Origin of the sequence: Mesorhizobium sp. M0047 (genome assembly GCF_040323315.1) — a bacterium.
Taxonomy (GTDB): Bacteria; Pseudomonadota; Alphaproteobacteria; order Rhizobiales; family Rhizobiaceae; genus Mesorhizobium.
Genome location: NZ_JAMYUW010000006.1, coordinates 173,015 through 253,909 on the forward strand (window position 1 = coordinate 173,015; position 80,895 = coordinate 253,909).

Genomic DNA, 80,895 nt, shown 5'->3' on the forward strand with positions numbered 1-80,895 from the left:
CGCCGGTGCGCGTCTCGATGGTGACGGGCAGCCCGATCTCCTCCACCGGCTTGCCGAGGTTGCGCTCGATATCGACGGCAAGCGCCTTCAGTGGCGAGATATAGAGCGTGTGGATGCCGCGATGCGCCTGGCCCGGCTTTCGCCTTGGCCGGTTCGCAAGTTCAGTCAGCGAGGGCAGGAACCCAGCCAGCGTCTTGCCGGCGCCAGTCGGGGCGATCAGCAGGACCGACTGTCCGGCCTGGGCCTTCGACAGAAGTTCAATCTGATGGGCGCGCGGCGACCAGCCCTTTTCGCCAAACCATCGGATGAATGGTTCGGGCAGGGCGACGGTGGCATTCTGTTCGGCAAGGCGCGGCTGCTCTGTCACCTGCCAGAGGTAGCGCGACGGCAGTCAATCGCCAAGAAGAATCGGAACAAAAGGGGATCGTTCGTTCCTACGGCCGCCGAAACCCGGTCGGACCGCCATAGAGGTAGCCGATGCGGGCGACGGCGTCGCGCAGTCCCTCACGCGACACCAGCATGGTGTGGCCGTTGGCGTGGATCATGGTGTCGGCATCGGTCATAACGGCGACATGGCCCTTCCAAAACACCAGGTCGCCCCGCCGCAACCCTGAGAAAGCGGGCCCCGGTTCCAGCGGCTCGCCGAGCGTCGTCGCCTGCATGTCGGTATCGCGCAGCACGTTCCTGCCGGCCATGCGCATCGCCAGTTGCACCAGGCCCGAACAATCGATGCCGAAGCCGGAAGCCCCGCCCCACAGATAGGGTGTGCCGAGAAACATCTCAGCCACCGAAACGTAATCGGTGGCCACTTCACCGAGAGGCCGCAGATGACCTGCTATCAACGCTTCGCCGGAGGGCAGAACGGCATAGTGGGTGCCGCGTGTCTCGGCCGCATCCGTCACTGTCACCGTCGATCCCATCGACAATTGTCCTGAGATCGGAAACCGCAAATCGGGTCCAGGATAGAGAAAAGTGCGTGGTGCCGAGACGATGTGCGTGGGCGCATGTTCCCGCCCGCCCAGCATGGTATCGGCGACATAGCCGACATAGCCGTCACGTTCCGCCTGGACCCAGGCCCAGCCCTCAGCGACCTCGAAGACCAGGACATCGTCGCCGAACAGGGCTTGCGTGTTGACGCCGGCATCCGGCCGCGGCGCCTTGCGGATATCGGCCACGGCTGCAGTGATCCGCGCCGGCCGACCGGCAACGAAGCGGTCTGCGGCGACTTCGCCCTTCAGCCGTGCATCGGCGAGGTCGGAACGGAAAGCGTGAAGGCGGGCATCCCTGGCAGTCAAATCGGCAACTCTGAAATTAGATGGGTAACTCATGGGCCTTGGCGATGATATCATCGCCGAAGCGCTCAACAAAGAGAGCGCCCTCGACCGTGCGTCTGATCAGCACATTTCGCTTGTCGAGTTCGTCGCGATGGCGCGATACCAGTTTCAATGCGCCCATCGTGTCAAGCGCGCGCGTAATCACCGGCTTGGTGACGTTGAGGCGGGCAGCTAGCCCACGCACGGTATGTGGCGGCGGGTCGAGATAGATTGTGAACAGGATCGCGGTCTGGCGCATGGTCAGATCGGGTGCATCGTTGCGCACTTGCGACAGCATCACTTGCTGCCACAGTCGCAAGGCCTGGCTCGGGCGCATCGCAATCGACATCGCGCCAGCATGACGGCAAATTGTTTCGGTTCCGTTTCAGTTTCCAACCTGCTGAATCAGGATTTTGGCAGAAAGCCGGTTCCGACTTTTCGGGACCGTCGTTAGCCAAAACGTTTCGCGATGATCCACTCCAGAGCTCGGATGCCTTGTGCCTCGCCGCCTGCAGGACCATGCGGGCGATCGGCAGGGTTCCAGGCGAAGATGTCGAAATGCGCCCAGGCCACACTCTTTTCGACAAAGCGCTTCAGGAACAGTGCCGCCGTGATCGAGCCGGCAAAACCGTCCGTGGTGACATTGTTGATGTCGGCGATCTTCGACGCCAGTTTTGAATCGTAAGGCCGCCATAATGGCATCCGCCACAGCGGATCCTCGACCGCAACAGAAGCCGCCGCGAGGTCGAATGCGAGCGTTTCGTCGCCGGTATAGAATGGTGGCAGGTCGGGACCGAGCGCGACACGGGCAGCCCCGGTCAGTGTCGCCATGTCGACCAGAAGCTGCGGCTCCTCCTCGTCGGCCAGCGCCAGCGCATCGGCGAGCACCAGCCGCCCCTCGGCGTCCGTGTTGCCGATCTCGACTGACATGCCCTTGCGGCTCGACAGCACGTCGCCGGGCCGGAACGCGTTGCCGGCTATCGAATTCTCTACCGCCGGAATGAGCACGCGCAGCCGCACATCCAGCCCGGCAGCCATGATCATCGAGGCCAGGCCAAGCACGTTGGCGGCACCGCCCATATCCTTCTTCATCAAAAGCATGCCGGACGACGGCTTGATGTCGAGACCGCCAGTATCGAAACAGACACCCTTGCCGACCAGCGTCACCTTCGGCGCGCCTTGCTGCCCCCAACGCATGTCGATCAGGCGCGGCGCGGCGGTCGACGCGCGGCCGACGGCGTGGATCATCGGGAAGTTCTGATCGAGAAGATCGTCGCCCTTGACCACCGAGACGTCGGCCTTGTGCCTGTCGGCAAGGGTCCGCACCGCCTTCTCCAGGTCTTCCGGGCCCATATCGCTGGTCGGCGTGTTGACCAGATCGCGGGCCAGAAAAACGCCATCGACAATACGGCGAACCCGCCCGGTATCGACGCCGGCCGGCAGGCCGAAGCGCAGCGCCTTGCCAGGTTTCTTGCCATAGCGGGTGAAGACGTAGCCGCCGAGCATCAGCGCGATTGCAACGAGTTCCGGCTCGACCGGCGTCGAGGCGAAATGCCAGTCGCCTTCCGGAAGGGCTTTCGACAGCCCGCCCAGGGCGAGCGCGCCTTCGCCATCGCCGATACCGAAGAGGGCGCCGCCGAGCGCTCCTTTTTCGCCAGGCACGACCAGCGTCCTGCCTGCCTCGCCGGAAAAGCCATTGGCTCTTGCCCAGGCGACGGCCGCTGGCGCAAGACCGGCTGCGTCCAGACCGTCGCTGGCGACCAGATAGACCGGCAATGCGCCCGGCAATTTCTTCTCGACGAGTTCGACAGGCATTCGACGGTCTCCTGGTGTGGGCGCGCCCCGAGTCGGCGTTCTTAACTGTCCGTTAGGGTTAACAGAATATTTCTGCGAGAGGGAAGACGGCCACGCAATGGCCGCGCATGAATGGAGGCTTAGGTAGCCATGCCGACCAACAGCACGATCAATGCCAGGGGAAAACGGCTCATCACCACGGCCCTTGCGCTGGCGCTCGCGGCGGGCGTCGCCGGTTGCGGAACCGACAAGCTCTCCACCGGCTCGATCGGGCGCACCGGAGGCAAACCGCTGGAAACCATGTCGACCGGAGAACTGCACAATGCCACCGGCGCCCTTGGCCAATCCTACGCCAGGAACCCCAACGACAAGCGGATAGCGACGAATTATGCGGCGGCACTGCAGATGGATGGTGACGCCGACCAGTCGCTCGCCGTGATGCGCAAGCTGGCGATCGCTCTGCCGAAGGATCGTGACGTGCTTGCCGCCTATGGCAAGGCGCTGGCGGCCAACGGCCAGTTCGAGGCGGCGCTTGACGCCGTGCGCCGCGCTCAGACACCGGAATATCCCGACTGGAGGCTGGTGTCGGCCGAAGCGGCCATTCTCGACCAGACCGGCCAGAAGGATAATGCGCGCCAGCTTTACCGCAAGGCGCTCGAACTCAAGCCGAACGAGCCTTCGGTGCTCTCCAACCTTGGCATGTCCTATGTGCTGGAAGGGGACCTGCGCACCGCCGAAACCTATATGCGCTCGGCCGCGCAGCAGCCGAATGCGGACAGCCGGGTCCGCCAGAACCTGGCGCTGGTCGTCGGACTGCAAGGCCGTTTCGACGAAGCCGAGAAGATTGCCTCGCAGGAACTCTCGCCTGAACAGGCGCAGGCGAACGTCGCCTATCTCAGGCAGATGCTGGCGCAGCAGAATGCCTGGAGCCAGCTCAAGGATCAGGACAAGTCAAAGTCCGCGACCAACTGAAACGGCAATCCGCAAGAACCTTGAATGAATGAAAAAGCCGCGCTGCATCCAGCGCGGCTTTTTCACATGTCGTACAGGGATTTGCCGCGCTGCTACTGAGATGCTGCCGGCGCCGGATGATCTCCGAAGATGCCGCGCTGACTGACCTGAATGCCGGCGGGGCCCAGAATGATGGCGAAAAGCACAGGCAGGAAAAACAGGATCATCGGCACGGTGAGCTTTGGCGGCAAGGCGGCGGCCTTCTTCTCGGCCGCATTCATGCGCATGTCGCGACTTTCGGCGGCAAGCACGCGTAGCGCATGCGCCACCGGCGTGCCGTAACGCTCGGCCTGGACGAGTGCCTGCGACACCGACTTGACCGAATCCAGGCCGGTACGGCTTGCCAGGTTCTCGTAGGCCTGCTTGCGCTCCGGCAGATAGGAAAGCTCGGCATTGGTGAGGATGAATTCTTCCGCCAGCGGCACCGATTGCGCGCCGATCTCATCGGCGACCTTGCGCAGCGCTGCTTCCACCGACATGCCCGATTCGACGCAGATCAGCATCAGATCGAGCCCATCCGGCCATGCCATCTGGATTGACTGCTTGCGCTTGGTGGCACGGTTGTTGACATAGACGACCGGTGCGTAGAAGCCGCCATACGCAACGAGGATACAGACGAACAGCCGGATGACCAATGGCTTGTCGGGCAATGCCCCGAGCACGAAGATGTAGATTGTGGCCAGCGCAAAGCCGACAAAAGGAAGTACCAGACGGAAGAAAAGAAACCGCGTCAGCGGATTCTGGCCCCGAAACCCGGCCACTTTAAGTTTCTGCAACGTGCCTTCGTCGGCGAGCGCGCGCCTCAGATCCAACCGGTCGACAATGTTGCGCATGCCAACAGACTGTTCCTCGCGCAGGCCCTTGCGACGGCGATCCGCCTCGACGGCAAGCCGGGCGCGCTGTTTGGCACGCAATTCGTCGCGTTCCAGCGCAACGGTTTTCATGCGTGACTTGAGCTGGTTTCCGCCGAACGCCGGCAGCAAGGTGAAGAAGGTCGCAAACACCGCTATTCCGACCAGCAGCGCGATCAGGAAGCTTGGATCCGTCAGGGTTTTGACAACTTGCTCGGTCATGCCAGCATCCTAGACTTCGAAGTTCATCATCTTGCGCATCACCAGGATGCCGATCGACATCCAGACCCCAGCGCAACCAAGGATCAGATTTCCGACGCTGGTGGTGAAAAGCGGCATCAGGTAGGCCGGGCTCGACAGGTAGACGAGAAAGGCGACGATGAAGGGCAGCGCACCGATGATCGCGGCGGACGCCTTGGCTTCCATCGACAGCGCCTGCACCTTGGCCTTCATCTTCTTGCGATCGCGAAGCACGCGCGAAAGATTGCCCAGCGCCTCGGAGAGATTGCCGCCGGCCTGCGACTGAATCTGGATGACGATGCCGAAGAAACCCGCCTCCGTGCAAGGCATGGTTTCGGGCATGCGCAAGGTTGCGTCGGGGATCGAGAGGCCCATCTGCTGTGAATCGACGATGCGACGAAACTCGGCCTTTACAGGCTCGGGCGATTCGTTGGCGATCAGGCGCACGGCATCGTTCAGCGGCAGGCCGGATTTGACCGCGCGCACGATGATGTCGAGCGCGTTTGGAAATTCGTTGAGGAATGCCTTGACCCGACGCGCGCGACGAAACGAGACGAACCAGCGCGGCAGGCCGAGCGCCCCGGCCAGCAGCACGCCAGGCAAGGCGAGCTTCGGCGCTCCGGCCACAAAGGCGGCCATGGTCAAAACGAGGCCGCATACGGCGGAATATACATAGAAGCGCTCTACCGTGGTCTTCAGGCCGGCCTGGCGGAGTTGGACCTTCAGCGGCGGTTTCTTGACGGCGCTGTCCTTGGTTCTCTGCTTTGCGTCGAGCTCGTTGAGTGAATCCTGAACCGACTTGCGCCGCTTGGTGGCTTCCGCCGCGCGATCGCGCGAGGCCTTGACGACCGAGCGATCCGTCTCGGCGGTCCTGATCGTTTCGAGCCGCTTGCCGACCTGTTTCTCGTTACTGATCCGAGTGAACAGAAATGCATAGGCGACGGCGCCGGCGCTGAAGCCGGCGAGTACGACAAACGCCAGTACTGTGCCGTCAAATCCAAACATTGGCTCGAACCCTTACGCCCCAAGATGCGTCAGTCAGCGCGTTTCTCCATCGCCTCGAGCGCAATGGCGAGGCGCTGCTCCTCGCCATAGTAGCGGGCACGGTCCCAGAAGTGCGGACGACCGATGCCGGTCGATACATGTTCTCCCAGCAGCCTGCCATTGGCGTCCTCGCCCTTGATGTTGTAGAGGACGATATCCTGAGTAATGATGACGTCGCCCTCCATCCCGATCACCTCGGTGATGTGGGTGATGCGGCGCGATCCGTCGCGCAGGCGTGCCGCCTGGATGATCACGTCGATGGAGCCGACGACGATTTCGCGCACTGTCTTCTGCGGCAGCGAATAGCCGCCCATGGCGATCATGGATTCGATACGGTTCAGGCATTCGCGTGGGCTGTTCGAGTGGATCGTTCCCATCGAGCCGTCATGGCCGGTATTCATCGCCTGCAGAAGGTCGAACACTTCGGGTCCGCGCACTTCGCCGACGATGATGCGTTCGGGCCGCATGCGCAGGCAGTTCTTGACCAGATCGCGCATCGTCACTTCACCCTCGCCCTCCAGATTGGGCGGGCGGGTTTCAAGGCGCACGACGTGCGGCTGCTGCAATTGCAGCTCGGCCGAGTCCTCGCAGGTGATAACGCGCTCCTCGCGGTCGATATAGTTGGTCAGGCAGTTTAGCAGCGTCGTCTTGCCCGAGCCGGTACCGCCCGAGATGACGATGTTGCAGCGAACCCGACTGATGATCTTGAGAACTTCGGCGCCCTGCGGTGAGATCGCGCCGAATTTGACCAGTTGATCGAGCGTCAGCTTGTCTTTCTTGAATTTGCGGATGGTGAGCGTGGCACCGTCGATGGAGAGCGGCGGCGCGATGACGTTGACGCGTGAACCGTCGGGAAGGCGGGCGTCGCAGATCGGGCTGGACTCGTCGACACGACGGCCAACCTGGCTGACGATCCGCTGGCAGATGTTGAGCAGCTGCTGGTTGTCACGGAAGCGAACGCCGGTCTGTTCGACCTTGCCGTTGACTTCGATGTAGACGTTCCTGGAGCCATTGACCATGATATCGGCGATGTCGTCGCGGGCGAGCAGCGGCTCGAGCGGCCCATAGCCGAGCACATCGTTGCAGATGTCCTCGAGCAGTTCCTCCTGCTCGGCGATCGTCATCGCGAAATTCTTGATCGCGATGATGTCGTTGACGATATCGCGGATTTCCTCGCGCGCGCTTTCAGGATCAAGCTTGGAAAGCTGCGACAGGTCGATGGTGTCGATAAGCGCGGAGAAGACCTGGCTCTTGGTGTCGTAATAAGTCTCGCTCTTTTCGCGCTGTGCCCGCTTCGGCTCAGGCGCCAATGGCGGCGCCTCGACCGCACGGCGCGCCGGCGGCGCGACAGGTGAGCTTGTCGCAGCCGCAGGCCTGGCCAGAACCGCCGTGTCCGTGGAACTTGCAGCCGGCGGCGCAACAGGCGCTGGTGCTGGCGGGCGAAATTCCGGCGTGAACCGGTTGCCGTCGTCGCTGCCTCTTTTACCAAACATGATCGACTACCGATTCCACTGCTGAAGCGTCACTTCTTGTTGCGCGAAAGCTTGCCGAGCAAATTGCCAAGCCCGGCCTTCTTCTTGGCCTTGATTTCGCTGCGCCCGGTCAGCACATGCGCCATTTCGTTGATCATTGCGACAACCGGGTTTTTGGCATCCATTTCGCCGAGCATGCGTCCGTTGTTGGCGGCATTGCCGAACAGCAACGGATCAAAACCAATGACCGACATTGCCGACAGGCCGAGCGGCTCGGCGAAATCGGACGGCGAAATCTCCGGGCGCTTCGGGACGCCGGCCTGGTTGATGATCAGCTTCGGCGGCGGATCGTTGGGACGAAGCCGCTTCAGCATGTCGACGAGGTTCTTGGTGTTGCGCAGATTGGCCAGTTCCGGCGTCGCCGTGATGACGATCTCATCGGCCTTGATCAGGGTGTTCTTGGTCCAGCCCGTCCAGACATGGGGAACATCGAGAACCAAAAGCGGCACGCTGCGCTGAGCGGTGTCAATGAGCTGCGTGAAGGCCTCGGGATCGAAATCATAGACCCGATCGAGCGTCGAAGGCGCTGCCAGCAGCGACAAATGCTCGGCGCATTGAGTCAGCAGCCGGTCAAGATAGACTTCATCGATACGCTCCGGCGAAAACACCGCCTCGGCGATGCCTTGCGCCGGATCCTGGTCGAAGTTGATGTTAGCCGTGCCGAAAGCCAGATCGAGATCGGCAACGACCACTTCGGATTTGAACAGGGTCGACATCGCCCAGGCGACATTATGGGCAATCGTCGAGGAGCCGACACCACCCTTGGCGCCAACAAAGGCAATCGAGCGGCCGAGCGGCTCGGCTTCCGGATCGATGAAGATCGACGATATCACGCTGACGATGTCGGCCATCGACACCGGCGCGATCACATATTCGGAAATGCCGTTGCGGATGAGCTCGCGGTAGAGGCCGACATCATTGTAATGACCGATCACCACCACCTTCGAGGTCGGATCGCAATATTCCGAAAGCTGGGCGAGTTGCTCCAGCAATTGCTTCGGTTCGCTGCGCGATTCCAGCAGGATCAGGTTGGGCGTCGGCGCCGATTGGTAGAATTCTATTGCGGTGGGGACGCCGCCCATATGGACCTTGAGATGCGCCTTCGTCATGCGGCGGTCCTCGCCGGCGCGCTCGACCGGATTGGCAACGCCCTCGGTCTCGCAGAATGCCTGGATCGAGATGCGCGGGATCGGCCGCAATGCCTGCATTGCGGCAATATCCTGCTGCGAGGTATCGCTGCCATCCACCGGGGCATCGTAGGCAAGGTTGCTCATCGTCATGCTCTTTTCCGTGGCCTGTTCAATCCGAGACTGGCGGCTCAGTACGTCACTTCCGAATTGCCGAGGAACTCGTCCGAAATGCCTCTTGCACGATAGGCATCGATCACCGCGCCGCGATTTTCAGCATCGATTGTGGAGGGCTTGCGCGGGCCGAGCAGATCGGCCGGATTGGCCATCTGGGCGGCGAGATTATTCTGATAGGAGCAGCCGAAATCGGCATAGTGCTTGTTTTCCGACGTATCGACGAGGTCGTCGGGCCAGCGTCCGCATTTGTCGGTCTGGGCTCTCACCGAGATATAGGAGACGCGAACCGGGGCGGATGTCTCGCTCGAGCCGGCCTGATAGGAGACCACGACGATGCGGTTGCGCTTGATGCCGCTGGCGACTGCGAGCCTGGCGAAATCACGGCCGGCCGCCGTCGCGGCAACCTCATTGGCCGATCCGCTCGGGACCTGAATCGTCAGCGCGGGGGCGGCGCTCTTGTCATAGCCGTCGAGAAAGCCAAGAAGCGTATCGCGCTGCGAGCCGGTCATGCCGCGGTCACCAGCCCCGACAGGCAGGTCGATCTTCTGGTTCTTCTCCGCGATCACGATTGGATGGTTGGTGCGATAGTCATCCGGGATGGCGCCGACCGTGATGCTGTCGCGATGGGCGCAGCCGGCGAGCAGCGCCGCCATTGCAACCGCCACGACCGGAACGGCTCGCCGGCTGACCTGCGAACTGCCAAAGCGCATCCTTGTGGCGATGGTGCTTGCCTTCAATGCTGACTGAGACATGTCCGCTTCCCCGCTTACTTGTAGATGAAGCCGACGACGCCGTGGTAGCGGCCGTTGGGCTTGTCGGTCTGCATGGTGCCGTAGACGCGATTGACGCGGCCGAGGAACATGGCGGCGCCGTCGCTGGCGGCGTTGAAATTGTCGTCTGGCTTGGCAAGGTCGTTGCGTGCGACCGGTTTCACCAGATAGGGCGTGATGATGATGACGAGCTCGGTCTCGTTGCGCACGAAATCCCTGCTGCGGAAGAGCGCGCCGAGCACCGGGATTTTTGTCAACCCGGGCAAGCCGTTGACGGCTTGCCTGACATCGTCGCGAACCAGGCCGGCGATCATCATGGAGCCACCAGATGGCAGTTCCACCGTGGTGTCGGCGAGACGCTTGCGAAGCGAAAGGGCGTTCATGCCGGCGCTCGTCACGCCTTCGGACAACGATACGGATCCCTCGGTTGTTGGTTCGGAAACGGAGGTTCGGACTTTCAGGCTTATGCGGCCGGGAGACAACACCACCGGCTGGAATTCCAGGCCGATGCCGTACTCGATCTTTTCGACAGTGTAGGTCTTCAACCCAGTCTGGTTGTCGGTGGATACCTTCTGGTCGACGTTTGACACCATGTTGTATTCACCACCGACCTTGAAGGTCGCCTTCTCGCCGGAAACCGCGGTCAGGGTCGGCTCCGCCAAGGTCTTCATGACCCCGGACTGCTCCATGGCGTTGACATAAGCCTGCAGCCCCGACGCGCCGATCTGAAAGCCCGAGTTCGACAGCTGCTTGCCGAGACCCATGAAATTATCGCTGATCGCGCCGTAGCTGATGCCGTTGCTGCCACCGCTGCCGACCATGTTGACGCCGAGTTGCTTCATCACCGAACGGCTGACTTCGGCAACCGTCACCTTCAGCGTGACCTGATCGTCGCCGATGATCTGGAGCAGGTTCACGATCTTGCTGGTGCGGCGCTCCTGGTCCGGATTGTTGATGTCGACACCGCTCTGGGCCGAACCGCCGGCCGCCGTCTGCGAATATTGGCCCGTCGTCGCTTCACCGCCCGAAACGAAGATCGTCGCCAGGTCGACCGCGCGTTTTGCGTCCAGCGGCGTATCGACCGTTCCGGTCAGGACGACGTTGTCATTGAGCAGTTCCACCTTGATGGCCGACGTTGGGAGGAAGCGCCTGATATAATCCTCAAGGCCGGCAACGTCGCGTTCGACGGCCAGATCCAGACTGACGATCTGCTCGCCATTCGGGCCAAAGACAAAGATGTTCGTCTCGCCGACTGCTTTGCCGAACAAGTAGATGCGCCTTGCGGTGCGGGTCACCGCATCGGCCACCGCCGGGTTGGCGACGAGAATGTCATAGGCATCGCTGGGCAAGTCGATGACCACCGACTTGTTGAGACCGAGCTTGACGCGCTGGGTGGCCGTCGATGCCGTGACCTGAGCGTTCTTTGCCTCGACAATGCTGCCTTGCACATTCGTTCCGACGAGCAGCAGGCCGAATGCCGCGGCTACAATTGCCGGCAGTTTACCACTTAGCCTCATTTCCTTGCCCCTACCTCGGAAACTTCGCCCGACTTGATCAGCCTCACCGTTCCCCTGCGGCCATTGCCGGAAACGAGATAGTCGGCCTCACCCAGATTCTTTTCCTGCGTGTCCGCGACTGCCCGCAGTGCCAGGGTCAAGCGATCGGCCATTTGTTGGGCGACAGTGATGATCTCTGCCTGCTTGGGCGTCAGTTCCAGCGTGGCCGTCTGGCCCACCCTGGTTTTCTTGCCTTCCTCATCCTCCTGAATGGTCTGGTCGATGGCCAGGACGCGGATGTTCTTGAGGATGGTCTCGGTGTTGAAACCGGCGCCAGCGGCGCTGGCATCGGCCCTGCGGGTCATGATGACATCGACGAAATCGTTCGGAAGAATGAAGCCGCCGGCCGACGTGTCGGCCGAGATAGCCGTGGCGACCGCCCGCATGCCGGAAGGCAGGATCGACGACATGAAGCTCTGCCCCTCGCCGATCAGCTTGGAACGCCGCAGAGGCTCTCCGGCATACATCGCCACACGGGCAACGGAACTCTTCAGCTTCTCCAACGCCTCGGGCTCGGCGGCGCGGGTGATGAAATTCGCATTGACGCCGTCGGCGGGCCAGGATTGCCAGGCGATGTTGCTTTCGATCGGGCTGCCCATCGGAACGTCGCCCGAAAGCACAAGCACATCCTGCAGAGCCACCGCAGGGGCCTGAGGGCCGGATTCGACGACGACCTGGGGCGGTTGTGCCACCATGTTTTTCGCGACATAGCCCGCACCACCCGCCGCGGCCACCGCCACGCTCAGAATTATCAATCGCGATGCTGGCATCTGTCCGAACCCTTGCCCTGGCAAACCACGTAGCCAAGCCGGACTTTGCAGCGGCAATCGTCAAAACAAGGTTAATGTAATGCTTACGATCGTGATTAATTTAAGGTTTACATAAATTAGCCGGATCGCGCCCTGACCGGCCAAAATGGCCGGGCCGGCCCTGTTTCGAGCCGGTTGCGGCAACACAGGCAGGTAATAAAAAAAATCGTGCTCAGGCCGCCAGCCTTGTGAGCGCCCATACCATCAAGGGCGAATCCGGATAGGTCAGCAACCCGCCAAGGCCTAGCGCGACGCCGTAGGGAACGCCCTTTGCCTCGTCGGCGAAATGGCGCAGAAACGGATTCTGGCCGGTAACGGTCGCAAGCAACGACTTCCGGTAGATGATGATCGCGAGCGTCAGCAGGCCGCCGATGATTGTCGAGGCCACAAGATACTCGACGAGATTGACGTTGAGACCCATCCACATCGCGGTGGCTGCCAGAACCTTGGCGTCGCCGCCGCCCATCCCGCCCATCGCAAACAAGCCAAACGTCACTGCAAGGACCAGGGCGCCGGCGGCGAAATGTCCGCCATAGGCCGCCCATTCCATACCCGTCAGAGGCGCAACCAGCGCAAAGACAACGACGAGCAGCACCGGCACGCGATTGGCGATCGTCATCGACAGCATGTCAGAGATCGCGGCAAACAGCATGCAGAACGGAAAAACCACGAAGATCAGGGCTTCAAGCATCGGCGCTATGCCTATTGTCGGCTTTCACGGGGCTTAACCTAGATATGTTCGATTAACGATTGATGAGGGCCGGCCGAAAAAACGAGTGATGTTGGCAGCGGCATGGAAAAAAGGGCCGCCAAGCGGCGGCCCTTTTCCAAAACACAATCCAAGTGCGCTCGGCGACAAGGCCGATCAGGCGCCGCCCGGCGCGGAGTTCAGGGTGGTTCCGATGGCGGTGAACTTAGCGTTGAGCGAATTGCCGAGCGCGCCGGCGCCAGTGATGATGGCGAGCGCGATGAGAGCGGCGATCAGACCATATTCGATAGCGGTCGCGCCGGATTCGTCCTTCACAAAACGTGCGATGAGATTAGACATTCGAGAGCTCCTACTCCACGTGTTACAGCACTTCCGTCAACTTCTGTGATGGTCGATCGGATGCTGCCAATCTAGGGAGAAGCTCTTTCGATCGGCTTAATAAACAGCCTTACCGATTCCTTTCCCGGTTCGAACATATTGCGTGGTTAACTTCGGGCTAAAGTGCCGCCGAACCTTCCAGTCCAGGATTTGGCAGCCTTGCGGCCCGACCCGGACGTGCCTCGCGGGCACCCTTGCTGGCCATGGCACCATTGGCAGCACCGCATGCTTAACCGTTGGTTCACCAATCTCGTTCATGTTCCGTTGATCAGTCTGCTTGCGTGGAGCGCCTCAATGGCCCAGCCGAGATCGTCAATCGTGATTGCCGCGCTTCTTGCCGCCACGACCTTCGTCGCGCCAGCCATGGCCGGCGCCGGCATCGAGGTCACGATGAACCAGGCCAAGATCGTCAAACTGTCGCGCCCCGCCGACACAATAGTGGTCGGCAACCCGGCAATCGCCGACGCTTCCGTGCAGGACGCCTCGACGATCGTGCTGACCGGCAAAGGCTTCGGCGTCACCAATCTGGTCGTGCTCGATGCGGATGGCAGCCCAATCGTCGACGAGCAGGTTACCGTCATGCGGCAGGCCGCCTCGTCCGTGCGTATCTATAGGCGCGCCGAAATCCAAACCATGTCCTGCACGCCCTATTGCGAAAGCTCCTACAAGAGCGACGCGGAGAAGTCCTCCGAAGCTGAAATGAGTGTCAGCCATTAGGACGCTGCAGCAGGATGCTGCAGCTGAATGCCGTTCAGGTTATCGGCTGGTTAAGAAGGCAACGCCGACTTTAACGATCATCCAAACCGGACTTCAATCGGTTTGCGCTAACGCTCCTTCCGAGACCGCAAAGACACCGGCAGGATCAGACATGAGCATGGAATTCGGCTCCGCAGGCGAACACAAGGCGAGACGCCCAAGGTTTTTCGGCCGTTTTCTTCGCGACCGGCGCGGCGCCACGGCGATAGAATTCGCAATCCTTTCAGTCCCGTTCGCGCTGCTTGTCTTTGCCATTCTGGAAAGCTGCATCTCGTTCGCCAGCCAGGAAGTGATGGCCAACATCACCGATGATGTCGCGCGCCAATTGCGCACTGGCCAGTTGAAGGCGGCCGACGTCACCAAAGACAGTTTGACGACCACGATCTGCACAAAACTGGAGATCATGGTATCGCAGGATTGTCCCAATCAGCTGCTGGTGGATCTCCGTCAATATGCGACATTTGCAGACGCGGCCTTGGCCGGCTTCAAGATCAAGGACAACGACGTCAAGCTGACGAACGGCACCGCCGAGCAGGACTTTGTCGTTACGGGGGGGGCGGCGGGGTCGCGGAACATGCTTCGGGTCTTTTACAAATGGCCTATTATGACCGACCTGTTGGCGCAGTCGATGGGCGGCAACAAGACGCTGCATTTCGCATCGGTAACCTGGCAGAACGAGCCGTTCGACAACTGAGTTCGAGGCGGATGCACGAGCAGCAAGAAGAAAAAAGGCAATGGGCATGATGCGTGCGGGGGCACATCTTGGGATTACGGGAATTTGGCGGAAAGCAAGTCGATTCTGGTCCGATCGCCGCGGCATCGCGGCAGTCGAATTCGCCTTGATCATGCCTATTCTGCTGATCATGTATTTCCTGACAATGGAGGCGTCACAGGCCATCGAGACCAGCAAGAAGGTCAGTCGTATCGGCAGCATGGTGGCTGATCTCGTCACCCAGCAGACAAATGTCTTCAAAGCCGACATCGACGGCATCATGAAGATCGGCTCCGTCACCCTTCAACCCTACAACCGCTCGAACCCGAGCATCACCATAACGGCAATACAGGTCTCGGCCGACGGGACGAGGGCATTGGTGGTATGGTCGCGCAAGTTGGTCGCAGGCGTCGCCGGCCCCGGCGCCGCCGCGACCACCGAGACCACGGTTCCAGCACCGCTCATGGTCGCCAACACCTTCCTCATCCGTGCCGAAAGCAATCTTGGCTACATCCCGGTCATCGCCTGGACGGCGAGCGACCAGCAGAAGCTCGGACTGACCTCGGCTCTCAGCAACATAACGATGGGCGAAACCTATTTTCTGCGTCCCCGCAGAAGCGTGGCGGTTACTTGCAGCGACTGTTGAACCATGACGGCCAGGCAGTTTGCAGAACCGCTCCGGCTCTTAATCCACCGCGATTGCAGGTGAGAAGCCGTTACGCAGATTTTCCGTTTTGGAATTGCGCTACTGCTGCTGACTTCTGCCCGAGACGAAGCGCACGATAGAAGCCGCCATCTCGTAATCGTTTGGGGCAACGGCAGCGAAGCCACCGGAATGTTTCGGTTCCAGGAGGTGGTAAATGTCCGGAGTCGTCGACTTGAGGTTGGTGAGGAACACGGTGAGCCGTCGCTTGGCTTCAGGGTCGAGATCGCTACGCACCGCGTGGGGACCATATCTCAGCAGGCCAGACGTCCATACGACCCGAAGTTCCGCCGCTGAAAGGCCTGCCGCTTCGAGCCTGGCCTGCGTGCCCGATGCTTCCGGCTGACCGTCCGCCGCAGCAGTCACCCAGCCGAACAGACCATCGGCCCTGCCATCAATCAGCATCGTTTCGGCCGCTGCAGCCGAGTCGGCGCGGACCAGAAACGGTGCATCTTCCGCCAGCTTGTGGCCTTCCGCCGCCAACGCCACCAGTGGCAAGAGAGAACCGCCGACGCTGTCAGAAGGCGCAATGGCGATGCGATGGCTCTCCATCGCCGCCAGATTGGGCAGCTTGCCGTCCCGGGTCAGCAGAACGGAGCGGATACCGGTCGCACCGTCGGAATCGACCGGAGCCACAAGTGGCTCGATACATAAGCAGCGCTGCGAGGCCGTCGCATAGGCGGTCGCCGAATAGATCGCGTATTCGATGCGGGCATTGGCCTGCGCCTCGATCAGCGCGGCATAGTCGCGGGCAACTACAAACTCGACCTTCATGCCCAGAGCCTTGGTGTAGGCGTCAGTCAACACAGCCAGCCCCGGAACGGTATTGCCGGCGCCTGGCTCGGCAACGATGCCGATGCGAAACGTGCCGATATCGTCGCGCCAGTCGGCATGTGCCGGATTGGACCAGAGCGTGGCCTGCACCAGCATGAGAGCAGCAGTCGCCTTCAGTGCAACACTCCGAACCGCCGTCTGTTTTCCTCGACCCATGCCCATCCGACGCACCGTTGCGACATGCACTCCTTGTTTATGCCTGTCGTTGCCCAACCGCTGCGCAGCTTTGGGCGACATCACTGGACCATCACGCCTGGCCGTTGCCGTTTGGTTTCCGAATTGCCAATGAAGTCGCGGAACCCTATGTCTGGTCGTTCAAACTGGCAACAACTCGATGGCGCGCGCTTTCCTCTTCGTTCTGGACTCCTTCGGCATCGGTGGCGCCACCGACGCCGATCGCTACGGCGATGCCGGCGCCAACACATTCGCGCACATCACCGAGGCCTGCGCCGAAGGCCGCGCGGATCGCGAAGGGCTTCGCAGCGGACCGCTGTTTGTTCCCCACATGGCTTCGCTTGGGCTTGGCAAGGCTGCCGAAACCGCGACGGGACTGGGCTTTGCCAGTAGCGGGACAGATCTGCTCGCCACTGCCTTCCACGGCGCCGCGCAGGAGGTTTCAAGCGGCAAGGACACACCGTCGGGCCATTGGGAAATCGCCGGCCTGCCGGTGCGCTTCGACTGGGGCTATTTCCCGGATACGGTTCCCGCCTTTCCGGCCGAACTGACCGAGGCGATGATCCGCGAAGGCAAGGTGCCGGGCATTCTCGGCAATTGTCATGCGCCGGGCACCCAGATCATCGAGCGGCTCGGCGAGGAGCACATCCGTACCAGCATGCCGATCTGCTATACGTCTGTCGACTCGGTGCTGCAGATCGCCGCGCATGAAGTCCATTTCGGCCTCGAGCGGCTTTATGAATTCTGCAAGGTGGTGCGCAGGCTGGTCGACCCACTGCGGATCGGACGGGTTATCGCGCGGCCTTTCATCGGCGAAACCGCCGCCACTTTCGAGCGAACGTACAACCGCCATGACTACGCCGTGCCACCGCCGGAGCCGACGCTGCTCGACCGGCTGACGGCGCGTGGTAGCCGTGTCATCGCCATCGGCAAGATCGGCGACATCTTCGCCCATCGCGGAATTTCGCAAGAGCGCAAGGCGGCGGGCAACATGGCGATGTTCAACGAGGCGCTGGGCGCGATAGATGATGCCGGCAACGGTGATCTCGTCTTCGCCAATTTCGTCGACTTCGACACCGAATTCGGCCATCGCCGCGATGTTGCAGGCTATGCTGCCGCGCTCGAAGCGTTCGACCGGCGACTGCCGGAGGCTTTTGCACGGCTGCGGCAGGGCGATCTTCTCATCCTGACGGCCGATCACGGCAACGATCCGACCTGGCGCGGTACCGATCATACGCGCGAGCGCATTCCGGTGATCGGCACCGGACCGGGTTTCAGGGGCGGCGACATCGGGCTGAGAACGACGTTCGCCGACATCGGTGAAACGGTGGCCGAGCATCTTGGGCTGGCGCGCGGCCGTTACGGCACTTCCTTCTATACGGCGATTGGCGGCCATGCCTGAATTGCCGGAAGTCGAAACCGTCCGGCGTGGACTGCAGCCGGTCCTGGAAGGCGCCACCATTGCCCGTGTCGAGGCGCGCCGACCGGATCTGCGCTTTCCATTTCCCGAGAAGTTCGCGCAGCGGCTGACCGGCAAGACGATCACGGCCCTCGGCCGCCGGGCCAAATATCTAACGATGGACCTGGAAGGCGGTCCCATGCTGATCTGCCATCTCGGCATGTCGGGCTCATTCCGCATCGAGACGACGGACGGCAGCGACATGCCTGGCATCTTCCAGCATGACCGCTCGAAGAGTTCCAATCACGACCACGTCGTCTTCCATGTCGTATCTCCGGCGGGCGTCCGGTCCCGCGTGATCTTCAACGACCCACGCCGCTTCGGTTTCATGTTGTTTGCGGAAGGGTCGCCGGATGTTCACCCGATGCTGGCCGGGCTCGGCGTTGAGCCAACGGGCAACACATTGGACGGCGTACTGCTTGCCTCGTTGATGAAAGGGCGGCGATCACCACTGAAGGCAGCGCTTCTCGACCAGCGACTGATCGCCGGGCTCGGCAACATCTATGTCTCGGAGGCGCTGTGGCGCGCCGGCCTGTCGCCGCTGCGCGAGGCCGGCACGATCGCCAAGCCGGGAAAGAAAGGCCATGCTCAAAGCGAACAACTCGCCCAGGCAATTCGCTCGGTGATATCAGATGCGATCGCTGCGGGTGGGTCCTCACTGCGTGACTATATGCAGACCGATGGGTCACTGGGCTATTTCCAGCATTCCTTCGCGGTCTACGATCGCGAAGGAGAGGCCTGTTCGAAGCCCGGTTGCAGCGGCCACATCGAACGGATCATGCAGAGCGGCCGATCGACGTTCTATTGCCGGATATGTCAGCGGTGAGTTAGACGAGCGCGAGCAAGGAGAAGCAGCCATGACCTATGAAGCGATCATCACCGAAACGCATGGCAAGGTCGGACTGATCAGGCTGAACCGGCCGCAGGCGCTCAATGCGTTGAATTCGCAGATCCTGACCGAAGTGGTCGCAGCCGTGAACAGCTTCAGCGCCGATGCCGGTATCGGCGCCATGGTCATCACCGGTTCCGAAAAGGCTTTCGCCGCCGGCGCCGACATCAAGGAGATGCAGTCGATCTCCTATGCGGACGCCTACGCCCAAGACTTCTTCGTCGGCTGGGAGGAACTTACGCGGGCGCGAAAGCCTGTTATCGCGGCGGTAGCGGGCTATGCACTCGGTGGCGGCTGCGAGTTGGCGATGATGTGCGATTTCATCATTGCCGCCGACACGGCAAAGTTCGGCCAGCCCGAAATCACGCTCGGCGTCATCCCAGGCATGGGTGGATCGCAGCGGCTGACCCGCTTCGTCGGCAAGGCAAAGGCGATGGACATGTGCCTGACGGGACGGATGATGGATGCCACCGAGGCGGAGCGTTCGGGCCTCGTGTCGCGGGTCGTGCCCGCCGCCGACCTTGTCGATGAGGCGCTGAAGGCGGCCGCCAAGATCGCCAGTTTCTCGCTGCCATCGGTGATGATGGCAAAGGAGGCTGTCAACCGCTCCTTCGAGACGACGCTTGCCGAGGGCTTGCGGTTCGAGCGCCGACTGTTTCACTCGCTGTTTGCACTGGACGATCAGAAGGAAGGCATGGCGGCTTTCGCCGAGAAGCGGAAGCCGAATTTCACCAACCGCTGACGCCAATCCTTTGGCTGGAAAGAAGTTGGCTGTTGGCCGCCAAAAAGAAGGCCGGGCAGCGTTGACGCGCCGGAAAAGCTGAACTATAAGCCGCACCAACCGAGGCGGCCCCGTGGCTGCCCGTTTGTTTTTTGCGCCCTGCGGCATCCCGCATGCGCCTACCAGATCAGAAGAGAGGCATCATGGCCAATACATCCTCGGCCAAAAAGGCAACGCGCAAGATCGTACGCCGCGCAGCGATCAACAAGAACCGCCGCTCGCGCGTGCGCACCTATATCCGCCAGGTCGAAGAGGCGCTTGCCTCCGGTGACAAGGCCGCCGCGCAGGCTGCGTTCAAGATCGCGGAGCCGGAATTGATGCGCGCCGCAACCAAGGGCGTGATCCACAAGAACACGGCGTCCCGCAAGGTGTCGCGACTGGCTCAACGGGTCAAAGTCCTGTCAGCCTAACATTACTTGCCTAGACTGATGTTCTTCGAACCCGGCCGTTTGCGCCGGGTTTTTTCGTTTGCCGGCAAGCACTTAAAAAGAATGTCCGAAAACGACGTTCTATGCGGATTTGTCCATTGGGAATACTTTGCCGGCGTATGCATGCCTGCACTTGGTCAGCATGCTTGAAATCGGCCGACTTAGAGATTCTTAGCTACCAGAAATAGCCTTTAATTTTCAGATATTTACCGGCGGTGATCCACAGCTTGTCCACATCGAGCCGGAGCGATGGGGGACAAGTGGCTGTCAAGTGAATTATTTCAGAATATTTCTCTCAGCGCGCGGTTTTTCATATTCGCCGGAAAAGGGTTTGAATCACAATGGCTTTGTTAAAATGTGCCGTTGCGGTACGCCACTCGAACTCGCCTCCAGTAACCAGATTCCTTAAAAATCCGTTAGACGTGGCCTTGCCCTATCCACAGCGATTTCGGTAATGTCGATCCATCGAAAGGGACGGGCTCTGGGCCTTAAACCCAGCCTGAATCGGCCAGCTTAAATTGGCGGGATTTGCAACGCGGATCAAGTCCGCGGATCGATTTGGCTTGTCTTTTTTCGATACGGTAGGGGACTGGCGTAACTAGACATGGCAGGTAGACGGCGGCCGGCGCTCTTTTCGCCGGACGGTGTTGTGTTGCCCTGACATACCCAACGCGGACTGGCTTCCATGGGCCGGCACCGGTTCCCGCTGATAGTGGGCGACGTTCATCTGCCGGCGGCGGCAGCGGACATCGTAGCGAAGACGCAGTCGCCGGAACCGGATGCAGGAGGCGCATCCCCGGTGGAAAACAGGTACGGAAGGACAAGGAAAAGATCATGCAGAGCGGCATCGAAAGGGAGCTTGCGGGCGACCTCCCATTTCCTGGAACTTTGATCGGAGCAAGCGACATGGCGGTCCCCAATGACGCGGAACAGAAATTCGACCGGGTGAAAGCCCAGTTGAAGGCGCGTCTGGGAACTGAAGTTTATTCTAGCTGGTTTGGCCGCATGAAGGTCGCGGAAGCTTCCAAGGGCATTGTCCGCATCTCGGTGCCCACGGCATTCCTGCGCTCATGGATCAACGGACATTACCTAGACCTCATCTCAGAGCTGTGGAAGCAGGAGGATCCGGGTCTCCTCAAGATCGACATCGTCGTGCGCACGGCGACCCGCCAGGGCCGTAGCCAGGCCGAGGCGGAGGTGGTGCCGGCACGCAAGATGACCCGCCAGACGCAGACTGCGCTCGCCGCCGGCACCGTCAGCCCCGGCCGGACAGAGCGTGCACCGGTCCCGCGTCCGGGCACACCGGTCGAGAGCGAATTCCGGCACAATGTGCTGGGGTCACCGCTTGATCCTCGCTACACATTCAGCTCCTTCATCGAGGGACCGTCGAACCGGGTGGCCTTCGCCGCCGCCAAGGCAGTGGCGGAATCGCAATCGAGCGCGGTGCGTTTCAACCCGCTTTTCCTTCACGCAACCGTCGGTCTCGGCAAGACACATCTGCTGCAGGCTATCGCGGCGGAATCGCTGAAGCAGAATCCAAAGTCGCGCGTCGTCTATCTCACGGCCGAGTATTTCATGTGGCGCTTTGCCACCGCAATCCGCGACAACAACGCGCTGACGCTCAAGGAGCAGCTGCGCGACATCGACCTGCTCATCATCGATGACATGCAATTCCTGCAGGGCAAGTCCATCCAGCATGAGTTCTGCCACCTGATCAACATGTTGCTCGACAGCGCCAAGCAGGTCGTCGTTGCCGCCGACCGGCCGCCGTCGGAACTGGAATCGCTTGAGCCGCGGGTCCGCTCGCGCCTCAATGGCGGCGTCGCGCTTGAAATGTCGGCGCCCGATTTCGCCATGCGCCTTGGCATGCTCAAATTGCGCCTTGCCACCGCCAGGGTCGATGACGGGTCGCTGAACATTTCGGAAGAGATCCTCAATCACGTTGCCCGTACCGTGACCGGCAGCGGACGTGAACTGGAAGGCGCCTTCAACCAGCTGCTGTTCCGTCAATCCTTCGAGCCGCAGATCACCATCGACCGCATCGACGAAATCCTTGGCCACATCTATCGCACCGGTGAACCGAAGCGGGTCCGCATCGAGGACATCCAGCGCATCGTCGCGCGCCACTATAATGTGTCGAAGACCGAATTGCTGTCCAACCGGCGCACGCGCACCATCGTCAAGCCGCGGCAGGTCGCCATGTACCTGTCGAAGGTGATGACGCCGCGCTCGCTGCCCGAGATCGGACGGCGTTTCGGCGGCCGCGATCACACGACGGTGCTGCATGCCGTGCGCAAGATCGAGGACCTTTCTGGCAACGACAACACGCTGGCGCAGGAACTCGAGTTGTTGAGGCGGTTGATCAACGATCAGGCCTGACCGGACCGGAGCGACCAGGAACAACGCCGGAATTCAATGGCTTGCCAGTGCGGCCGGGGCCCGGAACGGGCTCGTAGCGGCGCATGGAATCGACCCGGATTTCGGTTTTGCGACACCGGCGCACGGACTTGGCACGCTTTATCCCCAGAAAGCCCGCGTAGCCGGCCCGAACCGGTCGCGCGGGCTTGCGTTCGCTGATTTTTTCCTGTCAGTCTACGCAGATTCTGAGCCTGTTCAGACCTTTCGCGGGGTGCCGCTTACTGGTGACCCCGTCATTCATTCAAGCGAGCTTGTTTCGTCATGCGTGTTATCCTGGAACGGTCAAATCTCCTGAAGTCGCTCAACCACGTCCACCGTGTGGTCGAGCGGCGCAACACCATACCGATCCTGTCCAACGTGCTGCTCACCGCCGAAGGCGCCAGCCTCGAAATGAAGGCGACCGACCTCGACCTCGAAGTGACGGAAGCGACGCCCGCCAAAGTGGAGCGCGGCGGGGCGACGACGGTTCCGGCACATCTGCTCTACGACATCGTGCGCAAGCTCGCCGATGGCGCCGAGGTGATGCTGAAGACGGACGAGGACGGCAACGCCATGACGGTGACGTCAGGCCGATCGAGCTTTCGCCTTCAGTGCCTGCCACAATCCGACTTCCCGGAGCTTTCGGCCGGATCGTTCTCGCATATCTTCCGTCTCGAGTCGGTTGGCTTGAAAGGCCTGATCGAGAAGACCCAGTTCGCCATCTCCACCGAAGAGACACGCTATTACCTGAACGGCATCTACCTGCACACGCATGAGGTCGGCGGCAAGCTGAAGCTTCGCTCCGTGGCGACCGACGGCCACCGCCTGGCGCGCGCCGAGATCGACGCGCCGGCGGGATCCGAGGGCATGCCGGGCATCATCATTCCACGCAAGACAGTGAGCGAGCTGCAGAAGCTGGTGGACGATCCGGACGTCGCGGTGACCACGGAACTGTCGGACACCAAAATCCGCTTCACCATCGGCAGCGTAATTTTGACCTCGAAGCTGATCGACGGCACCTTCCCCGATTATCAGCGGGTCATTCCGACCGGCAACGACAAGAAGCTGATCATCGACCGGCAGAGTTTTGCCGCCGCGGTCGATCGCGTGTCGACCATCTCTTCCGAACGCGGCCGCGCGGTGAAGCTTTCGATCAGCGAGGGTCAGGTGACGCTTGCGGTCAACAATCCGGATTCAGGCAGCGCCACCGAGGAACTGGCCGCCGACTATTCGTCCGATCCGATCGAAATCGGCTTCAATGCCAAGTATCTGCTCGACGTTGCCGCGCAACTGACCGGCACGGAGGCCAAGTTCATGCTGGCCGACGCCGGTTCGCCGACGCTGATCCACGACATGGCCGACGAAACTGCACTCTATGTGCTGATGCCGATGCGAGTGTAGCCTGAGCCGAGTCATCAGCCCGGCTCTGCAGCCGGGACCGGCTACGAGAATGATGGTTGCGGCGATTTCCAGAGCAGTTCCAGGAAAGGTGTGAAACGGCTTTCCGTCCGGAATTGCGTCGAAACAAAGAGATAGAGCGGTTCGGCGTTTCCGTGAAACGATGAACGCTCTACAGGCGGATAGCGGTTGCCGGCACAGACCCACATAAGTAAGCTTACACTTACTAACTTTCGCAATTACGCGACGCTGACGATCGATCTGGCGCCGGGCGCCGTGGTTTTTTCCGGCGACAACGGTGCCGGCAAGACCAATCTCCTCGAAGCGATCTCCCTCCTGACACCGGGGCGTGGCTTGCGCCGCGCCCCTTACGCTGACGTCGCTCGCGAGGGCGGCGACGGCGGTTTTGCCCTGCATGTACGGCTCGACGGGCCTGACGGCCAGGTCGAGATCGGAACAGGCATTTCCGGTGGCGACAACCCCGGCGAAGGCGGCAGGCGGGTGCGCATCAACGGAGCTTCGGCGCGTTCGGCCGAGGACATGCTGGAATGGCTGCGCGTGGTGTGGCTGACGCCGGCGATGGACGCGTTGTTCACCGGGCCGGCCGCGGATCGCCGGCGCTTTCTCGACCGGCTGGTGCTGGCGATCGACCCCGGCCACGGGCAACGTGCGATCGACTACGAGAAAGCGATGCGCAGTCGTAACCGTCTGCTTACAGATGGGTCTCGAGACGACCGCTGGTTCGACGCGATCGAGACGCAGATGGCAGAAACCGGGGTGGCGATCGCCGCGGCGCGGGCCGAGATGGTGCGGCTGCTCGCCGCGATGATCGACAGGTTGCCTGACACGGGGCCGTTTCCGCAGGCCGATATCGGCCTTTCAGGAGACCTGGAGGCCGCGGTTTCCAGCACACCGGCAGTCGATGTCGAGGAGAGCTTCCGCCGGACGCTTGCAGACGGCCGCGACCGCGACTGTGCCGCCGGGCGCACGCTCGAAGGGCCACACCGTTCCGATCTGGTGGTGCGGCACCGTCCCAAGGCGATGCCGGCCGAGCTCTGTTCGACAGGCGAGCAAAAGGCGCTGCTGGTCGGCATCGTGCTGTCACATGCTCGGTTGACTGGCGAAATGTCGGGCATGACACCTATCATGCTGCTCGACGAGATCGCCGCGCATCTCGATGGCGGGCGGCGCGCGGCGCTATTTTCCATCCTTGAAGAATTGAACTGCCAGGTGTTCATGACCGGAACCGATGCTGCGCTTTTTTCCAGTCTCAAGGGGCGTGCGCAATTCCTGACTGTCGACCACGGCACAGTTGGGCCAACGATCTAACTCTGTCCCAAAAACCGCTCCACACTTTTGGGCGACATGCATGAGATTATGCATGTCGTTGTCCCAAAACCGCTCTACACTTTTGGGCGACATGCATTAGCCCCTGACAGGATTTTGCAGCCGCTATATGATCCGGCGATGACCCCTGCCGCCCTGACCGCCGACGAGATCGAACGCTATGCCCGCCACATCGTGCTGCCCGAGATCGGCGGCGTTGGCCAGCAGAGGCTGAAACAGGCGCGAGTGCTGGTCATCGGCGCCGGCGGGCTGGGCGCGCCGGTGCTTGAATATCTTGCCGCAGCCGGCGTCGGCACGCTCGGCGTGGTCGATGACGACACCATTTCGCTCTCCAACCTGCAGCGCCAGGTCATTCACGGCACGGACAGTGTCGGCATGCTGAAAACCGACAGTGCCAAGGCGGCAATCGCCCGCATCAATCCCAACACCAGCGTCGAAACGCACACATTCCGGCTGACTGCGGACAATGCCCCTGCCCTCGTCGCCGGCTATGACATCGTCGTCGACGGTTCCGACAATTTCGAAACCCGCTACGCGGTGGCCGATGCCTGCGCGAGCGCTGGGAAACCGTTGGTTCATGCCGCCGTCGGGCGCTTCGATGGCTCGGTGACGGTGTTGAAGCCATTCGAGGACGGCAAGGACGGCAAGCCCAATCCAGGCTACCGCGACCTGTTTCCCGAAGCGCCACCGCCTGGGCTGGTGCCGTCCTGTGCCGAAGCCGGCGTGCTTGGTGCGCTGACCGGTGTCGTCGGCACACTGCAGGCAATGGAGGCGATCAAGCTGATCACTGGCGTCGGCGAGCCGCTGGTCGGCAGGCTGCTGCTCTATGATGGGCTGGCGGCGCGTTTCGACACGATCCGCTACAAGAGAAACTGATCCCGTGGAACAGACTGAAGCTGTCTCCATCACACAGATTTCGGCCGATTTCGACCGTTGGGACGATGTGCTCGCACTGATCATGTGCGCCTTCGCCTCGATGGACGGCGTGATCGACCCACCCTCCTCTGCCCGCCTGCTGACCACCGATACTCTACGGGACAAGGCGCGGCGGGAGACCGGCTTCGTGGCACTCAAGGACGGCAGGAGCGTCGGCTGTATCTTTGCCCTTGAAAAGGTGGCGGAACTCTATGTCGGCAAACTCGCTGTCGCGCCGGACTGCCAGGGACAAGGTATTGGGCGGCGGTTGATGCAGGCGGTCGAAGATCTTGCCCTAAGCCGCGGCAAGGCGGCACTCGAGCTTCAGACGCGGATCGAACTGACCGCAAACCATGCAGCCTTTGCCCGACTCGGCTTTCACGAAACCGAGCGGACGGCGCATGAGGGCTACTTCAAGCCGACCTCGATCACCATGCGCAAGGTGCTTGTGTAAGCCTGGTCTTTCATTCTGCGTTTCGATTGCGTCAGGTTCTGAGCGGCAGCACGCGGTCCGGCGGGCGGTGGCCATCGACGAAAGCGCGTATGTTGATGATGACCTTTTCGCCCATATCGATGCGGCCTTCGAGCGTCGCCGAGCCCATGTGCGGCAACAACACGACCTTGTGCTTGGCGGCGAGCTTCAGCAGCTTGCTGTTCAAAGCCGGTTCGTGCTCATAGACATCGAGGCCGGCTCCGGCAATCTTACCGTCCTGGATGAGCCTGACCAACGCTTCCTCGTCGATGATGTCGCCGCGCGCGGTGTTGACGATATAGGCCGTGGGCTGCATCAGAGCCAGCCGCCGCGCCGAAAGCAGATGGAAGGTCGCCGGCGTCGAAGGGCAATTGACCGAAATGATATCCATGCGGGCCAGCATCTGGTCGAGGCTTTCCCAATAGGTCGCCTCCAGCCCGTCTTCGACGTCAGGCAGCACGCGATGGCGGTTATGGTAGTGGATCGAGAGGCCGAACGCCTTGGCCCGCCTGGCAACCGCCGTGCCAATGCGCCCCATGCCGACGATGCCCAGCCGTTTGCCCCAAATGCGTCGGCCAAGCATCCAGGTCGGCGACCAGCCGGCCCATTTCTTGTCGCCGGTGAGCACGTTGGCGCCTTCCGCCAGCCGCCGCGGCAACGCCAGCATCAGCGCCATAGTCATGTCGGCGGTGTCCTCGGTCAGCACATTGGGCGTGTTGGTGACGGTGATGCCCCTCTTGGCCGCGGCCTCGACATCGATCTTGTCGACGCCATTGCCGAAATTGGCGATCAGCTTGAGGTTGTCGCCGGCCTGGGCGATCAGTGCCGCGTCGATCTGGTCGGTCACCGTCGGTACCAGCACGTCGGCCTCCTTGACCGCCGCAACCAGTTCCGGCTGCGTCATCGGCCTGTCCTCGACATTCAGCCGGGCGTCGAACAGTTCGCGCATGCGGGTCTCGACCGGGTCGGGCAGCTTTCGCGTGATGACGACGAGAGGCTTCTTTTTGCCTGCCATTGTTTCCTCGTACCCCGATCTCGTTGAGACCTCTTTAACCAAGACCGGCGAAACTGAAAGCCGGTCGCGGTGCCGATTACCCCATGTAACAAGCGGTGCCGCCGAAGACAAAGAAAAAGGGGCGCCGATGCCGCCAGGCAAGCGCCGAAAGGAATGAAAGTGTCTGGTTTCGCGTCGTTTCGCCTGACCCTCAGCGGAGCACTTCTCGGCGCTTTGCTTTATTCTCCGCTTGCCGCGGCGCAGAGTGCAGCAGCACCTGCCCAGAGCGTCGTCACGGTCGGGCCGAGCGGTTTGCCGCTGCCGCGATTCGTCAGCCTGAAATCCGGCCGCGTCAACTCGCGCGTCGGCCCCGGCGCCAACTATTCGGTCGACTGGATGTATATGAAGGCCGGCCTGCCGATGGAGATCATCCAGGAATTCGACACATGGCGCCGCGTGCGCGATGCCGATGGTTCGGAAGGCTGGATCAATCAGTCGCTGCTTTCCGGCCGGCGCACGGCAATAGTCGCACCGTGGCAGCGCGGCAAGGGCGCTCAGATCAACCTTCTCAACAGCCCCGACAAGGACGCTCGGGTGGTCGCGATGGTAGAGCCTGGCGTCATGGGCACGATCAAATCCTGCGACGGCCAGTGGTGCGAAATGACGTTCGATGGCCAAACCGGCTGGCTTGCCCAGTCGATTGTGTGGGGCGCTTACCCCGGCGAGCGGGTCAAGAACTGACCACCTCATCGCGAGGACGCGGGATCAGATATGTAGGCCCGGCAAATCACGGTGACGGCAACGCAGCCGTGTCAGGAGCGTGATCCTGCTGGCAGGCAAACCCGGCAATCCATGCGACCGGTTCAGTAGTCACGCAGCCTGGTCGCCTGTATCAGACCGTGGTCGTTTGGCGCCCGATGCGGCCGAGATGGGTGTCCTGAAAGCTGGTCGACAGCTTGAGGCCGTAGCCCAGCGCACGGTCGATGGCGATGTGGGCGATCCAGATCAATGCGACCGCCATCACGGTCGCATTGCCGGACAGGTGCCCGGCCAGCAGCAAGAATACTGGTACGATCGGGATATGCAGGGCGTTATAGGCAAGGGCACCGACGCGCGGCCCCGCCAGATAGCCGAACATCGATAAGTCCGGCACCAGGATAAGCACCCCGAAGAGCCACCACGACATGCCAGTCGAGCCGTAGAAAACGACGGCAGCTGCCGCAACGATGGCCCATTCCAGCCGAATTGCCAGATCAAGCGATTTCAATCTCCTGCCGATCCTTCGCGGCGCTTGGGGCGCAGCCTCACCACGATGTCAACATTGGCGATCTCCATCCCTTCCGGTGGCTCCGGCAGGTTGGCGACCGTCACCGGACCGCTGTCGATATCGAATATGCGGTTTTCGCCTTCGATATAGAAATGGTGATGGTCGGAGGTGTTGGTGTCGAAATAGGTCTTCGCGCCCTCGACAGCGAGGATACGCAACAGTCCCGACTGGGTGAACTGATGAAGGGCGTTGTAGACAGTGGCCAGCGATACCGGCACGCCGGCGGCGACCGCTTCCTCGTGCAGTTCCTCGGCCGACAAATGACGATCGCCCTTGGCGAAAAGCAGGTCGGCCAGCGCAATGCGCTGACGCGTCGGCCTCAGCCCGGCTTCACGGACCCGCTTGTCCACAGCCACATTTCCCTTCCGGCCGTCCAGGTCCATCTTCTCGTCGAACCTCACAGTTCCGCCCCAAGACACGTCCAGAATGGCAAAATAATGAACTTCTGCCGATACCGGACCTTTTCAGGACATATATTCTGTCGTCCGAATGCGATCAATAGCGCGCATTGACCCAGGCAGACGGGCAGGTTAAGCGCAAACGCCGGTTTCCGGCCTGAAACAGATTGTGTTAGGAAGCCAACGACAGGGCACCCGATAGCCCGAACGGTATGGGGATGAGGTTGATGACGGGTAAATCCAGCTACGAGTACGACGAATTGCTGGCCTGCGCCCGCGGCGAGTTGTTCGGACCGGGCAATGCCCAGCTTCCCTATCCTCCCATGCTGATGTTCGATCGTATCACCGAGATCAGCGAGACGGGTGGCGCCTTCGAGAAGGGTTTCATCCGCGCGGAATTCGACATCAAGCCGGACCTGTGGTTCTTTGCCTGCCATTTCATCGGCAATCCGATCATGCCGGGGTGCCTCGGCCTCGATGCCATGTGGCAATTGACGGGCTTCTATCTTGGCTGGCTCGGCGAACCCGGCAAAGGAATGGCGCTGTCGACCGGTGAAGTGAAATTCAAGGGCATGGTCACGCCCTCGGTGAAGAAGGTTGAGTACGGCATCGACTTCAAGCGCGTGATGCGTGGCCGGCTGGTGCTCGGCATCGCCGATGGCTGGCTAAAGGCGGATGGCGAGCCCATATACGCGGCAACGGATTTGAAGGTCGGTCTGTCGAAACAGCCGACGGTCGGCTGACCAGAATTCCTAGCCGGCCCTTGGCCAGCATCCCTGGAAGGAGTTGCGAATGAGACGTGTCGTTGTCACAGGCCTCGGCATCGTGTCGTCGATCGGCAACAATGCCAACGAGGTGCAAACCTCGCTGCATGATGCCAGATCCGGCATCAGTTTCTCCGATTCGTTCGCCGAGCATGGCTTCCGGTGCCAGGTCTGGGGTGCGCCGACGCTCGATCCTTCCGCCATGATCGACCGCCGAGCGATGCGCTTCCTAAGCCAAGGTGCAGCCTGGAACCACGTCTCCATGGATCAGGCAATCGCGGATGCGGGCCTGGAAGAGAGCGACATCACCAATGAGCGTACCGGCATCGTCATGGGATCGGGCGGACCATCCACCCGCACCATCTTCGAGGCGGCCGAGACCACGCTGAAGAACGGCAGTCCCAAGCGTATCGGTCCGTTCGCGGTGCCGAAGGCAATGTCGTCGACCGCATCGGCAACGCTTGCCACCTGGTTCAAGATCCACGGCGTCAACTATTCGATCTCTTCGGCCTGTTCGACCTCGGCGCATTGCATCGGCAATGGCTACGAACTGATCCAATGGGGCAAACAGGACATAGTCTTTGCCGGCGGCCACGAGGATCTCGACTGGACGATGTCGGACCTGTTCGACGCCATGGGCGCCATGTCGTCGAAGTTTAACGACAAGGCATCGACCGCTTCGCGCGCCTACGACGCCAATCGCGACGGCTTCGTCATCGCCGGCGGCGCGGGTGTGCTGGTGTTGGAAGAGCTTGAGCACGCCAAGGCGCGGGGCGCCAAGATCTACGCCGAGATCGTCGGCTACGGCGCGACCTCGGACGGCTACGACATGGTTGCCCCTTCAGGCGAGGGCGCGGTTCGCTGCATGCGCCAGGCGCTGGCCACGGTTTCCACGCCGGTCGACTACATCAACACCCATGGCACATCGACGCCGGTGGGTGACTCCAAGGAAATGGGCGCGATCCGCGAGGTGTTCGGCGAGAAGATGCCCTACATCACCTCGACAAAATCGCTGACCGGCCATTCTCTGGGCGGGGCGGGTGTGCAGGAATCCATATACTCGATCCTGATGATGCAGGGTGGTTTCATCGGCGAAAGCGCCCATATCGAGACCCTCGACCCCGAATTCGAGGGCATGCCGATCGTGCGAAAGCGCATCGACGACGCCAGGATCGACACCGTCTTGTCTAATTCGTTCGGCTTCGGCGGCACCAACGCGACGCTCGTTTTCCAGCGCTATTCCGCATAAGGCCAGCGTTTTTTTTGTAATAAGGATTGGCGGCCATGGACGGATTGATGAAGGGCAAGCGCGGGCTTGTCATGGGTGTCGCCAACGATCATTCGATCGCCTGGGGCATTGCCCGGAAATTGTCCGAACATGGGGCGGAACTCGCCTTCACCTATCAGGGCGATGCCTTCGGGCGCCGGGTCAAGCCGCTGGCCGACAAGCTCGGTGCCTCGCTGGTGGTGCCATGCGACGTCGAGGACAGCGCTTCGGTCGCCGCGACGTTCGAGACGCTGGGTAAGGAATGGGGCGGGCTGGATTTCGTCGTCCACGCCATTGGCTTTTCCGATAAGAACGAGCTGAAAGGCCTCTACGCCGACACCAGCCGGGACAATTTCGTCCGCACCATGGTGATCTCCTGCTACTCCTTCACCGAGATCGCCCGCCATGCCGCCGCCCTGATGCAGGACGGTGGATCGATGATCACGCTGACCTATGCGGGGTCGGTCCGCGTCATGCCGAACTACAATGTCATGGGCGTGGCCAAGGCAGGGCTGGAGGCCAGTGTGCGCTATCTCGCCAACGATTACGGTCCACGCGGCATTAGGGTCAATGGCATATCGGCTGGACCCGTGCGCACGCTTGCCGGCGCCGGCATTTCCGACGCCCGCCACATGTTCTCCTATCAGCAGCGCAACTCGCCGCTGCGCCGCACGGTGACCATCGACGAGGTCGGCGGCTCCGCGCTTTATCTGCTGTCGGGTCTGTCTTCGGGCGTCACCGGCGAAATCCACTATGTCGATTCCGGCTATCACATCGTTTCCATGCCAACGCTGGACGAATTGAAGCAGACCGACGGCGGACGAGACTAATGCACGTCGCCGAAGCGTGCGCAGCGGTCTTGGGACAACGACATTTATGAAACAAAAGCTTAAGATGCGCCGGCGGAATCCGTTTCAACGCGACGCGCTTTAACCCTCTAAAGAAATACTTTCGGTCGAATAAAATTAGATGCATTGGCGGAAACTCATTTTAAGGAGATATCCGCTAGAAAGCCCCGTACTCTGGGGATCTTTCAATGTCGGCCGTCAGCAACCCGAAGCGAACACCGGTGTTCCGATTGCTCACCATAGCGAGCTCGGGTCTCGGCAGTTTCGTCCTCGGACTCTGGGGCCTGAAGCTCGGTCTCGGCGAAGGCTTTGCCGGCATCTCCGCGGACATGATGGTCGCGATGATGGCCGCGCTTTGCGCACTGGCGGCGTCGGCAGCCGCGATGTCCTTCTTCGCCGGCGTGGATGAATCGGCGGATTTCGTTTTCACGGAAACCCATTTCGATAAACTGACGGGCCTTTTGGCGCGTCCGGCAATGGTCGGCAAGATTGCCGAGGCGGCGTGCGCGACAAGCCGGACCGGCGAGCCGATGTTCCTCATCGACATCGACATAGACCGCTTCAAGCAGATCAACGACGCCATCGGCTACAGCCAGGGCGATGAGTTGATCCGCGCCTTCACCAAGCGATTGAAGAGCTGCGTGCCGCAGCGGGCACTGATAGGACGCATTGGCGCCGGTGAATTCGCGATACTGCTCCCCGACAATCAAGTATCAGGGTCGCTGGAAAGCACCATCGAGAGGCTCATCGACGAGATGATGGAGCCCTATGAACTCAGCACTCACCTGCAATCGGTCAGCCTGTCGGTGGGCATCGTGGCGATGCCGAAGGACGGCGTAGATCCCGTCCTCATCCTGCGCCGCTCCAATCTGGCGCTGCAGAATGCTCGCGCCAGCGGCGTCGGCAACTGGTCTGTCTTCCATGCCGAAATGGGTAGGGTCGCCGATCATCGCCAGTGGATCGAATCCGAACTGAATACGGCCTTCGAGCGCGGTGACTTCGATCTTCACTACCAGCCGCAGCTCGACCTCCCGACCGGGCGCATCGTCGGCTATGAAGCCCTGATCCGCTGGCGGCACCCCGAACGCGGCATGATCCCGCCGATGGAGTTCATCCCAATCGCCGAGGAAACCGGCATGATCGGCCCGATCGGCGAATGGGTGCTGCGCAAGGCTTGCAGCGACGCCCGGCATCTGCCCGACGACTGCTTCGTCGCCGTCAACATCTCGCCCGTGCAGTTCATGACCAAGGACTTCGTCGGCACCGTGCGCGACACCATGACGAGCACCGGCATCAAACCGTCGCGGCTGGAACTGGAAGTGACCGAGACGGCGATGATGCAGGATCGCGACCGCGCCGCCGCCATCCTGAAGCAGCTTGCGGACATGGGCATCTCGGTCGCCGTCGACGATTTCGGCACCGGCTATTCCAATTTGAGTTACCTGATCGACTTCTCATTCGGCAAGCTGAAGATCGACCGGTCCTTCGTCAGCCGCCTCGATACGGATTCCAGCTCAGGCGCGGTCGTCTCGACGATCGTCGGCCTTTCGCGCGCGCTCGGCGTCGGCATCATTGCCGAAGGCGTCGAGACCGAAAGCCAGGCGACGCTGCTGCGGGCGGCCGGCTGCGAGGTGGTGCAGGGCTACCTGTTCGGCCGGCCGGCGCCACTCAAGATCAGGATTGGCGACGCGCATGTCACCGACGAGGTCCGACGCGTCGCCAATCTGCATTGAATGCTACGCCTTGTATCAACGCCGGGCGGCAAGCACCTTGAACGTGCCGTCGCGGGCGAGCTCGACATGGCTCGAAAAGGCAGCCGACAGGATCGGCTCGTAGGGAAGCTGGCGGTTGGCGACCATGAACAACCGCCCACCCGGCTTCAAGGCCTTGGCTGCAGCGCGGATCATGCCGGCGCCGATCTCGGGCTCGGCTGCACGGCTGCGGTGAAACGGCGGGTTCATGGCAATCACGTCGTAGCGCTTCTCGACCGGTTCCTTCAGCAGATCGATCCAGAAAAAATTCCTGGCGACCGACTGGCTGACCACCCCTGCCAGATTGAGCTTCGCGGCTTCGAGCGCATCGAATTCGGCCTCGTAGAGATCAAGCACCGACAGGCCTTGTGAGCGGGCGGCGATCTCGGCCGCCACATAGCCCCAGCCGGCGCAGAAATCGGCAACGCTGCCACGCAGATCATTGGGCAAGTTTTCGACCAGCAATCTCGAGCCGGTATCGATCCGGTCGAAGGAAAACATGCCGGGCGCGGTATGGAACCGGCCTTCAACCAGCAAGGCGGGGTTCGCGGCGCGCAATTCTTCCGCAGCAGCCAGATCGGCGGGGCGGCGAAACCAGAAGGCGATGCCGTGATATTTTGGTAAATGACCTTCAAGCGGCACAAGCTCGTCAACGCGCTTGCGCAGGCTGGCTATGCCATCATCCTTGCCGCCGGCAACGATGACCAGCCCGCCCGGCGCCACGCGCTCAAGCGCCTGCGCGATACGCACTTCGTTAAGGCCCCTATGCCGGCCGGCAAGCACGAGTGCCATATCGAAGCCGTCGCCTTCCGCTTGCGCGGTGACGACGAAGCCAGAAGCCTGCAGCGCGCGAAAATGCGGTCGGAAGCCTTGCACGAGGTGAAGCGCTGCCTCGAAGCCTTCGGGCAGCCTAAAACCCGGCTCAGCGCCAAGAAACAGGGCGCGATTACCCTTTCCAGGCAGAGGAACAGCCTCGGCCTCAAAGGGATGAAAAAGCGTCTTCAGCGGCTCGGCGGACATTGTTCGATCTCGAAACGAAGCCCTGTGTTTGCAATATGAAAGTGAAAAAGCGGCTGAAAAAGAAAACGGGCGCGACATAAGCCGCGCCCGCTTCGAGTCATGAATTCAAGACCGATCAGGCGGCGTTTTCTTCGCCTTCGGTCTTCTTGTCGCGGGCGAGTTCCTTGCCGGTGGCCTGGTCGACGACCTTCATCGACAGGCGGACCTTGCCGCGTTCGTCGAAGCCCATCAGCTTGACCCAGACCTTGTCGCCTTCCTTGACCACGTCCGAGGTCTTGGCGACCCTGTCGTTGGCAAGCTGCGAGATGTGAACGAGGCCGTCACGCGGACCGAAGAAGTTCACGAAAGCGCCGAAGTCGGCGGTCTTGACGACCGTGCCTTCGTAGATTTCGCCTACTTCCGGCTCGGCGACGATGGTGTGGATCCACTTCTTCGCCGCCTCGATCTCCTTGGCGTTGGACGAAGCGATCTTGACCGTGCCGTCGTCCTCGATGTTGATCTTGGCGCCGGTCTTCTCGACGATCTCGCGGATGACCTTTCCGCCTGAGCCGATGACGTCGCGGATCTTGTCGGTCGGGATGTGCATCACCTCGATGCGCGGTGCGAACTCGCCGAGTTCCGAACGCGCGCCGGAGAGCGCGTGGCCCATCTCGCCGAGGATATGCTGGCGGCCGTCCTTGGCCTGGTCCAGCGCGATCTTCATGATCTCCTCGGTGATGCCCTCGATCTTGATATCCATCTGCAGCGAGGTGATGCCGTTCGCGGTGCCGGCGACCTTGAAGTCCATATCGCCGAGGTGATCCTCGTCGCCAAGGATGTCGGACAGAACCGCGAAGCGCTCGCCTTCCTTGATCAGGCCCATGGCGATGCCGGCGACGGGCTTGGCCAGCGGCACGCCGGCATCCATCAGCGCCAGCGAGGTGCCGCAGACGGTCGCCATCGACGACGAACCGTTCGACTCGGTGATCTCCGAGACAACGCGCAGCGTGTAGGGGAATTGGTCGGCGCTCGGCAGCATCGGACGGATGGCGCGCCAGGCGAGCTTGCCATGGCCGATTTCACGGCGGCCCGGCGAACCCATGCGGCCGGTCTCACCGACGGAGTAGGGAGGGAAGTTGTAGTGAAGGAGGAACTTCTCCTTGTACATGCCGGTCAGCGAGTCGACATACTGCTCGTCCTCGCCGGTGCCGAGCGTGGCAACGACCAGCGCCTGGGTCTCGCCGCGGGTGAACAGCGCCGAACCGTGGGTGCGCGGCAGGACGCCAACTTCGGAGACGATCTTGCGGACCGTCTTGAGATCGCGGCCGTCGATGCGCGAGCCTGTGTCGAGGATGTTCCAGCGCACGACCTTGGCCTGGAGTTCCTTGAACACGGTGCCGATCTGCTCGGAGGCGTACTTGGCTTCTTCGCCTTCCGCCGGGGCAAACGCAGCCTTGACCTTGGCCTTGACGGCGTCGACGGCGGCGTAGCGCTTCTGCTTGTCGGTTATCTTGTAGGCATCGCGAAGTTCACCTTCGACGATCTTGAGCATTTCGGCTTCGAGCGCGGAATAATCCGGCGCGGTAAAGTCGCGCGGCTCCTTGGCGGCAACTTCGGCCAGCTTGATGATGGCGTCGATGACCGGCTGGAAGCCCTTGTGGCCGAACATGACGGCGCCGAGCATCAGCTCTTCGCCGAGTTCCTTGGCTTCGGACTCAACCATCAGAACGGCGTCGGTGGTGCCGGCGACGACCAGGTCGAGCTTCGATTCCTGCATCTCATCGACATGCGGGTTGAGCACATATTCGCCGTTGATATAGCCGACGCGGGCGCCGCCGATCGGGCCCATGAACGGCACGCCCGACAGGGTCAGGGCAGCCGAGGTGGCAACGATCGACAGGATGTCGGGATCGTTTTCCAGATCGTGCTGGACGACGGTGACGACGATCTGGGTGTCGTTCTTGTAGCCTGAGGCGAAGAGCGGGCGGATCGGGCGGTCGATGAGGCGGGAAACCAGCGTTTCTTTCTCGCTCGGGCGGCCTTCGCGCTTGAAATAGCCACCCGGGATCTTGCCGGCGGCGTAGGTCTTTTCCTGGTAGTTGACGGTCAGCGGGAAGAAATCGAGGCCGGGCTTCGGCTCCTTCATCGAAACGACGGTGGCGAGAACCTTGGTCTCGCCGTAGGTGGCGAGCACCGCGCCATCAGCCTGGCGGGCGATCTTGCCGGTTTCGAGGATGAGCGGACGGCCGCCCCATTCGATTTCCACTTTGTGGTGATTGAACATATCTTGTCCTTAATATGAGGAAAGGGCCGCGCCGTTTCACGGTGCGCGGATGCCCATTCCCTTGGCTTCCTTTCTCGGGCAGCCACGGGCAAGACAGCGGGAGGCTCGGCTAATTTCGGCGCGGCGAGCGCGCACGAGCGTCCTGCAATCCTGCCCCATGACCGTCCATGGGCGGTTTCGAGTGCCCTCTGCACGATCGAAACCAGGTCTGGCCAGTCGATGCGACTGGCAGAATGCGCGACCGGCGGGCTCTCCGAAGAAAGCCCGCCGGTCAATTCGTCAACGGCGCAGACCGAGCTTCTCGATCAGCGTCTGGTAGCGCGCGTCATCCTTGCGCTTGAGATAATCAAGCAGGCTGCGGCGCTGGGAGACGAGAGCGAGCAGACCACGGCGGGAATGGTTATCCTTCTTGTGGTCCTTGAAATGGTCGGTCAGGTTCTTGATGCGCTCGGAAAGGATGGCCACCTGGACTTCCGGAGACCCGGTATCGCCCTTGGCGGTTGCGAATTCACCCATCAATTCCTGTTTGCGCTCGGCAGTAATCGACATCGTGTTTTTCCTTATCTGTTTGAGGAAACGGGTCGCCCTCAGCCGGGATGTCGTCCAGCAGGGGCCGGTGCAAGCAAGGCGTCATAGCGCTATGCTGCGGCGCATATAGTGCAATTCCCCGGAAAACACCAGCCCAATTCACAAGCCGGCTTTTCAGGCCAAAATGGCCGGTTCTATCCTTGTCAGAGCCATTTCTTCCATTTGAAGAAGGCAATCAGCCCGAACGCGACAAGCGCCATGAACAGAAGCGATAAGGGATAGCCGTAGTAGGCCTTCAGTTCCGGCATGTTCCAGGGCGAAGACCCTGGATCGAAATTCATGCCCCAGATGCCGACCAGGAAGGTGAGCGGCATGAAGATGACCGAGACGATGGTGAGATAGCTGATGACGTCGTTGGTGCGCGCCTGGCTCAGCGACAGATGCATCTCGATCAGGCCGGTCAGCATGTCGCGCTGGGTTTCGACCAGCTCGATCAGCCTGAGAGAATGGTCGAGCGTGTCGTTGAGGAAGACCTTGGTCTCGGCTTTCACATAGGGAACGTCGTTGCGGATCAGCGTCGCCAGCGCGTCGCGCATGGGCCACAGCACCCCTTTCAGCACATTGGCATCGCGCCGCAATTCATGCAGCTGTCGCATCTGATGCTTGTGCGGCGTGTGCAGCATCTCATCCTCGATGCTGTCGACCAGTTCGCCGGCCGACTCGATCGGCGGAAAATAGCTGTCGACGACGGCGTCGATGAGCGCGTAAGCGAGGTAGTCGGCGCCCCGCGCGCGCAACCGGTTCGGCGCGGAACTCTCGATGCGCTTGCGCACGGGATCGAAAGGATCGCCTTCACGCTCCTGAAAGGTGACGACGAAATTGTTGCCGAAGAAGACGGCGATCTGCTCATAGCGGTGCGACGTGATATCGTCGATCATCCTGACGACGACGAAGGCGTGGTCCTCGAAGAAGTCGACCTTAGGCCGCTGGCCGGTGTTGACGACGTCTTCCAGCGCCAGCGGATGCAGGCTGAAAATGCGGCCGATCTCCTCGATCAGCTGGATGTTGGCGAGGCCGGTACAGTCGAGCCAGATGACCGGCCATTTGTCGCAATGGGTGTTGAGGTCGTCGATGCTGGCATTTTCGATGGTCTTGAATTTTTCGGGTGAGATGAGCGTCAGCCTGAGTTCGCTACGCCGCGCCGACGGGTCGGCGATCAGCGTGCCCGGCGATGCACCGACCGGCGGCCGCCGCGTCTTCACCGGCGCCCGCTTCTTGATCGCCTCAGCCTTTGCCATGGAGCCCCTCTAACGCTATGTCCCGCAGACATTAGATGAGTGCGCTCAGCCGGCAAAGACCCGCTTGGGCTTGAACATGCCTTGCTCGATCGCTCCGATGGCGACCAGCTTGCCGCGTGCAGTGGCGCAAGCTTCCTCGGCTTCCACCGGTGCGTCGCGGCCACGAATGATGACCGGATTGCCAAGGCGGATCCTGGTCGCCGCATCGTCGCTGATGGCGATCTGCGGCAGGCAGTCGAGGGCGGCCGATGTATCGACCAGAAGCGCGTCGATGGCGTCGAAGTCGATTGGCGCTTCCACCGCGTCAGCGACTTCTGTCGTGTCGGCGGCTTCTGTCGTGTCGGCGACATCCGCCGCCTCCGAGCTGTCTTCATCCCGCACGCCGAAACGAGCGGCTTCCAGTTCGGCGATGGTGACGAAATCCTCCGGCGTGAACGGCTCGACCTCGACCCGGCGCAATTCGGAAATATGGCCGAAGCAGCCGAGGTCGCGGCCCATGTCACGGGCCAGCGAGCGCACGTAAGTGCCCTTGCCGCATTCGACTTCGAAAACCGTATGGTCGGCATTGTGCCCGACAATATCGAGCCGGCCGATCTCGACCTCGCGTGATGGAATATCGACTGTCGCGCCATCGCGTGCCAAATCATAGGCACGCTCGCCTGCGATCTTGATGGCCGAGAATTGCGGCGGCGTCTGCATGATGACGCCGGTGTATTTCGGCAAAAGGGCAAGCACCTCGGCTTCCGACGGCCGCAGGTCGGAGTCCTTCGTCACCGGGCCCTCGAGATCATCGGTGGAGCGCTCCTGCCCCCAAGCCACGGTAAAGCGATAGATCTTGGCGCCGTCCTGCACGTAAGGCACGGTCTTGGTGGCCTCGCCAAGCGCGATCGGCAGCATGCCGGAGGCGAGCGGGTCGAGCGTACCGGCATGGCCGGCCTTTTCCGCCTGGAACAGCCATTTGATCTTGGAGACGGCTTCGGTCGAGCCCATGCCGACCGGCTTGTCCAGGATCAGCCAGCCCGAGATCGGCCGGCCTTTCTTCTTGCCGCGACGCGCCACTATTCGGTGTCCTTGTTGTCGTCTTTGTCCTGGTCTTCAGGACCCAGATCGCGCGCTACCTCGGGCGACTTCAACAGGTCGTTGATCCTGGCGAAATTATCGAAGGAGGTGTCGAGCTTGAAGCGGAACTCCGGCATGAACTTCATCTGCCGCAATGCGCCGGAGACGCGGCCACGGACGAACTTCGCATGCTTGTTCAGCGCCTCGACCACCGCATCTGTGTCCTTGGCGCCGAGCGGCGAGACGAAGGCGGTGGCGACCTTCAGGTCGGGCGACATGCGCACTTCCGAGACCGACACCACGGTGTTCTCGATCAGCGGATCGATGATCTCGCCCCGCTGCAGGGTTTCGGACAGCGCATGGCGGACCTGTTCGGCGACGCGCAGCATGCGCTGGGATGGGCTGGATGCGGTTGGACGGGGCATTTTTCTCAATCCTGAAAGCGTGAAGCGCGGGATGGGACCGCGCCTCATGTCTCATATGGGCCATTCTCAATAGACCTTGGGCGGCGGCCTTTCGACCACCGCCCTTATGAACAAGTCACTCGAACTCAGAGCGTCCGGGTCACCATCTCGACGCGGAAGCACTCGATGACGTCGCCGACGCGCATGTCCTCGTAGTTCTGGAAGGCCATGCCGCATTCCTGGCCGCCGGGGACTTCCGAAACTTCGTCCTTGAAGCGCTTCAGCGTCTTCAGCGTGCCCTCGTGAATGACGACATTGTCGCGGATCAGGCGAACGCCCGCACCGCGCTCGACCTTGCCTTCGGTGACACGGCAGCCGGCGATCTTGCCGACCTTGGTGATGTCGAAGATTTCGAGGATCTGTGCATTGCCGATGAAGGTCTCGCGACGCTCCGGAGACAGCAGGCCCGACAGAGCCGCCTTCACGTCATCCACGAGATTGTAGATGATCGAGTAGTAGCGGATCTCGATGCCCGCGGCCGCTGCGGCAGCACGCGCCTGGACGTTGGCGCGGACGTTGAAGCCGATGATCGCCGCACCCGAGGTTTCCGCAAGCGACACGTCGCTTTCGGTGATGGCGCCGGCGCCTGCATGGACGATGCGCGCACGCACTTCGTCGGTGCCGAGCTTGTCCAGCGCCGCGTTGATCGCCTCGATCGAACCCTGCACGTCGCCCTTGATGACCAGCGGGAATTCCTTCAGCCCGCTCGTCTGCAATTGCGACATCATCTGCTCGAGCGAACCGCGCTGGCCGGCATGCTTGGCAACCGCCTTCTCGCGCGCCAGACGCTGGCGATACTCGGTGATTTCGCGGGCACGGGCCTCGTTGTTGACCACGGCGAAGCGGTCGCCGGCCTGCGGTGTACCCTGCAGACCAAGCACCTCCACCGGCATCGCCGGCGGCGCTTCCTTGATCTGCACGCCACGATCGGTGACCAGCGCACGCACCCGGCCCCATTCGTTGCCGGCAACAAGGATGTCACCCGGCATCAGCGTGCCGGTCTGCACCAGCACGGTGGCAACGGGACCGCGACCCTTGTCGAGCTGGGCTTCGATGACGACGCCCTCGGCGGTACGATCCGGATTGGCCTTCAGGTCGAGAATTTCGGCCTGCAGCAGGATCGCCTCGAGCAGCTTGTCGAGATTGGTGCCCTTGGTCGCCGACACTTCGACGTCCAGAACTTCACCGCCCATGGATTCGACGAAGACTTCGTGGCGCAGCAGTTCGGAGCGCACTTTCTGCGGATCGGCATCATGCTTGTCGATCTTGTTGATCGCCACGATGATCGGAACGCCGGCCGCCTTGGCATGGCTGATCGATTCAATCGTCTGCGGCATGACGCTGTCGTCGGCCGCAACCACCAGGATGGCAATGTCGGTCGCCTGGGCGCCACGAGCACGCATTGCCGTGAAGGCGGCGTGGCCGGGCGTGTCGATGAAGGTGATCTTGTGACCGTTCTTCTCGACCTGATAGGCGCCGATATGCTGGGTGATGCCGCCGGCCTCGCCGGAGACGACGTTGGCGTTGCGGATGGCATCGAGCAGCGAGGTCTTGCCGTGATCGACGTGACCCATGATCGTCACCACGGGCGGACGCGACACCAGGTCCTCGGCGTTGTCGGCGATGTTGAACAGGCCTTCCTCGATGTCGGACTCGGCGACGCGGCGAACCGTGTGACCGAATTCGGTAGCAACCAGTTCGGCCGTGTCAGCGTCGATGACGTCGCCCGGCTTCAGGATCTGGCCTTGCTTCATGAAGAACTTGACCAGGTCGACCGCACGCTCGGACATGCGTTGCGCCAATTCCTGGATGGTAATCGTCTCTGGCAGGATCACTTCGCGCATGACTTTCTCGCGCGGCTCATTGTGCATCGCGCGCTTGAATTTTTCCTGGCGGCGACGCATCGACGACAGCGAACGGGCTCGCGCATCCTCGTCGGACAATGCTGAATTCAGCGTCAGCTTGCCGCGGCGGCGGTCCTCCTCGCTCTTGGTCGGCTTGGCCGGACGCGCCACTTCAGGCGTAACCGGACGGCGCACCGGCGCACCGGCACCAGTCCGCTTCGGCTTGACCTGTTCTTCGTCGTCGACCGTCGCCAGTTCAGCGGTCAGCGGCGCGCGGCGGCGCGCCTCTTCCTCGGCCCGACGGCGGGACTCGGCCTCGGTCTGCAACCGCGCCTCTTCCTCGGCCTGGCGGCGCGCCGATTCATCGCGTTCGCGCTTGCGGCGTTCTTCGTCCTCGGCGCGGCGCTTGGCCTCCTCGGCGGCGCGCTGACGGTCCTCGACCTCGCGAACCTTCGAGCCCTCGAGCGCCCTGCGGCGTGCTTCCATTTCACTGCGCGACAGTTCGTTCAGCACCATGCCGCTGCGCTCGACCGGGGCCGGTGGCGGGGGTGGCGGCGCCTTCGGCGCTTCCTGCACGACGACGGGTGCGGCCACGACCGCCGGCTTCGGTGTGAAGACGGGGGCGGCAACCGGCTCCGGCTTGTCGCCGGGCATCGAGAACTTGCGCTTCTTGGTTTCGACGACGACCTGCTTGGTGCGGCCGTGCGAGAAGTTCTGGCGCACAGTGCCCTGTTCCATACCGGGGCGCTTCAGCGTCAAGGTCTTCTTCGGCGTCACACTCAGCGTATTGTCGTCACCCGATTTCGTATCGCTCATTCCATATCCTCTGCGGCATCATCTTCGTCAGCAACAGCCGCAAGCATTGCCAGATCGTCCGGGGAACCGCCCCGATACCGGTCGAGCGCAACCATGCGCTTCTGGACCGCCCTGCCCGCGTCTCCCGCGAGAACGGCAGCATGTATCACATTTGTACCCCCCAATGCCAAGCTCAACTCGGCCTCGGAGAAAAGTTTGTAGGCAAGGATAACAGGGCCGCCGAGATGGACTGTCGCCCGTCGTGCCTGACTGATCTTGCGTACACCGTCGTCGGACGCCTCGGTCGCGTGGAGCACGAAAAGCGCCAATCCGCCACGCACAGCGCTCTCGACTTTGGTGGCGCCCAGCGCAATCGCGCCTGCCTTGCGGGCAAGACCGAGCATGCCCAGAGCGTGTCTGGAAAGCAGCCCGTCGACCATGCCGCCAAGATCGGGCGGCACGACCACCTGTGCCTTGAAGGCGCGAGCGAAAAGGTTCTTCGCCGCAGCCTTGTCGATATGTAGGCGGTCGGCACTCACCCAGCAACCGCGGCCGGGCAAATTTCTCTTGATATCGGGAACGACGGCCGAATCCGGGCCGACGACGAACCGGATCAGATCATCCGGTTCGGCCTGCCTGCGGGTGACGATGCAGGTGCGATCGTTCATCTCGTCCAAGGGCGGGTTCGGTGCGATGCGGTTTCACCTCACGCACCAACGGCTTCGTCAGCCGATTCTTCTTCGGCTGCAAGCTCGTCTTCGGTGATCCATCCAGCCTTGAGGCGGGCGGCCAGAACCATTTGCTCGGCATCGGCGCGTGTCACGCCATGATTGGCCAGCACACCCGGATAGACCTTGGTCTCGCCGTCTTTGCGTTCCTTCCAGCCGGTCAGGTCGTCGGCGGCATAGCCGGCAAAGTCCTCGATCGTCTTCACGCCGTCCTCGCCGAGCGTCACCATCATGGCGGTGGTGATGCCGGGGATTTCGCGCAATTCGTCCGAGACGCCGAGCGCCTTGCGCTTGTCGTCGTGTTCGGCTTCGATTTTCTCCAGATATTCGCGGGCGCGGGTCTGGATCTCCGAAGCGGTGTCCTCGTCGAAGCCATCGATCGAGGCGATCTCGCCGGAGTCGACATAGGCGACTTCCTCGACGCTGGTGAATCCTTCGGAGGCGAGCACCTGGCCGACCATCTCGTCGACGTCGAGCGCTTCCATGAACAGCGACGAACGCTCGACGAATTCCTTCTGGCGACGCTCGGATTCCTCGGCCTCGGTCAGGATGTCGATATCCCAGCCGGTCAGCTGCGAAGCAAGCCGCACGTTCTGGCCGCGACGACCGATGGCCAGCGACAGCTGGTCGTCGGGAACCACGACTTCGATGCGTTCGGCATCCTCGTCGAGCACGACCTTGGCGACTTCCGCCGGCTGCAGCGCGTTGACGATGAAGGACGCCGCCGATGGCGACCACGGAATGATGTCGATCTTCTCGCCTTGCAACTCGCCGACGACGGCCTGGACGCGGCTGCCGCGCATACCGACGCAGGCGCCGACCGGATCGATCGAACTGTCGCGTGAGATGACCGCGATCTTGGCGCGCGAGCCGGGGTCGCGGGCGACCGACTTGATTTCGATGATGCCGTCATAGATTTCCGGCACTTCCATGGTGAACAGCTTGGCCATGAACTGCGGATGGGTGCGCGACAGGAATATCTGCGGGCCGCGCTGCTCGCGGCGCACGTCATAGACGTAAGCGCGGACGCGGTCGCCGTATTTGTAGTTTTCGCGCGGGATCAGTTCGTCGCGACGGATGATTGCCTCGCCACGGCCGAGATCGACGATGACGTTGCCGTATTCGACGCGCTTGACCGTGCCGTTGACGATCTCGCCGATGCGGTCCTTGTACTCGTCGTACTGGCGATCGCGCTCGGCCTCGCGGACCTTCTGCACGATGACCTGCTTGGCCGACTGGGCGGCGATGCGGCCGAAATCCATCGGCGGCAGCTGTTCGGCTATGAAGTCGCCGAGCTGGGCATCGGGATTGCGCTCGCGAGCCGAGGAAATGGCTATCTGCGTGGCGTAGTCGTCGACCTTCTCGACCACTTCCATCAGCCGCTGCAGCTTCATCTCGCCGGTGTTCGGGTTGATGTCGGCGCGGATGTTGGTCTCCTGACCGTAACGCGAACGTGCCGCCTTCTGGATCGCATCGGCCATGGCGGCGATGACAATCGACTTGTCGATCGACTTTTCGCGCGCGACCGCGTCGGCGATCTGCAGCAGTTCAAGTCTGTTGGCGCTTACAACCATCGTTTTTCTCCCGAGCCTGTTTGCCGGACCTTCGCGCCCAGCAGCTCAATCATAGTTCCTGTTCGTGTTCTTCCGTGGCGTCCGTTTCCGTACCCGACTCATCGTCGTCCGGTTCGCCGCGACGTTTCTTGGCTTCCTTGCGCGCCCTGTTGTCCTTCGACAGGGCATCGCGAATGAGATCGTCGGTCAGGATCAGGCGCGTTTCGGAAATCGCATCATAGGGGACACGCACCGTCGGCTCCTCGCCATAGGCAGCCTTTTCGCGCTCGATCAACACATCGTCTTCGCCGGCCTCGACGATCTTGCCCTTGAACCGCTTGCGGTCGGCGACGACGATCGATGTTTCCATCTTGACCAGATGACCCGTCCAGGTCGTGAAATCCGATTTGCGGACGAGCGGCCGGTCGATGCCCGGCGACGAGACCTCCAGATGATAGGCCTTTTCGATCGGATCGTCGACGTCGAGCGCCGGCGACACCGCCCGGCTGACCTCTTCGCAATCCTCGACGGTCATGGTGCCGTCCTCGCGCTCGGCCATGATCTGCAGCGTCAGCCCGTTCTGGCCCGACAGATGCACCCGCACGAGGCGGAAGCCGATGCCGCGCAGAACCGGCTGGACGATCAGCGCGATGCGCGCATCGATGCCGCTTTCGCGGATGATGCGATCGTCGCCCTCGCTTGCCGTTGCAGTCATTGATATCCTGTTTCGCTCTATCCGAAGTTATCGGCAGGTAATAAAAAAGAGCGGGACCGGGTGGACCCACTCTTCGTCATACCGACCAAGAATTTGAGGCTGATATAAACGATCGCGGCCGTTGTTTCAAGCCCGCCGTGCGGGCCGCACAAAAGCCGTGACGGCGCCAGTGTTGCGCCAGACGCATGGCCTCCATGCGGCGAAACCCCTGTGAGCCTTGCCGCTGCATTTCCATTTATACCACATCGCACAAGGAATGCACGACGCAGCACATAGGGGCATGACCATGACCAGCCGCAAGATCTTTTCAGCCATTGGCGAACTCTTCGCGACATTTGGCAGCGCAGTCGCCGCCTCGCGCGCGGTGGCAGTCGCCGCCTCGCGCGCGGTGCAAGTGGGCCGCAAGCCGCGTGCTGACGACCTGCGCAAGCTCGGAATGGATCCGGCTGTCTTCAACAGGATCGGTCGTTTCTAGATTTGGCGAGTGGACTCGCCTTTGCGGCGGCCGGAGGCTGGTGCGTCCGTGAGCGCGCCTATGTTCTGACAAAAGTGAGATAGGCCGGCCGCCGGCCCTCACGAATGGCCTTCGCTTCGTAGCGAGTGCCCGGCCAGCCATCATAGGGCCGATGCCAGTCCGCCGCCTCCGAAGCCTGCCAGGCGAACGCACCATGCGCACGGCAATGCAGCAACGTCCAATTGACATATGTGTCGATATCGGACGCAAAGCGGAACTTCGAGCCCGGCTTCAGCACGCGCGCGAACCGATCGAGATTGACCGGGCTGACGAAGCGCCGCTTCCAGTGTTTCTTCTTCGGCCAAGGATCGGGATAGAGCAGGTCGATCCCGTCGAGCGAGGCTTGCGGCAACCAGTCCAGCAACCGGGTGGCATCGTCGTCATAAACCCGCAGATTGGCGAGCGGTTTCTCCCGCACCGCCATCATCAACTTGGCCATGCCGTTGACGAACGGCTCGACACCGATAAAGCCGATCGAGGGCGCCTCGGCCGCGCGATGGAGAAGATGTTCGCCACCGCCGAAGCCGATCTCGAGGCGAACCGCCGAAACATCGGCTTCGAACAGAGCGTGCGGATCGGCCGGCGGTTCATCTGTCAGATCGAGTCGGTATTTCCCGAAACCGCTCTCCAGAGCGGCCGCCTGCTGCGGACGCATGGTCTTGCCGCGCCGGCGACCGAAAAAGGCTTCGGTCGCGCGGCTTGGTCTGTCCTTCGGGTCCATGGCGGGACTTTGCGGCGTCGCTATCAGGCGGCGACCGCGTCCTTGAGCGCCTTGGCGAGATCGGTCTTTTCCCAGGAGAAAGACCCGTCACGGCCGGCCTTGCGGCCGAAATGGCCGTAGGACGACGTCTTGGCGTAGATCGGCTTGTTGAGATCGAGATGGCGGCGGATGCCGGACGGCGACAGATCCATCACGCTGCGCAGCGCCTCCTCCAGCTTTGCCTCGTCGACCTTGCCGGTGCCGTGCAGGTCGACATAGACCGACAGCGGCTGGGCGACGCCGATGGCGTAGGAAAGCTGGATGGTGCAGCGGTCGGCGAGTTTCGCCGCCACGACGTTCTTGGCCAGATAGCGCGCCGCATAGGCCGCCGAACGATCGACCTTGGTGGTGTCCTTGCCGGAGAAAGCGCCGCCGCCATGGGGAGCGGCACCGCCATAGGTGTCGACGATGATCTTGCGGCCGGTCAGGCCGGCGTCACCGTCCGGCCCGCCGATGACGAACTTGCCGGTCGGGTTGATGTACCACATGCAGTCGTCGGAGATCTTCAGCTCGCCCAATGCCTCGCGGATATAGGGTTCGACGACCTTGCGGACCTTCTTCGAGTCCCAGCTCGCATCGAGGTGCTGCGTGGACAGCACGATCTGCGTCGCCTCGGCGGCCTTGCCGTCGACGTAGCGGACGGTGACCTGGCTCTTGGCGTCCGGCCCGAGCTTGCCGGCTTCACCGCTGCCTTCGTGACGGGCAGCGGCCAGCAGTTCCAGGATCTTGTGGCTGTAATAGATCGGAGCCGGCATCAGATCCGGCGTCTCGCGGCAAGCGTAGCCGAACATGATGCCCTGATCGCCGGCGCCTTCTTCGCCCTGACGGTCGGAGGCATTGTCGACACCCTGGCCGATGTCCGGCGATTGGCCGTGCAGCAGGACCTCGATCTTCGCAGTCTTCCAGTGGAAGCCGGCCTGCTCATAGCCGATTTCGCGGATCGCCTTGCGGGCGACCGACTTGAACTTGGCCGGATTGACGACGGGATGGCCGGCGGCATCCGTGAGGATGTTGCCTGCCTTGTCCTTTTTCAGCAGTGTCTCCGGGACGCGCACCTCGCCGGCGATGACGACGCGGTTGGTTGTCGCAAGTGTCTCGCAGGCGACTCGGACTTTCCATGGGTCCATGCCGGTCTTCTTGGCTTCGCGATAGACCAGATCGACAATCTCGTCGGAAATCCGGTCACAGACTTTGTCGGGATGGCCCTCGGCAACGGATTCCGAGGTAAAGAAGTAGTTCTGCCGCGTCACGGGTGTCCCCTCTTGAAAAACGATCGGCAGGCTGCCGACTTTGGCGCGCCACGTGTTAGCGGGGCGATGCGCCGCTCGTCAAGCGATGCTTCGGTTCTGGCATGAATGTCGCTGCAGTTATCTTGTGCCACCGGCGGCAGGGCGCCGCCGGTCCAAGCGTGATTGCGGATCAGTCGGCATCGTCGGTGGAGAGAGACTTGACCAGATCTATGATCCTGCGGCGGACCTTGGCGTCGGCGATCTTGACAAAGGCCCGGTTGAGTTGGAGGCCTTCGGGACTGCCGCAGAATTCGACGGCGAAGGCCATCGACGCATCCTCGGCAAATCCCCGGCCTGCCACGGCCTCCTGGCCGGGCGCATCCTCGAAAAAGAAGGCGACAGGCACGCCGAGGATGGACGCGATCGCCTGCAGACGGCTGGCGCCGACGCGGTTGGTGCCCTTTTCATACTTCTGAATTTGTTGAAATGTGATGCCGAGATTTTCTCCCAGCTTTTCCTGGCTCATTCCCAACATATTGCGGCGAAGCCGAATGCGACTGCCAACATGGATGTCGATCGGATTCGGTTTCTTCTTGTTATCTTCTATCATTTTTTCCTCGCCGAATTTTTTCGGCTTCTCTATTTTTTCCTGCCCAAATGAAGCCGGAGGCAACTGCCCCAACAGAACGATCAACCGACTTCGAGAAATATCAGGCGCTTACAGTATGAGTTTCTAATGTGTGGGCTGTCAATTCACCCGTAGCCTCTGCCTTACGCTCAAAAGTGCGGCCGCAATGGCAAACAGCAACATGATCAGCATTCCGTTAATGCGTCGTTGGCCAGGAGAGATGACCGCCTCTTCGGAAATCGGCACATGGGCATCGATGGCGCCGCGGGCATCGATCGCCAGCGCATCGACGATGCGCCCGCGCGGATCGACGACGGCCGAGATGCCGTTGTTGGCTGCACGCAACAATGGCAATCCATTCTCCACCGCACGGATCTGGGCCTGCCTGAAATGCTGATACGGACCCGGCGTGTCGCCGAACCACGCATCATTGGTGACGTTCACAATAAGCTGTGCTGACGTAGCGTCAACTGCCACGAGATCGGGAAAGATCACCTCATAGCAGATAAATGGCAATGCACGGATGCCATCAGGCAACGCAATGGCGTGCCGCTCGTTGCCGGCCGCAAAACTCATCGGCCCGGCAACGAGTTGCTCGATACCGAAATGATCGAGCAGATCGGAGAAAGGCAGATATTCGCCGAACGGCACAAGGTGAACCTTGTCGACGGCATCAGTGATTTCACCTTTGTCGTCGATCGCCACCACGGAGTTGTAGTAGCGGCTGTCGGCACTTGCGGCCGAACCGCCCTCCTCGCGGACGACGCCGGCCATCAGCATCTGGCCGGGTGCCAGCATGTCGCCCAGCGCCGTCAATGCGTCCGGACGCTCCGTGAAGAGGAACGGAACCGAGGTTTCGGGCCACAGGATCAGTTGCGGCTTGCCGTGACCCGGATCAGGTGCCTTGGCCGATAGTCCCATCAAGGTTGCGAAGATGCGGTCGCGCACCGAGGCGTCCCATTTTTCCGAGAGGTCAACGGCCGGCTGGACGATGCGGACGTCCAGGCTGTGCACCGCAGGTTTTTCGGGAGCGGCAAGCCTGACATAGCCGTAGCCGACATGGGCAGCGGCAAGCACGACAAACAATCCGGCGCCGAGGCGCAGATGCCGGCGCGCCGCCAGCAGCGCCGGCAGAGCGAAGACGAACACCGCGAGCGCGTTCATGCCGATCATGCCGGTGACCGAGACGCTTTGCATCAACAGCGGCACGGGCATGGCCGCGTAGCCGATGGCATTCCAGGGAAAACCGGTGAACAGGAAGTCGCGCAGCCATTCCGCCAGCCCGAAGCCGAAGGCAAGGGCGGCGATGCGTCCGATGTCGCTGCTCCACAACAGCCGCGCAACCACGGCCGCAAAGCCGTAGAAAAAGGCGAGTGCGAAGGGAATGCCGACCACCGCGAAGGGAAGCGCCCAGGCAAAGTTGTCGGCCTCGACCAGCAGAGCCGAGCCGATCCACCACAGGCCGGCAAGGAAATAGCCGAAGCCGAACCACCAGCCGACGGCGAAGGCCGGCCGCAGGCGCCGCATCAGGCCGCCGGAAGCATCACCGGTTGCGCCGTCGAGCAGCCAGACCAGCACGGGAAAAGAGATGAAACAGGCGGCGAAGAAATCGTAAGGCGCCTGGCCAAGCACCGCCAGCGCGCCAGCGAGAAACGCCGCGAGCGCGCGCCCCCAACCCCAAAGCAGAATTATCCGGCCGGCAAGGCGCACCATACATACTTCCGAGTCGCGCGAATCAACAGCCAAGATTTAACAGGCCACGGTCCGCGGTCCAATCGGCAGGTGATGGCCAGCGGTGGACCGAGCCTAGCGGTGCCAGCCTTCGATGCGCAGGCCGCCCAGCCGTTCGGCCTCTTCACGAGAAACAGAACGCAGGGTTTGCGTGAAGGTCCAGACATGGCCCTCGGGATCGCGCGCCCGATACTGGCGTTCGCCATAGAACTGATCCGCTGGCTCCTGGACGATCTCGGCCCCCTTGGCCCTGGCATGCTCGCAATGGGCATCCAGGCCGTCCTTCAGCCTGACATAGACCGACTGCGTGTTCTTGCCGGCGACTGAGGCCGGGCTGGCTACGTGATCGGTCCATTCGGAATCGACGATGATGTAGCTGTCGCCAAACCTCATCTCGGAATGGACGAGCTTTGCCTCGGCATCGCTGACCACCATGCTGCGCTCGAAGCCGAAAGCCGCCTCCAGCCAGTCCAGCGCGGCTCGAGGATCGTTGTAGAACACGCCGGAGCCCAGGCTTGCGTGCTTGAACGGGTCGTCGACGGTCATCGGGCGAGCGAAACGCTCACGCCTGTTCGGCACGGGCCGTGGCGCGCCGGCGGCGCTCGCCCTTCTGGCTCTGCACGATGCGCACGCGCTTGACGCGGCGCGGATCGGCATCCAGCACATGGAATTCGAAGCCGGGAATGGCTTGAACCACCTCGCCACGCGCCGGTACCCGACCGAGCGTGTTGAAGATCATGCCGCCAATGGTATCGACATAATCGCCATGTTCGCCAGCGGCGAAATCCTCACCGATCATCTTGGCGACATCGTCGATCTCGGCCTTGCCGTCGACGATGAACACGCCGTCGCCGCTCCGGGTAATCATCGGCTCATCGTCGTCATGCTCATCCTCGATATCGCCGACCACCATCTCGACGATGTCTTCCAGCGAGGCGAGGCCATCGGTGCCGCCATATTCGTCGATGACCAGCGCCATCTGCGTGCGCGTCGTCTGCATGCGGGCCATCAGGTCGGAGGCAAGCATCGATGGCGGAACGAACAGCACCGGACGGATCAGACTGAGGTCGCCAATGGTGCGCGCGAGGTCGACCTGGGCGAGGTCAAGCACCGTGGCGGCAGGAGTTTTCCTTGTAGTGCGGCCTTTTTTGACGCGCGCGATCTTGGTGATGTGAGCCAGCACGTCACGGATATGCACCATCCCGCGGGGATCGTCGAGCGTCTCGGAATAGACCGGCATGCGCGAATGGCCGGACTGCTCGAAGGTGCCAAGCAGATCGCCGAGCGTCGTCGTGATCTCGACCGCCTGAATGTCGGAGCGCGGCACCATGACGTCCTCGACGCGCACCTCGCGCAAGCGCAGGATGTTGTTGAGCATGGCGCGTTCGCCGGGCGAGAAGGCCCCGGCGTCGCTCGTCGTCTCGGCAAGGGCGCCGGCGATTTCCTCGCGCAGGCTGGTTCCGTTGCGTTGCCGGAACAAGCGCAGCACGCGGTCGAAAAGGGAGGGGCTGGCAGGCGAGGTTTCGCTGGCAGCGCTGCCGGTGCTGGCAGCACCAGAGGTAACGGTACTGGGACTTGATCCCTCTTCCGACGTATCGGAAGCCTTGGTCGCACTGCCGGCGTCGGGGCGGGCGGCAGTCTCTGGTTTGTCGTTCATCGTCGTCCGGTCAATTGATCAGATGTAGTTACGCGTAGGGATCGGGAATGGCAAGTCTCGCGAGCGCTGCGCGTTCAACGGCCTCCATCGCCTCGGCATCCGCATCGGTCTCGTGATCGTAGCCCAGCAGATGCAGCAGGCCGTGGATGACGAGATGAGTGATATGGTTCTCAACCGGCTTGTCTTCCAGTGCCGCTTCACGCGCGACCGTCTCTGCGGCGAGCACGATGTCGCCCAGCATCGGCGGCAAAGGAGCGCCTTTCACAAGCGGAAAAGCCGGGAAAGACAAGACGTTGGTCGGTTTGTCCTTGCCGCGCCAGCCGGCGTTCAGGGTCCGGATATGCGTGTCGTCGGAAAAAACGATGCTGAGTTCGGAATGGCCAGCCCCGCCGGTCTCGGCAAAGGCAGCCGCAACAGCGCGATCGACCAGCCGTTTCAGGCTTGCCTCATCCGGCCATTCGCCCGCTTCGACTGAGATATCGATGTCGACGGGAACATTCCCGTCGCCGGATATTATGTCCTCAGGCATGAAGCCGCATCGTCAAAATCAATTTTCGGCACCGAGGCCGCGCGCCAGTTTGGCATCCCGGTCATAGGCCCTGACGATTTCCGCCACCAGCGGATGGCGGACCACGTCGCCGTCGTTGAAGCGCACGGTGACCGCACCTGCCACGCCGTCCAGCACCCGCAAGGCTTCGACGAGGCCCGATTTGGTGTTGGAAGGAAGGTCGATCTGGGTCGGATCGCCGGTGACGATCATGCGCGAGTTCTCGCCGAGACGGGTCAGGAACATCTTCATCTGCATCGGCGTGGTGTTCTGCGCCTCGTCGAGGATGACGGCGGCATGCGCCAGCGTGCGGCCGCGCATGAAGGCGAGCGGCGCGATCTCGATGACTTCGGCGGCAATGGCACGCTCGACCTTGTCGGCCGGCATCATGTCGTAAAGCGCGTCATAGAGCGGCCGCAGATAGGGATCGACCTTTTCCTTCATGTCGCCCGGCAGGAAACCGAGCCGCTCGCCGGCCTCGACGGCCGGCCGCGACAGAATGATGCGCTCGACCATGCCGCGCTCGAGCAGCATCGCCGCATGCGCTACCGCCAGATAGGTCTTGCCGGTGCCGGCCGGACCAATGCCGAACACCAGTTCCGACCGCTCCAGCGCCCGCATATAGGCGTCCTGGTTGAGCGATCGGGCATAGATCGTCTTCTTGCGGGTGGCGATCTGGGCGGCGGAGACCTTGCCCTTGCGCTCCAGCGTCGGCAGCGTCAGCTGATCGTCGGCGGCGATTGCCATGCGCACGGCGCCATCGACGTCGGACTGGCCGATATCGACGCCTTTCTGGAGAATGCCGTAGAGATTGTCCAGGGCGCGGCGCGCCTGCTCGGCGGCTGACGCCGAGCCCTTGATGGTCAGCTGGTTGCCGCGGGAGCGGATGTCGACGCCGAGCTTCTGCTCGAGCCTGGCGAGATTTTCGTCGAACTGACCGTAAAGGGCGCTGGCAAGCTTGTTGTTGTCGAAAGTCAGAACGATATGCGCCATATCAGAAGCCCCGGATGCCGTGGCCTGGGGTAGATTCTTCACTTCCGCAGCGCTCAACCGTCTCTCCTCATCTGCCGAGACCCTCAGGCCAATTCGGCGAACAGGCTGTTGTAGCCCGTCTTCGTGATTCGCACCTGGATAATGTCACCGATTTCGCCGGCCTTTTCATCAACAATAACCGGCTGCAGCCACGGTGAGCGGCCGACCTTCTGGCCGGCCTGTCGGCCGGGCTTCTCGATCAGCGTGTCGATGATGCTGCCGACCAGGCTTGTGCCGAAGTCCTGCTGCTGTTTCAGAAGCAGAGCTTGTAGCCGCTGCAGGCGCTCATCCTTAACCGTCTCCGGAACATGATCGGGCATTTCAGCGCCCGGCGTGCCGGGACGCGGCGAATATTTGAACGAGAAGGCCGAGGCGTAATTCACCTGCCGCACCAGTTCCATGGTCGCCTCGAAATCCGCTTCGGTCTCACCGGGGAAGCCGACAATGAAATCGCCGGAAAGCGCTATGTCGGGCCGGGCAGTGCGGATGCGGTCGAGCAGCGCCAGATAATCCTTGGCCGTGTGCCGGCGGTTCATCGCCTTGAGGATGCGATCGGAACCTGATTGCACCGGCAGATGCAGATAAGGCATCAATGCCGGCAGATCGCGGTGAGCGGCGATGAGTTCGTCGTCCATGTCACGTGGGTGACTGGTGGTGTAGCGCAGCCGCGCCAGGCCCGGGATTTCGGCCAGCCTGAACAGCAGGCGGCCAAGGCCCCATTCCTCGCCGTTTTCGCCCCGGCCATGCCAGGCATTGACGTTCTGGCCAAGCAGCGTCACCTCGCGCACGCCGGCTTCCGCCAGGCGCTCGGCCTCCGCGACGATCTGCGCCACCGGACGCGAGACTTCCGAGCCTCTGGTGTAGGGCACGACGCAAAAGGTGCAGAATTTGTCGCAGCCTTCCTGCACGGTGAGGAAGGCGGTGACGCCGCGCTTGATGACCTCGGCGCGCTTCGGCTGCGGCAGATGCTCGAATTTGTCCTCGATGGCGTAGTCGGTCTCGACGATCTTTTCGCCGCCGCGCACCCGCGCCAGCACGTCAGGCAGCCGGTGATAGGTCTGCGGGCCGATGACCAGATCGACGGCCGGCGAGCGGCGAATGATCTCGGCGCCTTCGGCCTGCGCCACGCAGCCGGCGACGCCGACCAGCAACTCGCGGCCGACCAAGGCACGTTCGGCCTTCATATCGCGGATTCGGCCGAGCTCGGAATAGACTTTTTCCGCCGCTTTTTCCCTGATATGGCAGGTGTTGAGCAGCACCAGATCAGCCTCGCCGATGGCATCGGTCGTGGAATAGCCGTCGGCGGCCAGCGCATCGGTCATGCGCTGTGAATCATAGACGTTCATCTGGCAGCCATAGGTCTTGACGAAGACCTTCCTGGCGGTTGCCGCCGGCGCGGCCATCGCTTCGGCCGCGGCGTCGACGTCGTCGCGCTCTATCGTGTTCAAGTCCATAAGGCGGCTTCTAACGCCTTTCCGTGACAAAAAACAGACGATTCTCGGCATGCGCCTGCAGTTTGCATGCCCGGGGCTAGCGGCTCGGGCGCGGATCGGCAAGCGCTGCCTGCATCATCTCGCGCACCCGGCTTTCCATCAGTTTCGACGTTTCCTTGCGGTTCGAACCCTTGGAAAAAGCGATCGGCTCGCCGAAATGCACCTCGACGTCGAGGGCGCCCTCTGCCAGCAGCACCTTGAGATGCGGCATTAGGTCTTCATCACCGATCCAGGCGGCAAGCGGGCGGTGGCGGCGACCGAGCGGCACGCCATGCAGGCGCGTATAGGCGATAGCCACCGGCTGGATGTAGACCTGCTCCGTCGCGCCTTCCGAAATCGCCATAGAGGCGGCGCCAAACAGCGTGCTCTTGAACGGCAGGACGATGTTGCCGTCGCCAGTCGAGCCCTCGGCAAACAGCACCATGGCATCGCCCTTGCCCATGCGGCTGGCGATCTCGCTGGCCTGGTCGCCCGAGGACCGCTTGCGCTCGCGCTCGATGAACACGGTGCGTTGCAGTTTCGACAGCATGCCGATCAGCGGCCAGCCTTCCATATCAGCTCTCGCGATGAACTTCACGTCGGCCATGGAGCCGAGCACCATGATGTCGGTCCACGAGATGTGATTGGATACCACCAGCAAAGGACGCTTGGTCGATAGCGTTCCCTTGACGTGGATACGCATGCCAAGCGCCCTGATGATCAGCCTGTGCCAGATCTTGAGGATGAAGGTTTCCGGCCACCAGCCGGTCTTCATCGACAGGATCTGCAGCGGCACGAGGACCAATGAACCGGCGACAACAAGGCCCAGCGCCAGGAAAATCCTGATTTTCTTGATCATCGCCCTACCCCGGCCTCCGGCTAGCGAAGATCGCGGCGCATAACAAGCGCGCCGGTCGGTCCATGTTCCGGCGACTTGTAGTAGTTCGGTCGCTTGCCGACCTCGCGGAAGCCCAGCCGCCGATAGAGCGCGATCGCCGCGACATTGGTCTCGTCGACCTCGAGGAACAGCGCTTCGGCGCGCTGCGCGTGAAGTTCGCGCAGCACCGCATCCATCAACTGCCAACCGAGCCCCTGCCGGCGGTGGGATCGAGCGACCGCGACGGTCAGGATCTCGCCTTCGCCGGCCGCCAGCCTGGCCAGCACGAAGCCGACCGGAGGCTTGGCGCCCTGTCCGGTTTCACGCGCGGCATAGCCGAATACGGTGTCCTGTTCGAGCAAGGCAGCGAATTCACCATCGGTCCACGGGCGGACAAAGTCCTCGCGATGCAACAAGGAGACCGCCGGGCTGTCGGCGATCTTCAGCGGCTCGAGCGCATAGTCCCGGCGGCGTGGTTGGAGAAAAGGTATGCGCATCAATTTTCTTGCCTTGAAAGAATGAACCCGGCCTGCGGCTTGGCGTCGGCGCCGCGCAAATAAAGCGGTTTTGGCCTTTCGCCGGGACCCTTGGCGGCAGCCAGACGGGCGTATGTGACAATATCGGCGGTGGCCGTCTGAGGCCCGATATCGAACGCGCGACCGGCCGACGCGGCAATCAGCGCCGCCGCTGTACCGGCAAGCACCAAAGAACGCTCCGTCGCCATCGCGACCACCTCGGCCAATGTGGCGACAGCCGGACCGTAAGTCAAAACCGACATTTCATCATAAAGGGCGGCATGGATTTCCTCGCGACCAGCATCGAGCGCCGCCAGTACGGCGCGATCGGGAAATGCCGCTGCCGCCTCAGCAGCCAGCGCCTCGAGCGTCGTCACCCCGATCGCCGGAATCTTGAGCGCCAGCGCCAGGCCACGCGCGGTCGAGACGCCGACGCGCAGACCGGTGAAAGAACCCGGGCCGACGGAGACGGCAATGGCGCCAAGACCGGCATAGTCGGTCGCACTTGCCTTCAGGGCTTCGGCAATGACCGCCATCAGGTGCTCGGCATGCCCTTTGCCGAGGTCGAGCACCGAACGGCCAAGCTCTTGCTTCGCCGCCTCGTCGTAGACGCAAGCGGCGCAGAGGTTGGCGGCACAGTCGATGGCAAGCAGTTTCATGAAGCGACCGGTTCGAAAGAGAGTTCCCTGTGCCTGCCACGGCTCGCCACCGCAAGTGGATAGTGCATAATTCGTTAAGCGGCTTCGCTTCGGCCCGGCAGGAAGTATCTAGACAGCCTGTTCGATGCGCAGCAGGTGGTTGTCCCAGACATAGTCAGGTTCGGAGCGTGTCGCACCGCTGCCATCGATGATCTCGCCGGCGCCAGTGGTAGCCATGAATCCGGTTCCGTCGAGGGCCGCGCCGCAGACCTCGACCAGCGCGGTGACCGAGACGACCCGCCCGCTGGCCGAATCGATCACCACAAGCGAGTTGCCTTCCGGCGAGGAGACGGCGACGGTGCCGGCGGCCGGATTGGCGGCGACCGACCCGATATAGTTGCGGAAGCCGGACAGCACGTCCTGCGGCATGTCGAGCAGCTGCAAGTCTTTGCCGCGCGCCGCGCGGCCGACCAGCAGCGGACGATCGGTGCCCGGCCCCCTGTACTGGCAGCCGAACCAGACGGTGCCGGATCGATCTGTGTCCATGTGGCGGATCGACAACTGGTGCAGTGCCTCCGGGAGTTCATGCTTCTCGATGAGATCGCCGGTGAGGCGGTCGATGAGCACATAGGACGGCTTCATGGTGGCGATGTTGAGCTCGGCGCGGCCGTAATCCGGATGGGTTTCGATGCCGCCATTGGCAACAGCGATCGTCCTGCCGTCGCCCAGCAGCAGAAGCTCATGTGGACCCATGCCGTAAGTCGGGAATTCACCGACGCGGCTGAATTTGGACCGCGCATCGTAGACACCGACCACGCCGGCGGCGTTGTCGAAGTCGTTTTCGGTGGCGTAGAGCAGCGCCCCGTCGGGCGAGAACACGCCGTGGCCGAAGAAGTGCCGGCCCGCGATGCTGGCGATGGTCAACGGCGCATCACGGCCCGAATGATCGAACACAACGGCGAACATGCCGGGCTGGCGCGCGAAGACCACCGAACGCTTCGACACCGGATCGAAGGTGACGTCATGGCCACGATCGGGCAGGTCGATCGCGTGCAGGATATTGCCAGCCTCGGATAGGACAGCGACGCCATAGCTGCCATCACGCTTGACGAAGGCGGTGGCGAAGACGGCGTCCGCCGCGAGCGTCTTCGCCCAGGCCGCGGGCGCCATTGCCGCGATGAAGCCAACGCCTGCAGCCCTCAGGAAATCGCGGCGGTCTAACAGCGGGGTTTTCAATTCAGTCCCCATCCAGCGACGAGAAGCCGGCGGTCAGGCCGAATTCGGCGGTCAGCCTGGTGCCGATCAGGGTCGACAGGCTGGAGGTGATCAGCGCGAAATGGTCGAGCTTGTCACGCAGTGCCGGATCGGCAAGCGCCTTGTCGACCGGACCCTGGATGGACTTCGCGGTAGCGATACCATTGATCAGCTGGATATGGATCGATTCCGCCATCCAGCGCGCATCGGCCGGCAGTGCGTCGCCAAGCTTCGACGCCTGGAACAGCGCGTCTATACCGGACAGATTGCCGGCTAGCGAATTGGCGGTGTTCTGAGAGCGCCAGTAGATCGCCTGTTTCGGCTTGTCCGCGTCCGGCTTGCCGCCGAAAAACCCTTTCAGGCGCACATCGCGAACCATTTCCAGTTCATTGATGAAGACGCCGACCAGTTCGGTCACCGCTTCGTTGCCGTCGCGGTAGAGCGGGTTCTGTGGCCCCGGATTGGCCCAAAGGGCAGCAAATCCGTTGGACTTGTTCCAGGCATCGTTGACGTCGCCGGTCATGGTTTCGATGTTGCCGGCAATCGCCGCGCCATAGGCACAACGATAAGGATCGTCCCTGCCCGTCAGTGCATCGGCGCCGTCGCCATAAAGCACGAATTCGAGCGCGCCCAGCCCCTGCATGGCGACGCTCTTGCCGGCCAGCAGTGCCGGATCGGTGGCGGTCGAATCCTTGTTCGCCAACACAGCCTGCACCTGCTTCAGGCCGATGCCTTTGCGATCCGGCCAGAACAGCATGCGTTCCAGCCGGTTGTTGTCCTTGATCGGTCCGAAGCCGATGATTTCGGCCGACGACCAGGCATAGACGGTGGCGGAAAATTCCGAGCGCGCGGCATCGAGCTCCTCTTGCGAGGGCGCTTCGCAGAGCTTGTGCATCGCTTTCGTCAGGGATTCCGCATGCTCGTGCAGGCCGGCATAGGCTGGGCGGACAAAGCCGTCGATCGCCCCCTGGATGATTTCGGAGGCTTTGACCGCCGCAGACACCGGGACTGCGCCGAGCAGAGCCAGCGGAAGAACGAGTAACAATGCAGAGCGCTTGAGCATCACAGTGACCCCAGGAATTTGAGCAGCGCATCGCGGTCGGCGGCGTCGGCGGCGGCAAAGCGGCTGCGCGCCTTCTGCGCCTCGCCGCCGTGCCACAGGATCGCCTCGGTCAGGCTGCGGGCGCGCCCGTCATGCAGGAAGAAGGAATTGCCGTTGACCGTCTCGGTCAGGCCGATGCCCCACAGCGGCGGCGTGCGCCACTCATTGCCCGTCGCATCGCCCACGGCCTGGCCGTCGGCCAGATCGAGTCCCATGTCGTGCAGCAGGAAGTCGGAATAAGGCCAGATCAACTGGAAGGCCTGCGCCTTGTTGGGCGTGCCGCGACGGGTGACGAATTTCGGCGTGTGGCAGGCAATGCAGCCGATCTCATAGAAGACCTTCTTGCCGGTGAGCACATCTGGTTGGTCGAGGTCGCGGCGCGCCGGCACGGCCAGGTTCTGCGAATAGAAGGTGACCAGATCCATCACCGGCGGCGGCGCCTCGACCGGGCCGAGACGCTGCTCTACGCCGCTCGGCATGGCGAAGCATTTGGCTTGCGTGGCGGTGCAGTCGCCCCAGTGTTTTGGCACTTCCGGCGTCGAGATGCCGATGTCGCCGGCGAAAGCGTCCGCCGCCTGCCGGCGGATCGATGCGGCCTGCGCCTTCCAGCCGAAACGGCCAAGCGTCAATTCGCCGCTTGGGCTGTCCCGCACGATGTTCGGCCTGCCGGAAATGCCGTCACCGTTGCGGTCGAGTGGATCGGCGTTGGCAAGAATATCCGCTGGTGCAATCTCTTCGATCAGGCCAAGGCCGATCATCGGCGGCGTCAGGCGCGGCGACAGCGTGGTGCGCGGATCGAGAGGTCCATAGGCAGGATCGACCACCGAATAGCTAGGTTTGCGCAAGGAAATCACGGCACCGTCTGCCAGTTCTACCATACGCTCCTGATAGTCGACATGCATGCGGCCCTCGCCGCGCAGGCCGGGCACCGCCAGTTCCTGCAATTGCGCGCCATAGACCGGATCGGGGAAGTTCAGCACCTTGTGGTCGACAAGCGCTGCTTTCTCTTCGGCCGTACTGGCATCGCGCGCCAGCCGCAGGAACATCGAAGTCGTGCCGGCATCGCCTTGCGGGGGACGGCCGCGGCCGTCCTTCAGATGGCAGTTCTGGCAGGCGCGTTCGTTGAACAGCGGGCCGAGCCCATCCGACGCCTGCGTCGAGGATGGCGACGACACCCAATTCTTGCGAAACAGGGCATTGCCGAGCTTGAAGTCGCCCTCTTCCTCGAAGGTGATGTTGGCCGAGGATTGCGAGAAGGAATCGCGGCTGACGTCCTTCCTGGACGTGCCGGCGCCGCCTTGCATCAGCTCGAACTGCTCAGGCCCGGAAAAATCAGCGGTCGGCCTGGTGATGGCGGTGACGCGCGCCTGATCCTTCGGATTGAGGTCGGTGCGCGTGGTGGCGAGGCCGGCAGGTTGAAGATCACCGGCCATCGCAGAAGAGGAAAGCGCGATTGCGAAGACGATACAGCGCCGACGCGCCAATCTGGCCGGCGTCTTCCGAAGGAGCAGCGAGCCGTCGGCCCGCCGCACGCGGCGCATGAATTCTAACAGGCGCCGCATTCCGGCATGTCCTTAATCGGCCTCGTGCGCCGATGCAGCGTTGAGCTGGCCGTATTTTTCCTCGCCGATCGAGGCAAGCAGGTCGAGCTGCGTCTCGAGGAAGTCGATGTGACCCTCCTCGTCGGCCAGCAATTCCTCGAACAGCTTCATCGTCACATAGTCGCCCGCTTCGTTGCAGATCTCGCGCGAGCGCTTGTACGCGGTACGCGCGTCATATTCGCCGGCAAGATCGGATTCGAGCACTTCCTTGACATTCTGTCCGATACGCAGCGGCGCCACGGACTGCAGGTTCGGATGGCCTTCAAGGAAGATGATGCGGGCCACGAGCTTGTCGGCATGGTGCATCTCCTCGATCGATTCCGCCCGCTCCTTCTTTGCCAGCTTGGCGTATCCCCAGTCTTCCAGCAGACGGAAATGCACCCAGTACTGATTGACGGCCCCCAGCTCCAGAAAAAGAGCCTCGTTAAGCCGCTCGATGACCTGCGGGTCGCCTTTCATGATTTCTGCTCCCGTATTGGACGCGCAGGCTTCTGACGCGATCCAGGTGTGAAACGATATCGACGCCGCTCGCGTCGGAGCGGGCGTGGTAATTTTCGGTGACCCGAATGATCGTTTCCACCACATTTGGGAAGCAGCCGCAACAGCGCCCGCGCTTTTGCATGGCGTGATAGACCTTTGCCGGCACGATCAGTTGCCAGGGGTCCTGATCCAGCAGCGCGATGATCGTCTGCTCGATTTCCCTCTCGGTGATGATGTTGCAATGGCAGATCAGCATTGGTTTGCTCGGATGGCTGACGGCGCCTCCCGCGCCGTGTGGCTTGATTTCCTATCGAAGCCCGTTCCGACACCGATTGCCCGGCTCCGGATCAGGCTCCAACCTTTTGACTTACTTGAACACCTTGTCGGGTGCGTCGAGACTGTCGGACCCTTCGAAGGCGATGGTGCTGAGTTTCAGGGAGCCAACGGCGCGTTCGATCGACTTCGTCTGGTCGATCAACGCGTCGATTGCCGCCTGCACGGTCGCATTGCCTTGCGTATTGCCCTCGGCGATCTGCTGGTCATAGGCCTCGCCAACCAGCGCCCGCGCCTTGATCGCCTCCATCTTGGCGACCGTCACGTCGAGCTTGTCCGACAGTTCCTTGTCGATCGCCGGATCGGCTGCTTTCACCAGATCGGCCACCGAGGGGCCCGAAACGACGGTGCCGTCGAGCCTGGTATAGCTGGCATGATAGGCGGCGCGAATGCCGATGGCATCATAGAGATGCGAGTTATAGGTGTTGTCGGAGAAGCAGTCATGCTCCTCTTCCGGATCGTGCAGCAGCAGGCCGAGCTTCATGCGCTCGCCGGCCAGTTCGCCGTAGGACAGCGAGCCCATGCCGGTGAAGATGATCGAGATGGCGGTGTTCGGGTCACCGTCGATGAGGGCCTTGCGCGCGGCACCGTCTTCCTTCCAGTCGTTGACCATCTTCTGCAGGTCGGCGACCAGAAGGTCAGTCGCCGATTTCAGGTACTGGGCGCGACGGTCGCAATTGCCGCCGGTGCAGTTCTTGAGGTCGTAGTCGGAATAGGGGCGCTCGCCGGCACCCGGGCCGGTGCCATGCAGGTCCTGACCCCAGAGCAGGAATTCGATGGCATGATAGCCGGTGGCGACGTTTGCCTCCACGCCGCCGGCTTCCTGCAATGTGCCGGAGAGGAATTCCGGCGAAAGGCTCGAAGCGTCGACTTTCTTGCCGTTGATCTCGATCTCCTTGTTGGCGATCACATCGGCCGTATAGAGCGCATTCGCATCCGATTCGGTGCCATAGCTCTTGGCGACATAATCGATCAGCCCTTCGTCCAGCGGCCAGGAGTTCACCTCTCCTTCCCAGTCGTCGACGATCTTGTTGCCGAAGCGATAGACCTCGGTCTGCTGGTAGGGAACCCGCGATGCCCTCCAGGCGTCGCGGGCTGCATTGAGGGTTTCCGCCGAGGGATTGGCGAGAAGCGCGTCGACTGCCTTGTCGAGCGACTGCGCGGTCGTCAGCGAATCCTCATATTTGGCCAAGGCGATGTCGGAATAGGTCTTGATGACCGCCTTCGCATCGGTTTCGGCCTTTGCGGGCAGCACGAACACCGCCGCCGTCAGTAGGACCGTGGCGCCGATTGCGGCAAGCCTGCCGCCATATCGTGCTGTCATAATCGCTCTCCAGTTTCTCGGAATTTTTGTAAACGGCGCGCGCGGCAACTGGCACCAGGCCATCTGCAAGCCATCGGGCGCAAGAGATGCCGCGCCATCGCGCGGTTCGTGGAAGAAAGACACCAAAATGCCTCCAATCGAAAGGGTTCAAGGCCCAGACATTAAAGGGATGCGCTGACACGCGAGCTTCCATAAAGCTGCGACATCGTCGGATGTCAATGGAGATCGGCAAGAAAAATCAATTGAAACAATAGTTTAGAATTATTCTAAACTGCAACTGTCAACTTAATGCGCGGCCTGCACCGGTCTTGCCGCTGAACTGTACGATTGACAGCCGCCATCCCGAGTGCGACCCGCACAGCCTCGCTTGCGGCGGCGCCAGACAATCGCCACATGGCGAGACATCCTAGGATGCCGGCAGGATTGGAATGCAATGAAGAACGGTGTGGTCATTGTCGGCGCGGGTCATGCGGGCGTGCAAGCGGCCGCCAGTCTGCGCGACGACGGCTTTGACGGGCCGGTGATCCTGGTCGGCGACGAGAACGAGCTGCCCTACCATAAACCTCCACTGTCAAAGACCTTCATCAAGGATGCCGAGGCCAGACCGCAACCGTTGCGCGGCGAGGCCTTCTACACCGGCAGCGCCATCGACTTCCGGCCGGGCATCAGGATCGATCGCATCGATGCCGGACGCCGTAGCCTGGAGATATCAGGCGGCGGCGCACTTGCCTTCGACCATCTGATCCTGGCGACCGGCTCGCGCCCGCGCACCTTGCCGCTGCCCGGTTCGGACCTGTCGGGCGTGCTGTCGCTGCGCTCGCTGGCCGATGCGCGTCTGATCCGGAAACTCAGCGCCCAGAGCGACGAGGTCGTCATCCTCGGTGGCGGCTTCATCGGGCTGGAGATCGCCGCGACGTTGCGGGCAGCCGGCCGCACGGTGACCGTGGTCGAGGCGGTCGACCGGCTGCTCGGCCGCGCCGTGGCGCCGGTCGTGGCGAGCCACGTCCGGCAGCGTCTGGAAGCGACAAGCGTGCGCATCCTCACCGGCACCTCGATTGCAAGGCTCGAAGGCGAAAACGGCCATATCGCAGCCGCGATCACGTCCAGCGGTGAAAGGCTGCCGGCGCGCATGGTCATCGTCGGCATCGGCGCCGTGCCGAATGTCGAACTGGCACAGGCCGCAGGCCTCAGCATCGCCAACGGCATCCGCGTCGATCACCAGATGCGCACTTCATCACCTGAAATCCTGGCCATCGGCGACGCCGCCTCATACCGGCACTGGTTCACCGGCGGCGACGTGCGGCTGGAATCGGTGCAGAACGCCACCGACCAGGCGCGGCTTGCCGCACGCACCATTACCGGCCATGCCGATGCCTATTCAGCGGTGCCGTGGTTCTGGTCCGACATCGGCGATATGAAATTGCAGATGGTTGGGCTGACCGCAGGCAGCGACAGCCATGTCGTGCTGGGTGATCTGCCCGATAACAAATTCTCGATCTACCATTATGCTGGAGACCGGCTGCTCGGCATCGAATCGGTGAACCGTCCCGGCGACCACATGCTTGGCCGCAAGATGCTCGGCGCCGGCTTCTCGCCGACGCCGGAGACGGTGGCCATGGGTTTCGAAGGGTTAAAGGCGGCACTGGCCGCGTTTCAGATCATGGAGCCAGCCAAGGCCAGTGCGTAGGGTTGCCAATTATTGCCATACGCAACAAAATGCCTGAATGAGCGTCATCAAGATCCACTTCCCGACAGTTTAAAGCATTTTGTCGATCAGCAAGTGACGGATCGCGGCTATGGCACGAGCAGCGAGTATGTACGTGAATTGATCCGCCACGATCAGGATCGTCAACTTCTGTGCGGTTTGCTGCTCGAAGGTGCATCATCGTCGCCGGGCGCTCCCGCTGATGATGACTATTTTGCCGCGCTGCGAAAACGAACGCAGGGCCAATAATCTAATCGAGCGCTATCCAATGATCTTCGGGTCCTGCGCGCCAAGATGAACATTCCAGCCTTGTTACAGAATCCAAGCTCTTGACGGCACGCTCACCCGGTCGCGTAGGCCGTCAAGAGCTATGGGCGCCGCCGATCAGGCGGCGCAGACTTCGCGGATCGAGCTTTCCAGAATGTCGAGCGCCTCGTTCATGACGCCGTCCTGGATGGTGATCGGCGCCAGGAAGCGGATGACGTTGCCGTAGACGCCGCAGGTCAGCAGGATCAGGCCCTTGTCGAGCGCCTTCAGCCTGATCGCATTGGCTATCTCGGCCGACGGCAGGCCCTTCTTGACGTCGTTGAACTCGACCGCGTTCATGAAGCCGAGGCCTCTTATGTCGACGATCTCGGGCACGTCGTCGCGGATCGACTGCAGCCGCTGCTTCAGTCTTGCACCCAGCGTGTTGGCGCGGTCGCACAGCTTTTCCTCATCGATCACATCGAGCACGGCGAGCGCCGCGGCCACACCGATAGGGCTGCCGCCATAGGTACCGCCGAGCCCGCCGGGGCCGGGTGCATCCATGATTTCGGCGCGGCCGGTGACCGCGGCCAGCGGGAAGCCGCCAGCCAGGCTCTTGGCCATGGTGGTGATGTCGGCCGCCACCTCGTGGTGATCCATCGCGAACATCTTGCCGGTACGGGCAAAGCCGGTCTGCACCTCGTCGGCGATCAGAAGCATGCCGTGCTGGTCGCAAAGCTTGCGCAGAGCCGTCAGGAACTCGCGCGGCGCCTCGTAGAAGCCACCCTCGCCCTGGACCGGCTCGATGATGATGGCGGCGACGCGGGCCGGGTCGACATCGGCCTTGAACAGGCGGTCGAGGGCAGCCAGCGAATCGGCGACCGATACGCCATGCAGCGGCACCGGGAACGGCGCGTGATAGACGTCGCCCGGCATGGCGCCGAAGCCGACCTTGTAGGGCACGACCTTGCCGGTCAGCGCCATACCCATGAAGGTGCGGCCATGGAAGCCGCCGGCAAAGGCGATGACCGCCTGGCGGCCGGTGGCGTTGCGGGCGATCTTGATCGCGTTCTCGACCGCCTCGGCGCCGGTGGTGACGAAGATCGTCTTCTTCTCGAACTTGCCGGGCAGCATGCCGTTCAGCCGTTCGGCCAGCCGCACATAGCTTTCATAGGGTACCACCTGATGGCAGGTGTGGGTGAAGCGGTCGAGCTGCGCCTTGACCGCCGCGATCACCTTGGGGTGGCGGTGACCGGTGTTGACGACGGCGATGCCCGACGAGAAGTCGATGTAGCGACGGCCCTCGACATCCCAGATCTCCGAATTCTCAGCCCGGTCGGCATAGATCTGCGTGGTCATGCCGACGCCGCGCGAGATCGACTGGTTCTTGCGTTCGGAAATGGCTGAATTCTTCATGCTGCCCTCATCGGGCCGGCGCCCGTTCTTGTTTGATGTCGCTGACACGTCTTCTGACCTTATTTCACGTTTTCCTCAAGTTGGCACCGTCAACAGGCGATTGGGCCTGTCGCCCGGCGCGGCCAGAACCAGTCGGCCGGTACGCGTCCGAAGGAGGTTCCCTTTTCCAAGGGATCGATTATCTTCTGAAACCGCGAGGCTCCGCGGCGGGAGCGTCCCACACAGGCGAGAGAAGCCATGAGCCGGAACGTGACATCTCCCGCCTTGCCACTGTCGCCATCCAGCCCTTTGCCGTTTCGAAATGCCCCTATCCTTATCGCCTGCACGATGGCCAGCCTGCTGCTTGCGGGTTGCCAGAAACAGGAGGCGGCCGAACGCAAGCTGCCGACCATGGTGCGCACCGCCGAAGTCAAAATCTCCTTCTATGCCCCGACGACGTCGCTGACCGGGGTCATCGCCGCGCGCACGCTGAACAACCTCGCCTTCCGGGTCGGCGGCCGCGTCGCAGAGCGGCTGGTGGAAATCGGCCAGCATGTCGACAAGGGCACGTTGCTGGCCCGCATCGATCCACAGGAGCAGGAATCGGACCTACGCTCGGCGCAGGCCGATCTCGACGCAGCACAGGCACAATTGACGCAGGCATCCGCCGCCTTCGAGCGCCAAAAGACGCTGCTTGCTCAGGGTTTCACCACGCGCCGCGACTATGATCAGGCAGCACAGGTGCAGAGCGTTGCACAAGGCAGCGTCCAGCAGGCGCAGAGCGCGTTGGACAATGCCCGGGAGAGCTTCACCTTCACCGAGCTGCGGGCCGGCGCGCCGGGTGTCGTCACGGCACGCTCGGTCGAGGCCGGCCAGGTGGTGCAAGGGGCACAAACAGTCTTCACCATCGCCGAGGACGGCGACCGCGACGCCGTCTTCAACGTTCATGAAACGCTGGTTGCCGGCAGCTCGATGGCACCACCGCCGGTGTCGATCACGCTGGTGTCGGATCCGTCGGTGAAGGCGACAGGCAAGGTGCGAGAGATTTCTCCAGCGGTCGACGCCGCCTCGGCCTCGGTTCGGGTCAAGGTCGCCATTCCCGAGACCCCTGCCGCCATGCCGCTCGGCGCCGCCGTCACCGGCACGGTCAGCGCCCAGCCGGTGAAAGCCGTGATCCTGCCCTGGCAGGCGCTGACCTCCAGCAACGGTCAGCCTGCGGTCTGGCTCGTCGACCCTGCTTCCAGGAAGGTTACCGTCGCGCCGGTCGATATTCTCGCTTATGGTTCCGGCGTCATCGTCGTCGACAAGGGGCTGGAGCCCGGCCAGCACGTCATCACTGCCGGTGGACAATTGCTAAGCCCGGGCCAGACGGTCGAGATCGCCGGAGGGGCAACGCAATGAACCGGCCTGCGCGCATGATCGCCCTGTCGGCGCTGGTTGTTGTCGGCGCCTGTTCGGCCGAGCCGGAAAAGGCGCCCGAGATCATCCGGCCGGTGCTTTCGGTGGTGGTCGAGCCGCGCACCAGCCAGACGCTTGGCTTCGCCGGCGTCGTCGAGCCGGAATTCAGTGCCAACCTGGCCTTCCGCCTGCTTGGCCGTGTCGTCACCCGCGACGTCGATATCGGCGACCTCGTCACCAAGGGTACGACGATCGCCACGCTCGATCCGACGGCGCTGGAATTGGCCGTTCAGGCAGCCAAGGCTGGCCTCTCCAACGCACAGGCGGAATTCACCAATGCTTACGCCAGCGAGGAGCGCCAGCGCGCATTGCTGGCAGACAGGAACACCTCGCAGGCCACCTATGAGGCAGCCCAGCAGGCGCGGCAAGCCGCGCAGGCCAATGTCGAGCGCGCCAGGGCGGCGCTGGCTAAGTCTCAGGAACAACTCGGCTATGCCAGGCTGTTTTCGGATTTCGATGGCGTCGTCACCGCCACCGGCGCCGAAGTCGGGCAGACAGTATCGGCCGGCCAGACCGTAGTGACGGTGGCGCGCTCGGACGTGCGCGAAGCCGTCGTCGATATTCCCGACCAGCTGACCGGCGACCTGGCTGACGGAACCGGCTTCGATGTCATCCTGCAGTCTCTGCCCTCGATTCGCACGGAAGCCAAGCTGCGCGAGATCGCGCCGCAGGCCGATAGTTCGACCCGCACCCGCCGCGTGCGCCTGACGCTGCTCAATGCGCCGACCGCGTTCCGGCTCGGCTCGACGGTCACGGCGACACGGGTGATGCCGATCGAGCCGACGATCGAGCTGCCGCTGTCGGCACTGCTCGAAAAGGACGGCAAGCAGCAAGTGTGGATCGTCGATGCGCAATCGAAGATCGCCTTGCACGATATCCAGATCGGCGCCAAACGCGGCGGCAGCTTTGTCGTCACCGGCGGACTTAACGCGGGTGCACGCGTCGTCACCGCAGGCGTGCACAGCCTGACTCCGGGCGAGACGGTCAAGATCCCCGACGGAGCCGCCAAGTGAAGGGCTTCAACCTCTCCGACTGGGCGCTCAGCCATCGTTCGCTGGTCTGGTATTTCATGCTGGTGTTCGTCGTCGCCGGCGTCTCGGCCTATCTCAATCTCGGCCGCGAGGAAGACCCGGCCTTCACCATCAAGACCATGCTGATCCAGGCCAACTGGCCGGGCGCCTCGGTCAACGAGACAGTCCGGCAAGTAACCGACCGCATCGAGAAGAAACTGGAGGAACTCGACAGCCTCGACTACAGCAAATCCGTCACCACGGCCGGCAAGACCGTCGTCTTCGTCAATCTCAAGCCGTCGACCAAGGCACGTGACGTATCGCCGACCTGGGTGCGCATCCGCAACATGATCAACGACATCGGCGCCCAGTTTCCGCAGGGCGTGCAAGGTCCGTTCTTCAACGACAGTTTTGGCGACGTCTACGGCAATATCTACGCCTTCACGGCGGACGGGCTGACATCGCGCCAGCTGCGCGACTATGTCGAGCAGGCGCGCACTCGAATCCTCGCCGTGCCCAATGCCGGCAAGGTCGACCTGATCGGCGCCCAGGACGAGGCGATCTATCTCGAATTTTCGACCCGTCAGATCGCAGCCCTTGGCCTGAACCAGCAGGCGATCGTCGCTAGCCTACAGGCGCAGAACGCGATTGCGCCTTCCGGTGTCATCGAGACCGGCCCCGAACGCGTCAGCGTGCGCGTCTCGGGCCAGTTCACTTCGGAGGAAAGCCTGCGCGCCATCAATTTGCGCGTCAACGACCGTTTCTTTCGGCTGAGCGATGTCGCCACCATCACCCGCGGCTACGCCGATCCGCCGACGGCATTGTTCCGTTTCAACGGCGAGGATGCAATCGGGCTCGCCATCGGCATGAAGCCCAACGCCAACCTGCTCGAATTCGGCAAGGCGCTGAAGGTCGAGATGGACAAGATCGTCGCCGACCTTCCGGTTGGCGTCGGCGTACATCTGGTCGCAGACCAGCCTGTCATTGTTGAGGAAGCGGTCTCGGGCTTCACCCGCGCGCTGTTCGAGGCTGTCGCCATCGTGCTTGCCGTCTCGTTCATCAGCCTCGGCATGCGCGCCGGCTTCGTCGTGGCGCTGTCGATCCCGCTGGTGCTCGCCATCACCTTCCTGTTCATGGACTATCTCGGCATCTCGCTGCAGCGCATTTCGCTGGGCGCGCTGATCATCGCACTCGGCCTGCTGGTCGACGACGCCATGATAGCCGTGGAGATGATGGTGGCGAGGCTGGAGGCCGGCGACAATCTGCGCAAGGCGGCGACCTATGTCTACACCTCGACCGCGTTCCCGATGCTGACCGGAACGCTGGTGACGGTAACCGGCTTCATTCCGATCGGTCTCAACAACAGCGCGGCTGGCGAATACACCTACACGCTGTTCGTCGTCATTGCCGTTTCGCTTCTGGTGTCCTGGATCGTCGCGGTGCTGTTTGCGCCGCTACTCGGCATCACCATCCTGCCTGCGGTGATGAAGCAGAAGCACCACGACAAGCCCGGCCGTTTCACCTCGCTGTTCCGCAGCGTGCTGGTTGGGTCGGTGCGCCGCCACTGGCTGACGATCATCGCGACGGTGCTGTTGTTCGCCGCCTCGGTCGTCGGCATGGGCTTTGTCCAGCAGCAGTTCTTCCCGTCCTCCGACCGGCCGGAACTTATCGTCGATTGGAACCTGCCGCAGAATTCATCGATCGCCGAGACGCGCGACCAGATGGAGCGCTTCGAGAAGGCAGCCCTTGCCGGCAATCCCGACATCGATCACTGGAGCTCCTATATCGGCCAGGGCGCGGTACGCTTCGTGCTTGCCTATGACGTGCAGCCGGCCAATCCCTATTTCGGCCAGACCGTCATCGTCACCAAGAACGTCGAGGCGCGTGACAGGGTAAAGGCGGCAATAGAAAAAATGCTGCGCGACGACTTCATCGGCACCGACGCCTTCGTCAAGACGCTCGAACTCGGTCCGCCCGTCGGCCGGCCGGTGCAATACCGCGTCAGCGGCCCCGACATCCAGACGGTGAGGACGCTGTCGCAACAACTGGCAGGCGTCATCTCGGCCAATCCCAAGCTTGGCGCGCCGATCTTCGACTGGAACGAACCGTCGCGGGTGCTGAAAGTGGACGTGCTGCAGGACAAGGCGCGCCAGCTTGGCGTCACCTCGTCGGACATCTCCAATGCGCTGAACAGCATCGTCGGCGGCGTCACCATAACCCAGGTGCGCGACGCCACGTACCTCATCAACGTCGTGGTCCGCTCACGCGATGCCGAGCGCGGCTCGATCGAGACGCTGCGCAACATGCAATTGCCGACCGGTGCCGGCGAATCCATCCCGCTGGCCGCCGTCGCCAACTTCCACTACGAGTTGGAGCAGCCGACAGTCTGGCGACGCAGCCGCGTGCCGACGATCACCGTGGGCGCCGGGCTCGTGGGCGATGCGCTGCCGGCGACGGTGGTCAACGAGTTGAAACCCTCGGTCGATGCCTTCATCGGCAAGCTGCCGGTCGGCTACGCCATCGCCACCGCCGGCTCGGTCGAGGAAAGCGCCAACAGCCAGGGGCCGATCGCGGCAGTCGTGCCGCTGATGCTGTTCATCATGGCGACGATCCTGATGATCCAGCTGCAAAGCTTCCAGCGGCTGTTCCTGGTGGTGGCCGTCGCACCGCTTGGGTTGATCGGCGTGGTTGCTGCGCTGTTGCCAAGCGGCGCTCCGCTCGGCTTCGTCGCCATCCTCGGCGTGCTGGCGTTGATCGGCATTCTGATCCGCAACTCCGTCATCCTGATCGTGCAGATCGAGGACCTCGTCGCCGAGGGCAAGGACCGCTGGGCGGCCGTGATCGAGGCAACTGAACACCGCATGCGGCCGATCGCGCTGACGGCGGCGGCCGCCAGCCTGGCGCTGATTCCGATCGCACGCGAGGTGTTCTGGGCACCGATGGCGTTCGCCATGATGGGCGGCATCATTGCCGGCACGGCGATCACGCTGCTGTTCCTGCCGGCGCTCTATGTGGCCTGGTTCAGGATCAAGGAGCCGAAGCAGTGGCCAGAAAGTGCAAGTGACGCGATTGCGGAAGGCGGCCCAGCCTAAGGACAAGTTGCGATTGACGTCGAGTCTGTGGCGCCCCCCTCTGCCCTGCCGGGCATCTCCCCCTCAAGGGGGGAGATTGGCAGTTTCGGTCACCTCGCCAACCTTGCGCTGTTTGTAATTGGCGAAAGCGGTTGTGCGAGTAATCTCCCCCCTTGAGGGGGAGATGGCCGGCAGGCCAGAGGGGGGCGCCACAGACTCGACGTAGAGATTCGGCTACGCCCGCACAAATCCGTCGCTGGCCCTGAGCAGATTGCGCGTGTAATCCTTGGTCACGCGGCGCTCGACGAGGTCTGCCGCCGCCAGATTCTCAACCGCCTCGCCGCTTTGCATCACCATCAGCCGCTCGCACATATGGGTGATGATGGCGAGGTCGTGGCTGACCATCAGGAATGTCAGCTTGCGCCGCCGGCGGACTTCTTCCAGAAGGTTGAGCACTTCCGCCTGCACCGAGGCGTCGAGCGCCGAGGTCGGTTCGTCGAGTAGCAGGATCGACGGTTCGAGAATGAGCGCTCGGGCAATCGCCACGCGCTGGCGCTGGCCGCCCGACAATTGATGGGAGTAGCGGAAGCGAAAGCCGTTTCCCAGGCCAACCTCGTCGAGCGCCCGCTGGATGCGCTTTTCGCCGTCGGCAAAGCCATGGATGGCAAGCGGCTCCTGCAGCAGCCGGTCGACGGTCTGGCGCGGATGCAGCGAGCCGTAGGGATCCTGGAAGACCATCTGGACTTCGCGATAAAAGGCTTTGTCGCGGCGCGCGCCGAGCGTCTTGCCGTTGACGGCGATGCTGCCCGAAGCGACCGGCGCCAGACCGGCGATGGCCCGCAGCAGCGTCGATTTGCCGGAACCGGATTCGCCTACCAGGCCGAAGGATTCGCCCGGCTGCACGTCGAGGCTCACACCTTTCAGTGCGCGGAAACGGTCGAAGATCACTTCCAGCCTGTCGACGGCAATCGCTGACGTCATGCCGCCCACTCCGGCTTGCGGTCGAGCACCGGCAACGGGTGACGGTCGGCACCTATCTTGGGCATGCAGTTGAGCAGGCCGCGCGTGTAGGGATGCTGGGCATGGCCGAGTTCGGAGGCCTTGAGCTGCTCGACCACCTTGCCTGCATACATGACGATGACGCGGTCGCAGAAGGATGAGACCAGGCGCAGATCGTGCGAGATGAAGATCAGCCCCATGCCGCGCTCGCTGACCAGCCGATCAAGGATGCCGAGTACGTCGAGCTGCACGGTGACGTCGAGCGCCGAGGTCGGCTCGTCGGCTATCATCATTTCCGGCCCGGCGATCAGCATCATGGCGATCATGGCGCGCTGGCCCATGCCGCCGGACACTTCATGCGGATGCAGGTCGAAGACGCGGGCCGGATCGCGGATCTGCACCGCCTCCAGCATTGCCAGTGCGCGATCGCGCGCCTCGGCTTTGCCGACCTTTTCATGGGTGCGCAGCGTCTCGACGATCTGGCGGCCGATGCTCATAACCGGATCGAGCGAATATTTCGGATCCTGCAGGATCATGGCGATGCGCTTTCCCCGCAGTGACCGGCGTTCGCGTGGCGAGACGCTGAGCAGGTCGATGCCGTCGAAGGAAAGCTTGTTGGCCGATATCCGCGCCTGCGGCGGCGTCAGGCCCATGATGGCGCGGCCGGTCTGCGATTTGCCCGAGCCGGACTCGCCGACGATGCCGAGCCGCTCGCGGCCGAGCGAAAAGGAGACGCCGCGAACCGCTTCGATCAGCCCGGTGCGGGTCGGGAAGGTGACGCGGAGATCCTCGACATCGAGCAGCGCGCTCGTTGATCGCTGCTGGTTGGGATCGTGGCTCATTGGTCGCCGCTCCGCGGATCGAGCGCGTCGCGCAGGCCGTCACCGAGCAGGTTGAAGCCGAGGCTGACGATGAGGATGGCGAAGCCTGGCGCGCCGGCCACCCACCATTGATCGAGCACGAAGCGACGCCCCGAAGCGATCATCGTGCCCCATTCCGGCAGCGGCGGCTGCGCGCCAAGACCGAGGAAACCGAGGCCGGCGGCGGTCAGGATTATGCCGGCCATGTCGAGCGTCACCCGGATGATCAGAGAGGAGATGCAGAGCGGCATGATGTGACGCAGCACGATGCGGAAGGGCGAGGCACCCATCAGCTGCACCGCCTTGATGTAATCGGAATTGCGCACAGTCAGCGTCTCGGCGCGCGCGATGCGTGCGTAAGGCGGCCAGGAGGTGATGGCGATGGCAAGCACAGCGTTCTCGATGCCTGGCCCAAGGGCTGCGACAAAGGCCAGCGCCAGGATCAGCTTGGGGAAGGCGAGGAAAATATCGGTGATGCGCATCAGGATGGCATCGGTCCAGCCGCCGGCATAGCCGGCGACAGTGCCGACCAGCAGGCCGATCGGTGCGGCGATAATCGCAACCAGGATGACCACATAAAGCGTCCAGCGCGAGCCGTAGAGGATGCGCGAAAGGATGTCGCGGCCGAGGTCGTCGGTGCCGAACCAGTGCTCGGCGCTCGGAGCCAGCAGACGCGCGTTTTTCAGGTCGCCAAATGTCGGCGAATACGGCGCCAGCACGCCGGCAAAGGCGGCAACGACCAGCAAGGCGATGATGATGAGCAGGCCGAGAAACGCCAGCCGGTTGGCGGAAAAGCGCCGCCACGCCACGTAGGCGCGGCCGAGTCTTGCCTGCATGCGCGAGGCCGGCCGCTCGCTGAGCAGCCAGTCACGACGAGAGAGAGGGCGGGCGTCGGAGGCGGTCATGACGATGCCTCTTGGAGCTGTCGACCCCCACTCCGGTCTGCTTCGCAGACCACCTCTCCCCCGCTCGACGGGGGAGAGGAAAGGCGCCAGGCGTGCGCCCGGCTTTTCCTCTCCCCCGGGCAGGGGGAGAGGTGGCCCGAAGGGCCGGAGTGGGGGTGATCGGGCGCAACTGAGCCCGAAAGTGGGATGCCTCTGCTCATCTTACCTTCGTCCTCGGATCGAGCACGCGGTAGAGCAGGTCGGAGAGCAGATTGATGGCGATGAACACCGAGCCGATGACGATGGTGCCGCCGAGCACGGCATTCATGTCGGCATTCTGTAGCGAATTGGTGATGTAGAGACCGATGCCTGGCCACGAAAAGACAGTCTCGGTCAGCACCGAACCTTCAAGCAGGCCGGCATAGGACAGTGCAATCACCGTCACCATCGGCACGGCCGCGTTGCGTAATGCGTGGCCCCAAATGATGCGGGTCTCCGACAGGCCCTTGGCGCGCGCCGCGACGATGTATTCCTGCGACAGCTCGTTGAGCATGAACGAGCGCGTCATGCGGCTGATATAGGCGAGCGAGAAATAGCCGAGCAGCGAAGCCGGCAGGATGATGTGGCGGAAGGCATCGTGGAAGACATCCCACTGCCGCTGCCACAGGGAATCCAGCAGGTAGAAACCGGTGATCGGCGTGAAGGTGTACTCATAGACGACGTCGAGCCTCGCCGGGAAGGCCACCCATTGCAGCTTGGCGTAGAACAAAACCAGCGCCAGCAGTCCGAGCCAGAAAATCGGCACGGAATAGCCGATCAGGCCGATGATGCGCACGATCTGGTCGATGAGACTGCCGCGCCTGACCGCGGCCAGCACACCAAGCGGCACGCCGAACAGCGCACCGATCAACGTTCCCAGCGTCGCCAGCTCCGTGGTCGCCGGAAGCGCTCGGCGAATGTCGGTCATGACGGGGTTCGTGGTCAGCACTGAGACGCCGAAATTGCCGTTCAGGGCATTTTTCACATAGATATAGAACTGCTCGATCAACGGCAGGTCGAGGCCCATCTCGCGGCGCGTGCGCTCGACGACATTGGCCGGCGCCCGGTCGCCGAGCACCGCCAGCACCGGGTCGATCGGGATGACACGACCGATGAAGAAGGTCACCGCGAGCAGACCAAGATAGGTCGTGATCGCGATGACCAGGAAGCGGCCGAGCGATGATGCAATGGCGACGGCGCGGGCGCTGCCGCGCCCGCTCCCATTTTCAACCGCGCTCATGCGGCGCCCGCGGCGTTATTTCGAGACCGGCCCGACGAAGTTGCTGTCGAAGCTCGGGCCGAGTGCGAAGCCCTTGAGGTTCTTGCGCAGGCCGGCCACTTCCAGCTGCTGGTGGATGACGACGAAAGGACTGGTGTCGAGGATCTTCTTCTGGAGATCCTTGTACATGTCGGCGCGTTTGCCGGCGTCCTTCTCGAGCAAAGCCGCTTCCGTTTCCTTGGTCAGGTCCGGAATGTCCCAGGAGTTCCGCCAGGCAAGCGTGTGGGACTTGCCGGCATCCGAATTGTCCGGGTTCGAGGCAAAGGTCTGGGCATTGGAGTTCGGATCGAAATAGTCCTGACCCCACTGGCCGATATAGATGTCGTGATTGCGGGCGCGATATTTGGTCAGCGTCTGCTTGCCGTCGCCGGGAATGATCTCCAGCTTGATACCGGCCTGGCCAAGCGTCTGCTGGATCGATTCCGCCATGCCCGTCGTCGGCTGGCCGGTGCGAACGTCCATGGTTACGCTGAAACCGTCGGCCAGACCTGCCTTGGCGAGCAATTCCTTGGCCTTGGCGACGTCGAGCTTGAACGGATTCTCGTCGAGCTCGCCGAGCACGCCCTTGGGCAGGAAGGTCTGGTGGATCTCACCGATGCCCTTGAGAATGGTCGAGCTCAAGGCATCATAGTCGACCAGATATTTGAATGCTTGGCGAACCTCGGGCTTGGCGAGTTTCGCGTTCTTCTGGTTGAGGCTGATATAGAAGACCGTGCCCTTCGGCGCGCTGGTGGTGGTGAGGTCGGCGTTCTTGGCGATTGCGTCGAGGTCGTTCGGCTCGAGATTACGGGCGACGTCGATGTCGCCGGCTTCGAGCGCCAGGCGCTGGGCCGAGCTTTCCTTCATGTTGCGATAAATGACGCGGGCTAGTTTGGCCTTTTCGCCGTAGTAATTGTCGTTGCGCTCGAGAACGACAGCCTCGTTGGCGCGCCATTCGCGCAGCTTGAAGACGCCGGAGCCGGCATAGCCGGTCTTCAGCCAGGCATTGCCGAAATCATTGTCCCATTTGTAGTCGGCGGTGGGTGCCGCGGTGACGACATGTTCCTTGACCAGCTTGGCATCGACGACCGAGGCGACCGTTGCCGACAGGCAGTTCAGCACGAAGCTCGGCGCATAGGCCTTGTCGACGGTGAACTGGAAAGTGCTGTCGTCGACCGCCTTGGCCTTTTCGGTGACGTTGTCGCCGCTGATGCCGAACTGTCCGATGATGAAGGCCGGGCTCTTGTCGAGCTTGATGGCACGCTCGAATGAATAGGCAACGTCTGCCGCCGTGATCGGATTGCCAGAAGCAAATTTGAGACCGGGCTTCAGTTTGAACGTGTAGGTCAGGCCATCGTCGGAGACGGTCCAGCTTTCGGCGAGGTCGCCCTTGACCTTGGAGGTGTCGTTGAGGTCGAGACGGACCAGCAGATCATAGGTGTTGCCGGTGACCTCGGCAGTAGATAGCTCGAATGCCTCGTTCGGATCCATGGTGATGATGTCGTCGATCGCGAAACCTTCGACCAGCGTGTCGGCGGGCGTGACCGCACCGGCAGGCGCGCCGGCCAGAAGCAGCGCGGACATGGCCGCACCCGCGAGCAAGATGCGGGAGCGGAGAGCAAACTTTTCCATCATCATCGTGATTGTTCCCTGTTTTGTTGTTTGGCGACCTGAGTTCCCGGCTCAGGGATGCAGAAAATTCTTTCGGGGCCGGAAGACGGCCTCTGACCCGCTACCGTCGTGTTTTTTGTCCAGTTGGTCAACACCCTAATCCGGCGGCCCCCAACTCGGCAACGGGGTTTTGTAAGACGATACATTGGACCAGAAGGAGCTGTTGGAAGTCGATGCATTTGGCGGCTAAGAGAGGCTGCCAAATGAGAAAAATCTGCTAATTCAGGGCTACTTCAGCGCTGTCACCAACTCGGCATCGGGGAAGCAGCTTACGGCGCGACCGTTCTTGGCCTGCCACGTGCCGATCGAACGGCGGGTCTTGAAGCCGGGCAGTCCGTCGACGCTGCCGACATCATAGCCCTTGGCTTGCAGCGCGCGCTGCAGGGCGGCGATGTCGGAACGGTGGAGCCCGCCAACCGCGCCCCAGCTGCCTGCGAAATTCGAGTCGCCATGGGCTATGCGATCGGCGCCATGACCGATGAACAGCGCGTAGAGGTCGCTGGTGTTGTATTCCTTCAGCACGTAGAAATTGGGCGTGGCGATAAAGGCCGGGCCGCTGCGCCCGGCCGGCATCAGCAGGAAACCCTCGGATTTAAGCTCGCTCGTCGGAAACGGTTTGCCGCCAACGCGCTTAATGCCCATTGCCGCCCACTCGGCAATCTTCTTGCCCTGGTCCGGGCCTTCCAGCGCGCAGGAAACCTGATCCGGCACAGTCACCTCGAAGCCCCAGCCGCGGCCCTTCACCCAACCATAATGGACGAGATAATTGGCAATCGAAGCCAGTACATCCGGCGTCGAGTTCCAGATGTCGACGCGGCCGTCGCCATCGAAATCGACGGCATGCTTCAGGAAAGAGGTCGGCATGAATTGCGGCTGGCCGAGCGCCCCGGCCCATGACGATTTCATCGCGCCGACCGGGGCCAGCCCGCGCTCGACGATTTCGAGTGCCGCCAGGAGCTCGGTGCGGAAAAAGTCCTTCTTGGTCGACATGAACGCCTTGGTGCCAAGCACCTCGAAGGCGTCATAAGGCATTTTCGCCGCACCGAAGCCGGTCTCGCGGCCCCAGATCGCCAAAAGCACTTCTCCCGGCACGCCGTAGCGCTTCTCGATGGCCGCAAGCGTCCTGGCATTGGTGGCTTCACGCGCACGTCCGCCTGCGGTTACCGCAAGAACCGTCTTCTCGGCGAAATAGGCGCCGGGCGAGCCGAATTCGGCCTGGAGCTGTTTCTGCGGCGTGGTCGCCTTCTCGCCCGGTTTGACCAAATCGGGCAGCTTCAGATTGGGATTGATGCCGTCGAAGGCGGCATCGAAGGTGTGCCTGGAAATGCCTTTCGCCTTGGCCTGCGGCCACAGGTCGTCCTGCAGCCAGGCGCGAAACTGGTCGTTGATCGTTGCAGCGGAGGCGGGGACAGAAAGGAGGAGACTGGTTAGCGCGGCCAGAAGAAATGCAGAGACTACATTGCGAAGGTTGCGTTCTGCGGCGCCCCCCTCTGTCCTGCCGGACATCTCCCCCTCAAGGGGGGAGATCGGCTGCTTCGATCTCGGCGCCAAACTAGCCCCTTTGAAAATTCGCGAAAACAAGTGTGACAGCCAATCTCCCCCCTTGAGGGGGAGATGTCCGGCAGGACAGAGGGGGGTGTTTGGCACCAGCCTCGAAGGACGCGCAACGATCATGATCCGCACCCTCTCCCGCAACTTCGTCAAAACGCCGTCCGCGAGCGCAGTGCCGCGGCCAGCGTGCCTTCGTCGAGATAGTCGAGTTCGCCGCCGACCGGCACGCCATGTGCCAGCCGCGTCACCTTGATGTCGAAGCCGGACAGCTGGTCGGTGAGGTAATGCGCGGTGGTCTGGCCCTCGACCGTCGCGTTGACGGCGAGGATGATCTCCTTGACCTCGCCACCGGCGACACGGTCGACCAGCGAGCGCATGTTGAGCTGGTCGGGCCCGATGCCGTCGAGCGGCGACAGCGTTCCGCCGAGCACGTGATAGCGCACGTTCATCGCCGCCGCGCGCTCCAGCGCCCACAGGTCGGAGACGTCCTCGACGACGATGATGGTGCCGGCGTCACGGCGCGGATCGGTGCAGATCATGCAAGGGTCGGATGTATCGACATTGCCGCAGGTCGAGCAGATGCGCACCTTGTCTGCCGCCTCGGCCATGGCGGCGGCGAGCGGCGACAGCAGTTGCTCCTTCTTCTTGATCAGGTGGAGTGCCGCACGCCTGGCCGAACGGGGTCCCAGCCCCGGCACCTTGGCCAGGAGCTGGATCAGGCGTTCGATCTCGGGACCGGCGATTCGCTTCGACATCGCTCTGATCTAGAGCAATTCCAGGAAAAGTGCGAAGCGGTTTTCCGTCCGGAGTTGCGTCAAAACGAAAAGCTGGAGCGGTTCACCGTTTCCGCGAAACGGTGAAC

76 protein-coding genes and 2 pseudogenes (1 of these 78 running past the window's edge) are annotated in these 80,895 nt (G+C 62.3%); 24 read left to right on the top strand and 54 right to left on the bottom strand.

What is annotated here, in order from left to right; genetic code table 11:
- From NKJ89_RS08060 to NKJ89_RS08075, 4 genes are all read right to left on the bottom strand, one after another.
- On the bottom strand, positions 1–367 hold the start of the coding sequence (locus NKJ89_RS08060) for a ligase-associated DNA damage response DEXH box helicase (protein ID WP_352601379.1). 2,183 nt of this gene lie to the left of the window's left edge; only the first 367 of its 2,550 coding nucleotides appear in the window; its start codon is at positions 365–367; the stop codon falls past the left edge of the window.
- A gap of 67 nt (positions 368–434) precedes the next feature.
- Positions 435–1,328 carry a C40 family peptidase gene (locus NKJ89_RS08065; protein ID WP_352601381.1) on the bottom strand — a complete coding sequence of 298 codons (894 nt, stop codon included), beginning with the start codon at positions 1,326–1,328 and terminating at the stop codon, positions 435–437.
- Positions 1,312–1,662, bottom strand: coding sequence for a MarR family winged helix-turn-helix transcriptional regulator (locus NKJ89_RS08070; protein WP_023758079.1), 351 nt, complete (start codon positions 1,660–1,662; stop codon positions 1,312–1,314). The genes NKJ89_RS08065 and NKJ89_RS08070 overlap by 17 nt, the downstream gene beginning before the upstream one ends.
- Before the next feature lie 101 nt (positions 1,663–1,763).
- A complete protein-coding gene (locus NKJ89_RS08075; protein WP_352601382.1) occupies positions 1,764–3,128 on the bottom strand; it encodes a leucyl aminopeptidase family protein in 1,365 nt (454 codons plus the stop codon).
- A 129-nt stretch (positions 3,129–3,257) separates the two neighbouring features.
- Here NKJ89_RS08075 and NKJ89_RS08080 point away from each other — a divergent pair, with 129 nt between their 5' ends.
- On the top strand, positions 3,258–4,079 hold the full coding sequence (locus NKJ89_RS08080; RefSeq protein ID WP_352601384.1) for a tetratricopeptide repeat protein: 822 nt from the start codon (positions 3,258–3,260) through the stop codon (positions 4,077–4,079).
- A 92-nt stretch (positions 4,080–4,171) separates the two neighbouring features.
- Here the strand turns inward: NKJ89_RS08080 and NKJ89_RS08085 are convergent, their stop codons facing one another.
- The 9 genes from NKJ89_RS08085 to NKJ89_RS08125 all read right to left on the bottom strand — a co-directional run bounded on the left by NKJ89_RS08085 (position 4,172) and on the right by NKJ89_RS08125 (position 13,272).
- Positions 4,172–5,191: a type II secretion system F family protein gene (locus NKJ89_RS08085; RefSeq protein ID WP_352601386.1), complete on the bottom strand. Its 1,020-nt coding sequence runs from the start codon at positions 5,189–5,191 to the stop codon at positions 4,172–4,174.
- A 9-nt stretch (positions 5,192–5,200) separates the two neighbouring features.
- Positions 5,201–6,214: a type II secretion system F family protein gene (locus NKJ89_RS08090; RefSeq protein WP_023758083.1), complete on the bottom strand. Its 1,014-nt coding sequence runs from the start codon at positions 6,212–6,214 to the stop codon at positions 5,201–5,203.
- A 29-nt stretch (positions 6,215–6,243) separates the two neighbouring features.
- Positions 6,244–7,746 carry a TadA family conjugal transfer-associated ATPase gene (locus tag NKJ89_RS08095; protein ID WP_352601388.1) on the bottom strand — a complete coding sequence of 501 codons (1,503 nt, stop codon included), beginning with the start codon at positions 7,744–7,746 and terminating at the stop codon, positions 6,244–6,246.
- Between the two features lie 29 nt (positions 7,747–7,775).
- Positions 7,776–9,065 carry a CpaE/TadZ family protein gene (locus tag NKJ89_RS08100; protein WP_352601390.1) on the bottom strand — a complete coding sequence of 430 codons (1,290 nt, stop codon included), beginning with the start codon at positions 9,063–9,065 and terminating at the stop codon, positions 7,776–7,778.
- Between the two features lie 38 nt (positions 9,066–9,103).
- Complete coding sequence (locus tag NKJ89_RS08105) at positions 9,104–9,841, bottom strand: CpaD family pilus assembly protein (RefSeq protein WP_352601392.1); 738 nt, start codon at positions 9,839–9,841, stop codon at positions 9,104–9,106.
- 14 nt (positions 9,842–9,855) lie between these two features.
- Complete coding sequence (locus NKJ89_RS08110; RefSeq protein ID WP_352601394.1) at positions 9,856–11,376, bottom strand: type II and III secretion system protein family protein; 1,521 nt, start codon at positions 11,374–11,376, stop codon at positions 9,856–9,858.
- Entirely contained in the window at positions 11,373–12,185 is an 813-nt protein-coding gene (cpaB, locus tag NKJ89_RS08115; RefSeq protein ID WP_352601396.1) for a Flp pilus assembly protein CpaB, read from the bottom strand. Before cpaB ends, NKJ89_RS08110 begins: the two co-directional genes overlap by 4 nt.
- Before the next feature lie 211 nt (positions 12,186–12,396).
- Positions 12,397–12,915, bottom strand: a complete 519-nt coding sequence (locus tag NKJ89_RS08120; protein ID WP_352601398.1) for an A24 family peptidase — start codon at positions 12,913–12,915, stop codon at positions 12,397–12,399.
- Between the two features lie 174 nt (positions 12,916–13,089).
- The gene (locus tag NKJ89_RS08125) at positions 13,090–13,272 is read right to left on the bottom strand and encodes a Flp family type IVb pilin (RefSeq protein ID WP_352601400.1); all 183 of its coding nucleotides are present in this window, start codon (positions 13,270–13,272) and stop codon (positions 13,090–13,092) included.
- Positions 13,273–13,605: 333 nt separating this feature from the next.
- Between NKJ89_RS08125 and NKJ89_RS08130 the strand changes: the two genes are divergently transcribed.
- The 3 genes from NKJ89_RS08130 to NKJ89_RS08140 all read left to right on the top strand — a co-directional run bounded on the left by NKJ89_RS08130 (position 13,606) and on the right by NKJ89_RS08140 (position 15,425).
- Positions 13,606–14,028, top strand: a complete 423-nt coding sequence (locus NKJ89_RS08130) for a pilus assembly protein N-terminal domain-containing protein (protein ID WP_352601402.1) — start codon at positions 13,606–13,608, stop codon at positions 14,026–14,028.
- A 151-nt stretch (positions 14,029–14,179) separates the two neighbouring features.
- Positions 14,180–14,761: a TadE/TadG family type IV pilus assembly protein gene (locus tag NKJ89_RS08135; protein ID WP_352601405.1), complete on the top strand. Its 582-nt coding sequence runs from the start codon at positions 14,180–14,182 to the stop codon at positions 14,759–14,761.
- Between the two features lie 46 nt (positions 14,762–14,807).
- Positions 14,808–15,425 carry a TadE/TadG family type IV pilus assembly protein gene (locus tag NKJ89_RS08140; protein ID WP_352601519.1) on the top strand — a complete coding sequence of 206 codons (618 nt, stop codon included), beginning with the start codon at positions 14,808–14,810 and terminating at the stop codon, positions 15,423–15,425.
- 99 nt (positions 15,426–15,524) lie between these two features.
- Here NKJ89_RS08140 and NKJ89_RS08145 read toward each other — a convergent pair whose 3' ends face one another.
- A complete protein-coding gene (locus NKJ89_RS08145) occupies positions 15,525–16,412 on the bottom strand; it encodes a phosphate/phosphite/phosphonate ABC transporter substrate-binding protein (RefSeq protein WP_352601407.1) in 888 nt (295 codons plus the stop codon).
- 238 nt (positions 16,413–16,650) lie between these two features.
- Here NKJ89_RS08145 and NKJ89_RS08150 point away from each other — a divergent pair, with 238 nt between their 5' ends.
- The 9 genes from NKJ89_RS08150 to NKJ89_RS08190 all read left to right on the top strand — a co-directional run bounded on the left by NKJ89_RS08150 (position 16,651) and on the right by NKJ89_RS08190 (position 26,558).
- The gene (locus tag NKJ89_RS08150) at positions 16,651–17,892 is read left to right on the top strand and encodes a phosphopentomutase (protein ID WP_352601409.1); all 1,242 of its coding nucleotides are present in this window, start codon (positions 16,651–16,653) and stop codon (positions 17,890–17,892) included.
- Positions 17,885–18,775 (top strand): bifunctional DNA-formamidopyrimidine glycosylase/DNA-(apurinic or apyrimidinic site) lyase, encoded by an 891-nt coding sequence (gene mutM / locus NKJ89_RS08155; protein ID WP_352601411.1) that lies wholly within the window; start codon positions 17,885–17,887, stop codon positions 18,773–18,775. Before NKJ89_RS08150 ends, mutM begins: the two co-directional genes overlap by 8 nt.
- A gap of 31 nt (positions 18,776–18,806) precedes the next feature.
- The gene (locus NKJ89_RS08160; protein ID WP_352601413.1) at positions 18,807–19,580 is read left to right on the top strand and encodes an enoyl-CoA hydratase; all 774 of its coding nucleotides are present in this window, start codon (positions 18,807–18,809) and stop codon (positions 19,578–19,580) included.
- Between the two features lie 182 nt (positions 19,581–19,762).
- Positions 19,763–20,029, top strand: a complete 267-nt coding sequence (gene rpsT / locus NKJ89_RS08165) for a 30S ribosomal protein S20 (protein ID WP_013533694.1) — start codon at positions 19,763–19,765, stop codon at positions 20,027–20,029.
- A 924-nt stretch (positions 20,030–20,953) separates the two neighbouring features.
- Complete coding sequence (dnaA, locus tag NKJ89_RS08170; protein ID WP_502904113.1) at positions 20,954–22,426, top strand: chromosomal replication initiator protein DnaA; 1,473 nt, start codon at positions 20,954–20,956, stop codon at positions 22,424–22,426.
- A 300-nt stretch (positions 22,427–22,726) separates the two neighbouring features.
- A complete protein-coding gene (dnaN, locus tag NKJ89_RS08175) occupies positions 22,727–23,845 on the top strand; it encodes a DNA polymerase III subunit beta (protein WP_352601417.1) in 1,119 nt (372 codons plus the stop codon).
- Positions 23,846–24,031: 186 nt separating this feature from the next.
- Positions 24,032–25,171: a DNA replication/repair protein RecF gene (recF, locus tag NKJ89_RS08180; protein ID WP_352601419.1), complete on the top strand. Its 1,140-nt coding sequence runs from the start codon at positions 24,032–24,034 to the stop codon at positions 25,169–25,171.
- A 138-nt stretch (positions 25,172–25,309) separates the two neighbouring features.
- Positions 25,310–26,065, top strand: coding sequence for a molybdopterin-synthase adenylyltransferase MoeB (locus NKJ89_RS08185; protein WP_352601421.1), 756 nt, complete (start codon positions 25,310–25,312; stop codon positions 26,063–26,065).
- 4 nt (positions 26,066–26,069) lie between these two features.
- Positions 26,070–26,558 (top strand): GNAT family N-acetyltransferase, encoded by a 489-nt coding sequence (locus tag NKJ89_RS08190; RefSeq protein ID WP_352601423.1) that lies wholly within the window; start codon positions 26,070–26,072, stop codon positions 26,556–26,558.
- A 31-nt stretch (positions 26,559–26,589) separates the two neighbouring features.
- On the opposite strand, the gene NKJ89_RS08195 is transcribed toward NKJ89_RS08190, so the two are convergent.
- Entirely contained in the window at positions 26,590–27,591 is a 1,002-nt protein-coding gene (locus NKJ89_RS08195) for a 2-hydroxyacid dehydrogenase (RefSeq protein WP_023758102.1), read from the bottom strand.
- 159 nt (positions 27,592–27,750) lie between these two features.
- Here NKJ89_RS08195 and NKJ89_RS08200 point away from each other — a divergent pair, with 159 nt between their 5' ends.
- Complete coding sequence (locus NKJ89_RS08200) at positions 27,751–28,311, top strand: SH3 domain-containing protein (protein ID WP_352601425.1); 561 nt, start codon at positions 27,751–27,753, stop codon at positions 28,309–28,311.
- 151 nt (positions 28,312–28,462) lie between these two features.
- On the opposite strand, the gene NKJ89_RS08205 is transcribed toward NKJ89_RS08200, so the two are convergent.
- Together NKJ89_RS08205 and irrA are read right to left on the bottom strand one after the other, a co-directional pair.
- The gene (locus NKJ89_RS08205; protein ID WP_023758104.1) at positions 28,463–28,837 is read right to left on the bottom strand and encodes a DUF4260 domain-containing protein; all 375 of its coding nucleotides are present in this window, start codon (positions 28,835–28,837) and stop codon (positions 28,463–28,465) included.
- Positions 28,834–29,280, bottom strand: a complete 447-nt coding sequence (gene irrA / locus NKJ89_RS08210; protein WP_352601427.1) for an iron response transcriptional regulator IrrA — start codon at positions 29,278–29,280, stop codon at positions 28,834–28,836. Before irrA ends, NKJ89_RS08205 begins: the two co-directional genes overlap by 4 nt.
- 242 nt (positions 29,281–29,522) lie before the next feature.
- Between irrA and fabA the strand changes: the two genes are divergently transcribed.
- The 4 genes from fabA (at position 29,523) to NKJ89_RS08230 (ending at position 33,907) form a co-directional block, all read left to right on the top strand.
- A complete protein-coding gene (fabA, locus tag NKJ89_RS08215) occupies positions 29,523–30,038 on the top strand; it encodes a 3-hydroxyacyl-[acyl-carrier-protein] dehydratase FabA (RefSeq protein ID WP_023758106.1) in 516 nt (171 codons plus the stop codon).
- A 49-nt stretch (positions 30,039–30,087) separates the two neighbouring features.
- Complete coding sequence (fabB, locus tag NKJ89_RS08220; protein WP_352601429.1) at positions 30,088–31,308, top strand: beta-ketoacyl-ACP synthase I; 1,221 nt, start codon at positions 30,088–30,090, stop codon at positions 31,306–31,308.
- A gap of 35 nt (positions 31,309–31,343) precedes the next feature.
- Positions 31,344–32,156 (top strand): enoyl-ACP reductase FabI, encoded by an 813-nt coding sequence (gene fabI / locus NKJ89_RS08225; protein ID WP_352601431.1) that lies wholly within the window; start codon positions 31,344–31,346, stop codon positions 32,154–32,156.
- Between the two features lie 206 nt (positions 32,157–32,362).
- A complete protein-coding gene (locus NKJ89_RS08230; RefSeq protein ID WP_352601433.1) occupies positions 32,363–33,907 on the top strand; it encodes a putative bifunctional diguanylate cyclase/phosphodiesterase in 1,545 nt (514 codons plus the stop codon).
- Between the two features lie 15 nt (positions 33,908–33,922).
- On the opposite strand, the gene NKJ89_RS08235 is transcribed toward NKJ89_RS08230, so the two are convergent.
- The 11 genes and pseudogenes from NKJ89_RS08235 to rimP form a co-directional block, all read right to left on the bottom strand.
- On the bottom strand, positions 33,923–34,945 hold the full coding sequence (locus tag NKJ89_RS08235) for a class I SAM-dependent methyltransferase (RefSeq protein ID WP_352601435.1): 1,023 nt from the start codon (positions 34,943–34,945) through the stop codon (positions 33,923–33,925).
- 115 nt (positions 34,946–35,060) lie between these two features.
- On the bottom strand, positions 35,061–37,208 hold the full coding sequence (gene pnp, locus NKJ89_RS08240) for a polyribonucleotide nucleotidyltransferase (protein ID WP_352601437.1): 2,148 nt from the start codon (positions 37,206–37,208) through the stop codon (positions 35,061–35,063).
- Between the two features lie 279 nt (positions 37,209–37,487).
- Complete coding sequence (rpsO, locus tag NKJ89_RS08245; RefSeq protein WP_269470859.1) at positions 37,488–37,799, bottom strand: 30S ribosomal protein S15; 312 nt, start codon at positions 37,797–37,799, stop codon at positions 37,488–37,490.
- A gap of 140 nt (positions 37,800–37,939) precedes the next feature.
- On the bottom strand, positions 37,940–39,034 hold the full coding sequence (gene corA, locus NKJ89_RS08250) for a magnesium/cobalt transporter CorA (RefSeq protein WP_352601439.1): 1,095 nt from the start codon (positions 39,032–39,034) through the stop codon (positions 37,940–37,942).
- Positions 39,035–39,079: 45 nt separating this feature from the next.
- Positions 39,080–39,319 (bottom strand): annotated as a pseudogene (gene truB, locus NKJ89_RS35730) (tRNA pseudouridine(55) synthase TruB); the annotation flags it as partial.
- Positions 39,320–39,423: 104 nt separating this feature from the next.
- Positions 39,424–40,093 (bottom strand): annotated as a pseudogene (gene truB, locus NKJ89_RS08255) (tRNA pseudouridine(55) synthase TruB); the annotation flags it as partial.
- A complete protein-coding gene (gene rbfA, locus NKJ89_RS08260; protein ID WP_352601443.1) occupies positions 40,093–40,518 on the bottom strand; it encodes a 30S ribosome-binding factor RbfA in 426 nt (141 codons plus the stop codon). The gene rbfA and the pseudogene truB (NKJ89_RS08255), both read right to left, overlap by 1 nt.
- Before the next feature lie 125 nt (positions 40,519–40,643).
- Positions 40,644–43,217: a translation initiation factor IF-2 gene (gene infB / locus NKJ89_RS08265; RefSeq protein ID WP_352601445.1), complete on the bottom strand. Its 2,574-nt coding sequence runs from the start codon at positions 43,215–43,217 to the stop codon at positions 40,644–40,646.
- On the bottom strand, positions 43,214–43,864 hold the full coding sequence (locus NKJ89_RS08270) for an RNA-binding protein (protein ID WP_352601447.1): 651 nt from the start codon (positions 43,862–43,864) through the stop codon (positions 43,214–43,216). Before NKJ89_RS08270 ends, infB begins: the two co-directional genes overlap by 4 nt.
- A 38-nt stretch (positions 43,865–43,902) precedes the next feature.
- Positions 43,903–45,498, bottom strand: coding sequence for a transcription termination factor NusA (gene nusA, locus NKJ89_RS08275; RefSeq protein WP_023758117.1), 1,596 nt, complete (start codon positions 45,496–45,498; stop codon positions 43,903–43,905).
- A gap of 49 nt (positions 45,499–45,547) precedes the next feature.
- Entirely contained in the window at positions 45,548–46,192 is a 645-nt protein-coding gene (rimP, locus tag NKJ89_RS08280; protein WP_352601449.1) for a ribosome maturation factor RimP, read from the bottom strand.
- Between the two features lie 286 nt (positions 46,193–46,478).
- Between rimP and NKJ89_RS08285 the strand changes: the two genes are divergently transcribed.
- The gene (locus tag NKJ89_RS08285; RefSeq protein ID WP_352601521.1) at positions 46,479–46,667 is read left to right on the top strand and encodes a hypothetical protein; all 189 of its coding nucleotides are present in this window, start codon (positions 46,479–46,481) and stop codon (positions 46,665–46,667) included.
- A gap of 58 nt (positions 46,668–46,725) precedes the next feature.
- Here the strand turns inward: NKJ89_RS08285 and trmB are convergent, their stop codons facing one another.
- From trmB to NKJ89_RS08375, 18 genes are all read right to left on the bottom strand, one after another.
- Positions 46,726–47,427, bottom strand: coding sequence for a tRNA (guanine(46)-N(7))-methyltransferase TrmB (gene trmB / locus NKJ89_RS08290; protein WP_352601451.1), 702 nt, complete (start codon positions 47,425–47,427; stop codon positions 46,726–46,728).
- 23 nt (positions 47,428–47,450) lie between these two features.
- Positions 47,451–48,716, bottom strand: coding sequence for a methionine adenosyltransferase (gene metK, locus NKJ89_RS08295; RefSeq protein WP_352601453.1), 1,266 nt, complete (start codon positions 48,714–48,716; stop codon positions 47,451–47,453).
- A gap of 169 nt (positions 48,717–48,885) precedes the next feature.
- Positions 48,886–49,305 carry a helix-turn-helix domain-containing protein gene (locus NKJ89_RS08300; RefSeq protein WP_023758122.1) on the bottom strand — a complete coding sequence of 140 codons (420 nt, stop codon included), beginning with the start codon at positions 49,303–49,305 and terminating at the stop codon, positions 48,886–48,888.
- A gap of 138 nt (positions 49,306–49,443) precedes the next feature.
- Entirely contained in the window at positions 49,444–51,036 is a 1,593-nt protein-coding gene (gene lnt, locus NKJ89_RS08305) for an apolipoprotein N-acyltransferase (protein ID WP_352601455.1), read from the bottom strand.
- Between the two features lie 93 nt (positions 51,037–51,129).
- The gene (locus NKJ89_RS08310) at positions 51,130–51,600 is read right to left on the bottom strand and encodes a VOC family protein (protein ID WP_352601457.1); all 471 of its coding nucleotides are present in this window, start codon (positions 51,598–51,600) and stop codon (positions 51,130–51,132) included.
- Between the two features lie 16 nt (positions 51,601–51,616).
- A complete protein-coding gene (locus NKJ89_RS08315; protein ID WP_352601459.1) occupies positions 51,617–52,711 on the bottom strand; it encodes a hemolysin family protein in 1,095 nt (364 codons plus the stop codon).
- Between the two features lie 28 nt (positions 52,712–52,739).
- Entirely contained in the window at positions 52,740–53,240 is a 501-nt protein-coding gene (gene ybeY, locus NKJ89_RS08320; RefSeq protein ID WP_352601461.1) for an rRNA maturation RNase YbeY, read from the bottom strand.
- Between the two features lie 18 nt (positions 53,241–53,258).
- Complete coding sequence (locus NKJ89_RS08325; protein ID WP_023758127.1) at positions 53,259–54,251, bottom strand: PhoH family protein; 993 nt, start codon at positions 54,249–54,251, stop codon at positions 53,259–53,261.
- An 83-nt stretch (positions 54,252–54,334) separates the two neighbouring features.
- Positions 54,335–55,693, bottom strand: a complete 1,359-nt coding sequence (gene miaB / locus NKJ89_RS08330; protein WP_502904114.1) for a tRNA (N6-isopentenyl adenosine(37)-C2)-methylthiotransferase MiaB — start codon at positions 55,691–55,693, stop codon at positions 54,335–54,337.
- A gap of 127 nt (positions 55,694–55,820) precedes the next feature.
- On the bottom strand, positions 55,821–56,621 hold the full coding sequence (gene olsA / locus NKJ89_RS08335; RefSeq protein WP_023758129.1) for a lyso-ornithine lipid O-acyltransferase: 801 nt from the start codon (positions 56,619–56,621) through the stop codon (positions 55,821–55,823).
- Positions 56,622–56,641: 20 nt separating this feature from the next.
- Positions 56,642–57,136 carry a ribosomal protein S18-alanine N-acetyltransferase gene (gene rimI, locus NKJ89_RS08340; protein ID WP_023758130.1) on the bottom strand — a complete coding sequence of 165 codons (495 nt, stop codon included), beginning with the start codon at positions 57,134–57,136 and terminating at the stop codon, positions 56,642–56,644.
- Complete coding sequence (gene tsaB / locus NKJ89_RS08345; protein WP_352601465.1) at positions 57,136–57,813, bottom strand: tRNA (adenosine(37)-N6)-threonylcarbamoyltransferase complex dimerization subunit type 1 TsaB; 678 nt, start codon at positions 57,811–57,813, stop codon at positions 57,136–57,138. Before tsaB ends, rimI begins: the two co-directional genes overlap by 1 nt.
- 108 nt (positions 57,814–57,921) lie before the next feature.
- Positions 57,922–59,028, bottom strand: coding sequence for a DUF1513 domain-containing protein (locus NKJ89_RS08350; protein WP_352601467.1), 1,107 nt, complete (start codon positions 59,026–59,028; stop codon positions 57,922–57,924).
- A gap of 1 nt (position 59,029) precedes the next feature.
- The gene (locus tag NKJ89_RS08355; RefSeq protein WP_352601469.1) at positions 59,030–60,109 is read right to left on the bottom strand and encodes an imelysin family protein; all 1,080 of its coding nucleotides are present in this window, start codon (positions 60,107–60,109) and stop codon (positions 59,030–59,032) included.
- A complete protein-coding gene (locus NKJ89_RS08360) occupies positions 60,109–61,710 on the bottom strand; it encodes a di-heme oxidoreductase family protein (RefSeq protein ID WP_352601471.1) in 1,602 nt (533 codons plus the stop codon). The genes NKJ89_RS08355 and NKJ89_RS08360 overlap by 1 nt, the downstream gene beginning before the upstream one ends.
- A gap of 12 nt (positions 61,711–61,722) precedes the next feature.
- Entirely contained in the window at positions 61,723–62,208 is a 486-nt protein-coding gene (bfr, locus tag NKJ89_RS08365) for a bacterioferritin (RefSeq protein ID WP_352601473.1), read from the bottom strand.
- A complete protein-coding gene (locus NKJ89_RS08370) occupies positions 62,174–62,485 on the bottom strand; it encodes a (2Fe-2S)-binding protein (RefSeq protein ID WP_352601475.1) in 312 nt (103 codons plus the stop codon). Before NKJ89_RS08370 ends, bfr begins: the two co-directional genes overlap by 35 nt.
- Positions 62,486–62,596: 111 nt before the next feature.
- Positions 62,597–63,886, bottom strand: a complete 1,290-nt coding sequence (locus tag NKJ89_RS08375; protein WP_352601477.1) for an imelysin family protein — start codon at positions 63,884–63,886, stop codon at positions 62,597–62,599.
- Positions 63,887–64,319: 433 nt separating this feature from the next.
- Between NKJ89_RS08375 and NKJ89_RS08380 the strand changes: the two genes are divergently transcribed.
- The gene (locus tag NKJ89_RS08380; protein WP_352601479.1) at positions 64,320–65,573 is read left to right on the top strand and encodes an NAD(P)/FAD-dependent oxidoreductase; all 1,254 of its coding nucleotides are present in this window, start codon (positions 64,320–64,322) and stop codon (positions 65,571–65,573) included.
- 12 nt (positions 65,574–65,585) lie between these two features.
- On the top strand, positions 65,586–65,840 hold the full coding sequence (locus NKJ89_RS08385) for a ribbon-helix-helix domain-containing protein (protein WP_352601481.1): 255 nt from the start codon (positions 65,586–65,588) through the stop codon (positions 65,838–65,840).
- Positions 65,841–65,975: 135 nt separating this feature from the next.
- Here NKJ89_RS08385 and NKJ89_RS08390 read toward each other — a convergent pair whose 3' ends face one another.
- Positions 65,976–67,253, bottom strand: coding sequence for a 4-aminobutyrate--2-oxoglutarate transaminase (locus NKJ89_RS08390; RefSeq protein WP_352601483.1), 1,278 nt, complete (start codon positions 67,251–67,253; stop codon positions 65,976–65,978).
- A gap of 237 nt (positions 67,254–67,490) precedes the next feature.
- Here NKJ89_RS08390 and NKJ89_RS08395 point away from each other — a divergent pair, with 237 nt between their 5' ends.
- The 3 genes from NKJ89_RS08395 to NKJ89_RS08405 are packed head-to-tail and all read left to right on the top strand — an operon-like array spanning position 67,491 to position 72,792.
- Positions 67,491–68,633: an efflux RND transporter periplasmic adaptor subunit gene (locus tag NKJ89_RS08395; protein WP_352601485.1), complete on the top strand. Its 1,143-nt coding sequence runs from the start codon at positions 67,491–67,493 to the stop codon at positions 68,631–68,633.
- Positions 68,630–69,703: an efflux RND transporter periplasmic adaptor subunit gene (locus NKJ89_RS08400; protein ID WP_352601487.1), complete on the top strand. Its 1,074-nt coding sequence runs from the start codon at positions 68,630–68,632 to the stop codon at positions 69,701–69,703. The genes NKJ89_RS08395 and NKJ89_RS08400 overlap by 4 nt, the downstream gene beginning before the upstream one ends.
- Complete coding sequence (locus NKJ89_RS08405; RefSeq protein WP_352601489.1) at positions 69,700–72,792, top strand: efflux RND transporter permease subunit; 3,093 nt, start codon at positions 69,700–69,702, stop codon at positions 72,790–72,792. The genes NKJ89_RS08400 and NKJ89_RS08405 overlap by 4 nt, the downstream gene beginning before the upstream one ends.
- A 213-nt stretch (positions 72,793–73,005) precedes the next feature.
- Here the strand turns inward: NKJ89_RS08405 and NKJ89_RS08410 are convergent, their stop codons facing one another.
- The 7 genes from NKJ89_RS08410 to recR all read right to left on the bottom strand — a co-directional run bounded on the left by NKJ89_RS08410 (position 73,006) and on the right by recR (position 80,788).
- A complete protein-coding gene (locus NKJ89_RS08410) occupies positions 73,006–73,752 on the bottom strand; it encodes an ABC transporter ATP-binding protein (protein ID WP_352601491.1) in 747 nt (248 codons plus the stop codon).
- Positions 73,749–74,612, bottom strand: a complete 864-nt coding sequence (locus NKJ89_RS08415; protein ID WP_352601492.1) for an ABC transporter ATP-binding protein — start codon at positions 74,610–74,612, stop codon at positions 73,749–73,751. The genes NKJ89_RS08410 and NKJ89_RS08415 overlap by 4 nt, the downstream gene beginning before the upstream one ends.
- Positions 74,609–75,535, bottom strand: a complete 927-nt coding sequence (gene nikC, locus NKJ89_RS08420; protein ID WP_352601493.1) for a nickel transporter permease — start codon at positions 75,533–75,535, stop codon at positions 74,609–74,611. The genes NKJ89_RS08415 and nikC overlap by 4 nt, the downstream gene beginning before the upstream one ends.
- 196 nt (positions 75,536–75,731) lie before the next feature.
- Positions 75,732–76,793, bottom strand: a complete 1,062-nt coding sequence (locus NKJ89_RS08425; protein WP_352601495.1) for an ABC transporter permease — start codon at positions 76,791–76,793, stop codon at positions 75,732–75,734.
- 15 nt (positions 76,794–76,808) lie between these two features.
- Positions 76,809–78,449 (bottom strand): ABC transporter substrate-binding protein, encoded by a 1,641-nt coding sequence (locus NKJ89_RS08430; RefSeq protein WP_023758149.1) that lies wholly within the window; start codon positions 78,447–78,449, stop codon positions 76,809–76,811.
- Positions 78,450–78,710: 261 nt separating this feature from the next.
- The gene (locus NKJ89_RS08435; protein ID WP_352601497.1) at positions 78,711–79,988 is read right to left on the bottom strand and encodes a lytic murein transglycosylase; all 1,278 of its coding nucleotides are present in this window, start codon (positions 79,986–79,988) and stop codon (positions 78,711–78,713) included.
- A gap of 194 nt (positions 79,989–80,182) precedes the next feature.
- Complete coding sequence (recR, locus tag NKJ89_RS08440; protein ID WP_027039603.1) at positions 80,183–80,788, bottom strand: recombination mediator RecR; 606 nt, start codon at positions 80,786–80,788, stop codon at positions 80,183–80,185.
- Positions 80,789–80,895 lie beyond the last annotated feature (107 nt).

What these genes read in the sequence shown, in the direction of transcription:
- NKJ89_RS08065 (WP_352601381.1), bottom strand. Translation starts at nt 1,328, where the DNA reads ATGAGTTACCCATCTAATTTCAGAGTTGCCGATTTGACTGCCAGGGAT.
- NKJ89_RS08070 (WP_023758079.1), bottom strand. Translation starts at nt 1,662, where the DNA reads ATGTCGATTGCGATGCGCCCGAGCCAGGCCTTGCGACTGTGGCAGCAA.
- NKJ89_RS08075 (WP_352601382.1), bottom strand. Translation starts at nt 3,128, where the DNA reads ATGCCTGTCGAACTCGTCGAGAAGAAATTGCCGGGCGCATTGCCGGTC.
- NKJ89_RS08080 (WP_352601384.1), top strand. Translation starts at nt 3,258, where the DNA reads ATGCCGACCAACAGCACGATCAATGCCAGGGGAAAACGGCTCATCACC.
- NKJ89_RS08085 (WP_352601386.1), bottom strand. Translation starts at nt 5,191, where the DNA reads ATGACCGAGCAAGTTGTCAAAACCCTGACGGATCCAAGCTTCCTGATC.
- NKJ89_RS08090 (WP_023758083.1), bottom strand. Translation starts at nt 6,214, where the DNA reads ATGTTTGGATTTGACGGCACAGTACTGGCGTTTGTCGTACTCGCCGGC.
- NKJ89_RS08095 (WP_352601388.1), bottom strand. Translation starts at nt 7,746, where the DNA reads ATGTTTGGTAAAAGAGGCAGCGACGACGGCAACCGGTTCACGCCGGAA.
- NKJ89_RS08100 (WP_352601390.1), bottom strand. Translation starts at nt 9,065, where the DNA reads ATGACGATGAGCAACCTTGCCTACGATGCCCCGGTGGATGGCAGCGAT.
- NKJ89_RS08105 (WP_352601392.1), bottom strand. Translation starts at nt 9,841, where the DNA reads ATGTCTCAGTCAGCATTGAAGGCAAGCACCATCGCCACAAGGATGCGC.
- NKJ89_RS08110 (WP_352601394.1), bottom strand. Translation starts at nt 11,376, where the DNA reads ATGAGGCTAAGTGGTAAACTGCCGGCAATTGTAGCCGCGGCATTCGGC.
- cpaB (WP_352601396.1), bottom strand. Translation starts at nt 12,185, where the DNA reads ATGCCAGCATCGCGATTGATAATTCTGAGCGTGGCGGTGGCCGCGGCG.
- NKJ89_RS08120 (WP_352601398.1), bottom strand. Translation starts at nt 12,915, where the DNA reads ATGCTTGAAGCCCTGATCTTCGTGGTTTTTCCGTTCTGCATGCTGTTT.
- NKJ89_RS08125 (WP_352601400.1), bottom strand. Translation starts at nt 13,272, where the DNA reads ATGTCTAATCTCATCGCACGTTTTGTGAAGGACGAATCCGGCGCGACC.
- NKJ89_RS08130 (WP_352601402.1), top strand. Translation starts at nt 13,606, where the DNA reads ATGGCCCAGCCGAGATCGTCAATCGTGATTGCCGCGCTTCTTGCCGCC.
- NKJ89_RS08135 (WP_352601405.1), top strand. Translation starts at nt 14,180, where the DNA reads ATGAGCATGGAATTCGGCTCCGCAGGCGAACACAAGGCGAGACGCCCA.
- NKJ89_RS08140 (WP_352601519.1), top strand. Translation starts at nt 14,808, where the DNA reads ATGATGCGTGCGGGGGCACATCTTGGGATTACGGGAATTTGGCGGAAA.
- NKJ89_RS08145 (WP_352601407.1), bottom strand. Translation starts at nt 16,412, where the DNA reads ATGCTGGTGCAGGCCACGCTCTGGTCCAATCCGGCACATGCCGACTGG.
- NKJ89_RS08150 (WP_352601409.1), top strand. Translation starts at nt 16,651, where the DNA reads ATGGCGCGCGCTTTCCTCTTCGTTCTGGACTCCTTCGGCATCGGTGGC.
- mutM (WP_352601411.1), top strand. Translation starts at nt 17,885, where the DNA reads ATGCCTGAATTGCCGGAAGTCGAAACCGTCCGGCGTGGACTGCAGCCG.
- NKJ89_RS08160 (WP_352601413.1), top strand. Translation starts at nt 18,807, where the DNA reads ATGACCTATGAAGCGATCATCACCGAAACGCATGGCAAGGTCGGACTG.
- rpsT (WP_013533694.1), top strand. Translation starts at nt 19,763, where the DNA reads ATGGCCAATACATCCTCGGCCAAAAAGGCAACGCGCAAGATCGTACGC.
- dnaA (WP_502904113.1), top strand. Translation starts at nt 20,954, where the DNA reads ATGGCGGTCCCCAATGACGCGGAACAGAAATTCGACCGGGTGAAAGCC.
- dnaN (WP_352601417.1), top strand. Translation starts at nt 22,727, where the DNA reads ATGCGTGTTATCCTGGAACGGTCAAATCTCCTGAAGTCGCTCAACCAC.
- NKJ89_RS08185 (WP_352601421.1), top strand. Translation starts at nt 25,310, where the DNA reads ATGACCCCTGCCGCCCTGACCGCCGACGAGATCGAACGCTATGCCCGC.
- NKJ89_RS08195 (WP_023758102.1), bottom strand. Translation starts at nt 27,591, where the DNA reads ATGGCAGGCAAAAAGAAGCCTCTCGTCGTCATCACGCGAAAGCTGCCC.
- irrA (WP_352601427.1), bottom strand. Translation starts at nt 29,280, where the DNA reads ATGGACCTGGACGGCCGGAAGGGAAATGTGGCTGTGGACAAGCGGGTC.
- fabA (WP_023758106.1), top strand. Translation starts at nt 29,523, where the DNA reads ATGACGGGTAAATCCAGCTACGAGTACGACGAATTGCTGGCCTGCGCC.
- fabB (WP_352601429.1), top strand. Translation starts at nt 30,088, where the DNA reads ATGAGACGTGTCGTTGTCACAGGCCTCGGCATCGTGTCGTCGATCGGC.
- fabI (WP_352601431.1), top strand. Translation starts at nt 31,344, where the DNA reads ATGGACGGATTGATGAAGGGCAAGCGCGGGCTTGTCATGGGTGTCGCC.
- NKJ89_RS08230 (WP_352601433.1), top strand. Translation starts at nt 32,363, where the DNA reads ATGTCGGCCGTCAGCAACCCGAAGCGAACACCGGTGTTCCGATTGCTC.
- NKJ89_RS08235 (WP_352601435.1), bottom strand. Translation starts at nt 34,945, where the DNA reads ATGTCCGCCGAGCCGCTGAAGACGCTTTTTCATCCCTTTGAGGCCGAG.
- pnp (WP_352601437.1), bottom strand. Translation starts at nt 37,208, where the DNA reads ATGTTCAATCACCACAAAGTGGAAATCGAATGGGGCGGCCGTCCGCTC.
- corA (WP_352601439.1), bottom strand. Translation starts at nt 39,034, where the DNA reads ATGGCAAAGGCTGAGGCGATCAAGAAGCGGGCGCCGGTGAAGACGCGG.
- rbfA (WP_352601443.1), bottom strand. Translation starts at nt 40,518, where the DNA reads ATGCCCCGTCCAACCGCATCCAGCCCATCCCAGCGCATGCTGCGCGTC.
- infB (WP_352601445.1), bottom strand. Translation starts at nt 43,217, where the DNA reads ATGAGCGATACGAAATCGGGTGACGACAATACGCTGAGTGTGACGCCG.
- NKJ89_RS08270 (WP_352601447.1), bottom strand. Translation starts at nt 43,864, where the DNA reads ATGAACGATCGCACCTGCATCGTCACCCGCAGGCAGGCCGAACCGGAT.
- nusA (WP_023758117.1), bottom strand. Translation starts at nt 45,498, where the DNA reads ATGGTTGTAAGCGCCAACAGACTTGAACTGCTGCAGATCGCCGACGCG.
- rimP (WP_352601449.1), bottom strand. Translation starts at nt 46,192, where the DNA reads ATGACTGCAACGGCAAGCGAGGGCGACGATCGCATCATCCGCGAAAGC.
- NKJ89_RS08285 (WP_352601521.1), top strand. Translation starts at nt 46,479, where the DNA reads ATGACCAGCCGCAAGATCTTTTCAGCCATTGGCGAACTCTTCGCGACA.
- trmB (WP_352601451.1), bottom strand. Translation starts at nt 47,427, where the DNA reads ATGGACCCGAAGGACAGACCAAGCCGCGCGACCGAAGCCTTTTTCGGT.
- NKJ89_RS08300 (WP_023758122.1), bottom strand. Translation starts at nt 49,305, where the DNA reads ATGATAGAAGATAACAAGAAGAAACCGAATCCGATCGACATCCATGTT.
- lnt (WP_352601455.1), bottom strand. Translation starts at nt 51,036, where the DNA reads ATGGTGCGCCTTGCCGGCCGGATAATTCTGCTTTGGGGTTGGGGGCGC.
- NKJ89_RS08310 (WP_352601457.1), bottom strand. Translation starts at nt 51,600, where the DNA reads ATGACCGTCGACGACCCGTTCAAGCACGCAAGCCTGGGCTCCGGCGTG.
- NKJ89_RS08315 (WP_352601459.1), bottom strand. Translation starts at nt 52,711, where the DNA reads ATGAACGACAAACCAGAGACTGCCGCCCGCCCCGACGCCGGCAGTGCG.
- ybeY (WP_352601461.1), bottom strand. Translation starts at nt 53,240, where the DNA reads ATGCCTGAGGACATAATATCCGGCGACGGGAATGTTCCCGTCGACATC.
- NKJ89_RS08325 (WP_023758127.1), bottom strand. Translation starts at nt 54,251, where the DNA reads ATGGCGCATATCGTTCTGACTTTCGACAACAACAAGCTTGCCAGCGCC.
- miaB (WP_502904114.1), bottom strand. Translation starts at nt 55,693, where the DNA reads ATGGCCGCGCCGGCGGCAACCGCCAGGAAGGTCTTCGTCAAGACCTAT.
- olsA (WP_023758129.1), bottom strand. Translation starts at nt 56,621, where the DNA reads ATGATCAAGAAAATCAGGATTTTCCTGGCGCTGGGCCTTGTTGTCGCC.
- rimI (WP_023758130.1), bottom strand. Translation starts at nt 57,136, where the DNA reads ATGCGCATACCTTTTCTCCAACCACGCCGCCGGGACTATGCGCTCGAG.
- tsaB (WP_352601465.1), bottom strand. Translation starts at nt 57,813, where the DNA reads ATGAAACTGCTTGCCATCGACTGTGCCGCCAACCTCTGCGCCGCTTGC.
- NKJ89_RS08355 (WP_352601469.1), bottom strand. Translation starts at nt 60,109, where the DNA reads ATGCTCAAGCGCTCTGCATTGTTACTCGTTCTTCCGCTGGCTCTGCTC.
- NKJ89_RS08360 (WP_352601471.1), bottom strand. Translation starts at nt 61,710, where the DNA reads ATGCGGCGCCTGTTAGAATTCATGCGCCGCGTGCGGCGGGCCGACGGC.
- bfr (WP_352601473.1), bottom strand. Translation starts at nt 62,208, where the DNA reads ATGAAAGGCGACCCGCAGGTCATCGAGCGGCTTAACGAGGCTCTTTTT.
- NKJ89_RS08370 (WP_352601475.1), bottom strand. Translation starts at nt 62,485, where the DNA reads ATGCTGATCTGCCATTGCAACATCATCACCGAGAGGGAAATCGAGCAG.
- NKJ89_RS08375 (WP_352601477.1), bottom strand. Translation starts at nt 63,886, where the DNA reads ATGACAGCACGATATGGCGGCAGGCTTGCCGCAATCGGCGCCACGGTC.
- NKJ89_RS08380 (WP_352601479.1), top strand. Translation starts at nt 64,320, where the DNA reads ATGAAGAACGGTGTGGTCATTGTCGGCGCGGGTCATGCGGGCGTGCAA.
- NKJ89_RS08390 (WP_352601483.1), bottom strand. Translation starts at nt 67,253, where the DNA reads ATGAAGAATTCAGCCATTTCCGAACGCAAGAACCAGTCGATCTCGCGC.
- NKJ89_RS08395 (WP_352601485.1), top strand. Translation starts at nt 67,491, where the DNA reads ATGAGCCGGAACGTGACATCTCCCGCCTTGCCACTGTCGCCATCCAGC.
- NKJ89_RS08400 (WP_352601487.1), top strand. Translation starts at nt 68,630, where the DNA reads ATGAACCGGCCTGCGCGCATGATCGCCCTGTCGGCGCTGGTTGTTGTC.
- NKJ89_RS08410 (WP_352601491.1), bottom strand. Translation starts at nt 73,752, where the DNA reads ATGACGTCAGCGATTGCCGTCGACAGGCTGGAAGTGATCTTCGACCGT.
- NKJ89_RS08415 (WP_352601492.1), bottom strand. Translation starts at nt 74,612, where the DNA reads ATGAGCCACGATCCCAACCAGCAGCGATCAACGAGCGCGCTGCTCGAT.
- nikC (WP_352601493.1), bottom strand. Translation starts at nt 75,535, where the DNA reads ATGACCGCCTCCGACGCCCGCCCTCTCTCTCGTCGTGACTGGCTGCTC.
- NKJ89_RS08425 (WP_352601495.1), bottom strand. Translation starts at nt 76,793, where the DNA reads ATGAGCGCGGTTGAAAATGGGAGCGGGCGCGGCAGCGCCCGCGCCGTC.
- NKJ89_RS08430 (WP_023758149.1), bottom strand. Translation starts at nt 78,449, where the DNA reads ATGATGATGGAAAAGTTTGCTCTCCGCTCCCGCATCTTGCTCGCGGGT.
- NKJ89_RS08435 (WP_352601497.1), bottom strand. Translation starts at nt 79,988, where the DNA reads ATGTCCGGCAGGACAGAGGGGGGCGCCGCAGAACGCAACCTTCGCAAT.
- recR (WP_027039603.1), bottom strand. Translation starts at nt 80,788, where the DNA reads ATGTCGAAGCGAATCGCCGGTCCCGAGATCGAACGCCTGATCCAGCTC.